Raw genomic sequence first — 115,343 nt, 5'->3', positions numbered from 1 at the left:
CACAATGGCTATTTACCGACGTGGATGACACCTTGACATGGAAAGGTGAGCTGCCCTGGCAAACACTGAAAGCGATGGCCGATCTCCGTGAAGCCGGCATTCACGTTATCCCTGTCACTGGCGCTTGCGCTGGCTGGGGTGATCATATGATTAACGCATGGCCCGTTGATACGGTGATAAGCGAAAACGGTGGCGTGATCCTATGGCAAGAAAACGGTCAGCGCTTCACGAAAATCAATCACGCCGCCCATCAACAGCAAGCAGCCCTTCTTGACTGGGTAAACCGCTTACTTGAGCGCTATCCAGCTCGCGCACTTGCTGCGGATCAGTCTTATCGTCTCTGTGAAGTGGCGATTGATATTGGCCAGCATACGTCACGCGCATCCACCGATGAGATCAACGCATTGCTCGATGAGCTTCATGGACAGGGAGTCAATGCAACAGCCAGTTCGATTCACATTAACGCTTGGTTCGGTACCCATAGTAAGCGACACGCTGCGCAAGAATGGTTAGCTCGTTACAATGTCACCGGCAGGCTGGCTCAGAAACGCGCGGCGTTTATTGGCGATTCACCGAACGACAGTGACATGTTTGCCCACTTTCCTCTGAGCGTCGGCGTCGCGAATATCTCCCCTCACCTTCCAACGTTGGCAACCGTGCCAACTTGGATCACAGATGCACCTGGAGGGTTTGGTTTTGCCGAATTTACCCGTCACTGGCTGTCGGTATTGTCGAACCAACAAGCTATATCAACCCGCTAACTGAGTGTGGTGTCACAGCTTTTCTGCTACAGGGCTTTTTATATCAATGTGTTATTTAACTTTGTCACTAGCTCGTTCTACAATATCTGCGTTTTATCATTCACAAAGATGCCCAACCCTCCACGTTTGCGCCCCGTATATGGTTGGTGCGTATAATCATAACGCGCAAACACGATAACGATTAGGATAATGTTATGAAACGCTATGCCCTTGCACTGGTCGCGGCACTGTTGCCGATAATGTCAAACGCTGCGGCTATCAAAAATGCAGACTGCTATTCGGCCAAGTATCATGATTATGTAGATGCATCGATCAATTGGTACCAAGCGTTGGTCGATATGACGGTGAAAAAAGACGCATCGCTTGATGAGGTTGCACAATGGTTTTTACAAGGTCGTAAAAATCACTTTAACCTCAATGCACAAGCCTTTGACTACTACCTAGAAAATGATAGCGCCAAGCTAAACTTAGAAGCGCCGGTGGAATCTTGGTTGAAGCTCGGCCAAGAAGACGTAAAAACACTCGCGCAGAGCTCGTTACCACCCTCTTCGCTGGCTGAAAAAGTGTTTAACTTCCGCCAAGGCGAAGCCATGGACGGGAACTACGCCCTTCGCAGTGCACTTGCCGATTTGCTAAGCCATCCAAAAGAAATTGACAAAGCGCTTAACCAGTACAATGACCAAATGAACAGCATTAACCAACGTCAGTGTCAGTAGACACGTCCCTATTTAAGAGCTGGCAGCCGCTGGCTCTTTTATCAACTCCCTAACGCGTGTGCTGTTTCAGCTGTCATCTATCAGTAAAAAAAGCCTGATGCTCTCGCTTTTTTTTGCTATGTTGAGGCCTACTTTCAGTCAGTGATCGTGACTCTACTCTCAATGAGCAAGAGAGAGTCACTATTTGGACAGCCAAGCAGATATAAGAAGAACGTCATGGCAACAAAGAATAAAGCCGCGGACGCCACACCGGAAACTTTGCACCGGATTTTCACTGTCCCCGAAGCCCCAGATTCAACGCTCAGTCAAATTGAGCAAGCGATTTCTCAGAATCTTAATCGGTTTTTACAAAATCATATTACCGCTACCGAGCGCTCACTTGCCGACATTGAGAGCGACTTTAGTGACCCAGCGATTCCTGAAGATCCCACTTTCGTGTCTGACCACACGCAGTTTTTGCTTAATAAACTGGTCGCTCAGTCGGTTCACACCGCTTCACCGCGATTTATCGGTCATATGACCTCAGCGCTACCGTATTTTTTGATGCCGCTGTCCAAAATCATGATTGGCCTCAATCAAAATACGGTCAAAATTGAGACGTCTAAAGCCTTTACACCGCTTGAGCGGCAAGTGCTTGGCATGCTGCATAATCTGATTTACCAGCAAGATGAAGCCTTCTATCAAAGCTGGATGCACAGCGCCAACCATTCACTTGGTGCTTTTTGCTCTGGTGGCACAGTGGCCAATATTACTGCGTTATGGGTGGCAAGAAACAACGTCCTGAAGCCTGATGGTGATTTCCCTGGGATCAACAAGGCTGGTTTGTTTGGCGCGATGCGCCACTACGGCTATCGCGACCTCGCTATCTTGGTGTCGGAGCGTGGACATTACTCGTTGGGTAAGGCGGCTGATGTACTAGGTATTGGCCGCGATCAACTGATCTCGGTTCCTGCCGATAGCCAAAATCGCATTTGCATTGATGCCCTCGAAGACACCATTGCAACACTTAATCAAGACAATATTAAACCGATAGCCATCGTGGGTGTCGCGGGCACTACAGAAACCGGAAGCATTGATCCTCTCAATGCGCTAGCGGATATCGCGGAGCGTGAAGGCATTCATTTCCACGTTGATGCCGCGTGGGGCGGCGCGACTTTGATGTCAAATAATCAGCGCCATAAACTGGCAGGTATCGAGCGTGCTGACTCTGTCACCATTGATGCGCACAAACAGCTTTATGTCCCGATGGGGGCAGGTATGGTGCTGTTTAAAGATCCGTCGCTCGTGGCGTCGATCGAACACCACGCGGAGTACATCCTGCGTAAAGGAGCAAAAGATCTGGGGAGTCACACTCTCGAGGGCTCTCGCAGTGGCATGGCAATGTTGGTGTTTGCATGTATGAACATTATCTCTCGCCGCGGTTATGAGTTATTGATCGATCAAAGTATTGATAAAGCGGCGACGTTTGCCGACATGATAACCACTCATCCAGATTTTGAGCTCATATCGGTACCGGAGTTGTGCCTACTCACCTATCGCTTTGTCCCCGAAAAAGTACAAACCGCACTGGCTGTGGCAAGTGAGGAGCAAATTGAGTTGATGCATGACTTGCTCAACGACTTAACCAAGTTCATTCAAAAGCGCCAGCGTGAATCGGGCAAAACCTTTGTCTCACGTACGCGCCTTACACCAGAGCAGTGGCAACGTCGCACCACCACGGTTTTCCGTGTTGTGCTAGCCAATCCGCTCACCACCGTTGATATTTTACAAGAAGTGCTGACGGAGCAAGGTGAAATCGCAAAAGAAAGCGAGTTTGCTTACCCACGTCTGATGACCCTGGCTGAAAGTATCCTTAAAGCCTAAGCATTGGCTTGCAACGGACTAAGCTCTCAGTGGACTTGAAGTAAGCCCTCAACGAATGAGGCAGTCATCGCGAGATGACTGCCTTTCTAATCTGGTTAACAACGATTCAATGTTACATTCGCACTATTTCAACGGTCCTGTTTTGGGTGAGTCGGTCGATTGCAGGCAATGGGTTTGACTCAATACAGCCTCTCGTTGATGTTCGATATCAATCTGGGCTTGACGCCATTGCATCTGCACCTGAGATGCCGTCATCGTCCGCCCCGGCTCTGAAAACAAGAATCGCTGCAATGTGTGGTCAAATTCTGCGCTGTTCTTTTGTTCGCTGTAGACGATGCCCATTAGCTCAAACGCACGTGTTTTCTCTCGTGCCGTACCAATCACGGTGTAGCGCTGCGCCGTATCGAGTGTTTTTTCATAACGACAATGAACAAGATCTTGTTGCGCGCCGCGCAGTGCTTCGTTGAGGCCAATGGTGCTGTAATTGCGCCATAAATCCGACATTTTTGGCAGTGAGCAGCCGACTAATAACATCGACAAGCACACTGCGGCCATTATTCTAATCATCGCTTCTTCCTACACTGTGCACCGAATACAACGCGTCTCTCCAAGGCTGGTCCACTTATCAAGGCGCATCGCGCCACCACGCCCGGCTGTCACATTAGCGCATGGCTACCATTGGTAACGGCACTACCGCTGATAACTTGAGGTCAGTCACGCTTGCCAATCACCACTTCGCCTGATTGCTCAAACATAGCGACTTCCTTGCGACGACGTCCCAGCAAAATAGGTTTATCATCGTAGAATAGAAAGTTTTTCCAATACCGTTTAAACACGCCCCATTGGGTTTCGACAATATTATGTTTGTCGTAGCAAAAATAGACCGTAATATTGTCTTCCCAAGGAAAGTTAGCGAGAAACTCTACGGGAAGATCATCATCATCATCCCAGGCTTGTTGCCAAACCAGTCGCTGGGTCCAAACGCTTTGATGCGTCGGCCAATCTTGCTTACCAAAATGATCCGGTGTGGGGCTATCCTTGCTGATAAATTCTTGCCATAACTGCGCCGCGCGTGCCTCAGCCATGGGTTTAATGTCAGCGAGATCCTGTTCGGGAATAGGTAAAGACTGGTGGGTGAAGATCCACTTTCTTTTATATTCAGACAACGGGAGATAATTCATGCTAATCAGGTTATACGCTCTATGATGACGACAACTTTATCATAATCATCACTGGGTTGTTACTAAGTAAACCCGGACTGAAGCGACACAAGAACGGCAATGCACACACATTGCCGTTCGTATATGAGAACTTGATTAGTCGTTAACCGCTATCTCATCGGTCGATCGAATATCCTGGCTGTCGCCAAGTTTTCGATGGCCCTGATCAAGATGTACCATGTCGACAAAGTCATCACTGCCAACCTGAAAGGCCTGACCAAACCCTTTGACATACAAACCGTTTTCCGGCTTGAGACGGAATAAATGGAAGTCAGCTAACCCGCTTAAGCTGTCAATAATATCACCAAAGCGGTGGGCTAGCGCCGAGATACCCGTTTGCCACTCAGTAGTATCACGCATCACTAATTCAGCATTGGCATCGAAACTAAGGCGCTGGCGCGCATAAATCTGTTTCGCGCCGTTTTCATCTTCGATCATCATTAATGAAACCTGAGGATTTTGTTGTAGGTTCCGCGCATGACGAGCAATTTCACTGATTAAAATATAAAAACCGTCTTCCAACTGTGCAAATGGCGCATAACTCACGTTGGGTTTTCCTTGCGCATCGACGGTTGCTAGCTGCAAAGTCCGACAGTTAGCACGAAAGGCTTTGATTTCTGGGCCAAGACGGTTTTGTAGGCGCTGTTGTTTCGTCGCTTGATCCATGATTATTGCTCCCGATCTGTTGGTGTTGAGGTCGCTAACTGCGTTTTTAGTTGGTGGAATGCTTCAACTTGATGGTCAAGAAGCTGACGTTTTTCATCACGCCCCAAGTAAATCTTAAAGATTGAATCACCCTGCTCGGTGAAAAAGCCGATGTAGTGGCTTGTTTTACCGCGAAAAGGCTTGCTGACGAACGCAATACCCGCCATACGCTCTAACCTTAGGTGGCCATGCATTTCACCCGGCTTTCCCATTAAGTTGTAGTAGCCATAAGCGATCTTTCCTTTGGGAAACGGGGCTTTCACTTCAAAAATTGAGCCGCCGGAATGCACAATCGCCGTGACCGGGCCACCCCATTCGGCCACCTGGGTGAAAACGGTTTCCGCATGCTGCCCGTCCACCCACGTTTGATACTCAGCCGGCATGGCACGCACCGCCTCGCCTTCAGTCACGCCTAAGGTTTTCGCTATATCAGCAGGCAATATAGAGGCATTATCTGCCAATAGTGCGTTTACCTGCTCGTTTAAAGTGGTAGTTGTCATTGATCACTCCCAGCCTATTCTTATTGTGATGTGTCGTCTCTGAGTGGGCAGGCGTTCACCTGCCCTTTATGTTTGGGCTAAAACTGATAACGAACATTGAACTTAATATCACGCCCGGGTGACGCAGTTTGCGCCCACGCTTGGGTGTATTGCTCATCGGTTAAATTATCGACCGCGAGGTCAAACTTCACCCCATCCCAGGCGCCATTCGGGCTATAACTTGCATAGAGATCCCACAGGGTATAGCCGTCGTAGGTTTTGGCATTATTTGTGTCGTCTTGATCGGCATAATGAGAAACGCGACCACCAACACTCACCGGTAACGTCGTCAGCGCGTAGTCGGTTTCCACAACCCATTTATGAGCGGGAATATTATCTAGATAGCTGCCATCATGCTTATTCTTGCCTTCGGTTTGGCTATAGCTCACGTTGTTGGTAAAACCACCAAGTTGGTGATGCAAGCTAACCTCTATGCCTTCGAGTTTAGCTTCAGGCAAATTTGTCTTAACAGTCGTCCCATCGAACCCTTGTCCTTTCGGGCCTGAGGGGCCGTATTTAATTGACTGTTCGATAAAGTTATCAACATCGTTTCTAAATAACCTCACATCGACAAAACCTTGATCTACATAACCATTATGCGCAAGCGTATAGGTCATGCTGAGCTCTTTGTTCGCACTTTCTTCTGGCTTCAAGCCGGGATTCGGCACAAATTGGTTCATCCCAAAATGTGTGCCACTGGCATACATTTCTTCTAAGCTCGGGGCACGGAATGCTTCGCGATAGCTGGCAGTCAATGCTAACTGTTCAGTCGCATTCCAAGTCAATGCAGTTGAAGGCGACCACGCCGTGTCATCATGGTTACCAATGGTCGATTCAGGTCGCTTATCTTTCGCATCATAAGCATCAAAACGGACACCCGCTTGCCAGTGCCATGCTTGTCCCAGCAGTACATCAACTTGGGTAAACAAGCCGACACTTTGTGCTTCGGCGTCTTGGTCATCTGGGCGACCAAACATCGAGCTACTCGCGTCTCGTACTGTCTCAAAGTTGTCTTGATAGGCATCCAACCCAGTAGTGAGCGTGAGGTTTTCAAGATTTGAGCGGTTGGATAAAGATAAGCCCAGCGTTTGCATCTGGTTATTATCAAATTCACCCTTCTCAACCCGATGCTCATTGACCTCGGTATCATTCCAGTAAAGGTGCGCATCTAAGTCTATCCACGGCTGACTTGGGTTGTAGTTATAGGCGACTGACACGCTTTGGTCGTCGACTTGGCGATACACGAGGGGCGACGAGGTTGACGGCTCTTCTGTCGTCGGATTAGAGGGAACCATGGCGTCACGTTTACCTTGACGCGCGATGAATGACCACTGGTGATCCAAAGAAGGCGTAAACACCAGTTTAGCAAACCCACCTTTTTCTCGATCCGCAGAATACGACAAGGTTTGGCCATTACCTAATTGGCTATCATCGCTATCGTGATAGTAGCTTTGTACTAGCCAATCAACCGTCTCCGAGCGACCAAACACCGCACCGCTTGTACGTGAGGCGTTGTCGTTGCTGTGGAAGCCTTGTTTTACATAGCCACCCAAGGTTTCTGTGCCAGAGAGAAAGTCACTGGCTGATTTGGTGTTTTGTGCGAATACACCGCCTAATGCACCAGACCCCCATAGAGTACTGGAAGGGCCACGGACCACTTCGACTGAACTGAGCAATTCAGGATCGATAAACAGGCTGGAACGATGGCCGACCGAGAAATTCTGACGAGCACCATCAACAAGCTGGATGACGCGGCCGTTTTCACTGCTAAGGCCACGAATGCTAACAGACTGAGCAGCATCACGCCCTCCTCCGAGTACGGAGACATTGGGTAAATGACGAATCAAATCCGTGACATTACTTCCCTGGCGTTTCTCTATCTCTTCCAATGACACTGTACTCACCGCCACGCCAGCGTTCGCTTTCTGTGTGTCCATACGGCTTCCGTAGACAGAGAGCGTCTCTACAGGGTTAGCCTCTTGAGTCTGGCTGGCGGCACTCGCGCTCTCAGCGACGGCCTGAGGCGTAACACTCATCGTACCCAATACAGCCGCGACTGCTAACGCAACACGGTGGCTATGCTTTACTGTCCAAATATCCTTTCTGGTTTTCATAACGGTTCTCTATGCCTTACTGCAAATGCGACTTATCATCATTTGAAGGTGATTCTATTGATTGAGAACAGGAATGCAAACGATAATTGATCTTGTTTGCATTGGGTAATATATTGTCTCTGTTCATGTCGCACGGTGTGGCGACCTAACCAGCATATAAACCGCTCGATACTACTGACACTGAAAAATAAGGATAAAGCATGGCAACCGCTGCTGTTCGACTGATTGCCCTCATGATGACACTCGTTTCATTTGCAATTCACGCATCGCCACGCATAGTGAGTGCGGGGGCAAGCGTTACTGATCTACTGATTGATCTGGGAGCAGAACAACAAGTTGTAGGGATTGACGCCACGAGCCAGCTAGATAGTAAAGGTGTTCCCAATATTGGCTACCACCGTCAGCTGTCGGTAGAGGGTGTACTCTCACTGTCACCCACGCTTTTGTTAGGCTCTGAGGAAATGGGCCCCAAACCTGTGCTAACAAAGCTCGACAATGCTGGGGTCAAGGTGGTTGCGCTACCAAGTGCTCCGACGGTGGCGGCACTGAAACAGCGCATAACCCAAGTTGCCAACCTCACAGAGAAGCAAAGTGAAGCAGCGCCTCTGCTCCGTGCGGTCGATGGAAAACTCACGCAACTGAAACGTCGCGCCCCAGCGTCGACACAACAGGGAATTTTCTTGCTTGTTCATCAAGGTCGTCCCGCGAGTATTGCCGGTGCGAGTACGACACCCAATACGCTCATTGAGCTTATCGGCGCGACTAATCCGGCTGCCAATACGGTTACCAGCTACAAACCCCTCTCTCCCGAGGCGCTGCTCGGTTTTAATCCCGATTTTATTTTGGTGATGCAACGTTCTTTGGACCAATTGGGTGGCTTGACAGGACTTGCCAATGCCGTCCCCTTGCTAGAAAACACCCAAGCCTTTCAGCAAAACAAGATCCTCGCGATCGATGGCAGTGTATTGGTTGGCGGTTTGAGCCTGAAAAGCTTAGATGAGGCGCTTCGTGTACAGTCACAGTTAATCGAGCTTAGCCAGTGATGCCACTACAGATACAGCATCCTTATCAGCGACTCTTTTCCGCGCTGACCATTTTGTTGCTTGCCGTATCGGTGACCTCGATTGCAGTCGGTCAATGGCAGTTAGGTTGGCTCGTCAGTCTACAAAGTCTAACGCCTTGGCAAGACCAGCTTGAGCCTCATGTATTAGCCATCGTGCAGCAAGTCAGACTGCCCCGAACGCTGCTTTGCTTATTTGTGGGCGCTTTACTCGCCGTTTCCGGTGCATTAATGCAAGGACTATTTCGTAACCCTCTTGCGGATCCTGGGATTATTGGTGTCTCAGGGGGTGCGTCTCTAGGCGGTGCACTGGGGCTGTTGTTATTGTCATTTGGCAGTATAAACATAGCGTTTCACTTATCCGTGCCTCTATTTGCTTTTTTTGGTGCACTTTTCGCAACGTTATTTGTATACCGAATCGGCACCACCGCGGTGGGCACGTCCGTTACCGTCATGCTATTGGCCGGTATCGCTATCAGTGCGCTATCAGGCGCGGCGCTGGGAATGATCAACTATGTGGCCGACAATCAAACCCTACGCGATATCGCATTGTGGTCTATGGGATCACTGACCGGTGCCAGTTGGGGACAAATCGGTTTAACTGGGGTGGCGGCTGTCGCTCTCACGGTGTTTGCTTGTTGTCGTGCTCATCAGGTGAATGCTTTATTGCTCGGTGAAAACGAAGCCGCGTATTTAGGGATCGATATTCACCGCCTAAAACGTTTGCTGATCATTGCAACCGCTGCTGGGATGGGCGTATCCGTTAGTGCTGCGGGATTAATTGGGTTTATTGGCTTAGTGGTGCCGCATATTGGCCGCCTAATCGTTGGGCCCGACCACCGTATACTCATCCCCTTATCTGCGGTATTGGGGGCACTTTTACTCACGCTTGCCGATATTATTGCTCGAGTGATTGTCGCACCTGCGGAGTTGCCCGTAGGCATTATTACCGCTTTGATGGGCGCACCTTTTTTTATCTGGCTTCTTATTCAGCAACGACAAACGATGGTGCACTAATGTCTCGTACGGCGCTTCATGTTCAACACCTTCACTATACCCTTGGCCAACGCCCACTGCTTCGCGACATCAATGTCGCGTTTCAAAGTGGACAGTTACATGTCTTACTCGGTCCGAACGGAGCAGGTAAAAGTACCTTGCTCAAACAGCTGATGAGTGAGCAACACCAACAAGGCGACGTATTGTTTTGGTCAGCGTCAAGAGCGACATGGCCTCGTGATACATTCGCGAGACAGGTTGCCTTTTTGCCGCAAACCAGCGGGTTAACCTTTGCGTTTACGGTAAAAGACGTCGTCGAAATGGGCGGCACACCATTAAAAGCAAACCGTAAACAAATCCAAGCGTTAGCCGAAGAGCAGCTACATCAATGGCACATATCTCATCTTGCACATCGTGCCTACCCCACTCTGTCGGGCGGTGAAAAACAGCGTGTACATATGGCGCGTATTTCCATGCAATTAGCGCATACTGAACCAACTCGTGCAATGATGATGCTTGATGAGCCGACATCTGCCCTTGATATTAGTCATCAACACCAAACGCTCATGCAGTGCCGGGCACTGGTTGATCAAGGAATGACCGTAATCATCGTACTTCACGACCTTAACCTTGCCAGTCGCTATGCTGATTACCTCTATTTTATGAAACAAGGCGAAATGGTTCTCTCAGGAACGCCTTGGCAATGCTTTACTCACCACCAGATGACTGAGATTTATCAACATCCACTGACAGTAATGACACACCCGAGGCATGCTTGCCCATTGATAGTGACGTAATGATAACTTTGTCGACTGTGAATAAAATGAGATCACTCTGCAAGAGCCTAGCTGGGTCACAAAACCACCTGTTGGTGATGCCTTGCTCATCAGACCAATTGCGACTAAGCGGCAACCTAAGTAAACTGAGACCGCAACCGATTAACTATGAGAATGGATGAAATCGGATTCGTTACCTTCGCAACCGTCTAATGGGCCGGGATTGTGAAAGACAGCGCCGCTGCGTTACAGCGGCGTTTTTCTGTAAGGTCGCGAGTAACGATCCCAAGGCTTCACAATATAGAAGAATTAAGATGGCAACGATTAAAGATGTCGCGCGTCTCGCGGGCGTTTCAACCACCACGGTTTCACACGTAATCAACAAGACCCGCTTTGTCGCAGAGAAAACAACCGAGAAGGTTTGGCAAGCCGTTGAAGACCTTAATTATGCGCCAAGTGCGGTCGCGCGTAGTTTAAAATGTAATACCACTCGCACGCTTGGTATGTTGGTGACCAAATCCACCAACCCTTTTTTCGCTGAACTGGTTCACGGCGTAGAAGATTATTGCTATGAGCAAGGTTATACCCTGATCCTATGTAATACCGAGGGTAACCTAGAAAAACAGCGTGACTATTTACGCATGTTGTCAGAAAAACGCGTCGATGGCTTGATTGTGGTGTGCTCCGATCTCAATGAAGATCTCATGCTACTGTTGGAAAAGAAACGCGATCTCCCGATGGTGGTAATGGATTGGGGGAGTCATCATATCGATACAGACCGTATAGAAGATAACGCTGAATTGGGCGGTTATTTGGCCACCAAACACTTTATTGACAATGGCCATACCCAAATCGGCTGCATTTCCGGTCAGATGAATAAAAATACCTGTAAACAACGGCTAGCCGGGTTTTACCGTGCACTGGATGAAGCCAATATAACGGCGAACCCTGACTGGATCGTAGAGGCTGATTTCGAGGCAGATCAGGCCAAAGTCGCTGCGCAACAGTTCATTGATATGACTCATCGTCCCACGGGCGTGTTTTGCTTCAACGATATTATGGCGCTCGCCGCAATTAGCACCTTTAACCAAGCGGGGTTGCAAGTACCTGAAGATATTTCTGTGATTGGTTATGACAATATTGATCTGACCGAGTATTACTCACCACCATTGACGACCGTGCACCAACCTAAACGGCGACTCGGTAAAACCGCTGTTAAACTCTTGCTTGCACGTATTAACAATAATGATACACAACAGCAAGTATTTGAAATGGATCTCGAACTCATTAGCCGAGAATCTGTAAAAACGATAACTTAGTGTTTTATAAAGTTTTTTTAAGCCACCATGCCATTGAGCGTGATGGCTTTTTTCACTCCTTTGAGCCAAAAAGAGCCTTTACTCTAACCTATCAATTGCAAACTTTTTGAACCAAAATCACATTTTGTGTGGTTAGTGAGGGCGACATCACTGTCTAACTATTATATGCTTATCCCTGTTTGAACAAGGCAAACCATGGCGAAAGCATGGGACGCAAAGCCACCGGCCTACGGACGCTGAACAATCTTATCAGCCAGTCACGGTAGCGGGGTTGCCAGCATCGTTGTTAAAAGCTGAAGACGGCGTCAATGCTATATGAGGTATCATTATTGATATTTTGATAACTTATTGACAATCCTGCCTGTTTGCCTTGTTACACTTACATATTATTTTTAGGCATTTGCATTCATCGAGATTGTTATTAATGGATAAACCAGCTTTAAAAGACGCGATGCGTTTATTTGCCGATTTTGGCAATATCAAATCCCGATCCATGTTCGGCGGATTTGGCTTATTTTGCGAAGACACCATGTTCGCCCTTGTCGTCAACAACACCCTTCACTTACGCGCCGGCAAAGAAAACGAAACCTTGCTTAAGAAACAGGGGCTTACTCCCTATGTCTATAAGAAACGTGGGTTTCCGGTGGTCACCAAGTACTTTGCCATTCCTGATGGTTGGTGGGATGATCACCAAAAACTCATCCATGAAGCTAAAAGTGCGCTAGATGTTGCCATTCGTGATCGTTCGCTAAAAAGCGAAGCCAGCCCATCGCGATTAAAAGATCTCCCTAATCTCCGATTAGCCACGGAAAGAATGCTGAAAAAGGCAGGAATCGACTCGCCTGAAACCCTTCATAAACAGGGTGCGGTCAACGCCTACAAAGCACTGGTATCTGCACACGATAAAGACCTTAGCTTGGAGCTATTATGGTCACTAGAAGGCGCGATTACTGGCAAACATTGGTCTGTGGTTCCACCTCAACGTCGCCAAGAATTATTACAACATTTAGAAAATTAATTCCTCACAATCCCCATACCTCTCTACCTTTTTTGTGAGCAATGTTCGCGTCCAACACCGCCTTTATGGCGGTGTCGCTTTTTCTACACGCGCTAAACGCTCAATAAATCATCATTCAAACTGATTTCTGACAAAATACGAAAGTTTCTTGCGATCGGTCGGGTCTGGTTAAAGGTACGATTAAGGACACAGTTCCTCAATGTAACCGACAAATCAGCCAGTTAATTCAGCTACAGTACCTAAAGTAATAACTGGGACCCATTTACTATCGGACGAGACACAGTATGCCAGTAAAAAAGATATTGCTTGGTTTAGTGGTGGTGGCGCTTGTAACACTTTGGTTCAGTTTAGATCTCAGCCAGTGGCTCACGCTTGAAAACGCCAAAGCACAACAAGTGGCATTGAATGATTACATTATCGAAAACGCGACCACCGCAAGCCTGGTGTTTTTTGTCGGCTATGTAGTGATGACCGCCCTATCCTTACCGGGTGCGGCAGTAGCGAGTTTATTGGGCGCAGCACTCTTTGGCTTTTGGTGGGCATTGGTGTTGGTCTCCTTTGCTAGCTCGATTGGCGCCACCCTCGCCTTCTTGGTGAGTCGCTTTATGTTGCGCGACTGGGTCCAAGCCAAATTTGGCAATAAGCTCGATACCATTAATCGTGGCATAGAGAAAGACGGTAGCTTGTATCTGTTAACCCTACGCCTGATCCCGATTTTCCCGTTTTTTCTGATTAACCTCGTGATGGGGCTAACGTCGTTCAAAACCCGCACCTTCTATTGGGTCAGTCAGCTCGGTATGTTGCCGGGTACCGCAGTCTACGTGAATGCAGGGACCCAACTGGCCCAAATCGACGCACTTGGCGACGTGGTGTCACCCTCGGTGCTTGGCTCACTCGCCTTGCTGGGTATCTTCCCACTGCTGGCAAAGTGGGTCATGGCTTGGATCACACGTCGTAAACGCTATCAAGGTTGGAACAAGCCCCATCAGTTTGACCGCAATATGGTAGTGATTGGTGCCGGTGCAGGCGGCTTGGTATCAAGTTATATCGCGGCGGTAGTGAAAGCGAAGGTTACGCTGGTCGAAAAAGGTTCGATGGGAGGAGACTGCCTAAACACAGGGTGTGTTCCCTCAAAAGCGCTGATCCGTGCGGCGAAAACCATGCGAGAAATTGGCAAGGCTAAGGCCTTTGGCATTCATACCCAAGCGCCAGCGGTTGATTTTCCGGCGGTCATGGCGAGGGTTAAGCAAGTCATTACCCAAATTGAGCCCCACGATTCGGTCGAGCGTTACACCAAGCTCGGCGTGGAGTGCGTGCAAGGCGAAGCACACATCGTCTCGCCATGGGAAGTCGAGGTGAATGGCGAACGCCTCACAACCCGCAACATCGTGATTGCGACCGGCGCACGCCCTATGTTGCCCCCGATTCCCGGTTTGGCTGAGGTCACGCATTACACCTCAGATACAATTTGGTCCCTGAATGACCTGCCGCCGCGGTTGTTGGTTTTGGGCGGGGGTCCCATTGGCGCAGAATTGGCACAAAGTTTTGCGTGTTTAGGCAGCCAAGTCACCCTCGCAGAAATGGCTGACCAACTTCTCAGCCGCGAAGATAAAGATGCCGCCCAGTTGGTTGAGAAGGCGTTAGAGCGTGACGGTGTCACGGTTTTAACACAGCACAAAGTCAAAGCATTTGAACACAATGATAATGAGCAAATCGCCTTACTCGACGGCCCTGACGGTGAGAAGTCTGTCTCATTTGATGCGGTGCTGGTCGCGTTAGGGCGCAGTGCCAACACCAAAGGCTTTGGTCTCGAAAAGCTCGATATTCCAGTGACCGAGCGTGGCACGATTCAAGTCAACGAGTATCTGAAAACCGCCTATCCAAATATCTATGCGGTAGGTGATGTAGCGGGGCCGTTTCAGCTCACCCACGCCAGTGCTCATCAAGCATGGTATGCCGCGGTGAATGCACTATTCGGGCAATTTAAACGCTTTCGAGCTGATTATTCAGTAATGCCTGCCGCGACCTATACATCGCCAGAAGTCGCGCGCGTGGGCATCAATGAAAAAGAAGCCAAAGCCAATCAGCAAGAGGTGGAAGTAACCTATTACGGCATTGATGATTTGGATCGCGCGATTGCTGATGGCAATGATCACGGGTTTATTAAGGTGCTGACACCAAAAGGAAAAGATACCATTCTGGGGGTGACTATTGTTGGCGAGCATGCGGGCGACTTGCTCGCAGAGTTTACTCTCGCCATGCGGCACGGGTTAGGACTAAATAAAATTTTGGGCACCGTCCATCCATATCCCACCATGAGTGAAGCGGTGAAGTATACCGCTGGGATGTGGAAACAAGCCCATGCGCCCGAGAAGCTGCTTAACTGGGTCGAAAAATATCATCGTTGGATGCGTCACTAATTGAAAAGGAAGATGACAATGAAACACTGGATAGCGGCGTTAACATTGGCAATTGTAAGTACCGCCAGTTTTACTGCCTCTGCGAGCGCGGAAAACGACCGTTGGGAAAGTATTGAGCAACAAGCCAAAGGTCAAACTGTTTACTTTAACGCATGGGGCGGCAATCAAGAGATCAATGCTTACCTGCGCTGGGCGAGTCGCGAGTTACAACGCGATTATGGTGTCACACTGAAACATGTCAAAGTGACGGATATCGCTGAAACCGTCAATCGCCTGCTTGCCGAAAAGACAGCGGGTAAGGATAGCGGCGGCAGTGTCGATATGGTGTGGATTAACGGCGAAAACTTCAAATCAATGAAGGAAAATGATTTGCTGTACGGTCCTTTTGTCAGCACGCTCCCCAATTGGAAAATTGTCGATAAAAGTTTACCGGTTGAAGAAGACTTCACTGAGCCAACAGACGGCCTCGAAGCACCTTGGGGGGTGGGACAGCTGGTGTTTATCCATGATCAGAAAACCTTGGCCAACCCACCTCGCTCTTTCGCCGAACTGTTAAGTTTGGCTAAAGCATACCCTGGCCGTATCAGTTACCCCAAACCACCCGAGTTTCATGGCACCAGTTTTTTGAAAGCCGCCCTGCTGGAACTTACCGATGTGCGCGAGGCACTTTACCTGCCGGTTGATGAGGTAGACTTTGACGCCGTGACCGCCCCACTGTGGCGCTATCTAGACCAACTACATCAAGTGGCATGGCGCGAAGGCGCTCAGTTCCCGTCAGGCAGTGCCGAAACTATGCAACTGTTGGACGATGGTGAGCTTCTCGTCGCGATAGCGTTTAACCCCAATGCGGCAAAAGCAGCGGTTGCCTCTGGAAAACTCGCCCCGTCAGCGCGTGCGTTTGCCTTTGACCAAGGCGCGCTATCGAATATTCACTTTATGGCGATTCCATACAACGCCAACGCAAAAGCCGGCGCTATGGTCGCTATCAATTTCTTGATGAGTGAAAAGGCACAACTGCGTAAAGCCGACACCCAAGTATGGGGCGATCCACCCGTGGTTAAGTTATCCGACATCGCCGAGGTCAGTCGCTTTAACACCCAACCCGAGCCACATCCAAGCTGGCAAACCGCGCTTGAGAGTGCGTGGCTGAAACGCTACGGCCAATAGTAAAGAGGCTGATATGGCACGTTTGCTGTTTGCCATCACCCTAACGGTGTGCTGCCTACCCTTGTTGCCAGGGGTGGGCGGCTTATTCGCGACCGCCTTTGCATTCTTACCCACACTAGGGCTGACGGAGGCTAACTTTAGCGGCTGGCAAGCTGTCATGGCATGGCCGGGGCTATCACAATCTATTCAGCTAACGCTCATCTCGGGATTAGGCAGTAGCCTGCTCGCGGTGGCGCTTAGCTTTATGATTTTACAGGCCACTTGGCAAACGCCCATTTGGCAGAAGATCAGTGCGCGCTTGCCTGCGCTACTGGCATTGCCACACGTCGCCTTTGCCATTGGTCTGGTTTTACTGCTTTCCCCCTCGGGTTGGCTGTTTCGCCTACTAAGTCCCCTTCTCGGTGATAACCCAGTGACTTGGGCGCTGGTACAAGACCCTTATGTTATTGGGCTCACCTTGGCGCTGACGCTAAAAGAAACCCCCTTTTTATTGTTGATGAGTCTGTCGGTGCTGCGTCAAATTGATGTCTCTCGGCTGACGATGGTATCAACCAGCCTCGGGTATAACCGCACCGCAACTTGGCTAAAAGTCATTCTCCCGCTTTGGCTGGCCAAAATGCGTTTCCCGATTTTTGCCGTCATCGCCTACAGCCTGTCAGTGGTTGATGTGGCGATGATCCTCGGGCCGAATACGCCGCCTACCTATGCAGTATTGGTATGGCAGTGGTTTAATGACCCGGATTTAGCACTATTGCCCAGAGCTTCAGCCGGTGCCCTGCTGTTATTTGCCCTGTGTGGCTTGGCCTTATTGCTATTTCGCTTTTTGGCATGGCTTGGTTGCCAATGTCTCAATCGCTGGCAATACACGGGGCGCCGCCACGCATGGTTACCCGGCAAATCACTCTGGTGGCCGGTGTTTATCACTCCCCTTGCGATTATACCTGTGTTGCTGATGTGGTCATTCGCGCTGCGCTGGTCATTTCCCGATTGGCTCCCGAGTCGATATAGCTTACGGTTCTGGGAGCAAGAGCTTAGCTATGTGTGGTCATTGGTGGGGAACAGCATCGTTCTAGCGGTGATCAGCGCCAGTGTCGCCTTGCTGTTTGCCATCGGATGTCTGGAACGTTCGGTCAATCAGCAACGCTCGGTGCCAAGAGCCGTCATCGCCATTCCGTTATTGGTTCCTCAACTCTCTATCTTGTTTGGCATTCAGGTGGCGGTGTATAGCCTTCCCGGCCAGTGGCACGTGCCGGCAACCCTTTGGGCTCACATTTTTTTCGCGTTTCCTTATGTGTACCTCGCACTCGATGGGCCGTGGCAGCAATTTGATATGCGGCTTATGCAAACCGCCAGAAGCCTCGGTGTCAGTGCCGCCCTTGCATGGTGGCGGATTAAACTGCCGCTGCTTTTGCCCGCCATTATCTTAGCGTGGGCGGTTGGCGCGAGTGTCAGTTTGGCGCAATATCTGCCCACACAATTGCTGGGCGCGGGACGCATTAATACTCTCACTACCGAGGCAGTCAGCTTATCGAGCGGCCTCGATCGTCGTATCAATGGCCTGTATGGACTGATGCAAGCGATGCTTCCCCTTATTGTTTTCGCCTTAGCCACTATGCTGAGCCGCATCGCTGAGCGTCGCCTTTTACCGACATCAACACCAACTTTCTCAGGAGCTCAACACCATGACACTGTGTGTCAACCAACTCACCATAAACGCGCCTGATCAATGCTTGGTGCGTGATTTGTCATTTTCGGTCGCCCCGGGAGAAATACTCACTGTGATGGGACCCAGTGGCTGCGGAAAATCGAGCCTGCTGAGCATATTGGCGGGACATATCCAACCACCCATGCATTACAGCGGTCAACTGACGTTAAATGGTGAGCCTTTTGATCACTTACCGCCAGAGCAGCGCCGTATCGGGATTTTGTTTCAAGATGATTTACTCTTCCCGCATTTAAATGTATGGCAAAACTTGGCGTTTGCCTTGCCATCCTCGATGAGCAAAGCGCAAAAACGCGATCAGGCCATCGCAACATTAGGCGATGTCAAATTAGCGGAGTTTGCCGATTATGCCCCCAGCCAGCTTTCGGGCGGCCAGCGCGCGCGGATCAGTGTGCTGCGTGCATTACTCGCCGCCCCCGATGCTATCTTGCTTGATGAGCCCTTTAGTAAGCTGGATAAGCCGCTGCGGCGGGATTTTCGGACCTTTGTTTTTGAACAAATCGCGCAGCGAAACATCCCTGCGTTGATTGTGACGCATGATGCCGAGGATATTGCGGACCCGAGCCGCTGTTTAAATTGGCCTAAACGCCCAGTTGACTCAGCAGTGCAAGAGGAGATGCAGAATGCTTGATCGTTACGCCATCGCGGTGATCCGCTGGCCATTGAAGCAAGCAGCGGTGCAGCTTACAAAATGGAGGGTAAAACCCAATACCGTCACGCTCTCAGGCTTTTTGATTGGCTTGCTAGCGGTGCCCGCTCTCGCGCTGCAAATGTATTGGCTGGCGCTTGTGTTTATTATCATTAATCGACTTTTCGATGGCCTCGATGGTGCGCTCGCCCGCGAGCAAGGACTCACGGACGCTGGGGGGTTTTTAGATATTACTCTCGATTTTATCTTCTACGCGGCGATCCCTTTTGGTTTTGCCCTAGCCGATCCGGCCAGCAACGCCATCGCTGCCAGTTTTTTACTGTTTTGCTTTATGGGGACAGGCGCAAGCTTTTTAGCGTTTGCGATCATGGCCAGCAAACACCAGATTGATAATCCGGTTTACGCCAACAAGTCGATGTATTATATCGGCGGGATCACCGAAGGGACGGAGACCATCGCCAGTTTTGTGTTGATGTGCCTTTTCCCAACATACATGGCGTGGATTGCCGGCGTTTTTGGCGCAGCCTGTTTAATCACCGCCGCCTCACGAGTTTGGGCGGGCTATCATACCTTGCATACACTCGATACGCCCTCCTCCTAGCTTATAGCCACTGGTGTTGCAGCTGCTCTTTATCGCCTAAGTAATCGAGCAGCCAGCGCACCGGTGGTGATTCTTTATCCGAGCGCCATGCAATACAGCACGGACTGCTTAATAGCGGCTCTTCAAGGGCAAGCTCCACCAACTCTCCTCGCGCAATCGCGTCTTCTGCCATATGTGACGGCATCACACCAATGCCCAGCCCGGCCTTAAAACATTGCATGGCACTGTGCCAATTGGGGACGGTAAGACGGCGCTGATTATCCAGTAGCCATGTCGTACGACGCGGCAAACGGCGCGAAGTGTCTTCCAAACAAATAGCCGGATACAGCGCAAGCTGCTCATTAGCCAGTGGCTGGGCACACTGGACGAGTGGATGCGACGGGCTCACCACAAACCGCCAGCGCAGGGTGCCCATTTCCCGATAGCGAAACGCGCCGCTCACTGGGACAGCAGCCGTGGCACCAATCGCAATATCGGCTCGATCATCAGCTAACGCATCCCATACGCCGTTAAACACTTCCATGGTTAGCAACAACTCGACATCAGGAAACGCATCGTAAAAATCCCGCACCAACGTATTGACGCTATCTTCGCGCACGACGTTATCCAGTGCTAACGAGACACTTTGTGTCCAACCGTTGGCAACACGTTGTGTTTGCTGGCGAATGGTTTCCATATTCTTAATCATCTCACGTGATTGAGAGACAAAGTATTCACCCGCCGGCGTCAACCGCACTTGGCGATGGAGTCGCTCAAACAGAGTAACGGCCAGTTTGTCTTCAATCTGTCGTACCGTGTAGCTCACCGCACTCGGCACCTTGTGCAATTCATCGGCCGCCGCAGAGAAACTTCCTCGCCGCGCAACCACATCGATCACATGAAAATCTTGGTAAGAAAACATTCAAATCAAATTTTTTGAAAGCAATGTTCAAATCATAGCGTTTCACAGCCAGCTTTGTCAGCCATAAACTATCTCTATGTCGAGTTTTCTATCAAGAGACAAAAAATGAACAAGCAAGTGCCGTTTATGACGCTACTGTGGCTAGCAGGGCTCAGTATGCTGGGCTTTTTAGCCACTGATATGTATTTACCTGCCTTTGAGGCGATGCGACTCGATTTGGCGACCTCTCCCGCCAATATTGGCCTCACCTTAAGTATCTTTTTGCTAGGGATGGCCTGTGGACAGCTGGTTTATGGCCCGCTGTCTGATCGCATCGGCCGCAAGCCCGCGCTACTGATTGGCCTGAGCCTTTATTTAGTCGCGACTGTGGTGTGTATTTTTGCTAATAACATTTATTTATTACTTGGCGCACGTCTAGTTCAAGCCTTAGGAGCATGTAGCGCTGCGGTAATTTGGCAAGCCGTGGTTATTGACCGCTATGAAGGCAAGCTGGGCCAAAAGGTGTTCGCAACCATCATGCCGCTCGTCGCTTTATCGCCAGCATTAGCGCCACTTATCGGCTCACACCTGCTCACCCTATATGATTGGCGCAGTATTTTTGTGGTTTTATTCGCGTTAGGAGTTGGTTTTGTTGCGTTTACCTTACGAGAAAAGGAAAGCCTTTCCAAGCCCACACAAGATACTAAAATTATTGATAAACTTGTAATTGACTATCAGCAAGTTTTTAAATCAAAAAAATTCATCGGTAACATGCTTATTTTCGCAGGTTGTTCCGCGGCATTTTTTGCCTACCTGACGGGATCACCGTTCGTGATGTCAGCCATGGGTTATACCGAAGCGGATATAGGTCTGAGCTATATTCCACAAACCATTGCTTTTGTCGTCGGTGGCTACGCCTGTCGTCATGCCCTCAACAAACTCAAAGATCACAGTATCTTGCCTTGGCTGCTTAAGCTGTTTGTCATCAGTGTCGTGGTTATCTTTTTGATCAGCTGGCGAACCGATGTCACCAACATCTGGGTGATTTTAGGTCCGTTCTGTTTCCTCGCGGCAGCGAACGGTGCCATCTACCCACTGGTCGTCAATCGCGCCTTGGAAGATTTCAAATCCTGTAGTGCGACCGCTGCGGGGCTGTTGAACTTCTTGCAAATGATGGTCTGCTTCGTGGCGAGCGCTGTGGTGTCTGCGTTTGCAGCCGCTGGCTTGATCGCAGTCACCACCGTCATGCTGTCAACCTGCGCGGTGGTCATTATTGGCTTTGGCTTGGTCTGGCATGCAAACCGTCAAGCTCAAACGCTAGCAGCCGCGTAATACCAGTGATTTTAGAGACTAAAAAGGCGTCTTTCGGGACGCCTTTTTTATCCTGCCAACTTTCAATCACGCAAATAGGCAACAAGCTCACCTTTCCCAATGGGAAGTACGCCCACATCAAGTTCAGGCTGTTGCTCAAGCCATCGCTTAAAAGGAGCAACGTCATCAGCGTGAGATAACACATTATCAACCACCAGCATGCCCTGAGGCTTGAGGAGTTGGAATAAGCGTGGCGCTATGGACAGGTACTGACTTCGGTCGGCATCAAGAAAAATGAGCTCGAACTGTCCCTCAAGTCGAGTAATCAAGTCACTCGCGTCGCCCAATTTCGCATCTATCCGGTTATCCATGCCGGCTTGCCTAAAGTGCTGCTGCGCTTGTTGGTGTTTTGCTTCATCGCGCTCAATCGTTACCACCTGCACGCTATTGCCGCCTGCGCGCGCGAGCCATAACGTTGAATAGCCCGTTGATGTACCGATTTCTAAAATACGGGTAGGCTGAATTTCATCCACTAACAGCGCTAAGAATTTTCCGGTTCCAGGCGTAATATTCAGCCATTTTTTACTTTTATCCTGTTGCAGGGCGTCGTTCTCTGTCCCCTGCATTTGCAGCTGTTCCAGTAAGGCGTTCATGGTTATTAATCCAAGACCAGGCTGCCGTTATCATCAAACTGCCAACAATCGCCATAAGCCACTTCCCAAAGATAGTTATCCGGATCGGCAAAGTAGCCGCTGTAGCCTCCCCAAAAAACGTCTTGTGCAGGTTTAACAATACGACCGCCACAACGCTCTGCCAGCGCCAGTACCTCGTCGACCTCTTCTTTGGATCGCGTGTTGTGCGCCAATGTGATGCCACCAAACCCTGTCTCGTTAACGGTGAGTCCAGGATTGATATCATCGGCTAACGAGTCAGCGGGATATAACGCTAATCGTGTGCCCGCGGTACTAAAAAACACAATTCCCTCTTCAGGGTGGTTGTGCGTTGGAAATCCCAGTTGGCGATAAAAATCATAAGAGTGAGAAAGATCTGCAACCCCCAATGTGATGATACTAATTCGTGCTTCCATACAATTGCTCCTTGGTTTAATCCGTCGGGGCGGTCAGTTTGTCTTTGCCTAACCATGAGAAGGCGCGCAGTAAGTGAGGTACAGCCCGATCAATGATCTCTCCATGCGCCATGACCAGGCGTTGCGGTGCCCAATTGACCACAGTGCGAATGTGCTTAGCTAGCTCGTCTTTATGAAACCAAAAACTCAATCGCCAATCGAGTGGCGTTTTACCATTGGGTGCTGTCACACCTGACCACTCGGCAATTTTACGCTTAAAAGGTGAAAATACCTCTGGGCGAAAATTTTCAATCAGATCAGTGACAATCAACGTTTGACTTTGCCGATGGAAAAACACGCATTCTGTCATTACTGGCGAGCCGGTAATCAAACACTGAGCGATTTCATCCTTCCAAGCTGGCTCCGGAACGTCCTCAAAGCAGTAGTCGAAACGCAGATCATCTCGCTTTTTTGCCACTTGTTGGGTACCCATTAATTGTGCGTCAGGAAACGCCTCAACCCATTCGGCTAAGTAAAGATGATGCAACTGGTTAGGGGCGATTAAATAACGCACTCTCCCTAACGACGATAGCTCACTGCGTAATGCGTCGGTAAGCTTTATCGGACTGTGAATCCACAGGGAGTGATCAGCAAGCCTCACCACCACCATACGTGTGGTGTAGGGCAAGGTAAAAAAAGGAACAGCCTCACCATCGGCAATCCAAATTGACGTATCAAGTTGATACACGGCATCCTCCTCATGGCCGACTTTACACTGTAGCTTGTCAGCCATGAGGCAAGTGTGCGAGCAGTCACAGCCTTACAGTGTATCTAACTCGACATGGCGATTGATGTTTTTCAGTGTGACTCCTGCAGCAGCAAGGCGAGATTGCACATCACTCACTACTGCTTGATAATCATCACTCCGTTCAAAGCCAGCTAGCGTTTGCTGGTCTTTAAACATCAGCCGCACAGTTAAGCTTTGTGGAAAGCGCTGATAATTCACCTCATGCGTCAGCCACTCGAACCCCTCGATATTTTCCATCGTGAGCTCACAAACCTCTGTCAGTGCCTCTCGAATCGCTTTGTCATATTTCTTGTCTGTTTTTCGCATGATGCTTCTCTTTTACTGCTCATTGCTCTTATGTTTGGGATCCGTGCGAGTGTGATCGACAAAAATCAGCCCTTCAGTGGCAAAACCCCGCTGTTTCGCCGCTGCAATAAACTGTTCCTTTACCGACTCCGAGACGGTTGGCGTGCGCGATAGCAGCCATAGATAATCGTGGTCAGGCCCCGAGATAAAGGCATATTGGTAATCATCATCCAGCTCAAACACCACATACGACCCATAGAAAGGCCCAAAGAATGAAACCTTCAGGTACCCCGTTTTATCATTTTCAACGAAGTACGCCTTGCCTTCCGCTTCTTGCCATTGGCCCTCTTCACGGCTGTAGCCACGATTAATCACTTTCACACCGCCATCTTCACGCAACGAATAGCTTGCAGTCACATCCGACAAGCCCCGTTCAAACGAGTGATCCAGTCGCGCCACTTCGTACCAAGTGCCTAAATAGCGGTTAAGCTCAAAGTCGTTGACGGGAGTGACTTGTTTCGGCATGCCTAAGCACCCGGTCAACATTAAGGATAATAACCCAATCATCCAGCCTCTTTTCATCGTTATTTTCCCTTTAAATCCGACATGGTTACTCTTACTCGAGAACATATTCAATGGTTTATACCCTTTGTCAATTTTTGGTCAACACGCTGTTTTTCTGCTTGCCAAGGTGTCAAGGCGGTGCTTATATAAGCGCTCTTTAGTCACAGAGGTAATCACAATCCATGGACAACGACCGATGTCGTGTTATGCCCTCCCCCGCTTCCTTTGAGGAGGCAATCGTATGTTAACACTCTTTATGGAACCCCAAACGTGGGTGGTCTTTTTTACCCTTCTAACCCTTGAGGTGGTGTTGGGTGTTGATAACTTAGTCTTTATTTCCGTATTGTGTGAGCGTCTCCCCAAAGAGAAACGCCGCTTCGCGCGTACCTTGGGTATTGGTCTCGCCGTGATCAGCCGGATTGGCTTGCTGCTCTCCATCGCTTGGGTCATGTCGTTGACTGCGCCACTGTTTACGATTGGTACGGAACCGGTTACCGTGAAAGACCTTATCATGCTGTTTGGTGGTGGCTTTTTGCTGCTAAAAAGTGCCAAAGAGCTGTGGGCATGGTTGGGTCATGGCGAGCTCGTGAGTCATTCGACACAAGTGCGCACCGGTATGGCAGTGATTTTGCTGCAAATCGTTGCGGTAGATGCGGTGTTCTCAATGGACTCAGTGATCACTGCGGTGGGTCTCACCCAAGATGTACCCGTGATGGTCGCCGCCATTATTACTGCCGCCATCATTATGATGATCGCGGCCGAACCCGTGAATAATCTGGTCAGTCGTTATCCTGGGTTTAAAACCTTGGCCTTGCTGTTCTTGGTGCTATTGGGCTTGCTGCTGATAGCCGAAGGTGCTGGTATTCATATCAACAAAGGCTACGTGTATGTTGCGATGGCATTTGGTTTGATACTTGAGCTCTGCCACATTCGATTGCGTAACAAGCAGCGCTTGAACATCAAGCGTATTCGCCCGCACTTTTCGTTAAAAGTGCCACCTCGGATTGCTGAAAGTCGTTAAATATCAGGGACCGTCGCCACACTTTTGATGGCGGCGGTCCTATCTTTAAATTGAATTTTTCCCACACAGCATTGACCCAGCTGCGCATAGTGCGCTTGGACATGTGCCACGAGCTGAGCAAGTGGCATGGTCTGCCCACTTAGCTGCCAGTGCTGACCGCCGTCTTGGCTCAGCCAGCAAACGCCTTGACTATCCACCAGCCGATCATCTTCTGTGATCACATTTTCGCTCAGCGCCTTAAGCGACGCCGGATCGGAGGCAAACGAGAGTTCGTCATCGCCATGCCAAATCAGGAGCGCCGGATAGTCAAGAAACGTATTCATCGCTTGGGCTTAAACATGGCCAGGTTGAGTTCAACAGACGGGCCCATCCAACCGACATGGTCAGTGTGATCTATGTAGTCATCGCCCGTCACGCCATGCAAAAACACGGTTAAATCGCCCCGATGCGCCTCAAGCCATGCCATCACCTCATCGAACGCAGCGTTGTCAAAAGCGATTTGAAAGCTCCACTTTGGGTGTGGGCCAACGCATTTGCGATGAAAGCGGCCAAGGTCGATAGGCAGTGACGATGCCGCCGCGGCTTGATAGATGGTATCCGCCTGCGCTTCGGTATCGGCCTCATAGTAGACATGCGCGTGGTAAGCCTGATGGACATTGGGAAAAGAGTAAGAAGATGACATAAACGCAATGCAAATTAACAGAATGAAGTGAACAATAGTTTACTCTAAGCACGCAATGATAAACAGACGATACCGATAAAGAGACTCGGATGGGGGCGAATATGTTTGCTCACGAATACGCATGTTATGCTGAGAATGAACAATCATACAACGATTAAAGGAGTCATCATGATTCAGCAAGGACAACCTTTACCTAGCGCGACGCTCAGTGAACTCACCGCTGAAGGAATGCAGACCCACGACATTCCTGCCCTTTTTGCCAACAAGAAGGTAGTACTATTCGCTGTTCCTGGCGCGTTCACCCCGACCTGTTCCGAGTCGCACTTACCGGGTTTTGTGGTGAAAGCGGATGAGATTAAAGGAAAAGGCGTCGATATGATTGCTTGCGTCTCCGTCAACGATGCCTTTGTGATGCAGGCATGGGGCGAAGCACAAAACGCCAATCAGATTCATATGCTGGCCGACGGTGATGGCAGCTTTACCCAAGCGCTAGGCCTGGAAATGGACTCAGGGAAGTTTGGGGGTATTCGCTCGCAGCGCTATGCGATGGTGATTGACAACGGCATCGTCACGCATTTGAACGTTGAAGCGCCAAAAAGCTTTGACGTCTCCAGTGCCGAGGCGATTCTCGCCCTGCTGTAGCAGTTAAGTAGCGGTGGCGTTTTCTCGCCACCGCTTCGCTATTCACACTGACTTTTCAGTGACTTTACGACGAAGCACATACTTTTGCACTTTGCCTGTCGATGTTTTCGGGAGCGCAGTAAAGATCACCTTTTTCGGCGCCTTGAAGTGCGCCATCTGCTCTCGGCAAAAAGCAATAATGTCAGCTTCGGTCACGGCGGATGCTTCGGTCGTTTTAACAAACGCACAGGGGACCTCACCCCATTTTTCATCGGGCATCGCAATCACCGCCACTTCTTCAATATCAGGGTGACGGTACAGGACATCTTCCACTTCGATACTGGAAATGTTCTCCCCGCCACTAATGATAATGTCTTTGAGTCTGTCCTTGATTTCGATGTAATTATCGGCATGCCATACCGCTAAGTCGCCAGTGCGAAACCAGCCGTTACTCATGGCGTCTTCCGTCGCGCTTGGATTCTTTAGGTAGCCTTTCATCACAATATTACCGCGAACAAAAATCTCACCCAGCGTGCCACCATCTTTTGCCACTGGTTTAAACGTCACCGGATCGGCAACCATCAGTCCACCTTGCATCGGGGCCCGTACACCTTGGCGTGCTTTCATGCGTGCTTTTTCTTGTTGCGAGAGTTGATCCCAGTGATGTTGCCAGTCACACACCACACAAGGGCCGTAAGTTTCAGTGAGGCCATAAACGTGGGTCACTTCAATCCCCATCGCTTCCATCCCTTCAATCACAGAAGCCGGTGGTGCCGCCCCTGCGGTCATCGCTTTAACCGTATGATGAATCTCAGCTTTTAGCGCCGGATCCGCGTTATTCATCATGTTCAGCACAATCGGCGCACCACAAAAATGGGTCACTTTGTGAGTTTTTATCGCATCAAAGATAGGCTCTGCCCTGACATGCCGTAGACTAACACTCACCCCCGCTGTTGCGGCCACCGTCCATGGAAAACACCAACCATTACAGTGGAACATGGGTAGCGTCCAAAGATAAACAGGATGCGCATCCATATTCCAAGACAACACATTACTCACCGCGTTCAGATAGGCGCCGCGATGGTGATACACTACCCCTTTGGGGTTGCCGGTTGTGCCTGAGGTGTAATTAAGTGAAATGGCCTGCCATTCATCGTCTGGCAATGCGTACTGATAATCACCATCGCCTTGAGCTAAAAAGGTTTCGTACGTAGTCTCACTGATACATTCGCCATGTGGATAGAGCGGATCATCAATCGCAATCACCAGTGGACGGTGTTTGATCATTTTTAACGCCCGTTTTGCGACGGCTGTCATCTCTTTGTCGACGATAAAGACTTTGCTTTCTGCATGTTCAAGGATAAACGCGACGGTTTCCGCTTCCAGCCGGGTATTAATGGTATTGAGTACGCCACCTGTCATCGGCACGCTAAAATGCAACTCAAACACTTCGGGCAGATTGGGGGCCATCACCGATACCGTATCACCTAGCCCGATGCCGGCTTGACGTAATGCCGAAGCAAATTGACGGCATCGCTGATCCACTTGCTGCCAACTCCAGCATAGATGACCATGAACGCTAGCCGGATAATCTGGATAGACGCTAGCAGCTCGCTCGAGGAAAGAAAGTGGACTCAATGTTTGATAGTTGGCTGGACTTTTGTCCAAGCCAAGCTCATAGATGTTACTGGCTGACATAACGCGCTCCTTGCTGACTTTGTCTAGATAACTAGATCAACCTAGCATGTCATCAAGCTTGCGCTATTCAACTTAAGTCGATATGGCGGCGATAACGCAAAAAAGGCCCAGCAATGCTGAGCCTCGGTAATAAATGATGCGTGAAGTTAGAAGTGTAATGACGCTCCGAGAACGACTTTGCGCTCTTCGCCCAACGTGGTTTTATTTTGTACACCACCAGCGAGATAGCTTTCGTTGAAGAGGTTTTCAACATTCACACTCAGTTTCAAGTCCGTTTGTTCACCGGCTTTGATGGTATGGCCCACACCTGCATTCACGGTGGTGTAACCTGGCTTATGATAGGTATTTTTCATATCGCCATAACGATCACCGACATAACGCGCACCTACGTTCACATAGGTTTGGTTATCGACATCATAGCGAGACCAAATGCTGGCGCCCCACTCTGGCGTATCGGCAGGCTGTTTGCCATCGTTCGCAGGATTGAACGGGTCTTCGGTGCGTGCATCTAAATACGTCGCTGAGCTATGCACTGACCAACTATCCGTCACTTGACCGGCAAGGCTGACCTCAACCCCTTTATGCGTTTGTTTACCTAATTGTGTGGTGCGTGAAGTGAGACTGCCTTGTCCGGTGATTGCCTCTTTGACCACTTTATTTTCCTGTTCAATTTGGAACAAGGCGGCACTGAATAACGCTTGGTCGTTCAATAACGATTGTTTATAGCCAAACTCGTAAAGCTTACCTTTCACCGGCTTTAGCGCCATGCCGTCATTAATATCGGTATCACTATCAACCGGATTTTTCGGCTCAAAGCTCTCAGAATAAGTCACGTACAGCGTTTTTTCCGGTGACGGATGATACATTACCGCGGCTTTAGGCAACACGTTATAATACGTATCCGTCTCGTTATCCTCGCGATCGTAGCGAAGCCCTGCAAGCAGCTGCCATTGTGGATTCAATGTCATTAAGTCTTGCGCATAAAAGCCAATGGAATCAGTAGGCTCAGGATCACGCGCAGTTGCTGTGCCATAATGAATATCCGGCTCCGGATACGCACCACCAATCACGGCGGTTTGGTTTTTCTTCATTACACGCTGACCGACATAGTCATTACGCAGCGCATTGGCGCCAATCAGCACGTGGTGATCGATATTCCCGAACTGAAATGCACCGGTGACATCAATATAAGCCGTATCCAGTACCCAATTGTCGTGACGGTCCATGGCAAAGTATTTGAACGATTGGGTATTCGCGTCGTACGTTTCGCGCTGTCCGAATCCTTCATGGTAATGACGTTTGTAGTCTTGGCGATTGTAGCCTGATTTGACTTTCCAATCCGGCGTTAATTGGCTGACAATATCGACTCCGTAGTTCTCGACATCAATGTCCATGAACGACCAAGGCGCTTCCCAGATAAATTGGCTACCCAGTTGCGGTTTACCATTGATGATGTTGGCGCCGTTATCGCTATTACTGTCATCAATCACGCGATCATAATGAAGAGAAAGCTGGGTATCGGGCGTGATGTCGTAATCTAGCATCAAGCCTGCAATTTGGCGGTCGAGCTCAGGTTCACTGCCATCTAAATAGCGACGTGATGATCCCTCGCTTTGTTTCGATAGCACCATCCGGCCACGTAAGGTGCCGCTCTCGTTGAGAGAGCCCGACGCATCAGCGACGGTGTGTTGATAATCGTTAGTACCGACTTTCTGGCTGATTGACGCTTGGAACGCAGCTGTTGGTCGTTTGGTGACCATATTCACCAGACCGCCCGGTGCGGACTTGCCATAGAGCAAACCTGCTGGCCCTTTTAACACCTCAACGCGTTCCATCAGCTCAACAGGATGTCGATAATAAGACCATTGCTGCTGGCCATTACGCAGGTAGCCTGTTCCGGTATCAAGTTCAAAACCACGGAGCATGAAAATCTCACGATTGCGGTCCGTACCCCCTACACCAATGCTGGCGTCATTTACCAACACATCTCCTAATGTTGTCGCGTTTTGCTCTTGAATCAGCGTTTGATCCATCACAGCCACTTGGCCCGCTGTTTCTAGTTGGCTGACATCCATTCGCATCGCCGTTTCATTGCTATTAGCCTTAAAACGTGCCTGATGGCCTTCAACCACATAGACTTCATCAACGGGTTCTGTCGGGTTGGTTGCGGCTGTACTGTTAAGGGGTGACAGCGCGACAGCCACAAAAACGGCAAGGGGGTGTTTCTTCAACATGAGACTTCCTGTAGCTAACGATTATTTGAACGCATTGGAACATAAACAATAACCAGTCTCATTTCTATTTGTTTTCACCCATACGCAACTGTTTGCGCTTTTTTTCGTCAGCATTGTATAAATTATGTTACAAAGCTGTGAGGTTTCATCAACTTACTGATGATCGACCGTTTGATATCTTCGGCCTATACCTTGTAGCCAGAGAGCGAGATCTTGCGTGGCTATGACCCAAGTTTGATCATGACAAAAAGGCTGGCATTCCACCGCTTGGACGTGCCATATCGCATTCGCGATCACCAAACTAACGCGATGCTCGGGATCGTTCATCACATCAAATACCGATACGGCACCTGATTGCGCCTGCAAATAGGTTTCGAGTTGCTGCGACGAGGCAAACGATAAGCGAGACGTGCCCAAGGCTTTACTCAATCCGGCTAAATTAACGGTGGCTTTGCCCGGTAATACCACCAAGAAAAACTGTTTCCCTTTTCTGTCTTTCAACAGCAAGTTCTTAGTCGGGTTTGCATCAGTATGCAAACCGAGCGCGTCTGCTTGTTCACACGTATAGACAGGCTGATGGCGGTATATATTTACTGAAATACCGTGCGCTTTGAGGCTTTGAAGCAGCGCAGCCTGTTGACCTGAAAGTGGTGGCGTCCCTGTCATGATCTTCCCTATTTTAGCTAGTTCGTCTCCATCCGAGCCTTATAGGCACAGACCCGTTAGATTTATAGTACGCCCAGAGAGACCGGATTCACTATTAGGCTTTCTTATGTGACTTAAGAATAATTAAATACACTTATTTAGAATAAAAATGTAACTTTATCGCAACGTTAATCACAAGGAGAGAAACATGGTACTCAAGGTGAGTTTTCACTCGGGTCGTCAAGTGACCTATCATCGACATGCTAAAAAGCTACACAGTCATTTAGCGACGACCAAACTGCCCACACGCTGGACCAAGCACCCTCTACCCTCTGTGCGTAGCACGCGATAACGCATTACTCCGACGTGGATTGCGGCTGGGGCTGCGAGGTAACTGACTGAAAGTACTTTGCACGGAGCGCTTGTAACTCACCACGTTGAGCCGCACTGTCCAAATATTCGTCAATCTGCGCCACTAAGTCATTCGCTTGTGGCGCATAACGGCTGATCTGAGCATGAAATGCTTTAGGATTAGGTAGAGAGATATAGGCAAGATCGCGTGAAAATTGATAAAGCCCCAAGCGAATGCCACCCAATACAGGCTGTATTTCGCTGGCAAGAAAGCGGCACCGTCCCGCTTCCAACATCCGCAAGGCTTGCTGCAAGGTATTGGCTTCAAACCTCGGCTTAGGGTTATCGCCAAAGCCGGCATAGTTGTAGCCATTCACACCACACACAGAGTCCGATACGGGCAATCTTGGCCGCACATTAGCCGCTGGATCACCGATATATAGATATCCGAGAGAGATAGAATACAAGGGCGTTGTCAGTCGACTGTACTGCGCTCGCTCAGGTTTATAACTCGCATCCCAAGTAAGGTCACAACGGCCAGACTCTCTTGCCAGCTCATGCTGCACGCGCGCCCAAGGCATAAATACAAGTTGATAAGTAATGTCGTTACTCTCTAGTGCGGAAAGCACTAAATCGGTCGCATAACCCGTTAAGGTGTCCGCTTTTTGCTGCCTCGTTTCTCCCTGCCAATAGGTGTAAGGTGGCCAAGGACTCCCGTCACCCACACAAACATTGAGCGGATCTGAGGTTGCCGACCAAACTTGAAAAGAAAGCATGGTCAGCCAAACGATCGTTAGCCTTCGTACCCAGTTGGTCATTAAGTCGCATTTCACGTTGGTTACTTCGCAATCAGTATAACCGAATGTTTTGTTGTGTCAGCGCAGTAAAGCGTCCATGTTTGCGATACGTCATACCCTCAACCATCAAACCAATACACGCCCCTCTATTTATTGACGAGCACATCTTGATGTGGTTTGAAAATGACACTGTCACGCAACTGTTGTATGAGTGCAATGGCAGCCCCCGATAAATCACCGTGACGCTGATGCAACGTAATTTCAGTATTGGGGAGTTTCGGTAATCCTTCCTCTTCGCCAAGTGCCCTAAGCCCTTCCCCCATCATCGATGGCGTCAACACCGTAATCGCCAGCCCTGCACGAACCGCTGACGAAAGCCCTGACAAACTTGCGCTTGAATACGCAATGCGATGGGTAATACCGGCTGATGTTAAGGCCGCCAGTGCACGCTCTCGAAAAATACACACCCCTTGCTTAGACAGCGCCAAAGGTAGAGGTTGGCGCTGATGCGTATCGTGCCCCACACCCGTGACCCACGTCATCGGCTCGGCGCGCAATACTTCACCACCCGGGCTGTTAGGCTGACGTGTCGTTATCGCGATATCTAGCGCACCGGCTTTTACTTCTTGTACCAGTTCGACACTCAAACCACAGCTCACCTCAAGCTCTACCCCTGGATAACGAGCCTCAAACATAGAGAGTGCCTCAGGAAGATAGATTAAGTAGTCATCGGGGATCCCTAAACGAACGACGCCGTCTAGCCGTTGGTCGGTCATCTCTTGCCAAGCGAGCGCATTTTGCCTGAGTAGCTGTCTGGCATGGGCCAATAACCGCTCACCTGCAGGAGTAGGCAGTACAGCAGTCTGCCCTCGTTGCAGCAGCGGTTTTTCAAATAGCGCCTCAAGCCGTTTCATATGTGCACTCACGGTAGATTGCGCAAGGTATAAGCTCTCTCCTGCTCGGGTAAAGCTGCCCTTTTCTACCACGGTAACAAAGGTTTTAAGAACCACGAGATCGAGCTCTCGCACGGTGCTTGACTCATGCATCATGATTTGTGATGACCTTATTATAAAAATTCGTTTTCATGATTGTAGCGTTTTCGCCAAAGTACACCAACACATTCACTGAACACAGAGATAAGGAGAGACGCGATGAATCAGAAGAAATCGCCTCAATATCAGTCATCTCGAGATTCGTTTCCCGCACTGTATATGCCTGCGATGCCACCAATGGCTTGGATTAACGGTCGCTCGAAAAAAAGAACACGTTAACCCGACAATTTATCACTCACAGGCAAATAAACTCATTATGCGTCACGAACAATCATCAATAAGCGCGGGCATTAACCCGCCGGTATTTTATCCTGCCGCCGCTTTAATCGCGGCTTTTGTTATTTTTACCATTAGCATGCCAGATACCGCCGGCGCGCTGTTTGGTAGCGCGCAAGCTTGGATCATCGACACCTTTGGCTGGTTTTACTTACTCGCGATGGGGCTATACCTTGGCCTGGCCTTGATTTTTGCACTGAGCCGCTATGGCCAATTTAAGCTGGGCCCGGATCACAGTGAGCCCGAGTTCAGCTACCACTCATGGTTTGCGATGCTTTTTTCTGCTGGCATGGGAATCGGGTTGATTTTCTATGGGGTTGCCGAGCCAGTATTTCACTATGCGACGCCAGTGGTTGGCGAGGGTAATACCGCAGAAGCGGCTAAAGCTGCAATGCGCATGACCTTTTTCCATTGGGGATTACACGCATGGGGCGTTTATGCCATTGTCGCTCTTGCCCTCGCCTATTTTAGTTTTCGCCATCGTTTACCCCTGCGCATTAGCTCGGCGCTTTATCCTCTAATTGGCAAACGTATTCATGGCCCTATTGGTTATACCGTCGACGTATTTGCAGTTTTTGGCACCATGTTTGGTATTGCTACCTCTTTGGGCTTGGGCGTGATGCAAATAAACGCGGGCTTAAACTATTTATTTGATATTCCAACCACAACCAGTGTGCAATTAGTGTTGATTGCTTGTGTGACAGGACTCGCCACCATCTCAGTCGTGCTAGGACTCGATGGCGGCATCCGTCGGCTATCTGATTTAAACCTCTGGCTAGCGGTTGCCTTGTTACTTTTTGTCGTGGCGGTGGGGCCTACCCTCTTTATTTTCGAAACGTTGGGGCAAAATATTGGCACCTATTTGTCATCAATGGTTGATATGACATTTAATGCTTACGCCTACACGGGTGATGAGAGTACAGATGGCTTCTTAGGGGGTTGGACACTCTTTTACTGGGCGTGGTTTATCGCTTGGTCACCGTTTGTAGGGATGTTTATCGCAAGGATATCTCGCGGTCGGACAATTCGCGAATTCATTCTAGGTGTTATTTTTGTCCCTGTCGGTGTCACCTTTATTTGGCTAACTGTGTTTGGCGATACCGCGCTACACGGTATTCTTACCAACACTATGCCAAACTTGGTAGACCAAGTGTTTGCCAACAGTTCAACATCGTTATTCCATTTTTTGGATAACTTCCCGTTGGCGGGGGTATCCTCCGTGATTGCAACCTTATTAGTGATCACCTTTTTTGTCACCTCATCCGATTCGGGTTCGTTGGTGATTGATACCTTAACGTCCAAGGACAATGGCGAGTCGCCGGTAAAATTGCGTATATTCTGGGCACTCGCTGAAGGTTTAGTTGCCTCAGCGTTAGTCGTGGCTGGCGGTAGCAATGTGTTATCTGCACTGCAAGCGGCCTCTCTGACTTCGGCACTGCCTTTTGCAGTCATTTTACTCGCCGTTGGCTTTGGTTTGCTTAAAGCCTTAAAAATGGAGGCGCTCAAACGTGATAGCCTTCAGCATCTGGCGACGATACCGGGCAATGTGACACGCCATAGCCCACATTACGCAGAAAACTGGCAAAATCGTCTACAAACCTTGGTTGCTTCACCTGAGTGGCAGGAAATTGCGGTGATGTTGGATAAAACCATTGAGCCCGCGATGCGTGCGGTCGCTGAAGAGCTTGAGAAACAGGCGCTGGATGTCAGTATCAACCGCGAACACGATCGCTGCTATCTGCGAGTTCACCACGGTAATGACCCTGATTTTATTTACGGAGTACGAGCCCGTGCCTACGCGAGCCACACATTTAACCTGAAAACCTTAGCGGATAATGAGACATTGGATACGCCACATCATTATCGCGCAGAGGTATTCTTGCGAGAAGGTGGACAACAATACAATATTGCGGGCTATAACCAAGCGCAAGTGATTGAAGATATGCTGGATCACTACGAAAAGCATCTGCACTTTCTGCACGTGATCAATAGCTAAATCTTATTTTGTCGACTCACTAGCGCCGCCTTTGGGCGGCGCTTCATCCTTGTCGAGCGTTTACGGCGCTCACACCTTGCCAATCTTCCAACTCTTGTTCGGGGTGCTCGGCTCTAAATTGCTGATACAACGCAATGCCCTGCGGATCTTCCAGCACATCAACCGTCACCCCTTTCTCTTGCAGCATCGTCTCGTTACCGCTCGCACTGGTGACATCCCCCACCACCACGCGAGAGAAACCGCGCATGGTGATCAATGTCGCACACACATCGCATGGGCTTAAACTGGTAAACAAGGTTGTTTGGCTAAAATCAATTCGCCCGGCATCACGTATTGCGGCCGTTTCACCGTGGTTGTAGGGGTGATTCTCTTGCACCAAGGTGTTGTGTCCTTTACCCACAATTTGGCGGGTCTCATTGTCAATAATCACCGCGCCGATGGGGCATCCTCCTTCTTCAGCGCTTTTTTGGGCTAGCAGCACCGCAATGCGCATCAAGTCCGCATCAGTTAGTTTTTGGCTGAAGCTGTTATCCACCAGCACCGGCAAACTGCGCGTTGGCATATGTGCCATGGCACGCAGCGCCGCTTCGCTCACCGTACTGTTTGCATTTAATAGCATCCGCTCTCTCCTTATTCCATCTGACAGATAACGTTAAGCTGCGTCATACCACAAGATCATCAATTTACTCCCAATTAATGAACCAAACAGTGATAAGGTTTGTATTGGTCAATTCGATATTTGTTATTGGTTTAATCGACCTTTTGCGCCTTCGTCTGTACTTGTTAGCCAAGGGTGGTGATAGCAACTCTGTTCAGGGATTTTTATGATAAAACGTTTGATTATTATGTTAGTCGCATGTGGTCTCCTTTTTGGGGGAATTTTTGCTTACAAAGCGGTAGGCAACCATTTTATGAACCAATTCTTTGACAACATGCCTGCCCCTACGGTCACCGTGACGGCCACCACAGTCTCAACCCACCCTTGGCGAGAACAACAAACCACCATTGGTAGCTTTGCGGCCATTAATGACACCCAGCTAACCACCGAGGCAAGCGGCATCGTCAACAATATCTTGTTCGACAATGCGACATCGGTGAAAAAGGGACAATTACTGGTCACCTTGGATGCCAGTGTTGATGAAGCAGAGCTTCGTCGGCTCGAGTCCGTCGCAGAGCTTGCTCAACTTGAGTTGAGACGCTATCAACGGCTGTTTAAAGACAAAAATGTCTCTGAATCTGAGCTAAAGCGCAAAGAAAGTGAAGCCAAGCAAGCGATCGCCGCCGTCGACAGCCAAAAAGCGCGCATCGAGCAAAAGGCATTAACCGCGCCTTTCGACGGCATCATTGGCATCCGAGAAGTCAGTCTTGGCCAACTCATTGCGCCGGGGACAGCCGTTGCGACACTCACGTCAGTGACTCCCATCCACCTCAACTTTACCTTACCCGAGCAGCAGCTCAGCACGCTGAGAAATGGCCAAACCGTTTCTGCCACGATTAGCGCACAGCCCGACGAGGTCTTTACCGGCACAGTGACTGCGATTTCGCCGGTTGTCACGCCCTCGAGTCGCAGTGTCGACATTCAAGCTACCTTTGACAACCCAGATACCATTTTACGGTCAGGCATGTTCGCACGCGTGAGTCTTGATCAAGGTGAAGAAACGCAAAATGTCTTGCTGGCACCACAAAGCGCGATTCAATTTAACCCGTATGGCAACGCGGTATTCGTGATCCAAGAGCAAGACGATGCATTGACGGTCCAACAGCGCTTTGTGCAAACGGGCGCGCGCCGCGGTGACATGATTGTGATTAAAGACGGCCTTCAACCCGGTGACCGTATCGTTACCTCCGGCCTCCTCAAGCTCCGTAATGGCAGCAACATCAAGATCAGTGACAACGAACGAGTTCAGCCAAGCGAAGATCTTGATCCCAACGTTGTGAATCAATAGGAGCGATTCGATGCGATTTACCGACGTCTTTATCAAGAAACCCGTTTTGGCCTCCGTAGTGAGCCTATTCATTATCTTGCTCGGCTTACGCGCTATCACGGACATGAATGTACGCCAATTCCCCGAGATCAAAAATGCGGTGGTGAGTGTCTCTACCACTTATATCGGTGCAGATGCTGATTTGATTCAAGGGTTTATCACCACGCCGCTAGAGCGTGAAATTGCTGCCTCCGAAGGGATTGATTACTTAGTCTCGACTTCAACCGCCGGTGTGAGCACCATTGAGGCCTACTTGCGTCTCGATTACGATCCGAATGAAGCACTCACGCAAATTGCTGCACAGGTGAATAAGGTGCGCTCTGAGCTACCAGATGATGCCCGTGAGCCCGTCGTTACCCTGCAGGTGGGGGAAACCGTCGCGGCAATGTACCTCGCCTTCTACTCTGACGTCCTCACTGACAATCAAATTACCGATTACTTGGTCCGGGTGGTCGAGCCACAACTGTCGACGATTCCCGGTGTCCAGCGTGCTGATGTGTTGGGTGCCAGTAGCTTTGCGATGCGGATCTGGCTCGACTCGGTCAAAATGGCCGCTTACGATCTCACAGGCACGGATGTGATTGCCGCCCTGCGCAGCAATAATGTGCTTGCTACGCTGGGGCGCACCAAAGGCCAAGACGTGGCGATTGATTTGAACGCTGCCACTGACATTCATGACGTTAAGCAATTTGAAGATTTGGTGATCAGCAGTGATGGCCAATCTGTTGTGCGTTTGAGTGATGTGGCAACCGTTGAGCTCGGCGCCGAAAGTTACCAAACGTCGGTGAACTTTAATGGGCTTGATGCCACCTTTATCGGCATCGAAGTCTCGCCAGATGCCAACGCGCTGGATGTGATTGAGGCGGTGAATCAGGTGTGGGATGCCGACATTACCACCCAATTGCCTCAAGGGCTATCGGCGTATATCGCCTATGACTCAACCGAGTATATTGATAACGCCATTGATGAAGTGGTGATATCGATTATTCTCGCCTTAGCCATCGTGGTGTTTGTCATCTATGGCTTTTTGGGGTCGTTACGCTCAGTGATTATTCCTGCGGTCGCGATCCCCGTATCGCTCATCGGCACCTTCTTTTTAATGTGGCTGCTAGGGTTTTCCATCAACCTACTGACACTGCTTGCCATGGTGCTTGCAATCGGTGTGGTGGTCGATGATGCGATTATCATGCTTGAAAACGTGCACCGCCATATCGAAGAAGGCAAAAGCCGAACACAAGCCGCGCTTGAGGGCGCGCGCGAACTGGCGTGGCCGATTATCACCATGTCGACCACCTTGGTCGCAGTATTCCTGCCCATCGGCTTTGTTGGTGGCTTAACCGGGGTACTGTTTGTTGAATTTGCCTTTACCCTCGCCGCGTCGGTGATCTTATCCGGAGTGGTGGCGCTTACGCTCTCGCCCATGATGTGTGCCTATGTGCTCAAGCCCTATCAGGCGGATAAAGCGACCCAAGAGCGCTCCCTTGAGCACTGGCTGGATAAGCAGTTTGACCGATTGCATCATCGCTACCAACGCACACTCCATAGCTTGTTGAATACCAATGCGGTGATCCTTACGTTTGGCGCGATTGTTTTAGTGTCTTGCTATTTCTTGTTTATCACCAGTCCCTCTGAGCTTGAGCCCGCTGAAGACCAAGGGTTTGTGTTCTCCATCCTCGAAGCCGACAGCCAAACCACGCTGGATGCGTTGTCTGCCAGTACTGACGAATTAAACCGACTGATTGACGATGTACCAGAAATCGACAACGTCTTTATTATCAATGGCTCTGGCGGCACCAATAACGCAATCGCGGGTATTGTACTTGCGCCATGGGATGAGCGAGAGCGCAGTACCCAAGCGATCTTGGAAAACGAAATCCAACCCTTTATGGACAGCCAACCAAGCTTAAGTAGCTTTGCCTTGGTGCCCCCTTCACTGCCGTCTCCGGGAGGCGGGACGCCGGTTGAATTTATTATCGGTTCGACACAACCCTTTGAAGCGATTAATGAAGTGGCGAACAATATCGTGGGCAAAGCGATGCAAACGGGGCGCTTTATCTTTGTCGATACCGATCTGAGCATTGACCGCCCCAAACAAACGGTCAACATCGACCGTGAAAAGGCGGCTTTGATGGGCGTGAGCATGCAACAGCTTGCCGCGGATATGGGCTCATTGTTATCTGGGGCTGATGCGGGACGCTTTTCACTGGAAAACCGCTCTTACCGAGTGATCCCCCAAGTGGCGCGTAATGAACGTCTCACGCCAGAACAATTGCGCCAGTTTTATACCCGCAACCAAGACGGTGAATTGGTTCAGCTATCAACGTTAGTGACCTTAGAGGAAAGTGTGCAGCCCCAAGCATTGCGCGGTTTTCAGCAGCTGAATGCGGTGAAAATTTCCGGTGTGCCTCGCCCTGGCGTGCCTTTGGGGGAAGCGCTGGGTGTACTCGAAGAGATTGCAGCGACAGAATTGCCAGCAGGCTTTAGTGTCGATTATGCCGGACAGTCACGCCAGTTTATGAGCGAAGGCCAGCAACTGGTCGTGACCTTCTTCTTTGCTTTGATTGTGATTTTCTTGATCTTAGCGGCGCAGTTTGAGTCGTTTAAAAACGCGATCATTATTTTGGTCACCGTGCCAATGAGTGTCTGTGGCGCGCTGATATTTATCAGCCTCGGATTTACCACCTTGAACATATACACCCAAGTCGGCTTGCTTACCCTCGTTGGCCTGATTGCTAAACACGGGATACTGATCGTCGAGTTCGCCAATCAGCTCCAACAAGAAGGACGAACCAAACGTGAGGCGATTGAAGAAGCGACCGCCATCCGTTTGCGCCCGATCTTGATGACCACGGCAGCGACGGTGCTCGCCATGATCCCGCTCTTAATTGCCTCAGGAGCCGGCGCAGGCGCCCGTTTTGCGATGGGATTAGTGATTGCCAGTGGGATGACATTGGGCACCTTGTTCACCCTGTTCGTGGTGCCTGCCATGTATCTGTTCTTAGCCAAAACCATCACGCCGGCATCCACCGAGTTATCGCCAGCGCACACGCACCATAGTGATTAATCGAAAAATCGTACCTATTGGGGCCACTGAAACGTGGCCCCTTTTATATCGGAAATCAGCCCTTTTATGCCTGATTACGCGCTAAGAGGATGTAAAACGCGCGAGGACGAATTCCACCAGCAATCGAACGCGCAAAGGCACTTGTTCGCGGTCTCGATAGAGCAAAAATAGCGTACGCGCTCGACTGCACCATTGCGGCAATACGCGCTGTAATTCGCCCTGTTCTATCAAAGGTAGCGCGGAATAATCAGGAATATAGCCAATGCCAAATCCGGCCTGCACGGCATGGGTTAACATTTCAATTTCATCCACTTCGGCACGTATGCCCGTGGTGGCTTGATAATCAAACGCTTCCCCCGTTTGATGGTGTGTGAGCTCCCAAACCGTCATCGGATGACAAATCACCACCGGCTGACCACTCAGATCATTGGGTGAGCGCACGTCGTGATAGTCACTGTCAGGACTGGCACACAAAATGAAGTGAATATCGGTTAGCGGCCGTGCAATCCAATTTTCTACCACTGGATTCCCAACCCGAAACACCACATCCATGCCTTCCGCTTCAATATCTATCAAGCTATTGGAAAAGTTAAGATCCAGTTGAATCTCGGGGTACTCACGCATAAAGTCGAAAAAGACCCGGCGTAAAAACTGTTTACCGGCATTGATCGGTGCGCTAATACGAATTTTGCCTTGGGGGTGATGTTTCTCACTGACGAGATCATCATTGAGTGCCTGCAACTCATCGAACAATCCTGCGGCACGATCAAAGTAGCGATGACCAATTTGGGTCAGCGAGATACGATGTGCATCGCGATTGAGTAAACGCAGAGCAAGATCCTGTTCAAGCTGGCGAATACGACGACTTAGGGTGGATTGTGGCATGGCAAGCTGCTGCGCCGCGGCTTTAAAGCTCCCTAGCTGCGCCACGGTACAAAAACAGCGCAAATCGTCTAACGAATAGTTAGGTTTCATATTTGGAATCTACCGTTCTGATATTGCCGGTTTATTCATATTTTGAAACTTATACACTAGCGCACATCACTCAACAAGTCAGGTCTTGCTATGACAACTACTGCTTCACTGTGGAAAGCCGTTGCCCTTCTCATTTTATGTGCCTTTTTTTGGGGCAGCACGTTTCCAATTGGTAAAGATGCGCTGAATGAAGTGAATGCGCTCACCTTGGTCTTTTGGCGCTTTGCCGTCGCCGCAATGTGTCTAGGCGTTTATCTCAAGCTCACCCGTACCCGCGTCCCCACACTCAGCGCTAAACAATGGCTGTGGGCAACCACCGTCAGCGCCGTAGGCATTGGCGGCCTGAACCTCTGTTTGTTCACTGGGCTCGAGTATACCCAAGCGACCAATGGGTCATTAATCATGGCGCTCAACCCGCTAGTCACTTCACTTATCGCCTGTATCGCGATTCGCGCATTGCCACGTAAAGGGCAAGTTTTCAGCTTGGTGGTGAGTTTATCTGGCGTGCTTGTGGTGATCACCAATGGTCAATGGCAGATGCTCAGCCAATTAAACTTTAACCAAGGCGATCAGATGATTTTTACTGGCATGTTTGCATGGAGTGCATACACCTTCTTCAGCCAAGGCATTGGCCGCTGGATGCCGGTGATCCCCTACACGTTTTTGGGCATGCTGAGTGGCACAACCGTCATTGGTATCATGTGTGCACTGACCCCAAAGGTTCATCCATTTGGCGAAGTCTGGGCTGCAAGTCCGCTGGCCGTCTCCGAACTCCTGTATATCGGTGTGCTGGGTACTGTCGCCGGTTACTTACTCTGGCTCAACGGTGTGCGCCATCTAGGTTCAGCCAATGCGGCACTCTTTTTTAACTTTGTGCCTGTGTTCGCGGTACTCACCGCATTTTTGATGGGACAAGCCGTGAGCCAACTTCAGGTGGTGGGCATTGTGATTGTGATCGCTGGGCTATTGCTGCCACGCCTCCCTCACCCACGCTATTGGCGCGTTGCTCGCGTCGCGTAGTCGTACTGGTGTAATACAATTAAATGTTAATGGGGGCGCACCATGGAGTCATGGCCACAATGCGCTGCCCATTATTGGTATGCACTATCTTGCAAACCGAGTAACGCTATATGGGTGCATGTCGACGTCCGGGGTTTCTCCGTCCATCATTTGCCCTAGCAATTTTCCTGTGGCTGGGCCTAGCGTAAATCCTTGATGTCCGTGGCCAAAGGCTAACCACAGCCCTTTTCGTTCGGGTGCCTCACCTATCACCGGCTTCATGTCGGGCATGCATGGACGCCCACCTTTCCATGGCGTTTCATCAACACGTTCACCGATCGGATACAAAGCCCGCGCTTCTTGCTCGGCGGCTAGAAGCTGACTCTGATCCATGGGCGCATCCAAGGCGGTTAGCTCTGCGCCCGTAGTTAAACGGACACCTGCGCGCATCGGTGCTAATAAGTACCCCACTTCGGCATCCATGATCCAATGATTAAGCGGCTTTTTCTCATCGCTTTGGTAATGCATATGATAGCCACGCTTGGTAAACAGAGGCACTTCCAGACCTTGTTGACGCAACCAGTAAGAGGACCAAGGGCCCATTGCCATTACGACTTGGTCAGCATGTAACTGACCGTCATCGGTATTAATCACCCATTGTTCGCCACTTTGTTGCAATGATTGCAAGTTCGCGAGCTTTACCTCACCGCCCTTAGCGATGACATCGTCGGCATAAGCCTTAACCAAGGCGCCAGGATCAGTGACAGTCCAGGGTTGCTTCCAGTGGATTGCACCTGCAACCGGGGCAGTTAAACTGGGCTCCATTCGCGCCACTTGCTCACCGTCTAGCACCTGGTATTCCACGCCGTAGAGCGCCTTATCTGACGCAGCTCGCGCACACTCTTCGTCTAAGGCTTTTTGGGTGCGGAATAGCTTTAGGTAACCCTCTTTACGGATCAATGACTCCGCTTGAGCCGATGTAATCATCTCCTCATGAGTCTCTAAAGATTGCATGATTAGCGCCGCATACTCTGGCACCAATTGTTTATATTTACTCTCACTGGAATAGTGCCAATATTGTAATAACGGGTGGGCGGCTCGGATCACACTGGTGGGACGGTAGCGGATGTCGACGGAACGATTCGGCAATACACGCAACAAGGTGGCAAGATCACGCGGAAAGGCATAAGGCCTCACTGCTTCGCGCTGAATGATCCCGGCATTGCCAAACGAGGTCTCTTGTCCGGGGCTCACCCTATCAATAACTGTGACATCGTAACCTCGGTTTAAAAGGTGCCACGCCACCGACACACCGACCATGCCTGCACCTAATACCACTACCCGTTTTGCCATACTTCGCTCCCTGAATAACTTGAAATTATGCGTTTATTGTACTTTTCTCTGATAAATGACAGGTGTTTGCTTTTTGCTCATAAGTTACAATCTTTTAACCCACGCGGGTAGAGGCGTTTCACAATTTATCTCACAGTTTTTCTACCACTATGAGTGCCTGACATGTGCGCTCAAGCAAGCGAATCGCTATCAATGAAACAATTCACTGTTTTTACTGATTCCAGCTAACTAGCGCACACTTCCAGCAGAGAAACAGGGACACGTGGTTACTATTTACACCTAGCTATGTGAGAGTGATGGAACACATTCGACGTAGAAGGAAGCAATATGGCTGACTATGATCCAAACAAAGGCTTCGTCGCCATCCTGGGATGGAGCCTAAATGCAATTGATGCGATTAGCCGTTTCGATCGTAAATATGTCGTTGTTGCCCCAACATGGGCAGAAGAGTATGCCAAAGAACACGATATCCCCTATTTACCGTGGGACTTTGAGCGCCTCAACGATCGCTCATTTGAAATTGCCACCACCTTGCAAGAAATGGGTGTCGATGTCGCCATTCCACTGTTCGAAGAAACCGTAGAGTGGGCCGGCGCTATTAACGCCGTGCTGCTTAAAAACCCCAAACTGATGGGACAGTCACTTCTCTTCCGTGATAAGTCTTTGATGAAACGCCGTGCACAAATCGGCGGTATTCGGGTTGGGATCTTTGAAGAAGCGCAAGACAAATCTGATGTCGTTCGTTTTCTACGTCGAGTTAACCAAGCGTTGCTCAAACTTGATGGCGACCCCAACGATCCCATTCACCTGAAAGCCTTTGACAAAGCTGGCTGCGAAGGCCATTGGATGGTGCGTGAGCCTGATGATCTCGACCGTGTCTCCGATGAAGAGTTTCCGCTATTGATGGAAAGCCACCTCGATGGTTGGGAGTTCGCGGTCGAAGCATTTATTAAAAACCGCAAGATCCAGTTTCTAAACATCTCCGAATACGTCACTCTCGGCTACTCAGTGTTTGTTCCTGCCTCCCCCGAGTTGGAAAAATATCGGGAAAAAGTGACCCAGGAAATCGAGAAGCTGATCGAAGCGTTTGATATTGATTTTGGCTTTATCCACCCTGAATACTTTGTGACCAACGATGGGCAAATGTACTTCGGTGAAGTGGCTTACCGCCCACCCGGTTTCCAAGGCTTTGAAATTATTGAACGTGTCTACGATTTTAACTGCTATCAAGGCATGGTCGTCGCCTTCGACCCACACACGACTGATGAGGAGCTAGAGGCCTTTTTCCCAACGCCTATCAAAGATGCAAAAGGGGTCGCAGGTACCTTTGGGGTCTATCCAAGACGCCGGGTGGTGAGTCAATTAGCCATTCCTGAAGAGACCGAGAATCACGAGTACTTTGAGTTCCATGAACTACAATCACCGATGGAAGGGAAAGTGCCTAAACGCAGTGCATTTGGCACACACTGGGGCTTGCTACACTTTTATGGTGAAGACCCACACGTTATGCGTGACTTATTAAAAGCACAGGAAGATCTTGATTTCTATGTCTAGCTTACTGAATAAGCTTGATCATGCCGTTGAACAACTTGGTCAAGTGAGTTCCATCGCCAAAGCACGCCACCAATTTCATGTGATTGATATTTGTGGGCGTGTATTGGCGCAGGATGACGGCATTAACCAACTGTACTCTCGCATTGTCTCGCTCACAGAGGCAGGCCTTTTTGAGGGCACAGATTGGGGGCAGCCCGAGTATCTCGTACCGAATCTCGTGCCAGACACACTCGCGCATGCCGACAAAGCCACCGTGGTGCTAGATTGTCTCAGCCAGCTTCGAATGCTGGCTATCGTCGAGGGGAAGCTCTCTTCCCCGCCTTTTTCCCAACAAGAAGCACACCAATTTCTTGCCAAAGTCTTAAGCCTCAATTTAGCACTCGTAATGGGTCTTACCGATGAGTCGAGCCGTATTCGACTCGGCGCAACGGCCCCTGCCATTAGCACCCTATATCGTTTTATTCTCAGCCATTTGGGCTATGAAACCATTCTCAGCGAGCTGGTTGATGAAGTTTGGCGTGTACTCGCGCAGCGCCCCATTCAGGTCAATCCAATTAAGGCGATGATCAATCAGATTTCTATCTTGGTGTCGCAAGAACAGATTAACTTAGGTGAAGCCAAGCTCGGCATCGATCGCCTTGTTAGTGCGTTATACGGCCCAACCCAGGGCTGCTATGACGATCCGGGGTTGGACGCTTACTGCGAGCGTTTGAATGCAATGGACAGCAATGCTTTGCAACAGGAGGCGATGGGCTTTGCACGGGCGATGCACGATGTCGGTTTAGCCTCTGATTACCACGCCATATTTTTACGATGGTTACTGGACAATGAGGGCAGCGACACACTCCCCACCGCGCTAGGTTTAAGTAATACTGGTTTAGACTGCCTAGTGACCTATCGTCAGCTTGTGCACACACTGATCCAGGAAGCCATTTATCCGCAAACCGCGCAAGCTGTGTATGGTTTGGCAATGATGCTGGAGCGGGGTGTACTGTTCGATGCGCCTGTCGCCCCGAGTCTGTGGCGCCAGATTCATCTCAATCTGCATCCAGACGTCGCTGCGACGCTTACCCTCGCCTTTGGTGACCAGCTACCTGCGCGCGTTCACCTGCTAGCAGGTGTCATGTCAGTGCTTGGCCAGCCGCTGGGTGTGGCTCAAGGTAACAATCCGACTTGCCAATCGGCACGCGCGATATCCATGTGGGCATATAATGACCCCGATTACCTACTCAACTGTATTGTGCAAGTGGCGTGTAACCAAAGCCTCCGCATGCATTTTGAAGGACAATCGTTAGACTCTCATACCCTCTTGCAGGGACTAAGCACCGCGTTACCATTTGATACCGATCCAGTTTCAGTTGTCCTCGTCCCACATCTGGACAAACTTTATATTGAAATGGGTCGGCTTTGTGTTAATCGTGAGCAAGACCCGCATAAATGGATCAACCCCGAGTTCCATGGTTGGTACGTGGGACGAGAGTTCATGATTGCGGTTGACGTTAAAACAGGACAACTCAAAGAGTTTGATAGTTTTATCGAGCGCTTCTACCGCAGTTATCATCCACTTTATAACGGCAATATCCCCGTTATACACCCCCAACCGGTAGGGATCGCCGTCACCAGCAGCCAGGGTCGATTTGTCGGCTGGCATGCAATCACTTTGATACGTATTGCCCTCGATCAAGACAGCATCATGCGGGTGTATTTCTACAACCCCAATAATGATAGCGGCCAAGACTGGGGACATGGCGTCGTGGTGTCAACGCAAGGGAAAGGAGAACAGTACGGGGAAGCCTCCCTGCCCTTTGAGCAATTTTTGTCCCGTCTATACCTATACCACGACGACACCATCCAGGTCGGTGTTAAAAGCGCACTGCCGGACGATGCGATTAATGAGATAAAGCGTATGGCTCTCGAGAGCTGGGCGCAGGATCGCGTAGAAAACAGCCCGGACATCGCTGTTAATGGCTAACAACCAACCTGTTCAGTGCTAGCTATCCCACTGAACAGGTGGTTATTATTTATTCAACCAGGCCTTTAAGTGTCAAAGACTTATCCCCACCTATTAGTGTAAGTTGATAAAAAATGAGGCTACACAACCATGGATGCGCCACATTCACCACTGAAAACACCGCCTCAGACCTCAAACGCTGAGGGGAAAACGCGTCGCGTAGGCGTTGAGATAGAGCTCAGTGGCCTAGAACTGGATACCATCACCCAATTAGTGGCTGATTTTTTCTCTCTTAGCGTTAAACGTGGTGGCCGGTATGACCGTCGCTTGGACGGAGACAAAGCCGGAGACTGGGTGGTTGAGCTCGACTATGCCAAACTCAAGCGCTTGGGACAAAGCGATCGCAGTGAAAACACCGTGACCAATCGACTGGATCAATCCGCCGAAGATCTCTTGGCATGGGCGGCAAAAGCCTTTGTCCCCGTAGAAATTGTCGGCCCACCTCTCCCGCTTGACCGCTTGCAAGAGGTTGACCGACTCATTGCTCATCTCCGCCAGCAAGGCGCTGAAGGAACCGAAGACAGCCCAGTTTATGCATTCGGCATGCAGCTCAATCCAGAGCTGCCTGATTTAACTGCCAAGACAATCTGTGCGCATTTAAAAGCATTTTTATGTTTGTATGACTGGCTTTTAAAACGGGCCGACATTGATCTATCGCGACGTCTAACCAACTACGTCGACCCTTTCCCGAAAGCATATATTGAACGTGTGCTAGCCGCTGATTATTGGCCGGATCTGAATACCCTGATTGATGACTACCTTGCGGATAATCCCACGCGAAACCGTGCGCTAGATATGCTGCCCTTATTCACTCACCTTGATGCTGAGCGAGTGAATAAAGTCATTAATGATGGGCTCACACAAGCGCGGCCCACGTTTCATTATCGGTTGCCGGATAGCAAAGTCAGCCAACCAAACTGGGGCATTCACGAAGCATGGAACGATTGGGTGGAAGTCGAAAAACTCGCCGCCGATCCTGCGCGATTGGACGCATGTTGCAAAGCCTATTTGGGCTATCTCAACGACCCATTAGCGCGTATCGTCAATAACTGGGCGGAAAAGGTGCACAATTTATGGATAAACCCGTCATCGCAATAACCGGCCCGAGTAAAGGCGCAAGGCTGCCACGTTTTTTTGTTGCCGCGGCAGTTAAACTTTACGGTGGCAAACCGTTACAGTTGCACCCCGGAACCGCCTTAGATCCAGACGCCTATCATGGCGTAGTGATTACCGGCGGGCATGATGTCGAGCCTGTTTTGTATGCTGCGGAGCCCGAAGTCAAACCCAACTACGATTCTGAACGCGATGCCCTGGAGAGCGCGGTTATCAAAAGCGCGCTAGCAAGCCAAAAGCCCTTGCTGGGGATTTGCCGTGGTGCGCAACTTCTCAACATTTGCTTAGGCGGCACCTTGCACCAAAGCTTGCGCGAGCAACGTAAAAAAACCTCTCATCGCTGGACAATATTCCCGATGAAAACCTTGTGTATATTGCGTGATGTCAACGGCCACATCCAGCAACGACTGGGACAAGGCAGACGCAAAATAAACAGCCTGCACAACCAAGCGATTAACGCGTTAGGCGAGGATTTAACGGTTAGCGCACGTGATTTAGATGGCATTGTACAAGCCATTGAGTCGCCCAACCGCCCCTATACACTGGGGGTTCAGTGGCATCCGGAATTTTTGCTGTATCTTGGCTGTCAGCGTGCGCTGTTCAAAGGCTTAGTCGAGCACGCAACGCGCTTCCAGCAGCAACAAGCGGCCTCTCAGTAAACATGTCTGTTAGTTGGTGAAAAACAAAAACGCCGAGGCACATTCGCTCGGCGTTATCAGGTAGCGATTAACGCTTTGACCGCGCGTTCAGTCGCTTCTCTATTTGGCGTTTTTCCCACTTATCACCAAAGAGATCGACAATGCCCAGAGCACTGACACCGTGGCTGACCACTGCAATCCCCCATCCCATTGCAGCCCACCAAGCCCAGTAATAGCCGGGGCTAGTTTGCCAGTTGATAATAAACAAAATCGCCATCACGACCACATAGCGCGTCAAATGAGAATAAAACCCGCCGAGGGCACGGACGCGATTGGCAATCGCTCTTTCTTCAGAACTGATTGAAGTATCTGCCTGCATGTCTGTCTCCTTTTGCAAATCAGTAATGTCGATATCAAACACAGCAGCCAACGATTTCAGCGACTCCAATCCGGGTTTGTGGCCGCGCTCGATACGTTGAATCGTTCGAACACTTAACCCACTAAATTGTGCTAATTGGTCTTGCGACCACCCTTTTTGAACTCTGAGTGCTTTCACGTTCATCCTTGCTCCTTTGTGCTCTTCCCTATCGACACTATGCAAAATGGGGGCGACATTACCACGACAGCATCCCGACACCTTAACGACAGTTATTTAAAATCAATCACTTACAAAAAACCACCCAATAGCCAATCCGCGTATTTTACCCTTAGCAAAAGGTATCAATATACAAGGCTTCGACCTTATCGCGCGCCCACTGCGTTTTACGCAAAAATTTCAACGATGATTTCATCGAAGGATCGTTAGAAAAACAGTTCACATTGATGTGTTGGTAGAGGCCTGACCAACCATAGTGTTCAACCAAACGGGTCAAAATCGTTTGTAGGGTTAACCCGTGCAGCGGGTTATTAGGTTGTGTATCCATAAGGGTTCTCAGCAACTCGAGCACGCGCTCGTCAATAAAAGCGCTACTCTACGTGACGATATTGCAAAACGCGAGATCAACTGATCCACTCAGTCTTATTTCATTCCGCCACTTTAGCATAAACCACAGTGCTAGAAATGGCGCCGCTCGGCAAGATACGGTCATTGGTAAGAGTCGCCTCTTGGTGATACCCACAACGCTCGGCCACCGCGCGGCTGCGGGTGTTTTCGTAGGCGGTTTTGATTTCAACTCGCTTGGCATTAAGGCCATCAAACGCGTACTGCTCTAGCGTCCTCACCGCTTCGCTCATATAGCCAAGGCCTTCTTTAGAGCTCCGCAGCCAATAGCCTATTTCAAAATAAGGAATCGCGATATTACGGATGATTAAGCTGATCACACCCACCAGTTGCCCCGTCGACTTTTCAAAAATCGAGTAGCGTAGCTCATTAATAAACATGTCGAAGTCATCAATCGCTTGTTGGGTGTTTTCAACTGAGCTCGATTCGGTCAGCGCGTGCGGAAGCCAATCCATAAAAGGAGCAAGGGTGTGCTGGCTTTCCAATACGGCTTCTAAAATGAAAGGCTGATGGGTCATATTGGGTGCCACCAGCAACAGACGATCGCTGTCCAGTTGGTCTACGCGCGGGGAGTCATCCATTAATGTCCACCCAGTACCGCGCCAATGATTCATTGAACACTTCACCATCGATGATGTTTTCTAACATGCCGCCATTGGCTTCAATCACTTTGCGCGATGCCATATTGTCTTCATTCGCGGTAATGAGGGCGCGAATGATCCCCAGTTCTCTTGCCTTGGGCAGCGCTAAGGCTAACATTTGCTTGCCGCATCCGCGTCCACGATATGACGGCGCAATATCGTAACCAATGTGTCCGGCTTCTTGAGATAGAAATGGCGTATTAATGTGATGGCGGATCCGAATTGCGCCAATGATTTGTGGCTCAGCATCAAGCAGCCAAAAATGACTACACGGCACATAACCTTTACGAAGGTTTTTACCCAATGACTCATCCGTTAACCGCGTCACGTAAGTGGGGAAATCGTCTTTCCCCGGTCGATAATAACCGGCATTCTCGGGGTCAAACTGAGCAAAATCATCATAAAAGCGCGTAAAGGCTGCTTGATGATGGTGTGCGGGGACGACTAATTCCATGTGCTTGTTCCAATTCCTGTCTTAAAGCTAGGCTATCTCATTGATATTGAGAAATAAACATCCTTGTCTCTCTTGTTGTTTTAGTTCAGCGCCTTAACCATGGTGGTGGCGCCTGAAAAGCCAACCAGCCATTTTAGGTGCGGAAAGCGGTCTTCTTTAGTGGCGACAAAACCTTTGGCTTGATAGAGCTTGCGGGCTCTGGGGTTACTATCAATCACATCCAACCGAACGCTTTCAAAGCCATGTGCTTGGGCATAATCGAGAATGGCATCCAATAATTGGGAGCCAATCCCCTGACCACGTATCGCGCTATCAACAGCAATGCCATCCATCACCAATTCATTGTGTGCCGCTTTACGCTCAAACAACGCCAATATCGCGCAGGCCCAAATGCCTTTGATAGGCCCCAAACTATCGATCAACTGTTTCGCGCCCATGCCCTGTGTCAGTGCGCCGGCTTGAGTTTGAAACCCAGCCAACCCCACCACCTTGCCGTTTTGCATAGCAGCAAACGAAAAGTCTGGAACAAAACACTGGGACAACACCGCCACGCGCGCTGCCTGATTAGGGATTGCCCGTGCAAACTTCATCCCAAACGCCTGCTCATAGAGCTCAGCCACTTTTTGTGCTTGCTCAAGTGGCCATCCTTGCCGGATCGCTATATCCATTGGCTCCCCTCAATCTTCTTCAATAAAAAACACTCACACACTTATCTTGACGTAAAGATTTTTAGCAATTATCTTTACATCAAGACAAATAATTAATCACAACTTAATCAGTTCAGCATGGTTTAACCACAAGCGTATAACAGCCACCCTTTTTACTGGCTATTGCGCGGCATAAGGACACACAGGAGTCATAACATGGAGACTAACACAATGAATATAATCGTATTTGGTGCCACGGGCGATATTGGCAGTCGAATTGTGTCGGAAGCGTTGCAACGCGGCCATAAGGTCACAGCAGTGACACGTAACGAGGCGGCATTCAGCAAGCTACCCGACGGCGTAAAACCTGTCGCCGCCAATTTGAGCGATGCGGACAAGGTGGCATCGGTAATGGCTAGTCATGATCTTGCCATTACGGCGTTACGTCCACCGACAGGCGAAGAAGCACAATTACCCGTGTTAACCCAAGCAGTCGTCCAAGGCGCAGCACATCATCAAATGCGCGTTCTGATTGTCGGCGGTGCCGCTCGACTGATGATTCCGGGCACTGACGGTGAAACCGTGTTAAACGCAGAGGGCTTTCTTCCCGCCTCAGCGGTTGAGATTGCACGCGCGTGCCAAGTGCAATATGAACAGTGCCTCGCCAGCCAAGATGTGATTTGGAGCTACCTCTCACCTGCCGCCATGATCGCACCTGGCACACGCACCGGTCAGTACACATTGGGGACAGACACCTTAGTGACAGATAGTGACGGACAGTCTCGCATTTCAATGGAAGACTTCGCGGTCGCCATGCTTGATGAGGCCGAAACCCCTAAGCATTTGCAACAAGCATTTACTGTGGGTTACCAATAATCAAAGTAAGAGCCAGCGGCCGAGTGTAGGCGCTGGCTTTTGCTTTCCAATATGTAACGCTAATCAGCCTCACTACTGAGCCACTGCTGTTTTTGCGTCACCTTGTCACAAATGTATTCACCAATCGGCATCGCAGAGGTCGCGGCTGGCGATGGCGCATTGCACACGTGTAAACTCCGCGCACTTTCGGCAAACAGAAAGTCGTGTACCAAGGTGCCGTCACTTAGCACCGCTTGAGCTCGGATCCCCGCAGGATAAGGCTTCAAATCCTTAGCTTTTATTGTCGGACAGTATTTATTGACTTGTTTGACGTAGCCCGGCTTCCACCACGAGTTTTTCAGCTCGACCAAGCCAGTCTTTAAGTTGTTGATGGTCACTTTCCAAAAGCCCGCAAACGTTAGCATTTGCCAGGTATCTTTTAGACTGAGATTGACCTTGCCATAGCCTTCTCGCTTCCAGCCTTGCACAGCGTTAGGTCCCACCGTAATGGAGCCGTCTATCATCCGCGTGAGATGGACACCTAAAAAAGGTAAGTCGGGATCGGGAATCGGATAGATAAGGTGATTCACAAAGCCTTGGTACTGGCTCGCAAGTTGATAGTACTCACCGCGGTAAGGGATAATTTGAAACGCGGTTGGGATCCCCATCATTTTGGTCATTCTATCTGCCATCAACCCACTGCATGTCACCACAAATTGGCATTGAATCGTCAGGCGCTCCCCGCTTGCTTGGCAATGGAGAGTGACTTGTTCAACCGCTTCGCTGGCTCCAATCACTCCTGTACTGAGTTGGGTGACACCGCCGAGCGCTTCAAACTCACACACCATTTGCTCGGTCACCCGCCGATAGTCAACAATGCTGGTCGCGCGAACCGCAATGGCACCTAAGCCTTTAACATTCGGCTCTTCAGCATGAAGCTCCGCCGCATCCAGCCAGCGCACGTCGATATCATTAGTTAAGCAACGTTCATAGAGCGCCTGCATCCGAGCCATCTCTTGCTCGTTGGTGGCGACCAATAGCTTGCCGCAGTTTTCGACCGCAATACCGTGTTTGGCGCAAAACTCAATGGTCAGTGCCGCCCCTCGTTTACAGAAGTCGGCTTTTAAACTGCCTGGTGGATAATAGACACCCGCGTGGATCACGCCACTGTTATGCCCGGTTTGGTGCTGGGCAACGCTTGCCTCTTTTTCCACCAGCAGCACAGAGCAGCCAGGATAACGCTGTTTTAACTGCCAAGCCGTGGACGCGCCAACAATACCACCACCGACAACTACATAATCATAAACAGATTTCATACACGCCTCATGACACTGGCAGCTGAGATTGTTGCAACTGATACTTGCGCCCACTGTATATAAACAGGCTCACAAACCCAACGACGCTCACTAAGCGAAGCCACAACGGAATATCGTGCCACACTAATAAGGCACCAATCATTAATAGACAAAGGCGGCTTAGCCAGTTAATCGGCCCTTCAAGATACCCTTCAATCGCGCCAATTAAGGCATACGTGCCAATAATGGCAAAAAAGCCAACCTCTAACACCGAGGCGATATCCCAGCTGACCAAGCTGGTATAAGCAATGAGCAAAGGCACGAGATACAAGCCTTTGGCAATTTTCCACGCCATCAGCCCGGTTCGCATCGGCGGCGTTTTAGCAATGGTGGCCGCCGCAAATGCCGTCAAACAAAACGGTGGCGTCACGTTACTGTCTTGCGATAACCAAAAAATAATCAAGTGCGCAGCAAGCAGAGCCAAACTGACCGCCTCCAGCCCTAAGCTTTGCTCTAACAAAGTTTCCATAAAGTCAGCCGGCACTAAGGCAACCATTTGCTTAGCGGTTTCCATGGTCATGGGCGCATTTAAAAGATCGAGTTTGTCTGGGGCCGCCAACATAAATATCGCCTTGGCTTGCTCGGGAAGCTGGCCTGATACCAGCAGCTCCAACAATTGGTTTTCAGCGATAAGCTTATACAGTGCGGGAGCTGACAAGGTGCCCAGTACGATATAGGCAGCGGTCACTGGTAAGCCCATCCCTAACACTAACGAGGCGACAGCAATTAGCACCAGCATCATAAACAGATCACCGTTCGCCCAACCATCAATCATCAGCGAGAACGTATTACCGATACCCGTGGTGCTGATCACATTCACCACCAAACCAATACCCACGAGCAAAATGGCGGTAGTGGCCATATTTTTTGCCCCTTGCGCCAAGGCCTCGATGATCGCTTTCGGCCCCATCCGATGCTCTTTAGAAAACCAGGAAGCGAAAATCACAGAGATAATCGAAATACCCGCGGCATAGGTGGGCGTGAAGCCTTTAATCAACAAGGTGACAAGCACCGCAAGGGGGATCAGGTTATGCCAACCGCGGAGAAGCACCATCAATAAGGAGTCTTCAGTGGTAACAATCTTTTGCACGCCGCTGCGCTTTGCTTCGATGCGCACGAAAAAGCCCACCGAAAGAAAGTAGATCAGCGCAGGAACCAGTGATACGGCAATAATATCCACGTAAGGAATTTGGGTGTACGAGGCCATGATAAACGCCCCCGCCCCCATTACGGGTGGCATTAATTGTCCCCCAGTTGAAGCCGATGCCTCGACCCCAGCAGCAAAGCGCGACGGAAAACCGGCTTTTTGCATTAAAGGAATACTGATCACCCCGGTGGATACGGTATTCGCTACGCTCGAGCCTGACACTGACCCCATTAACCCAGAGCCAATCACCGCAATAAAGCCCGGTCCACCGATAATTTTGCCCGCGGCCGCACGCGCCACATTGATGATGTAATCCCCAACCCCAGAGCGAACAAGAAAGGCGCCAAATAAGATGAACATGAACACGAACGTCCAGCTAATTCGGGTGATCGCGCCAAACATCCCCTCCGAGGAGTAGTAACTGCGATATAACAGGGTTTCTAGGCTCAAGCCGGGAAAGTGAAAAATCCCCGACGCCCACTCGCCCCACAGCACGACATAGCTCAAGCACACCATAATCAAAATGGGAATAAACCACCCCATGGTACGACGAATCAGCTCCACCACAATCACAATGGCTAAGCTGGCGAATACCCAATCAGCAGTAACAAATTTTACCCCACGCGCGTATAACGCATCTTCGGCATAAGGGATATATAGCAGACACGCCACTGCACCTAACGCGATAAAAATATCGACCGCCAGCGCTATTTTATTCCGCTTCAAAGAGATATGTGCCGGGTACCAAAGCGCACAAATCACCGCAAACCCCGCAAAGTGTGTCGCCGAAATCCATAACTCGGGAAGCGTTGATAAGGTGTTAAACCAAATGTGCAATACAGACAACACCACGCCCAGCACAGTGATGGTGGTGGTCACCCAGGGAAAGTCATCGCGTGTGGGTAATTCAAATTTCTCCAACGCTGTTTCATCTGGCTCTTGCTCAACTGACTGATGCTTAACTGGCTCGCTCATCCCTTTACTCCAAGCAGTGTCTGCGTTTCCATGCAATCTTTGATCTCGATAAGCGCTCCGAGCCATCCCGGAGCGCTATTGCGTTATTCCATTACCAGTTCAGACGGGATGTCGATACCCACTTCTTGATAGTAGCGTGCTGCACCTGGATGGAGCGGCACAGGCAAACCGGCGATGGCTTTCTCAATGGCCATGGCTTTAGTGGCCTTATGAATGCCCTGAAGGAAAGACAGATTCTCATAAATAGCCTTGGTGAGCTGATACACATCCTCATCGGAGAGATCTTTGCGCACGGCCAAGAAGTTAGGTTGCGCAATAGTGGTGACCGGCTTATCTAGCTCAGGGTACGTGTTGGCAGGAATTTCGTACTTGGTCCAAAGGTTATATTTACCGTTAGCCGCTTTGATTTGCTCGTCAGTAAAAGACAAGATGGAAATGTCATTCCCCAGTGCAGCGAACGCTTGGGTAACCGCGCCAACTGGTACACCGGCTGGGGTGTTCATACCATCAATGGTGCCATTTTGTAGTGCACTGGCACTGCCGCCATAACCCATATACGCCAAATTAAAGGATTCCGGATCCACGCCGAGTCCTTTCATAATCTGACGACCTGAGTTCTCGGTACCTGAATTCTTCTTACCAATCGAAAATTTTTCACCTTCAAGGTTACTCAAATCACTCACGGTGCCGGTTTCTGCCAGCTCACTGCGCACAATAAAGTGCTCAACATTCTGCCAAAGCATAGACACAGAGCGCAGTTGATCTTGGCGGCCACTTTCTGCATATGGCCCCTCGCCGGACCAGGCCCATGCGCCGTATAAGCCCTGCAAGATCGCAAATTGCGCTTCGTCTTCATTAAGCAGTTTCACATTCTCGCCGGAGCCAGCAGAGCTAATTGCCGACAAAGAAAAATGGTGCTTAGGCGCCAGCTTGACCTTACTCAGTGTCGCCAGCGCAACACCAACAGGGTAGTAAGTGCCACCGGTGGAGGCCGTTGCGAGGATGTAGCTTCTGTCTTCTGCGACGGCGGTGGAGGCGACGCTAAATGAGGCCACGGCAAACGTCAGTGCTTTAAACAGCTTATTGATTTTCATTGTTACTCTCCATGTAGGGCTGCGTTATTGATTTACACAAATTAAACGGTTAGTTAACAGCAAACACATGGTTAGCAAAGAGAGTGCCAACAGCTAAAGCGTTGTTATTAGTGGTATTACTAGGAGGACTTATCGGTAATGAGCAAGATTTTTCTTATTTCCCGCTCAGCTAGTAAGCAAAATCTTGCTCATGGTGCGGCGCCAATAAGCAGTTGACCGTCACAAAACGTAAACAAAGTGTGATCACAGAACGCTTGCTCGCGAAATAGTACTGAGCAACTTTTTGCCGACGCATCAGGTATAGTCTGCGCGGTTGAGTCCAAATTTCTTCATTTTTTGGTTCAAGGTACGGCGAGGTAAATCGAGCGCCAACATCACTTCATGAATTCGCCCTCGATGGGCGACCAAGCACTCATGCAATACCTTGCGCTCAAAATTATGCAATTGGATTAAAAGCGGGACATCCGACTGGATGGTTTCCATGGTCGATGAGGGACGATTCGATAAGATTTCCATCACTGAAATACTGTCATCCAAGGCAAACCGCACTGCTACATTGCGCAGCTCGCGAATATTACCCGGCCATGAATAAGACAAAATGGCGTGCCGATCGGCTTCACTGGCCAAGCGTGTCTCCGGATTGGTCTGACGGGTAAAGTGTTCAAACAAGATTAACGCATCATCGTCACGCTCTCTCAAGGGCGGAATATGAATTTGTGCCACGTTTAAGCGGTAGTACAAATCTTGCCGAAAGGTTTCATGACCACTGAGATCTTCTTTCGCTGCCGCAATCACCCGCGTATCGATCGCTATTGACTGATTCCCTCCCACTCGCTCAACCCTTTGCTCCTGAAGCACGCGTAAAACCTTTACTTGCATGCTCATCGGCATACTCTCTACTTCATCGAAAAACAAGGTGCCTTTGTGCGCGTATTCGAGCTTACCAATCCGACGCTGATTGGCACCGGTAAACGCCCCCGCTTCATGGCCAAACAGCTCACTTTCAAATAAGTTTTCTGGGATCGCACCGCAGTTAATCGGCACCAAGCGTTGTCCACGACGTACACTCTCATTATGCAAGCTGGTCGCCACCAGCTCTTTGCCACAGCCTGTTTCCCCATAAATGATCACATTCGTGTCAATGCGTGCCAGTTTTGCCACTTGCTCACGTAACTGTTGCATCACACGACTTTGCCCAATCAATACCTTTTCTAACCCGCTGATACGCGCTAAATACGCTTGCCGCTCTTGCGTCGATGCTTGCTGGCGATAAGTATCAACCGCCTCGGTAACACGCTGAGACAAACGCTCGGGCTCAAAAGGTTTTTCGATAAAATCAAACGCCCCGTTTTGCAACGCCCCCACGGCCATATCAACATCACCGTGTCCGGTAATAAACAACACAGGCGTGGCCACCTGGTGCTGCTCAAGCTCACTCAGGATCGATAATCCATCAACATCAGGGAGTTTGACGTCGCTGACCACCGCATCAAACGGGTGCTGTAGCACGGCATCCAACCCGGCTTTCCCATGACTAAATGCTGCCACCTCAAACCCTGCCAGCTCTAGCCACTGGCAGGTGGTCTGGCGAACAATATCGTCATCTTCAATCAAGGCAATGCGTGGGGGTGTTTCAGCAATCATGAGGGTTCATCCGTGATACGTTTTTCATTACGGTAGCAAAAGCCACCGATCAGAAAAGGAGCTAGCTCTCACTTTCTCATCACACTGCTTTAACATTTTTTCGGCGCACCGCAGTCTAAAACAGAATAAGAATGAGAGTGTGTTATGCATCAGGATCACCACAGCCACCAAGAAACCAGCATCAAGACGACATGGGCTCGATTAGTATTCGTCGGCATACTGGTGATTTTCTCATATGGCATCAGCCGTGAAGCGGCTTATCAGTGGTTAAGCGTACAACATCATACTGAGGTGCAGAACAAGCTTTTGGACTACATCGGTGAGGTCCGCCGTGCATTAAGACGCTTCTATCATCTGCCTTATTTGCTGACCAACCATCCTGACACACTGGCGATTGTAAAGGGCGAGCAGCATGACCCCGCCGCCTTCCAAGCAAAACTCACACAGCTCGACAAAGCGGCCAATACCGAAGGCTGGACACTGCTCTCCACATCAGGCGATGTGCTGGCGTCGAGTTTGATTGATGAACGCTTTAGCCGCCCCGATCGGTTGGCGATCGTCGAGCAAGTATTGCACCAAGGTGAAGGCGTATCATTGGTAAATAAAACCAAAGGCTATGGCCCACTCTACTATTTATCCGCCCCGGTTTTTGAGGGGCTTAACATCGCCGCTATCGTGGTGGTGCAGATTGACCTGAGTTTTCTCACCGAACAACCCATTACCAGTCAAGACATCATTCTGCTGCAAAATCGGCAACAGCGCTTTTTCCTTTCAAGTAGCAGCGAGTACAACGCAGACTGGCTGAATGCAGCCCAGCTGAACGCGACACAAACGCCAGAACACGATAAGACACAGACGGTTAACAGGGAAACGCGTTATCTCTACGACAGTACCGCCATCAGTCAGTGGCGGCTGAATGCCACCTCCTTTCTCGGCCACACGGTAAAACTGGACGATCTAAAGTGGTCAGTGAGCTACCTTACGCCCTACAAGCCTATCAAAGGCGCGGCAAGCCTGTTCGCATGGGGAGTGGCCGCCGCACTGCTCGTTGTCATTCTGCTGTTGATTATCGGTCAACAACGCCGGCAAAAACACCGTCACCAGCAGCGTATTCAAAGCTTATTGCAAGAGTCGCAGCGCCGACTTAAACAAATGATCGATAAAACACAAGTCGGGTTACTATTAATTGATCAGCAAGGAGCGCTGTTTGATCTCAACCCGATGGCCAAGCGGTTATTTGGCTTGCCAGAAAACAATCATCACCGCATTTTTGCTTGGGAATTATTTGATACCGGCAATCCCCATTCCACCACCCTCACCTTGCTCAAAAACCTCGATAAGCACAATGAACTGGCCGAGCTCAATGCGGTTGAAACCATGGCGCGTCGCAGCGACGGGAGCGTCTTTCCAGCGCTTTTCTCGCTCACCCGATTTCCTTGGCATGATGAGCAATACTACCTAGCGACGTTGATTGACATTAGCAAACGTAAAAAAGCCGAACAGTCACTGCAGCAGATGAACCAAGCACTTACCGAACGGGTAGAAGAGCGCACCCAAGCGCTGCAACAAGCACAAGCGCAACTGATTGAAACCAGCAAAATGGCCGCCTTAGGGAGAATGTCGAGCGCCATTACTCATGAGCTTAATCAGCCACTTACCGGCCTTCGTACCTTACTCACCACCAACACCTTGCTTGCTGAGCGCGGCGAGACAGAAAAAGTTAAAGCCAACAATCAGCTGGTGCAAAAGCTGATTGATCGTATGACCAATATGACCAGCCAATTAAAAACCTTTGCCTACAGCAAACCACAGCATCTCCATCCCGTGTCGCTGGCTGATGCCCTCAATGAGACCTTGCGTGTGTATCAAGCTCAGTTGGCAGACATTGATGTGCGAGTGCGGATGCCTCACGACACGCCCCTGATTGAGGGTGAAGGACAACGACTATTACAAATATTGGGGAACTTGGTGTCTAACGCGTGCGATGCGATGGCAAATACCGCGGCGCCGACCTTGGTGTTTGTGGTCACGCCTGCCGAAAGGACAGTCGAGTTGACAGTCAGTGACAACGGCTGCGGTGCCTCAAAAGACGTTCTTGAGACCATGTTCGAGCCGTTTGTCACTTCTAAAAAAATCGGCGACGGACTGGGTTTGGGGCTCGCGATTACCGCCAATAACGTGCGAGATATAAATGGACAGATAAGCGTCGCCCCTAATGCCCAGAATGGACTGACCTTCACACTTACTTTTCAGTCAGTCATCCCTGGTCACTAAACCGCGCGCCGCTCGCCTCCGCGCGCAATTACAGTGCGGCCGACATAATATGCTGAGGGCCAGCCGCACCGCCCCAATACAGCTCGCCTGTATCGGTAAAGCCGCCTTTTTGGTAACAGGTTTTAGCGGCCGGGTTTCGACAGTTAACGGTCAGATACACCCAATTGAAATCACCATAAGCAACGGGTAAATACGCCAGCAAGGCCTTAACCGCACCGGTACCTAATCCCTGCCCTTGATACCGCGCATCCACCACAAACATGCGCAGACCCAGCGTCTTTGGCGGGCAAAAGTCATACTGAGACGCATAGTCGATATCGAGTTTAAAAAAGCCTACCGTCTTGCCCGCTCGCTTGATCACATGGCGGTGAATGGTCTCACTGTCCTCGGCAAGAAATTCGTCTGCAGTCCCCGCAAACTTTACTTGTTGGTCAGGTAACGATACCTGGCGAACCCCCTCTGTGTCTTCATTCGTTAGCGGGGCGACACTTATATCGGTAAGCTTACTGGTGGTGGCGTCTGGCATGTTAGCTTTCATCATCCTTGTTATTGGTATAGGGCTCGCGCGTTAGTCTTCGTGATCAATAGCCTTTGCGGTCAATGCTGAGCACTCGAGGTTAGGGAGCACCGAACAACGTGCTGCTTCCATAAAAAGCGGGCATAAAAAAGGGAGCCCTGCTACACAGCGCTCCCTATCATAGCGTGCCCGTTAGGTTAAATCACTGACAATTCAACCTTAATATTGCCACGCGTGGCATTGGAATACGGACATACTTGGTGTGCTTGCTCGACCAATGACTGCGCGGTCTCTTTATCCAGATCGCCAACCGATACTGCCAACTTCACGGCAATACCAAAACCGCCATCAATCGGGCCAATCGACACTTCTGAGTTGATATGTGTGTCTTCGGGCAAGGTAACGCCTGCTTTACCCGCCACCAAACGCAGCGCACCAATAAAACACGCTGCATAACCGGCAGCAAAGAGTTGCTCTGGGTTGGTGCCTTCACCATCGTTTCCGCCTAGCCCTTTAGGGGTTGAGAGCGCAACGTCTAAACGTCCGTCATCGGATTTTGCTGAGCCTTCACGGCCTCCGGTAGCGGTCGCTTTTGCTGTGTAGGCAACACTTTGTAGCTCTTTCATTTCACTCTCCTGTGTCTCAGTCCGCTTGCGGCTCACTGCTTCGCCCAGCAGGTGCGGTGAAGCCGCTTGCATCAGGTTTATTTATTTTGCATGCAAAATACTAGATCGCATGACCCAGCATTGCAAATACTTTGCGTACAAAATAAAATACTCATTAGACACACAGACAATGACAAGCCATGACCTATCCCCAATTACAGCTCAATAGCCAAATTTGCCACCGCTTGTATAAAGCCTCTAATGGGATTTCGCGCGCCTACCGAACCTGGTTGAGCGAGCTTGATCTCACCTATCCGCAATATGTGGTGATGATGGCGCTGTGGGAAGAAAATCAACTATCGATCGCCACGTTAGTCGAGAAAACGGGGATCGATGGTGGTGCGATGACGCAGATTTTGAAAAAGATGAGCGATAAAGGCTTGCTCACCATCGTGAAAGACCAAGACGATAAGCGAAAGCGATGGGTCACCCTCACGGGCAAAGGCATTGAGCTGCAGCACCAAGCCGCTGCTATCCCTGAGAAAATCCGCTGCAAGTTTCCCAGCATTGATGATGAGCAAGCCCAGCACCTGATTGCGCTGCTGGATATGATTAATCACGACTTAGGAGAAAGTGACGCATAACCGTCCGGAAAACGGCGCCCGCGCAAGACGCATCGGCAACAAAGGCAAACTATTGCTTGGTCGTGGCCCCCTTTACTGACACAATCGGCGTTGTTACCTCGATATGAACGGACAACAATGAAACTTTTAGCTCGCAACCTTGCACGCACCACCACGGAACATGAACTCCGTCAGCTGTTTTCTGAACACGGCGATGTCACCGAATGCACTCTGGTGCTGGACCAAGAGACTGGCGAATCCAAAGGCTTTGCTTTTGTGACCATGCCTGACGAGACACAAGCCAAAGCCGCAATGGCCGCCTTAAACCTCACCAGTGTTGCGAAAAGCAAAATCCGCGTGAAAATCGCGAACTAAGCAAAAAGCCCCCTTGCACTTACATCGGCTATGGGGCGGGAACGATAGCCAACACGATCATACGTGCTGGCTTTTGTTTATGGTCGAGACTTCTGTCCATGGGCGAATACTATTCAGCTGATCTTCGAGCTCATGTTCAGTAATTTCAGTATCATAGGCGATTTGAGCACGCAGCCAATAGCCCTTCGATAATCCAAAAAAACGGCATAAACGCAGGTCTGTATCAGCCGTTATAGCCCGTTTACCAGCAATAATTTGACCAATACGCTGTGCGGGCACTCCGATTTCTTTAGCCAAACGATATTGCGAAATCCCCATGGGAGTCAGGAATTCCTCTTTTAGCAACTCGCCCGGTGTGACAGCTTCTACAGTACGCATGAGCGACCTCCTAGTGATAATCAACGATTTCGACATCTTTGCACTTAAACGATCGAATCATCCTTCAGTAGTAACGCATTGCGTTAATAACGTAAAGCGTCATGAAACGATAGCTGATTGACAGCCTACGCCCGACTCGTCACTATCAAGTTTTCGGCATGTAATGACGCTCGAGCAGTAAAAATGGCAAAACCGAATAAAAAAGGCCCCACCAAAACCATCGATATTTTCTGTAAACGCTGTAATGCGCCACTGTTTAAATACCGCAAAGGCGGCAAAGGTGCATTGGTTAAGTGCTTTAAAGAAAGGATTGTTGAAGATGCCACCACCACGCCGTGTCACTGCCCTCAGTGCGAGCAGCCCTTTGCGCGTGACACCCTGGTGCGAGGCACACCAGCCTATAAATTCATTGGCGGTAAGGTATGGTTCAAATGAAGATAACCCCTTTAGGCGATACGTTCGGGGCGCAAGTCGATAATATCGACCTATCCCAGCTTTCCGAGGCTGAGTTTGCGGCGCTGTACCAAGCATTTTTACGCTACAAAGTGCTTTTCTTTCGCGAGCAGCCTCTCTCGACCGACAACCATGTCGCACTGGCAAAACGCTTCGGCGAGCTTGAGCCACCTCACCCGTTTTTCCCACATCTGTCCGACAACGACCAAGTGGTCGTAATTGAAACCAGCCGCGGCAATCCACCCAGCCAAAGCTATTGGCACACCGACATGACATGGCAAGCGGTGCCGCCCAAGTGCTCGATTTTACACGCGCAATATGTACCAGAACATGGCGGGGATACGATTTGGTGTGACATGGCAGCAGTATGGGCCAATCTAACCGACGAAGAAAAAGCCGAGCTACGCCAGCTCAACACCATTCACGCGCTACACGCCTTTGAAGGCAGCCGTTACGATCATCAAGACGCCGACGGCCAGAGTGTTGTCTCGAAACGCGCTCAAGACTACCCGCCCATTCGCCGTGCCATGGTGCAAACCCACCCTGAAACCGGCCAAGAGGTGCTATTTATTAACGAGCAATTTACTCGCGCGATTGCCGATTGGCCAGTGGCGGCTAGCCAACAACGGCTCGCGACACTGTTTAGTCAAGCACGCCAATCAAAATATCACGTTCGCTTTCGCTGGCAAAAACACTCGGTGGCAATCTGGGATAATCGCGCCACCCAGCACTACGCGGTAACCGATTATGGCGACGCGCCCAGACGATTGCACCGCGTCACCGTTCAGGGTGACAGTGCTCAGTAACATCTCATGGCGCTCAGACGCGGGTATATTGATACAGATTGTTGCGATGCCCATAAAGCATGATTTGGCTTTGTAGCCGAAACCCTAGCTTTTCAAGCAAGCGGTTTGAGGGTTGATTGTCCGGTAAGGTAACGGCCTGAACAGTACTCAATCCGGTCGCTAACAGGGTTGCTTCAAGCACCGCCTCGGCGGCTTCTGTGGCGTACCCTTGCCCGGTATAACGCGATAAAAACGCGTAGCCTAAATCTGGATATGCCAACTCATCGCGCTTAAGCACACCGCACATACCGATGGGCTCACCATCTTCCCGCCGTTCCACCAGATTTAAACCGAAGCCATGTGCTTGATAACTCGCGAGCGGCTCGTGATGGAGATACTCGATCGCATCTTGCTCAGTACGCACCTTTTTATCTGCGATATAGCGTATAAACGACGCCTCATTAAGCAGCTCAACAATAAATGGCGCATCGTCGAGTGTAAACTGTCGCACATTGAGCCTTTTTGACTGGCATATCAGAGTCATAAACCACTCGCCTACTGAAACCTTCTATCGCGCCATAATCGCATATTGGCGCGAATAAGTATCTACGCTGGCAACCAACACTGATAAAAATCGGTCTTCGCATGTTTGGGGTTGGCGCGAACAAATTCCCAGCCGTGCTGGCGATAAAAGGTTAACGCACGATGGTTGTCACGGCTCACAGAAAGCATTGCTCGCCGACACCCCGCGTTTGTTAAGGTGGCTTCGATATAGCGCTGCAGTAAAGGGGCCAGCCCTCGACCACGAAAAGCAGGTGCAAGGTAGATGAGATGCACATAACCCGTCTCAGGCTCCGGCGACGTGCTGCGAAATTCAAGCTGCCCAGCCCATTCTCCATCGACAAAAATATGCCGATAAAACCACTCGGGCTGATTCATGCGTTCACTCACCCGTTCATAATAGCCAGTTAGAAAGTCTTCAAACCCCTCATCGGAGCCAAAGCTACAGACAAAAGCGTCCCGACGTGCAGCCACGCAGTAAGCAGAATCGGTTTCAAGATTGATGGGACGGAAAGTCAGGTGCATGGGGTATTCTCAAACTCTAACGACCATATGCGCTGCATAACGATAATATACACCTAGGCTTTACTCGATGATCTGATAGTGACGCGTGACATTTTTCGTAACTGCTCCCCAATAGGATGATTTAACTCTCTCTTGGTGCCTATCAAAAGCTGAGCGATCGACAAACTCTTCATAAACATCAAACCGCAGCGGATTCTCCGAATGTTGCTGAACCTTAAAGACCAAGCAACCCGGCTCTTCCAACGTCAACTTTTTATGATTAACAAGCTCTCGCGTCACAGCCTGAAGATCAGAGCTTGGCACGAGAATAAAGCCTTCTAGAGTGACTTTTGACATATAGTTTATTTTTTGAAAAATTCAGTTAGCATTAAGAAAATGCTCACTAACTAAACAGTGATATTCGTGGCCAGTAAAACGGATCAAGTCCAAGCGTCAATTGCAGTGGATTGTTAGGTGAGTTCTTTTCGGATTGTGACCTTTGTTGAAAGAGTGGAAAATGCTCCTCTTCCTTGATCTACTTCCCCTGAATGTGCGTAGCTTACACTCCATTTTTTCACTTTATCCAAGTAATTCCCTCTACTATTTTTCAATGCAGCTAGTTCTGATTTTTGATAGCAGGACTCTAACCCCATAAAAGCAACATCATTTGAACGAAATGGCTGGAATAATCCAAATGAGCTCCATGCTACTAACAAAGACCACATTCGAATAAGCAATGATAACTCAGAGTCAACTTCATCCCATCTTACTTCTGGGTTAGCTTCATTATGTGCAATCAGCTTATTTCGAAAACGCAATACTGAAGAATTATCGTTTGTAAAACGCCCATTATTGCGATCCATTTCGTGGTTAATATAGTCAATTTCTTCCTGTGTACACGCACCATCACTGAGCATAATTGGAGACACATCATCCCATAACTTTCGCAGTGAATTATCACGACCGTCTTTGCTTATTAACTTACCTATAATAGTAAACACTCCGTAAATAGACCCTAAATATCATTGCGCAAAGAAGCCGCTGTGTTTGAATAGATTCTTCTCAGTTTCAATCTCTTGAAATGCGGCTTGAACAGACCTCCATTCAATAACTTCTAGAATAAGTTCATCTATCCCTTGGGGATAGCTACCATCTTTAAAGCCATCGCTATTTTTCCACAATTTCAGCTTTTCAACTTCACTTTCCCATAGAGCTCTTGATTCATCACTATTCGCCGAATCAACCATACTTTGATAATATTCAAGTGAAGAGTTAATTTGGTCTATAGTTTTAGCCTTATTAGTCACTTGTACAACGTATTCTTTTGCATCGCTAATATTTTTAAAAATCATAGAACTCCCTGACTCACCTAACGAATGACATGGATTCCCCCTCTTGAAGATCTACCACACTTAGGTGCGGCCTTTAATATCGGAGGTAAACATGTCTAGTCAATTCTTTTGTGGCGTTGATCTCGCCAAGCACCACTTTTCTCTTTATGCAGTGATTAACTACAAAAAATCGCCATTATTACTTGTGTAAGTAAGATGGTAGTGATCTTAAATTCGATGCTCAGAGACGGCGTGATGTGGGATAAAAATCTCGCTAAAATTTAGGATTGACGACATACTCGTTTGTTAGCTACCTTTACCAAAGATGTACTTGGTCATTAAGAACTCGTTGAAATGACTAATATTTTTTCTTGCCACCTCAGTTGAAGTTGATACGAGCTTACCATTTACACCAAAGTTTTGGTTGAACTCAATTAGACCTTCATGAGTGAGAAGATTGCCGAAAGAAGAAGACCAAAAAACAAAGTCTCTTTCTTCATCTAAAAAGCACTGTTCAGCAAGAGCGTTTAACTCTGTCTCACAGTTGTCTGAACAAAAATAATCAAACGTTTCTGTGTGTGAGCCACCATTTTCTATGTCATACCCCCATGCACTTACAGTTGCAGGAGCACCATTTATAGAGGAGCCACAATTTGAACACTTTATCGAACAATTCTTAAGATTACTGTCTTCCTCCAAAACCATATTCTTATAGAAGTTGGTGGACGATCTAGGAAAATATCTTTTCGCTATGGCTACTCCAAGATCAGTTTCAGTTAATTTTTTTTCAATTCGTGCATAAGTGAAAAATGCACAAGGGACGTCCTTAGATAGCTGTTCAAAGTAACTAACTAGGTCTTGAGTTGGAGTAAGGGAGTAAAAACCGACAAACCCATCGCATTGATGTCTCTTTACTCTATCGAGTATTTCAAGCTCATCTTTTTTGGAAATAGCTCGATTACTATGAACTGAATGTTTGCAACTAACTAACCAAAGTCTGCGAGAAGGTGTTATATGGCTTGGGATAATTTCACTGACTATTAAGTCACGTCCTCCGTCAGCACCTCTCCCCGGTGAAGACTCAATAGAAAAACCTAGTGATTTAAAAAATTCTTCCGCAAAGAACTCAAATTTATCGGATTGATAATTACTACTATTTGCTGTGGGGATTTCTAAAAAATCCAACATATGACCTCCTGATAGCTAACGAATGACATGGACTCCCCCTCTTGAAGAACTGCCACTCTTATGTGCGACCTTTAATATTGGAGGTAACCATGTCTACTCAATTCTTTTGTGGTGTTTATTTCGCCAAGCATCACTTTTTAAATAACAATGTATCTGCTTTTTTATTGACTGCGTTCGCGCTAAAAAAGTGCCAGACGCAGTGCTTACCTATCCGTATTCGAGCTATTTACTTAATAAAACAACGGGGTTGCTCAACACCTAAATAAAGGGTCGGCTGCGCGTGATGTTGATCCACTTTAACGGACACGTCTTTCGTTAAGTACATTGTTTTTCAAACGCTATCGGCGACATATAGCCAATGCTACTGTGTAACCGTGTTCGATTATAAAAGTACTGAATATATTTTCTGAGCTTCTCTCGTAAGTGCCTTAAGTTAGCAATCGGTGCATCTTTGATTAACTCGCCCTTAAGCGATTTAAAGAACGACTCGACTTCTGCATTATCCGTGCATTTCCCTGGACGATTCATGCTCTGCTCAATACCGTGTTCCGCCAGTAAATGTCGCACCCTATCCGCACAATACTCGCGCCCTCTGTCGGTATGAAATAGCAGCCCCCGTTTAGGCTTTCGGCTAGCGAGTGCTTTGACGATAGTGAACATCGTCAAGTTTGAATCGAGTCTGTCGCTGAGCGCCCAGCTAAGTACCTTTTTTGAGTAAACATCAATCACTACCGCTAAGTAGCCCCATCGGTTTCCTACTTTTATGTAGGTAACATCCGCAGTCCATTGTTGATTGATTTTGCTCGCCTTTTCTTGTTCTAAGCGTCGATTGACGAGTCCTTTAAAGAACGTCCGACTCTTTTTCTGACGACGGTAAACACGGTCCACTCTCGCCTTTAAACCGGCTTCTCGCATCAAGCGAGCCACACGCTTACGACTCACTGCGAGACCTTTTGCCTTCAACGCCGCATGGATTTTAGGACTCCCATATCTGCCTTCGCTTTTACGGTAGATGAACGCTATCTCTACGCCTAGCTCACTATCTGCGCGCGCATGTCCTGACTGTCCGCGGCTTAGCCAATCATAATAGCCACTACGAGACACAGAAAGATGCCTACACAGCTTCTTTACTGAGTAAACATTACTATATTGCTTTACGAATCGGTAGGCTTGCGCCTTTGTTCTGCTTGAAAGCGTTGCCACTTTTTTAAGATATCGTTCTCCTCTTCAAGCTCTGTGATCCGTCGCTTGAGTGCCGATAACTCATCCTTCGCCTTGTCTGGCTTCACTTTATTTTTTGGGACTTGACCATACCAAACTCTCCATCTCGATACGCTTTACGCCATTTCGATAGCATGAATGGATGGATATCAAGCGCCTCTGCAACCGACTTCACTGTTCGATGCGTTTCATAGCTCCATTCAACCGCTTTCAGTTTGAAGTCTAATGAATATTGCGCTGTCTTTTTACCCGTTTTATAGGCTGGCATACTGACCTCCTCAGGTCGTCGATGCGTGTCCAGTAAAACGGATCAAGTCCAACTTGTCCCTCTTAAATGCTTTGTATGGATAATCTCACCCGAATTTGGGTAAAGTGAGACCCAGGCTTTAGCTGCAACTAAAGCTTTCTAATGTGCAGTTCGATTGAATGCTGGCTCCTCTGTCGAGAGACCGATAACAAACATGAACGCACCTTAGAACTCCAAGCACCAAACTCGAATACTCGACTGGGTCTCGAACCCGTATTACGCAAACAAGAGTTAGCTTATTATGAATACTTCATCCAATCAAAACATCTACATCGGCGTCGATACCGGCAAAGCGCAACTCGACATCTACGTCAGACCAACTGCGCACTTCTTCTCTGTGCCAAACACTGATAAAGGCATTAAAGATGCATTGAAAATCATCAAGCCATATCAGCCTGAGCGCATCATCATTGAAGCCACTGGCCGATTAGAAATGTCCTTTGTGCTCGCGTGTATTGAAGCCAATTTACCCATCGTACGCGCCAACCCTGTGCACATTAAACGCTTCGCCGGCGCCATTGGGCGCAGAGCGAAAAATGACCGCTTAGATGCTGAGTTAATCGCACATTATGGCGACGCCATTAAGCCTGAAATCACCATTATCAAGGCGGAAAATATACGTCTAATGAGTGACTTAGTCACCAGGAGAAACCAGCTCCTATCTATGCAAACGATGGAAAAGAACCGCTTGCAGATACTGCCCAAAACCTTGCATTCAACCATCAAACCCATGCTCACTGCGATGAAAAATCAAATCACCAACATCGAACAAAAACTCGTGAAGTTGATTGAAGCATGCCCTGAATATCAGACTAAAAATACGCTCTTACAAAGCGTGCCTGGCATTGGTAGCATTGCGGCAGCATCTATCATCAGTAACGTCCCTGAGCTGGGCTATATAACTAACAAACAAGCGGCATCACTCATTGGTGTTGCACCCGTGACAAAAGAAAGTGGGCGATATAAAGGCAAACGAGTGATCCAAGGTGGACGTGCTCAAGTTCGCACCGTGTTGTATATGGCGATGATGTCTGCGATGCAATGTAATCCTGTTTTTAAAGCCACGTATACCCGATTAGTCGCCGCTGGAAAGCCGAAAAAAGTCGCCATTATTGCCTGTGTGCGCAAGATGGTAGTGATCTTAAATTCGATGCTCAGAGACGGCGTGATGTGGGATAAAAATCTCGCAAAAATTTAGGATTGACGACATACTCGTTTGTTAGCTATCTTTTTCGCAGTGCAGAGGAAAATGTTGCGACACTCCCATTGCTGAGCCACGTGATAATCTAAGGTGTGTATCACGATAATGGGCATAGCAGTTATCAACTAAGTTGATTGTAGCTTTTAGTGCAACCAGTACCTCTTGCACAACTAATTCACTAATTTTGTCACGGGAACTTTCATAAATTCCAACTAAATCATAACCAGTATTGTCGATGACTTTGCCCTCCATCCATGACATATTTTTGAACATCTGGTCGTCACCTGTATAAAGCTCACTAAAACCTTTATGAGCTCGGTCATTGCGATCAGTCCTCAGTTCTTCACCCGTTTTATCTAAGATTATTAAGTCTTCAAGAATTTCTGGATGCTGAGTTTTAAGCGCCTTTTTCAACTGCTTTATATTCAACTGAAAATCGGAAAGCCCAAGTTCCAAAACTTCATTCACAAAGTGGAAAGCTATATCTCGCAAGCTGGAGAAACGAAATAGCGTCAAATCTACGACAGATTTAAGCCAGTCATATCTGTTTATATCTTGAACACTAGATTTCACCGGAACAGTCTCAACTCCAAGCATTTGAGGGATTACCCGTAAATCGATGAACTGTTGCTCAAGCATATTAAACCGAACATAAGTTAAATGTGCGTAAGCCATGTGTGGGTCAGCTTCAGAAAACTCTTGCCAATTTTGGTAAGGCAAGTCATGGAGAAAATAACAATTTATCGAATCATATAAGACCGCTTTGAAGCGAGAATCTTCCAAATCCCACCAATAATATTCATTGTTCATAGATACTCACAATTTCTGATTGATAGCTAACGCGCGCCATCACCGGTGACAAAACCGGAGCGAAGCGGAGGTTTTGGCATCCGTTGCATGGCTTGGTTATGCGGATCTATCATTCTCTAAACAACCGAATAACGCTAATCACCTTTGATTCCACCAAGCACAATTGAACGAAGGACCAACCTGAGAACCATCCACCATGCATAAATTGCAGGTAAAGAGGCAGAAACATTATCATCAAGGAGCCCGTGTGCAGTTTCATTTCGCAAGTTAAAGCCGAGGACCTCTGTGAAAACGCTTTTTATTTCAAAGGTTACATCTTCTCCGAACACCTGAATAGCTTCGGGAGAGTCCATTAGCGTGCTTAATCCATTTTCATTCTCAATTCCATCTTTATCAATCGTGCTTGTATGGAAACCGGAAGCTTTCAGCTGTGTCCGAACAACGTGCTCAACCTGGGGGCAAATCAAGTGAATCGCAGCACCAAATTCGTATTCGAATCCGAGCCATAAAGCATATCCTAAGAGCTTCTCTCGGCCCTTCGATACGATGGGTGATTGATAACATGCAGCTACAAGCAACTCCCTTGTAAATCTGTGCTCCATGAGTAGCTGCCTCAATGCAGGGAGTATTTGACCTTCCACTACCAGCTGTACTTCAAAGGAAAATTGCTGTTGGACCTGCCTTTTCAAAACAGCCTTATTTGATGGATCATCTTCACCCGCTTTCAGGTTCATGGGAGGGGTCTTAGCAACAACTCGGCCGTCGCTGCTCATATGACTTGAGCCAGCCAAACTGCTAAACATGCTCTCCTGCATAATTTCTTTTGCGCTGGACGCTAATTCTTGATATTTCGGACCAGTGAACAAGCCAATGAAGTACATCAAGGCTTCTTCTGGACTGCCTTTGCCTGCGACATGGGCCATCGATGACTTTGCAACCTCGGATACGTCGACACCTGGCGTTTCAACCAAAACCATTTCGTCTAGTGACGCTCGACCTGAATCCTTTATTTTATCCCGTACTACTGAAACTCTGCTCTCGACATCGTAATTGACTCTATTCTTGTTCGGGATTCGACGATATGCTTGAACTGCATTTTCATAGAAAGAGTTGGCAGCCATGTTACTGCCCGCAGATCTAGAATCACCTTCCAGTTCAAAACAATCAGCTATCGCAATCAGTGCGTCCAGCCAGCTTTCCTCTTCAGAACACTGCTGATACTTTTTTGCTGCCAATTCAAAATATGATCTCGCCGAATGGAAATCTCCGTCATTCTTCAATTCGAGTGCAATTTTGAATAGCGATGAAGCTATATCCTCTTTAAAATCTCGATCAATTTTTAGCTGGTCAAGTAAGTCCGCAACCCATAGGGTCATAAACTTATTTCTTGGATGCTCGGCGCAGAAGGCTGAGAATAGATTATTTTTTATACCATCTAGCCGATCAGTGTCTCTGATTTGCATGCATAAACGAGCAGCTCGTTCCCATCCGTTTCTCACATCACGATGCCACGTTTCTGAATCAATGGGATTGGAAATATACGAATCTATTGCAATTTTGGCATGCTCTGGATTCTTCGGTTTTCTCAACAACCAGAGAAGATCTGCCAGCCTCGCTTTCAGCCATAACTCATCAACATCGTTCAGAATTGTCTCGAAGAAAATCAATTCTTCCGCAGTAAAATCTTCCGGTTGAGCGGACCGTCTCCCTGCCTGAAAGTCCTGGAAGTACGCTTTGAACGGCTCATTGAGACTATTCGGCCTTAGCATCATTGAAGCTACTCGCGACAGCAACTCAAGGACTCTAGTGTGATTTGGCTTTCCCGCTTCATCCATTTCCTTTGCAGACTTTTGCAGACAACTCATAATTGAAGAGTATCCATTGTGTTTCTCGGGGGATACGTCATAACTCCAGTTACATTCAATGAATATTTCACGAGTCATTTCTAAAGAGGTTGCCATATATTCCCTTCCGTTCAGACCTAAAAGCTCAATCACACCGTGCCGCATAACATTGTATTAGTGCGCGCGCTCGATATGTCAAAACCGTCATGCGCATCTTTTATCACCTAAGCTACTGTTAGTAAAACCACTTTCAACGCTTGAAGCAATCATCTCGTCTACGAAAGTGTGCATGCCGCCTATCACGGTTCAGGCGTTCACATTATCCCCAACCAGTGAAATGCAACCCATTGATTAAATAGCATTTCTATTTTTTCGTTTGGTGATAATGTGAATGTGTGCCGGATAATCGTGCACACAATCTGGCTTCCCTCGCCGATAAGCTGTGTAAATATATAGCTTGGCAGTTTAGTGGAATGCGCTTTAACACCCACGCTACCGCCATTGGTTGGCGGCGTCCAAAAGGCCTTATAGGGCAGTTTTTCGTGGGCTAGATTATCAAACGCTGGGCAGTGTGTTTAGGCAAAGGGGTCTAAAATGTTGGCGCGGTCAGGATTTGGGGATTTATAAGGGGTTAAACGCAAAAAAGCCGCTGACTGATCAGCGGCTTTTCGGTATATGGCGGAGAGATAGGGATTTGAACCCTAGAAGGGCTATTAACCCTTGCCGGTTTTCAAGACCGGTGCTTTCAACCACTCAGCCATCTCTCCGGAACGCGGCGTATATTATTGGGTTCGCTGAGGCTTGTAAACCCTTTATTTGCCGCTTTTTGTCTGTTCGCTCAAGCCGTGATCAGGTTGGCGATATTGCTAGCAAAAGGCGATTAGCTTGCCGCCAATCGCCCTACTTTTACTGAGCCACGTTAGCCGAGTCTCGTTACCGCGCAGTAATTATAGCGCGATAAAAATACCCGCCAGTGCCGCACTCATTAGGTTGGCAAAGGTGGCGGCAATCACTGCGCGCACGCCTAAGCTTGCCACATCTTTGCGGCGCTCGGGCACCATGGCACCAATCGAGCCAAGTTGAATGGCAATTGAGCCAATGTTGGCGAAGCCACACAAGGCAAAGGTCACTATCACCTGGCTTTGCACCGACAAGTTCGCTTTGATATCGGCAAAAGATAAGAAGGCGACAAACTCATTGAGTGCGATTTTCTGCCCTAATAGGTTGCCGACGGCAAACACTTCATGCACCGGCACCCCAGTAAGCAATGCCAAGGGTGAGAATAAATAGCCGAATAGGCTTTCTAGGCTTAAGCCTTCTAAATCAAGCAGCTCGCCAATGCTCCCGAGCCCGGCGTTTAACATCGCAATCACACTGATAAAGGCCACCAGCATGGTACCCACAGCCACCGCGACTTTCATGCCGTTCATCGCGCCGCTGGCCAAGGCATCAATCGCGTTCGCTTGGTCGCTATCGCTGATCTCCACCTGGTTTTGCTCAGCCGGTGTTTCCGTCTCAGGGACAATGATTTTGGCCATTAATAATCCACCGGGCGCGGCCATAAAGCTCGCGGCAATCAGGTATTTCAAATCCACGCCCATGGCGGCATATCCACCAAGTACACTGCCGGCCACTGAGGCCATGCCGCCGACCATTACGGCGAAGAGTTCAGAGCGGGTCATTTTGCTAAGAAAAGGGCGAACTACCAAAGGAGATTCGCCCTGAGAAAGAAAGATGTTGCTGGTTGCCACCAGAGACTCTGCGCGGCTGGTGCCGAGTAATCGCTGTATGCCGCCACCGAGCAATTTAATAACCCACTGCATAATGCCGAGATGATAAAGGAGAGAAATCAGCGCACTGATAAAAATGATTAACGGCAGTACTTTAACAGCGAAAATAAACCCATCGTTCGCCAGAGGTCCAAACACAAATTCGATGCCTTCGTTGGCAAAGGAGAGCAGCTTCGCCGCGCCATTACTCATTGCCCCTAGCATGGCTTGACCAAAGGGAATATAGAGCACCAGGGCAGCAAACCCAGCTTGCAGGCCAAACGCGCCTAGCACTGTTCGCCAGTTGATCGCTTTGCGGTTGGTGGAAAATGCGCACGCGCATAGAAACAGAGCGACCAGACCTGCCGCACTATAGAGGAGTTGCATAAATAGATTACCTTGCCGTTGTGTTGCACTTGCGGTACGGATGAGTACGACACGCTGCCGGGGTGGCAAGAGGTTCCATCATGCGTTACATCGTACCGCGGGTTCGGTGAAGGTGGGCCCGACCTTGGACGCTTTTTCTTCAGCCGCAAATCGCGACACAGTCACTCTTTGGCTATCGCTGAGCAAAGAGCACATGTTGGGCGAGCATTATAGTGTGATTAAACTCTCATTTCCAGCAGAATTTGACGTTCGATCACACTTATTGAGTGGTTATAGAGGGTTGCAAACTGTCTTTTTGGCTGTGTCTTGTCTCTCAGACAATGGTCGGATGTTTATCCCTCTCTTTTTGTGTCACCTTGGTGGTGTCTATCATTCACACCCTGCATCACGCCTGCGCTTAACAAATTTGGCAAGATTGGTTGACACGTTTGGCTCATATGATATTCATGGGTGGCTATTGACAAAATCATTGAAGGTAAAGCGATAAAAATAAGCCTCAATGGAAAAACAAAAGCAATAGCGCTAAAAAACATAAAACAAAGCAAACACAACAACGCAACCACAATAAAGGAAACACACATGCAAACCGTCTCTTCGCATCAGACAGGAGCTAGCTTGTCTGTGATGCAACGTCTACGCGCATTGGGGCCAGGTATCATGATGGCCGCGGCAGCTGTAGGCGGCTCTCACCTTGTTGCCTCGACCAAAGCCGGAGCCATTTATGGCTGGCAACTCGCGGCATTGATCCTGCTCGTTAACTTGTTTAAATACCCCTTTTTTCGAGCAGGCGTACAATACACCGCGGGAACCGGTGAAACCTTGGTCGAAGGCTATGCGCGTTTAGGTCGGCCTTATTTGTGGCTGTTTGTCGCGTTAAGTGCGGTCTCTGGGGTGATTAACACCGCGGCCTTAACCTTATTTAGTGCCAGCTTGCTCAGCTATTTTGTGCCGTTTGATCTCTCACTGACGGTGCTCTCGAGCATTATTGTGGCCACCTGCTTAGTCATCTTGATTGCGGGGCATTACAAAGCGCTGGATACCTTATCGAAAGTGATCATGGCGACGCTGACTTGCGCCACCTTAGTGGCGGTGACGATTGCCGTGGGGAATCCTGTCGCGGTTGAACCCAACTTCAATGCGCCCTCAATTTGGTCTGTCGCCGCCATCGGCTTTATTGTGGTGACCATGGGTTGGATGCCCGCTCCGATTGAAATTTCTAGCATCACCTCGGTGTGGCTCAAGCGTAAAGCGCAATCTGAGCCGATTAACGCCAAAGCGGCGCTGTTTGATTTTAACGTCGGTTACATCGGTACCGCGCTGTTGGCGATTGTGTTCTTATCACTCGGTGCCTTGCTTCTGCACGGCAGCGGGGTGGAGTTAAAGCAGTCGGGTATCGGCTTTTCGCACCAGTTAGTGGGCCTGTACGCCGCCACCATTGGTGAATGGTCGCGCTATTTGATTGCCGTGGTCGCCTTTTTCTGTATTTTCGGCAGCACCATTACCGTGATTGATGGCTATGCGCGGGTCGTATCAGAATCACAACGCTTGTTGCGTGAACAAACAGAAGCCGAGGCGCACCCGGGCATCGCACAAGGTTGGATGATGCTGATCTCGGTGTTGGCACTGGCGATTGTGGCGTTTTGGACCGGCGCACTGCTGACCATGCTTGATTTCGCCATGGTGGCGGCATTTGTCACCACGCCCTTTTTTGCTCTTTTGAACTATATTTTGGTGACCAAGCACCGCTTGCCGCCTGAAGTGACCATGAGCAAAGCGATGCGTGCGCTAGCCATTACTGGATTAGTGTATTTATTCGGCTTTTTGGCGGTGTTCGTCTGGTGGAAGTGGTTGATGTAACAAAGTTTACCTTGTTCGCGCTTAAAGGGCTGGGTTAACATCCTTTTACAACTTCACCATCGGTGTTGAGCGCGGATAAGGTATTATTGACCTTATAAAAGCCAGTCGTGGTTTAGGTTAAGGACGTGGGCGGCTTGAAAAAGTGAACGACTGCCCACATAACTGTCGTATATAAAAATGGATTGTTAACCCAACCGGGAGAACGTTATGAACGATCGTATCGTTTCGCACAGCCAGTCACAGCAGAGTGCGTTATCTACAAACAAAGTGCTACGTAATACGTATGCACTGCTATCGATGACACTGATCACCAGTGCTATCGCGGCCTTTATCGCTATCGCTGTCGGCATCGGCCCAATGATGTCGCTAGGTATGACCCTAGGTGCGTTGGCGATCGTGTTCTTTGTGCTACCACGCACCATGAACTCTTCCGCCGGTATTGTATGGACCTTCGTGTTTACCGGCTTACTGGGTGCCTCACTCGGTCCAACCTTGACCTACTACCTGAGCCTGTCTAGCGGCCCAGGAATTGTCATGCAGGCGTTGGCGACCACAGGTATGGTGTTCTTAGGCCTATCGGCGTATGCCATTACCTCTAAGAAAGACTTCTCTTTCATGGGTGGTTTCTTGGTCGCGGGTGTGATTGCTCTACTGGTGGCGATGGTCGCGAACATCTTCTTGCAGATCCCAGCGCTGAGCTTGGCAATCAGCACCATCGCGGTACTGATTTTCTCAGCCTTTATTCTGTATGACACCAGCAACATTATTAATGGCGGCGAGACTAACTACATCCGCGCCACCGTGTCGCTGTACTTGAACATCTTCAACATCTTCGTTCATATGCTGAGCATTCTTGGCTTTATGAACGACGACTAAGCCTCGTGCTTTAAACCGTAAGTCACAAAGAGCCGGCATGCGCCGGCTTTTTTTATGGCTGCTTTTTTATCCCTAAAAGCGTGTGATTGAATGGCGCACCCACTCAGTGAAGCGCGCCACATCAGGCACAGTGAACGCCAGTTGCACTCGCCCGCCCTGCTCGCTATGCTTTGCAGCCTCAATCAAAGCGATAACGTCCGGTCAGATGACGAACAAAGGTAAAAGTATGCTGGTGTATGAAGGTGAAACCATTGCGACGGATGCGCAAGGGTATTTAAAAAATGTGGATGATTGGCACGAAGCCCTGGTACCGCTGCTTGCCGAACAAGAAAACATTGCGCTGACCGAAGCCCATTGGGAGGTGATTCACTTCGTCCGCCATTTCTATCAAGAGTACAACACCTCACCAGCGGTGCGTTTGTTGGTTAAATCGATGGAAAAAGAATACGGCCCGGAGAAAGGTAACAGCAAATACTTGTTTAAGCTGTTCCCTAAAGGCCCGGCAAAACAGGCCACCAAGCTGGCAGGCTTACCCAAGCCCGCGAAATGCCTCTAGTCACCGAGGCCGATAGTTCAAGCGCCGCCACACCTTCGCGGCGCATGTAACGATTGGATCTAGGCTCTCTTCTATTGAGACCTGTTACTAAGGCGCTACAAGATGGCAAAGCCATCAACGGCGCGCCATTCCGCGTCCTCTTGATCAACCTGATCGACGCCCGCCGTCGGTGGCCCTTTATCTAACCAGGCCATTAACGAATCCACTGACTCTTCGCGTCCACAAGCCAATACCTCAACGTGACCATCCGGCAGGTTCTTCGCGTATCCGGTTAATGAGAGCTTCAACGCCTCATGGGCGGTGTGATAACGAAAGCCAACCCCCTGAACGTGACCTGTGACATAGGCTTTGACACATTTTTGAGACATCTGTCACCTCTCCTATATTCCCATTGCAAAACGACACCTGTATAACGCTACATGAGACAAGTCGTTTGACAGGATGGCGTCATGAAAGAAGTTGCGTTTCGATGGATTGATAAATATTTTATCCACCTTCGGCTACAAGAAAAATTTTACCTTATCTTTTTCCTCCCCTTGCTCGCAATGGTTGTGATTGCGCTTACCTTGGATGCCGCCTCGGATACCCGTGTGGCACACAAGATGGAAGCGGAAGGCCAAGCCATTCAAGCGATAGTTGATAAATACGACCTCCCGAAAGGTGAGATACAAACCCTGCTCAATAACCAGCAAACCGGTTTTACGTTCAATGGTAATGAGCTTGTCTATCAACTTGACGGCTCACTGTTTAGCCATATGAGCGCCACCGACTGGAGCCTGCTGATCGGTATGGTTCTGGTGATTGCAGTACTGATTTACTACATCATGACTTTTATTGGCGGCGCGATGTACACCATGAACCAAGCCTTATTAAAGCTAGCAGATGGTGAGCTGAGCTACCGAATGAACTTTATTCCTGTTCGTGATGAGTTTAGCCAAATTGCCGTCACTATCGATAAAGTGCTTGAGCGCGAGCAAAACTTGGTGAAGGCGATTCAACAAAGCGCTGAGATGATGGATGGCTTGTCAGCAAGCTTGCAGCAGCGTAGCGATGAGAGTGAAGCCTTGGGTGAGAGTCAGCGCCAGTATCTTGATTCACTGGCCAGTGCCACCGAAGAAATGGCAGGCTCGATTCGCGAAGTGGCCAGCCATGCCACGGACACCTCAACCCAAACGCAAGAGGCCACCGAAGCGGCGAACCAAGGACGTCAGCAAGTCCAGCAAACCATGGCCGCGATTAACGGCCTTGCCAGCGAAATTGCCCAAGCGGCGGATAAAGTCAGCGAGCTGAGCAAAAACGCCGAGCAAATTGGCACCGTGGTGACCACCATCAATGGCATCAGTGAACAAACCAACTTGTTGGCGCTGAATGCGGCGATTGAAGCGGCACGTGCCGGTGAACAAGGCCGCGGCTTTGCCGTGGTGGCCGATGAAGTACGCACACTGGCCAGTCGCACCCAAGAGTCAACGGTTGATATTCAGTCTATGATTGAATCACTGCAAACGCATACCGCGGATCTGCGCCGCGTGATGGAAGGCACGGTTGAAAATGCGTCCGCCAGCGAGGCAGCGGTGCAAGAAATTGATACCGAAATCAGCCAAATCGCTGAGCGCAGTGGCACCATCGCCGATCGCAGCACCGAGATTGCGGCCGCTGCCGAACAGCAAGGCAATGTCGCGGGCACAATTTCGCAAGACGTCGAACAAGTACGCAGCCAATCAACCCAAGTGGCACAAATGCTGCGTGATTCTGCCACCGAAGTCAGCGAGCTGGGCGCACAAGCTCATCAGCTGAAAACCTTGGTGGCAGGGCTTCGTACCTAAACGCCTAGGTCTACCCCCTCACGCTTGTAATCACGCGCCCTTCTCTGGGCGCGTTTTTATTGCAATCCCCCTGACCTTGCTCGACAATACCCGCCCTTTTTTGCTTTGCCTATCCATCATCAATCGTTAGGACACCATCATGACTGCCACTGTGTATCTTGCCAAAGGCCGCGATAAATCGATCAAACGCCGCCACCCCTGGATTTTCTCGCGCGGCATTGCCCGTATTGAAGGAAAGCCAGGTTTAGGTGACACTGTCACTGTCTGTGATCATCAAGGCGAGTTTTTAGGCCTTGGCGCGTTCTCGCCACAATCGCAAATTCGGGTACGCATGTGGTGCTTTGAAAAAACCCCCATCGACAGTGACTTTTTCCTTGCCCGTATTCGTGCGGCAAAACCGCTACGTACCATGCTCGCCGAGCGTGATGGCTTGACCGGTTATCGTCTCTTAGCCGCCGAGTCAGACGGTGTCCCCGGCATCACTGTCGACAAGTACGATAACTACTTGGTGTGCCAATTGCTCAGCGCCGGCGCGGATGCCCAGCGTGATAATCTGGTCACCGCCCTACGCACCGAGTTTCCAGATTGTCATATCTATGAGCGCTCCGATGTGGCGATTCGTAAAAAAGAAGGCCTCAAGCCTCGTGTGGGGATACTGCACGGTGAGGAGCCGCCTGCGTCCGTCATCATCGAAGAAAATGGCGTGACGATTGAGGTTGATATTGCTAACGGCCATAAAACCGGTTTTTATCTCGACCAGCGTGATAGTCGCGAACAAGCGGTGAAATACATGGATGGCAAACGTGTCTTAAACTGCTTTTGTTATACTGGCGGCTTTGGCTTGTATGCGCAAAAAGGCAATGCCAAACATGTCACTAATGTCGATGTGTCACAGCCTGCGCTCGACAAAGCGAAAGCCAATGCGGCGCGAAACGGCTTTGATCTCACCCGCGCGGAATTTGTCAATGCCGATGTGTTCAAGCTACTGCGCACTTATCGCGAACAAGGCGAGCGCTTTGACGTGATTGTGATGGACCCACCTAAGTTTGCCGAGTCGAAATCCCAACTGAACGGCGCGTGCCGTGGGTATAAAGATATCAACATGCTCGCCATGCAGCTGCTGAATCCAGGCGGTGTGCTGCTCAGTTATTCATGTTCAGGGCTAATGGACGCGGGATTGTTCCAGAAGATCCTCGCAGATGCGGCCTTGGATGCGGGTAAAAATATGCAGTTTATTGAGCGCTTTTCACAAGCCGCCGACCACCCCACGCACAGTGCCTACCCGGAAGGGTTCTACCTGAAAGGCTTTGCTTGCCTGGTGCAATAACGCGCAAGCGGTATCGCAATATTGTGTCAGCAGGCCGCAGATATCGCCTGCTGGCCTAGACACTTCTGTCTAGCCCCTCTACTGTTCTTAGAGAATCAGCATTTAGAGAGCTAGCAACAGGAGTGTATGAATGCTCAGTCCCATAAAGCCACAAGATGAAGAGCAGCGTTTAAAAAAACTGCAAGAAACAGGCCTGCTCGATAGCGAAGACGAAGAACGTTTTGACCGTATCACCCGCTTAGCGAAACGTTTATTCAACGTTCCGATCGCGCTCGTTAGCTTGATTGACAACGATCGTCAGTGGTTTAAATCCTGCTTTGGCCTGACTGTGCGCGAAACCTCCCGCGATATTTCTTTTTGCGGCCACGCCATTTTGGGCAATCAGCCGTTTGTGGTGCAAGACGCCAGTGCCGATCCGCGGTTTGCCGATAATCCTTTGGTGACAGGTGACCCGCATATCCGCTTTTATGCCGGGCACCCGCTGTCTCTCAGTGATGGCACCAATATCGGCACACTGTGTGTTATTGATACTCAACCAAGACGTTTTAGCCAAGAAGATGTGCGCTTTTTGAAAGATCTGGCGCTATTGGCGGAAAGTGAGTTGTCATCAGCCCATACCGCTTACACTGATGACATTACTGGCATTTCTAATCGACGCGGTTTTATGCAACTGGCGAGCCGGGCGGTGCAGCATTGTCAGTCGATTAATGCTCCTTATTCATTGGCTTTTTTAGACTTAAATAACTTTAAAGCGATTAATGATACCTACGGCCATGCTGAAGGGGATATCGCGTTATCTCACTTAGCGAACTTGCTGCGTGCCAATATGCGCGAATCGGATGTGTTCGCCCGCTTTGGTGGGGACGAGTTTGTGGTATTTCTCTATGGTGCCGGACGCCAAGAAGCAGAAAACGCACTCGAGCGCTTTGCGGGCGTGGTTGAGCGGTTTAACCAGATTAATCGCCATACCTATCCCCTTTCATTTAGCCAAGGGATTGCGACCAGCTCGGCCACCTCGCACCGTGGATTAGATGACTTGTTGGATGAAGCGGATACCAAGATGTATCAACAAAAAATGGGTAAAAAGGCCAACAGCGGTGATGAGCGCTAAGCGGTGTAGAAGAATCAAATAAAACGCGGCACACAGAGGTGCCACGCCTTTCTATAGTGCTCACAGCCTTTGCATCTAATGTGAAAGCGCCGAGGCAATGGTCTCCAAACTACTCGGATCATCAATCGTCGAGGGCACGTGATAAGCCTCGCCATCCGCCATTTGACGAATAATGCGACGCAAGATTTTACCTGACCGTGTTTTAGGTAACTTATCGACGATCACTGCTTTTTTGAAGCAAGCAATCGCGCCAATTTGATCCCGCACACGCTGCACCAATTCCTGTTCGATCTCGCCACTCACTGAGACAAAACCGTCTTTCAGTACCACCAAGCCAAGCGGCAATTGGCCTTTGAGCTCATCGTGCATGCCCACCACCGCACACTCAGCGACCGCTTCATGACTGCCTAGTACCTCTTCCATTTCTCCGGTCGATAAACGGTGGCCCGCGACGTTAATCACATCGTCAATCCGTCCCATCACAAATACGTAGCCATCTTCATCCATATAGCCACCATCACCAGAGACATAATAGCCTGGGAACTGGCTGAGATAGCCGGCTTCAAAGCGATCGTGGTTGCGCCACACCGTCGGTAGGCAGCTAGGTGGTAGGGGACGCTTCACGGCAATGTACCCTTGCTGGTTTGGTGCGGCAGGATCACCCATTTCATCGAGAATACACACCTGATAACCAGGACTTGGCATGGTTGCCGAACCGGGCTTGGTGGCAAAGCAGGTTAACCCCAATGGATTGCCCGCAATCGCCCAGCCGGTTTCGGTTTGCCACCAGTGATCGACCACGGGTCGCTGGGTCTTTTCTTCCACCCATTCCAATGTCGGTGGATCAAGCCGTTCGCCGGCCATAAACACCGTACGTAAAGATGTCATCGGATAGCGCGCAAGGTGTTCACCGTTTGGGTCTTGCTTTTTAATCGCCCTAAAAGCGGTAGGCGCCGAGAATAAGATGCTGACGTTATACTCATCACATACGCGCCAAAACGCCCCCGCATCCGGTGTACCGACTGGCTTACCTTCAAACATCACCGTGGTGCAGCCGTGTAGCAAAGGGGCATAGACAATATACGAGTGCCCCACTACCCAGCCAACATCCGAAGCGGCCCAAAACACCTCGCCGGGTTTGACGTTGTAAATCGCGCTCATGCTGTACTTCATCGCCACCGCGTGGCCGCCATTGTCACGCACTACGCCTTTGGGTTTGCCCGTGGTGCCGGAGGTATAAAGGATATATAAAGGATCGGTGGCATTGACGGGCACCGGCGACGCAGGGTTGGCTTCAGCTAATAGCGCCGCCCAATCAGCATCACGCGGATTGTCTAAATTGGCACGACACATCGCACGCTGATAGACCACCACATGGTCGGGTTTGTAGCGACTGTCCATGATGGCTTGATCAACCATCGGCTTATAGGCCAAGGTTTTCGCGCCCTCAATGCCGCACGAAGCGGTGAGCACCACTTTGGGCTCCGCATCTTCAATCCGTACGGCCAGCTCGTTCGGGGCAAAGCCACCAAACACCACCGAATGGATCGCCCCAAGCCGCGCACACGCGAGCATCGCCACGGTGGCTTCTGGGATCATGGGCATATAAATCACCACGCGATCCCCCTTTTCAACCCCTAACCCTGCCAGCATGCCCGCAACTTTCGCCACGTAGTCACGCAACGCCGAATAGGTGTAGGTGGTTTTTTTATCGGTAACCGGTGAGTCGTAAATAAGCGCGGTTTGTTCGCCCCGACCTTGTTCAACATGCGCATCGAGTGCCATGTACGCGGTGTTCATAGTGCCATCGGCAAACCAGCGCTCAATGCCATTGTCGTCTTTACTAAGAATGGTTTGTGGAAAGGTGAACCAATCAAGCTGTTTGGCCTGCGCCTGCCAAAACCCTTCAGGATCGCGGCTGGCCCAATCCGCATGGTGCTGGTAACTGGCTTCTTGCATAAGCGGCTCCTTATCGCCCGCTATCAGCGAGCGATGAGTTAGCAAGCAACGTGTTTAGAACGTGCTTAGTTAATCACAAACAGCGACATAAATTCGTGCACCGGCGTTTTTTCCAGCGCGGCCTGATCGCTACACAAAGCGGCGATTCTTTCGCTTTGTGCGTGCGGGAACCGAGTCGCCAAGTTAGTGCGGAATTTTTGCTCCAGCACAGGGATCCCTTCTTCGCGACGGCGGCGGTGACCAATCGGGTATTCCACCGCGACTTGTTCGGTGCTGCTACCATCGGTAAAGAAGATTTGGATCGCATTGGCAATCGAGCGCTTGTCATCTTCTAGGTATTCCGCGCTATAGCGTGGGTCTTCTTTGATCACCATTTTTTGCCGTAGCGCGTCAATACGCGGGTCGGCGTGATGGAAGGCGTCTTCATAGTGCTCGGCCACTAGGTTGCCGTATAGCAGCGGTACTGCCACCATGTATTGCAGGCAGTGGTCACGGTCAGCCGGGTTAGCCAACTCCCCTTCTTTGGAAATGATGCGAATGGCCGATTCATGGGTGGTGATTTCAATACGTTCAATCTCATCCACCCGGTCTTTCACCTGTGAATGTAAAGTCACCGCCGCTTCCACCGCGGTTTGAGCATGAAACTCAGCAGGGAAGGAAATCTTAAACAGTACGTTTTCCATTACGTAGCTGGCAAAGTCTTGCTTGATACTAAAGGCGTTGCCGTTAAACAGCACATCGTAATAGCCCCACTTAGGTGCGCTGAGCACCGACGGCAAGCCCATCTCGCCTTTCATGGTGATCATCGCCAACCGCACCGCGCGGGAGGTGGCATCGCCCGCCGCCCACGATTTGCGTGAACCGGCGTTCGGCGCATGGCGGTAGGTGCGCAGCGCACAGCCATCCACCCAAACTTGTGAGACGGCATCAATGATCTGATCGCGATTACCGCCCAGCATTTTGGTGACCACGGCTGTTGATGCCACGCGCACCAATAAAACGTGATCGAGCCCGACACGGTTAAAGCTATTCTCAAGGGCGAGCACGCCTTGGATCTCATGCGCTTTGATCATCGCGGTCAACACATCGCGCATGGTGAGTGGTGGTTTGCCTTCGGCCACGGCCACGCGGCTTAAATAATCGGCGGTGGCCAAAATTCCGCCCAAGTTATCAGACGGATGGCCCCACTCGGCGGCGAGCCAAGTATCGTTAAAATCGAGCCAGCGAATAATACAGCCGATATTAAACGCGGCAGTGACCGGATCAAGCTCGTGAGAGGTGCCCGGCACCCGCGCCCCGTGGCGTACTGTGGTGCCCGGCACCAGTGGCCCCAGGTGTTTGGTACATTCAGGGAAACGTAGCGCCAGCAAGCCACAGCCAAGGGTATCCATCAAACAGTTGCGTGCGGTGTTGTAGGCCTCTGCCGAGGCAATTGGCGTGCTATCGACATAGTCAGCAATTTGCACCAATAAGGCATCAGGGTCAGGGCGCTGGTTCAGTTCTACGTTGTTGCTCATGGTCAATTCCTTCTGTGGTTTCAATCGGGTGAATGCGCGCTGATTAAGAGCGCTGATCGATAGGTAGCCAATCTTGGTGTTCAGGGCCGTCGTAATCGGCACTTGGGCGAATAATGCGGTTATTGGCGCGCTGCTCAAACACATGCGCCGCCCAGCCCGTTACTCGGCTCATCACAAAAATCGGAGTAAACAATTTGGTTGGGATCCCCATAAAGTGATAGGCCGATGCGTGATAAAAATCGGCATTGGGAAACAAGCCTTTCTCGCGCTTCATCACTTGTTCGACCCGCTCAGACACGTCGTACAGCCAAGCGTCTGGTGCGTTTTCCGCCAGCTGTTTCGACCAATGTTTGATAAGCGCATTGCGGGGGTCGGACTCACGATAAATCGCATGGCCAAAGCCCATCACCTTGTCTTTATTGGCGAGCATTTGCATTAACCCTGCTTCGGCTTCGTCAGGTGTGCGCCATTGTTCTAGCATCGCCATCGCCGCTTCATTGGCACCGCCATGCAATGGGCCGCGCAAGCTGCCGATGGCCGCGGTAATGCAAGAGTGCAAATCAGACAAAGTGGACGCACACACACGGGCGGTAAAGGTCGAGGCATTGAACTCATGCTCGGCATACAGCACCAGCGAGCAATGCATCACGGATTCATGCAGTGGCGACGGGGTTTCATCAGTGAGCATTTTGAGGAAGTAACCGCCAATGCTTTTCACCTCCGGCTGATAGGTATCGACTCGCACGCCATCATGCGAGTAGCGGTACCAATAGCAGATAATGGCCGGCAACATCGCCAGCAGGGTATCGGTTTTATCCGCTTGCTCACTAAAGTCGGTCTCTTGATCCAAATTACCCAGCATCGAGCAACCAGTACGCATCACATCCATGGGGTGCGCATTGGCAGGAATTCGCTCCAGCACGGCCTTTAAGGCGTCAGGTAACCCCCGCTTGCCGACCAAGGTTTCTGTGTAGTCAGCCAGCGCTTGGCGATTGGGGAGTTGGCCTTTGAGTAGCAGGTAAGCCACTTCCTCAAATTGGGCGTGATTGGCTAAATCGGTAATGTCATAACCGCGATAGGTTAATCCGGTGCCGGTTTGCCCCACCGTACACAAGGCGGTGGTGCCGGCACTTTGGCCGCGAAGGCCCGCGCCGGAGATGGCTTTGTCTTTGGGTGCGACGGCGACATTTGTCATGATTGGCTCCTTTCCTTTGATGCCATCAGATTCAACCGCTGCATGAATCCGTGAACGTGGCGATAATTCCAGTGGTGTAACCGACGTTTTCACACCGAGGGTGTGCGTCTGTGATCACTCTTTTCCAAATAGGCGATCCAATTGCTGTTCGTAGGCGTGATAGCCCAAGAAGTCATAAAGGGCATCACGGGTTTGCATGGTGTCGACCACGTTTTTCTGGTGGCCATCATCCAGCAGGTGTTGATATACATTGAGAGCGGCTTGGTTCATGGCACGAAACGCAGAGAGTGGATACAGCACCATGCTGACCCCCACGCCCGCCAACTCTTGGCTGGTGAACAGTGGGGTTTGACCGAACTCGGTGATATTCGCCAGCACCGGCACCTTTACTTGCTCGACAAAGGCTTGATACTGCTCGAGCGTTTGCATGGCTTCGGGGAAAATCATGTCCGCTCCCGCTTCTACGTACGCTCTGGCGCGGGCGACGGCACTGTCCATGCCTTCCACCGCCAAGGCATCAGTGCGCGCCATGATCACAAACTCAGGATCGGTGCGCGCATCGACCGCGGCTTTAATGCGGTCGACCATTTCAGCTTGGCTGACAATTTCTTTGTTGGGACGATGACCGCAGCGCTTTTGCGCCACTTGATCTTCCATATGCACCGCGCCCGCGCCGGCGCGTTCCATTTCACGAATAGTGCGAGCAATATTGAGCGCACCGCCAAAACCGGTATCAATATCTACCAGCAAGGGCACGTCGGTTGCTGCGGTGATCCGGCGGACATCTTCCAACACATCGTTGAGAGTCGTGATCCCCAAATCCGGTAAGCCGTAAGAGGCGTTAGCAATCCCGCCTCCGGATAGATAAATGGCTTGATGCCCCACCCGCTCTGCCATCATGGCGCAATAGGGGTTAATTGTGCCGACGACTTGCAGCGGGATATTGTTGCGCACCGCTTGGCGAAAACGTGCACCTGCACTCATAGCATTCTCCTTGTGAACTCATGGCTTAGCGGGTTGAACCGCCGGCATTTCGTAGCCAATAGCGTGTTAGTTAATCGGTAATTTGCTGTTCAATCAGTTGGCGACTGCGCTGAATATGTCGACGCATCAGCATTTCCGCCAGCTCGGCATCGCGCTCGCGAATTGCCGCTAAAATTTGCATGTGCTCTTGCAGCGCTTGCTTAGGGCGAGAATGCGCCCGCGGCGATTGAAACCGGTACATCCGCAAGAGGTGGTACAACTCACCACACAACAGGTTGATCAGTTTCTGGTTATGGCTGGCTTTGATGATGCAATAATGAAAATCAAAATCGCCTTGTTGGTGAAAGTAGGCCGCCCCTTCCACCCGTTCGATATAGGCATGGTGGGTGTCGAGCACCGCACTGAGCTGCTCAATTTCCGCATCGGTGATGTGCGCACAGGCCAATCTTGCGGCCATGCCTTCTAACGCTTCTCGCACCGCGTAAATCTCAGCCAATTGTCGATGGGTGAGTGTCACTACTCTCGCGCCCACATGAGGGACGCGCTCGACCAACCCCAAGGCTTCAACGCGCATCATCGCCTCGCGCAACGGGCCTCGGCTGACGCCAAATGCTGTGGCCAACCCTGCTTCCGACACCTTGGTGCCCGCTGGATAGGTGCCGGTGACAATCGCCTCGATAAGTTGTTCGGTCAGGCTGGCTGACTTGGTGGGCTCACGTGACTCAGCTTGCGCCGATTGCGTGTCCTGATCGAGAACCTGGTCATTTGTCGACAATAAAGACATAAATACCGCCTATAAACTTCAATAAAGCCAGAATAGAATAAGATTGTAGACAATGTAGATTAGACTTTGGTCTGTAGAGGCGCACTTTTATCGTGATCAAAACCACAACGTAAATGATAATGTACGCATTGAATTGTTATTCACTTGTTATCAAACGGGCGTTTGACTCGACCTATCCAACCAACAGCGTATGGTGTAGCGGTCGTTTTAATAGGGATAGAACGCAAATATGGATAAAAATCATTCCAAGCGTGAAAACGCACTCGCGCTGCTTATCGGCAGCAGTTTGGTGTCACTGGGCATCTTCTTTTTCAACCAAGTGGGGTTACTGACCGGCGGCACTGCAGGGTTAGCGCTGTTTTTACAACGGATCACCGATTTCAGTTTTGGTGAGCTTTTCTTCGTGATCAACCTACCTTTTTATTGGCTCGCCTACACCCAAATGGGTAAACGCTTCACCCTTAGTACCTTAGTTGCGGTCAGCATCGTCTCATTCGGCGCGGATCACTTGAGCGCCGTATTAACCATCAATAGCATTCATCCTGTTTATGCCGCGCTATTTGGCGGCGGGCTAATCGGCATGGGCATGCTAGTGATGTTCCGCCATCAGTGTAGTTTGGGTGGATTTAACACCTTAGCGCTGTTTTTGCAGCAACGGTTTGGCATCCGTGCCGGAAAAGTGCAAATGGCGCTGGATTGCTCAATTGTGGTGCTGTCGCTTATGGTCGTTGACCCATGGCTAATTGCCTTATCGGTCGCTGCCGCAATCACCACCAATCTCGTCCTTGCCATGAACCATAAACCCGGACGCTACCAAGTTCAGCCACCCCAAGCCGCATAGCGGGCGTGAATGACACGGAAAACACAGATAAATATAGATAGAGGCGGCCTTCCGCCTCTTTTTTCAATCACTTCCTCTGCGACACCTTGTCCCCAATCGTTACGATAGCGCCTCGACATCTAAATACGAATCACTCTTACAATTGATTGCTACACATGCTAAATTTCGCGTTTTGATCGCCTATCGTAAAGGAGTGTTGATGAACGCGGCCGATCCTAGCGTTGATGTGTTAAGCCTGCCCGACACGGTTGCACTACCCTCTTTCCCTTCTGCTTTAGGCTTGTCAGTGATCCCTGATGATGTGCAAGGCGTGCCGCTTCGTGAACAGCTCACCACCCCACAAGGATTGGCGCAATGTTTTGCCGCGGTGAACTCGACCTATGGCGATGCAGATAACCGCGCCCAAGGCACGCTATTTATCGGCGCTTACGCCTATGAATTTCTGCTGCCCGTGCTGGCCAGCTGGCTGCAGGGTGGACAACTCCCCTCGCTGGACTTAGATAACTGGCACATTAAATACCAGCCTACTCGCGTCACTAAACCCAATGGCGAGGAGCTGGTGTATCACAAGCCACATTTTTATCTCAATGCGTTGATTGGCTGGAAACAGCCAGTGGCAGAGAATTGGCAGGCTATTTTACATGGTGCCTTATTACGGCATTTTTCGCCCATCGTCGATGCGGTCGCGGAACGAAGCGGTATGCGTGAGGGGCCACTTTGGAAAGTGGTTGCCGATTCAATCTGTATTGCCTTTTTGATGGTAGGTAAACATCGTGATTGTGAACAAGCCGCGCGTGAAGCGGCGCTGTCGATCGTCCATCAACGCGGCACCTCGCTTTATAGCAAGCGCAGTGGTTTTCACGATGTGACCGTCTACGATCCGAACGACACGCAAACCGTATTACAAACCCACAGCTTCCGTTTGCGCGGCGGCTGCTGCCGGATCTTTACCGTGGATGAACACAGTTATTGCTCAACTTGCTGCTTTTTAAAGCCTGACGAACAAGCTAAGCGCCTCGCAGAAGTTGCGTGTCAGCGTGAGGGCGTGGCGCTGGACACGCAGCCTCGCTAACTCAGCGCCACATCGACCCAAACAAGACGATGATCGGAGTGAGCACGCGCATGCTCTTGGCCGTTTTTATCACAGATCAGTGGGTAGTCGGCATCATCAGGGGCAGGCCAAAATACGCCGGAGGCTATCACCGCGAGCTCACGCGAAGGTAGGACATAATCGAGGCGCAACCCACCGTTATGGGTAGCAATTGCCCGCCCTTTACCATTGATAAAGCGAAACGCGTGAGACTGGGCCGCATCACTTTTTGGCACCTGCGTGCCGACAGCAACCTCGGGATGCACACGCGGATGGTGAAGCAAGGCGCCAATGGCTTGCTTATCCCCGTCGCCGTAGCTCGGGTCTGCATTTAAATCGCCAATCACCACAAACGGTGTCTCAGGAGAAAGCCCGCCGTGAGCGCCCTTGTCGTCCACCAGCCAATCCGCGTTATCCAAAAGGCCAATCAGTTGGTGAATTTCATCACTGTTGCGCCGCCAGTTACGCTTTTCTGGCCCATCAAACACGGGCGGTGTGGGATGACACGCCACGACCTGTATTCGATCATCGCCAACCAAAATCGGCACTGAAACCAAGTTTTTCGAGGCGAGACGTAACGCCTGTTGTGCTTGTTCGGTGTAATAGTCTGTAGGGAGTTGATGGTGAGGTAATTGATGCCAAGCAAAGTGCTGCCAAGTGCGAATCTCATCGTCTTCGATGGGGTAACGCGATAAAATCACATAGCCAAATTGGCCATGATAGTCGCCAAAGCCATGACACTGCTGAGCATTCGTTAAGTGTTGATGCTCACTGACTGGCACCGTGAGTTTTAACCCTGTGTTGGTGGCGGGTAAATAGCGATACGGATAATCAATCGGTGTTTCACCGTGTTGCGATTCAGCCAAATGCCGCTCACAAAATGCGGCGAGCGCACCATCGTCGCCACCGCTGCCCGGATGATCAAACTCGCAAAGCACCACCACATCGGGGCGCACACGTTGTAAGGTCGCGGCGAGGTTTTTAATTTGTCGGCTGGGGGTGGGCGCTAACATCTTTGCTTTAATCTCACCGGCCTGACGCCCGGCTAGAGACAGGTTGAATTGTGCCACCCTAAGGATTGAAGGTGCTGTCATGACATCCCGATAACGTGCTGAAAGAACCCCTATTTTAACAAGCTATCGAGGGCGCGACGAATTTGCCGCGCATCTTCTTCTGCTCGATGCGGCGTCGGCCCCAACGCCTCCATTTCGCGACTAAAATCGCGCCGATCGAGATCACTGTGCTTTTTTAGCCACTGGTTTACCTCCATTAAGGTGAATGAAGGGCGCATATAGCAGGCTTTGTAAAGTCGCCCCATCCAAAACAGATCCCATTGGCTATCGCACAACACATGTTCAAAGGGCGCAAGGGTCTGGTTGAGATGCTGGCATACGTCGAGCACACTGATGCCTTCACTAAAAAGGCGCTCACGCGATATCCCATGAATTCGGGTTTCGGCTTCGTTGTCCCAGTGATACCAATGGCCACTGGCGGTGGAAGGATCAATCAAAAAACTATTGCTGTCGCCACTTGGCAACACGTATCCCACTTCAATGGGATAAGAGATTAACGACAAACCGGATGCTTCAAAATCCAGTGTCACCCACATACGCGTACTCCTTGCTCATAAACACTCCTGCATGACTAGGCACTTCCATTGCCTAGGGGCTGTTGACCCTTATTACCTAACTGTAGCCTTTTTGTTGCCATTTAGGCGGGTTGTCGCGCTACTTTTGCGTGCTTGATTAACAAGTGGCTGAAAAAACCGACTTCATTTCATGGTCTTGGCTATTTTTTATTGAGAATGTGATAGCTCTAACAAGTGACAGCCAGGGTTTGCCCGCTGTACGCTATATTTCATGACCGGATTGATTTAGGCTTCAAAAATAGCTGCATAGTGCAGTTTGATGGCAACCGCCTTATTAGATTGGAAAGAGTTATGAAACAGACGTCTCGAACTATGCTGGCGCGCAAACACGTTGCGTTAGTAGCGCATGATCACTACAAAGACGCCTTGACTGAGTGGGTAAAGGAAAATAAAGCGGTGCTCAGTCAGCATGAGCTTTACGCGACCGGTACCACGGGGCATATTCTTGCGCGAGAAACCGGATTAACGATCACACCTTTGATCAGTGGCCCCATGGGCGGTGACCAGCAACTGGGTGCCATGATTTCTGAACAGAAAATCGATGCGATGATTTTCTTTTGGGATCCGCTCAATGCCGTACCACACGACCCTGATGTTAAAGCGTTGCTGCGTGTCAGCTCTGTGTGGAACATTCCGATTGCCACCAATCGCTCTACCGCTCGCTTTCTAATCACTTCACCGCTATTTGGCCAAGAGGTGGATATTCAAATTCCTGATTATCAAGCTTATTTAGACGAGCGTTTATAATCTTTTCCCACACTGTCCGTCTGTGACCAACGCCGTCTATGGCTAACAGTGTGGGTTCCCGTTTCTTAAAGGTACCCTTTCAACTCCTCCAAAAACGGTGAGGCATGGCCTTTTTGGTGTACTAGCCACACTTGTTTTTGGGCACGCGTCAGGGCGACATAAAACAATCGCCGTTCTTCTGCGTGTTCAATTGGCTCTTCATTTTTCCCTAATAAAGCCTCATCGAGTGAGAGCGTGCGAGGCTTGGCGGGAAATACCCCATCATCCATGCCGAGGATAAACACATAGTGGGCTTCTTGCCCCTTGCTGGCGTGTGCGGTGGTATAGCGAAGCGCCAATGAAGGATACGCATTCTGCCAGCTTTCTAGCGCGTCAGGACGAATAGCATGCGTGCGACCTAGCAGCATCACACTCACAGCGTGCTCTGCGTTAGCATGCTTTTTCTCTAAGCTTGTCAGTGTCTTTTCTAGCTTATCGTCAGAGATCACCTTGATCGCTTTGGGTGTTTTCGCCGATGCCTTGTCTCGCGCGTAATCCAACTGTTTACTGAGCTGCTTGGGGTTTTGCTCAATGAACTGCTGCGCCACCTTCCCCAAGGTAGACAGATAGCGATAACAGGTGGTCAGCCAGCAAATTTCACTGTCACCGAAACGCTGCGCAAACCCTGTGGTTAGGCTGACATCGGCACCTGCAAAGCGATAAATAGCTTGCCAATCATCTCCCACCGCATATAACGAGGCACGTGGCGATTGGGTTTCACTGTCCGCTTTACCATGACACAGTGCCTCGAGCATCGCTAACCGTGCCGGGGAAATGTCTTGGTATTCATCGACCATGACAAACTGGATGGGCGTGGTGAATTTTCGCTGCTGAAACAACTTGGTGGCTTGGGTAATCAAGCCGTCAAAGTCTACCGCGTTCTCCGCTTTTAGCGCCTGTTTGTAGGCTTGGTACAATGGCCAAATCACGGCCAGCTCATCTTTTAAGGCGGTCTGCTCCTCAAAGCTTGCCAATTTATCGGTTAGCGCGCGCTTGGTGGCGTTGGCTTGGATCACCCGTGAAAGGCGCGACCAAATCCAGGTGTGCAATCGGCTATCATGGGCACACGCAGTCAGTTCAGCGTTGTCATCAAGCGGCAGTGTTTGCTGCTGATGTAATTTATCCCAGCGTTTGCGGGTAGTAGGCTGTTGCCATTGTTCGGCGAGTGTTTGGGTCAGCCACGCCGCTTTGGCCGTCTCATCACTGGCGAGCGGAGAAATAACCGGGGCCTGTCCTTGGTGATCGGCGAGTTGCTGACGGGCAAAGCCATGGAAGGTGGTGACATTCACTTCATGGCCAGTTTTGGTCTTAATCCGCGTTTTGAGCTCGGTGGCGGCATCTCGACCAAAGGCCAGCAACAAAAGTTGCTCAGGCTTGGCTTGACCGCTTTCAATCAAGTAGGCGGCGCGTGCTACCAACACGCTGGTTTTACCGCTTCCGGGCCCTGCCACCACCAAGGTATGAGATTCATCAGTGAGCACAGCCTCACGCTGTCCCGCATTCAAAGGCGAAGACTCAACCTGATCAAACCAAGTTTGCCACTGGTTGAGCATCGCCGCTTGCCACTGGTGATTTCGGGCTTTCAGCCAGCTTGAATCGGCCTGCAACACAGGCGCTAACGTGGTGGCCAGGCTTTCGTCCAAATTGGCTAAGAATGAGGCGGGTATCCCCTCGCCTTCTAGCTTATTTACTACCGTTTGTTGGGCGCTGCGCAATTGCGCGACACGTACATAGCCTAGTGCATTCACCAGTGCATCAAACTCTGCCAGTAAACAGGGGCGGATCATTGCCAGCCGTTTTTGATAACGGGCGATATAGGCTTGATAGTGGCGATAGATGGTTTGCCCTGCCTGCTGGGCGCGGTGCCAAGGCAAGCCAAAGACCTCAAAAGGCAGCGGGTCGCCTTCGTCAGTATAACCGGTTAACGAAATCGTCCCCCACAGCAACCCACGTGACACCGTTAGCTGCCCATCCCATGCCGAGAAAGGAATGTATTGCCGATGATGACGAGACTCGAGCAGTAAGCCATCGTCTTCAAGCTGCAGACTGTAATGATCGCCGTAAACAAGCCATTGTGCCCAGCGATTGGCTGTAAGTTTCATATTTCTACGTTAATCAGCGAATAAGGCACTGATCGTGCCCAAGAAGGATGGTTGGCATGCTACTTCCCAAACTCCCATAAATCAATTCGCTAGGCGTGATGGTAAACCGCTGACGCTAGCGTGAAAGCCTGAAATTGACTTGTCGCAATCCTTTTCTTATTACCCGAGAAAATACCTGAGTGAGGCTTAGTTTCTGGTTCTATTTCTGCTATCTTGCCAACATTGTTGGCCGATCACCTTTATTTATGCCTTTTTCTCTGCCACGTATGCCTCTCCTACCACTCGCCATGCGCGAGTTTTGGGCAAATCATCGCATTAACGACAGTATTCGCGTCCTAATCGCCCTCATGGGTGTTGCGCTGTACGCAGGGTATGCTGGTCGCACCGATATTGTCACGCCATTGGTGCTCGGTGTGATTGCCTCAGCATTGGCGGAAGTAGATGATCACTTTTGGGGGCGGGTACGAGCACTCGGCGTCACCCTTGTTTGCTTTACGATCGCGGCCTTCTCGGTCGAGCTGCTTTACGACACCCCTTGGCTATTCGCGATTGGCCTGACGACCTCCAGCTTTGGCTTTATCATGCTGGGCGCAATCGGTGAGCGCTATGGCACCATTGCCTTTGCCTCATTACTGTTGGCGGTTTACACCATGCTGGGGATGGAGCAAGGCAGTGATATGTGGTTGCAGCCGATGATGCTGTTATCCGGGGCTCTCTGGTATGGGCTGTTGTCGCTGGCTTGGATCATAATATGGCCTCACCGCCCGGTTCAGCACAGATTGGCTGCGGTCTTTCGTCAAACCGCCACTTACATGGAAACCAAATCCAGTTTATTCCACCCGGTCGCCGAATTGGTTCCTCAACCGACGCGTATTGCCGCCGCCAACCAAAATGCACAAGTCGTTGCCGCGCTCAATCAAGCAAAAGCGTCACTGCTTACCCGTGCTCGACGCGGCCGACTCACACAGCGGCATCAAACCTTACTGCAAACGTATTTTATTGCCCAAGATATTCACGAGCGTGTCAGTTCATCCCATTATCGTTACCAAGATCTGGCGGCACATTTTTTCCATTCCGATATTCTCTTTCGCTTTGAGGCCTTATTAAACGCGCAAGCGCAAGCCTGCCGGGATGTCGCGCAAGCGATGTCAATCGGTACACACTACCAGCATCCGAAAACAGGGCAACAAGCCCTGATGGCAATCAAACAATCGATGGCCTATTTGTCGGCACAAGAGGAACAAGACAGCACTCGCCTCGCGCTGCTTCAGCAACTCGATTTTCTCTACAAAAACTTGGAGACAGTGGAACAGCAACTGGCCAGCTTGAGCCACTTAGCCAGCACGGACAATCTGCAAGAGAGTGAACTGGCCGACCCGGATGCACACTCGTTGGGGGAAATGGCTTACCGCATTCGCCGGCAGCTCTCAGTTAAATCACTGCGTTTTCGTCATGCGGTGCGTTTGTCCTTGTCACTGCTGACCGGTTATGCACTGATCCAAGGGCTTGGGTTGGAGCACGGATTCTGGATTTTAATGACCATTCAATTTGTGTGTCAGACCAACTACTCTGCGACACGCAGCAAGTTGAAAGAGCGAATTTTAGGGACGGTCGCCGGTTTACTTTTGGGGGTGCCCGCACTCTATCTCTTCCCTGATCCAAGCAGTCAATTGGCGCTGATGGTGATCACCGGTGTGCTTTTTTTCGCCTTTCGCACCGTGCAATACACCCTCGCAACCTTGTTTATTACGCTGTTGGTATTAATGTGCTTTAGCCAATTCGGCCAAGGCTTTGCGGTTATTCTTCCCCGCCTTGGCGATACAGTGATTGGATGTTTGATTGCTGTTGCTGCGGTCCGTTATGTACTGCCCGACTGGCAAGCCCACCGCTTACGCGGGATCATGACTGAAGCGCTGCAAGCTAATCGAGACTACTTGGCCCATGTGATTGCCCAATACCGTGTTGGTAAGCGTGATAATCTTGCTTACCGGATCGCGCGTCGACATGCCCATAACGCTGATGCCGAGCTCACCACCGCTATCAGTAACATGCTGGTGGAGCCTGGACGCTATCGAACCAATATTGAAGAGACCTTCCGGTTCTTATGTTTAAACAACGCCATGCTCAGTTATATTTCGGCCCTCGGTGCGCATCGCAGTCGCATGGATGATGAGGTTAATCATCAAAAGATGGCACAGCTCCATCGTGAGATTCATCAATCACTTAACACACTGACTGAGCGCTTGAGTCAAGCATTACCCGCAGAATTACCCACACAAGTGCCATCGACCGGTACTAAGACACCCACAGGCGAGCCTGTGAGCCCCCAAGATCATGCGGTCACTGAGGACAAAGGAGCACAGGCTGAGGCTTATGCGCCCACCGATAACGCGCCGCTGAGTATGGTGTTGCAGCAGTTGCGCTTAATACAACGCATGCTACCTGAGCTCGATAGCTTGACCGAGACCTTGCGTCAACAAGCGCTTAAACAAAGCCGAGCATAGACGCCTCACTCTTTAAGTTTCTGTTTTATAGTGTTTTTTAATCACAAGGCATGAGTCATTGAGGTGTTAATATGACGGCCATCACGTCAGCGCTGTGTAAAATTACACTAATTTACCCAGTGAACGGTTGAAAGCCAGAGCGCGAGGCCGGATATTAATAGTTACGCCACCTGTTGAGGCTGGCAACTATACTGATAATTAAGCGGCGTAATGCCGCCGCGTAGCCCGCCCGGAGCAATTATGGCTATTCATGTAGGAATCATCGACTCTGACCCCGTCCGTCTAGTCACCCCAGTTTTGCATCAGCAATTGCCTGTCAGTAAGCTGATACTCATCGGAACACTGGAGCAAGATCTTGAATTCGAGCGCCTAACTCGTGTCCTTGCCCCCAAGGGAATTGAAACCGAGTTTTTTGAAATCTCGGACGATATCAATATTCGCGAAGTGAAAAGCCAAGTAAAACGTCTTGCCGAGCAGCTCAGCCAATCTTCTGAAGACATCCTTTTTAATGCGAGCTGTGGTCTGCGCCACCAATTACTCTCCGCCTACGAAGTGTTTCGTACTTACCAATGGCCCAGCTATGTGATTGAGCCTTACAGCGATGAACTATGCTGGCTCTACCCTGACGGCCTGCCACAGCAACAAGTGGAAGATCATATTAGTCTCACTGAATATTTAACGATTTTCGGCGCGCGCTGTGAGCACCAAGATGACCAAGTCACAGGGTGTTTAACCAATGACATTTACCGTTTGGGCGAAAAATGGGCGAGCAATGCCTATGAGCTAGGTCCAGGTCTTGCCACCTTGAACTATCTCGCGACCACGTGTCGTAAAGAGCAATGTTTAGACGTCGCGCTCAGTGAAAAACAACAAGGTTATCGTGAGCTCGGTATCCTACTCGACGATCTCTCAGATGCGGGCTTAGCCAGCTACCAGCAGGGAACCCTGACATTTAGCTGCGAAGAAGCGCGGCGCTTTGCCAATGGCGAGTGGCTGGAGAGCTACGTGCATCATACCGTTACCTCGATTCAAAAAGAGCTCCCTACCATTCAAGACAGTGCCCTCTCTTTACAGGTCTATCGTCAAATTGGCGAGCGCGAGGTGCGCAATGAGTTGGATGTCGCCATGGTGGTGAACAACAAACTGCATATTATTGAGTGCAAAACCAAAGGCATGTCGAGCGACGGCGACGATACCCTGTACAAGTTGGAGTCCTTGCGTGACTTGCTCGGAGGACTGCAGGCGCGCGCAATGTTGGTCAGCTTCCGTCCATTGCGTCATCACGATATTACCCGTGCAACGGATCTAGGGTTAGCACTGATTGGCCCAGACCAACTCGCCAACCTACGTACTCATCTTTATGACTGGTTTATCGCCGCCGGCGGTACCATTGCCGTGCGTACGAGCTAACAAGGCTGTGGTTCACGCCGGTATGTCATGAGCCACGCACATCTTGCAATGCCACGCTATCAATAAAAAACGCGGCGCCCTCTGGCACCGCGTTTGGGTAGGATAACGAGGTCTCGCTTATTTACAGGAGCTTACGTGCAGCCTCGACGACCACTTTAATTGAGCGCGCTTCTGTTTCTTTCAAGGTCGCGTGGTCTGGAGTCTCTTTTTGTGTGCGGTTGATAATCACACCCGCCACACAACCTGCACGTAGGCCGGAGCTAGCACACATAGTCAGCAATGTGGCTGATTCCATCTCAAAGTTCAGCACACCCATGTCCTGCCATTCCTGCATTGAACCTTGGAAACGACGCACCACACGGCCACTAAAGGTATCGTAACGCTCTTGCCCTGGATAGAAGGTATCACTGGATGCCGTGACGCCAGTGTGAACCGTCGCACCATCTTCATCAACGGCGGCTTTCATGGCAGTGGCCACGTCAAAATCGGCCACTGCTGGGAATTCCATAGGGGCAAAGTGGGTGCTTGCGCCATCAAGACGCACAGAGCCGGTGGTGACAATCATGTCACCGACATTAATGTCCGGCTGAATCGCGCCTGTAGTCCCTACGCGTAGGAAAGTACCAACACCAAGTTGTGCCAGTTCCTCAACGGCGATAGAGGTAGATGGGCCACCGATACCTGTTGAACAAACCACTACAGACTTCCCATCGAGCCAACCGAGGTACAAAGTGTACTCACGCTGAGAGGCAAGAAAGGTTGGGTTGTCCATCAAGTTAGCAATTTTTTCAACGCGCGCAGGGTCGCCAGGAATAATCGCCGTGGTTGCGCCTTGAAGATCCGCTTTTGTTACGCCAAGGTGGAATACAGGGGTATCAGACATCATTCGTCTCCTCGCTGGATGCTATCATCCGCATTAGAATCAATGTGATGCTTACGTGAGCAGGCATCAACGCGTTATTGGTTATGCGTTTAGGATACCCAATTTTATCGTCTTTTGTGTGACCATCATCGACCTATTGTCATATTAAATATTACAGATTTCAGAATTTAGAGATCCTTATCACTTTATAAAGGCAAAAGCAGACAGCCTTTGCCCTGTTTTTCAGTACTAGTCACGAAGTAAACGTAGCGCATTCAGGGTGACCAACGCCGTCGCCCCGCTGTCCGCCAGCACCGCGACCCATAGGCCGGTGATCCCTAATACACTGGTCACCAAAAACACCCCTTTTAGCCCTAGAGCGATGGTGATGTTTTGCCGTACATTCGCTTGAGTCGCACGCGCTAGGTGTAACACCTTTGGGAGCTCAACCAAACGATTGTGGCTTAATGCGGCTTCAGCGGTTTCTAGCGCAACATCGGTGCCACTTCCCATTGCCACCCCAACGTGCGACGCTTTCATTGCCGGCGCATCATTAATGCCATCACCAACCATTGCGATACGATATTGCCCTGCCAGTGCTTCTACCGCCTCAACCTTATTCTCCGGCAATAGTCCCGCGCGGTACTCAATGCCCAACTCATTGGCTATTTCCGCCGCCGAGGTCGGGTTGTCCCCCGTCAGCATCACAGGTTGAATACCCATCGCTCGTAGCTGTTCAATGGCTTCGCGAGCATCCTGTCGCAGTTTGTCGCGCCACCCAATCATGCCGTAGGGCTGATCGTTAACCAACACCACCGCCACTGTCGTGCCACGTGCAGCGACAGCGTTGGCTTCTTGCTGTTGCGCATGGTTTAACGTCGACTCACCCACTTTGTCTAACGCAACCAACCTGATTGATTGTCCCTCGACCATGCCTTGCACACCTCGCCCTGCATTCGCTTGGATATTTGAGGCATCCGGCACCGATAGACCGCGCTCGGCGCTATACAACACCAAGGATTTCGCCAAGGGGTGATGGCTACCACGCTCGATGGCGGTCGCCGCTTGCAGTAGTGACGTTTCCTCACCTTGCCAGGCGCGAACATCCGTCACCATGGGTTTACCCTCAGTGAGCGTGCCGGTTTTATCTAACGAGACAGCATTGACGCTTGCCAATGTTTCCAGTGCCGCCCCCCCTTTTATCAATGCCCCGCGACGCGCAGCGGTGGCGAGCCCAGAGGTAATCGCTGCAGGTGTCGAGATCACGAGCGCGCATGGACAGGCGATCAATAACAATGCTAAGCCACGATATAGCCACTCTTGCCAGCTAGCGGCAAAGAACAGGGGTGGAATCACCACAACTAGCGCCGCAAGCCCGATCATCGCCGGCGTGTACCAGCGGCTAAATTTATCGATAAACCGTTCTATCGGCGCTTTTTTCGACTCGGCCTGTTCAATAAGACGCAAAATACGGTCAATCGCATTTTCACCTTGCGCCGATGTCACGGTCAGCTGTACCGTTTTATCGGTTGCCAGACTGCCCGCCATCACGGTATCACCGGCTTCGATATCGACGGGAATAGGTTCACCTGTCAGCGCACTCTGATCAAAACTGGCGGCACTTTCCATCAGTTGTCCATCCGCGGGGAGCCGCTCACCGGCACTGATTTCAATCCGGTCACCTGGCTGTAGATCACTGGCGGCCACAGTCTCACGTGAACCGTCACTCTCAATCCGAGTCACTGTCTCTGGCACCAATGCCATCAATGACTGAATGCCATCACGGGCGCGCGTGGACGCGTACCCTTCTAGCCGCTCCCCAATCAGGAATAACACTAATACCATCGCCGCTTCGGTGGTCTCTCCGAGATACAATGCACCGATGGCAGCAATACTCATCAGGGTTTCAATGGAAAACGGTGACCCTTGACGCGCCAATCGACCCGCTTTAAGCACAATGGGGGCGAGCCCGATCACCGTGGCACCGGTAAATAACCAGCCAGATAAAGATGCAGACCAATAATGCAACCCCCAAGCGACCAGCATAATGCTAATCAAACCAAACAACAGGGCGTCATCGCGCCATTTCTGCCAGCCTGCAGGAGCTGTGGCGGTTTGATCCAAGGTAACGAGCGGAAAACCGGCGTTTTTAGCCGCTTGCTCAATGGCCGAGTGCGTCTCCGTTGAGGCATCATGCGTTAAAGCGACTCGCAGTTTTTCCGTGGCAAACAGGACTTGTGCGCTCTCTACACCAGGCGTGGCATGAATAGCTTTTTCAAGTTTAGCGGCACAGCTTGGGCAGTCCATGCCGGTAACCACCCACTCATGAGTGATAGAGGACATTTGAGGAGATGACGCAGAAGACGTGCTCTCGTCGCTATCGTCACACTGTGTTCGAGGCCGGTCGGGATCGTCATCGCCCGCGCTGCCCTCACCGTCTTGGTGGCTTGAACAGCAGCTTGACGCTTGGCAGGTATCGGTTACCGTCGCCGTAGACGGAGAAACGGTTTGATGGTGTGGCTGATGACAGTGGTGATGTCCACAATGCTTACACATAATCGACTCCTTCTTTGGTCGTTGTGTCATTATCTTGTGGTCAGTATAAGGGTTGGAGCCCACTCCAGAGTCAAGCGCTTATGAAAACAACTCTCATTGAGTTTGCCAAACGCTGCACAACAGCAGGGAAAAAGGTGCGCCCAGCAATGATAGCTGAGCGCAATACGCCTATTGGATAATAAAAATGTAGCCCTGTAGTATTAAGAGGTTAACGATATCAATAAAGAAAGCCCCCACAATCGGCACTACCATAAAGGCTTGGGGTGCGGGGCCAAAACGATTCACGATTGAGCCCATATTCATCACCGCGGTCGGGGTGGCGCCGAGGCCAAAACCACAATGCCCGCCAGCAATCACGGCCCCTGTGTAATTGCTCCCCATTAACTTAAACGTGACGTAATAACTAAATAAGCCAATAACAACCGATTGAACTGCCAAAATAATTAAAAACGGCACCGCCAAATCGAGAATATTCCACAGCTTCAACGTCATCAGTGCCATCGCTAAAAATAACGATAGGGAAACTGTTCCTACCATATCAACGGTTTCTGACTCTAGCTTTCTTAATTTAAAAACCTCAAGTGTATTGGTCACTATTACACCCAAGAAGAGAGCATAAACAAAGTCTGGAACCATTAACCATTCAATATTAAACCCGCTTACCCACTCAGATAAATGACGAGCCCCTGTAATACACAGCAGTAAAATAAATAAGACTTCAATAACTTTTTTGGCGGTTACTTTATCTTCTTCATTTTCATTGTAAGTCACAAGCTCAGGATATTTTTCGTGTGTTGTGGTGCCTCGCCCATATTCAGACTCAAGCTGATGTTTATTAATCAAACGCTGAGCAACTGGGCTACCAATGATACCGCCAATGACAAGGCCTAGTGTTGCCGACGCCATTGCAATTTCGAGGGTACTTTGAATACCATACTCATCGGTTAATATCTGTGCCCAAGCCGCGCCGGTTCCATGCCCGCCGGACAGGGTAATAGAGCCAGCGACAAGGCCCATCAGAGGGTCCAAGCCAAGCATCGACGCAAAACTCACACCAATAGCGTTTTGTATGATGATGTACACGGAGGCGATAGCAAGAAACCAAAATACCTTTAAACCGCCTTTTACTAGTTGTTTGTAATTTGCTGCCAGACCAACGGTAGCAAAAAACATCAGCATAAACGTATCTTTTAATGGTAGGCTAAATTTAAAGCCGATACCGTTATAGTGTAGTACGGAAATAACACACGCAATGATTAACCCGCCAACAATAGGCTCTGGGATATTAAACTTTCGTAATGCGGGAATTTTTGAATTAACAAAATGGCCTAAAAAAAGGACACCGATGGCAATCAGGAATGATTCTAGCGCACCAATTGAATTGAGTTGATACATATAACCTCTTTGTTTCTCTCACCTCATCCTCCCTGATTGTTTAATTTGACCTTTGTTTTACCTCATTTACGTTCACATTAACGTCAATACGGGTTAGCCACACTTCACGATACTCCAGCATCCTGCTTATCGTTTTGCTGCCGCGCTTGGGCTTTTGTACGCCTCAACCTCGCGATAACTGCCCGCTACCAACGGGCGGCACAATAGCAGAAAAACTCAAAACAAGCACCAATAATCGACGTATATATCGCTAGAAGGCACCTAAATAGCTAATAAAGAAGGGTAAAAAGCAACTTGCCAGCACAGACGACTGATTAAAAACAAACCAGATCTCGCTGCATTTTTGCTCAGTAACGGTTGGCGCCTTTGAGGAAAACAAGGGGAAAGTTAGCACCTACTTATCTGAGCTAACAAACACAACGCGCCATATTAGCAAGCGCACACATGGGGATATTGAGTAAGGAACGACACCTTACCGGATGTAAGGTGCCAGTATGAGGCAGTTATACAGGATGGGTTAAGCATTCCCCCATTTGCATGCTGATGGCTCTTAAGACATCTCGACGGGTGATAATGCCAACCAGCTTGCCCTCATCGACCACTGGATACAGTTTAGGCTTGGTGGGTGCCATCATTTCCGCAAGCTTGATAATACTGTCCTCAGATTCAACCGCCAACGCGTTGCTGGTCATACAATCCGCCACGGCGTGTGAATCTTGGCAGTGATAGCTATCACGTAGCAGCTGCTGCAGCATATCTTGCTCGGAGATAAATCCGACCAACCGCTTATTGGCATCTACTACAGGTCCGCCAGTTTGCTGACTACGAAGCAGTTTTTCCAGTGCACTAGAAAGCGGCATATCCGGTGAAAATGTGACCGGGCGTTTGTTCATATAATCTTTAACTGTGATCGACTCCATGTCGCCTCCCTTAATCGTCATGACAATTTACTGTCCTGTACTTTAAGTGTTGTCGAAGTTGGCGAAATGTCTAAATCACTTTAAACAATTTGTGTTATTGAGCAAACCAATCGAACAATGAGGTGATTATTGTTTAGACTACCAGCCTAGTAAACGATAAAGCTCACCGGTTTTAACACTTCGGTGTGCATTGTCGATGGTGCCATCACTTGCCCACTGCTCAACGACTGGCTGAATGATGGTCTGCGCCGTTTGCCAATCTTGCCCTGCTTCTATTTCGTCGAGATATAACAACCTGAGCAGTAAGCCATCCAGCCCAGTCAAAAGCTGTTGTGGGGCACGGTCATTAAAAATGGATGGGAAAACGCGGTCATCGTCATTGGGCAGCCCCATAATTTGGGTCAGTTCCTCGACCACACAGGCCACGAGCTTCCCTTTGGAGCGCGCCAAATCAACCGGAATGACGACCGCGGCATGGCGAATCGCACCATGTTTATTGACCCGAAAGTTGGCCGCGCACACAGCGTCACGTAATGGCGACACATCAGCATTGGCAAACTGCTTGCGCGCGTCTTCTAAAAAACGTTCATGATTGGTGAACATAATCGTCAGATTGGCACGCTGCGGAATGGTAGTTGGGATAAAGTCGATCCCGGTTAGCGTCTCAAGGTGTGATAAGTGATAAGAGACAAGGTCGTCGTGTAACTGGCTCTCACTGATCGGGTGCGCTACATAATAGCGGATCGGGCCCTCCCACTTACGGACGCCTTGTTCACCTTGTACATACTCGCTTTGAAAGGCAATACGATAAAAAGCGTCAACAATATAGTCGGGCGACTGCCAAGCCCGTTGGTTTGCCATTACAGGCGTCACCGTTAGGCAAACGCCTAATAACACCACCCGCTGAAAAAGCCGCCAATATGAGTGACTCACAGTATTACTCCTGATATCGAATCCCTTAGCTAGCATAGTCACGAAAGTGCGACGCTTGAATCATTTTTTTAACAGTGGTCGACGCCTCAAGCTTAGATTTGAGCGCGGCATTAAGCCATGATCACTATGCGCAATGACGGCATCATCGTTAGCACTAAGCTTTCGTGAAAAATCTCGTCGACAAATTGGCAATAAAGCCTTAGTGCGCAAGCAGCAGGCCATTGCGTTTGCACAAGGTCAAACAAGCCAAGGCTAACCCCTTTGCGGCCGACCTTCTGTCGGCCGCTTTATTATGACTAATACCTTGCTGTGTTGCGCTAGGACTGTGATCCCCTAGCGATTCTTCCCGTCAATGCCTGACCTAACGTCACGACGCCACTCGCATTACAGCTTTATTGCATCTATGTTAATGATTATTGGTAATAATCTATAGAGTAGAGGCGATAAATGCGACGACCCGCGTTGAGTAACCCTTGGCACTGGCGCTTTTTTACCATCATCGTTATAACGCTCCCCACCCTCGCGTGGGCCGCCAATGCCGATCCATCAATTATCCATTATCCGACCATGTTAATGGGGCTGCTCGGTGGTCTGGCGCTGTTTTTATATGGCATGGATAAAATGTCTAATGCGCTGAAAAATGCGGCTGGAAGTCGACTTAAAGCCTTATTGGCCAAACTCACCACAAACCGGGTCGCCGGTGTATTTACTGGCGCAGGGGTAACCGCGACCATTCAGTCTTCCTCTGTCACTACTGTGCTACTCATCGGGTTTATTTCCGCAGGGTTAATGTCACTCGCGCAAGCCACTGGGGTGATCATGGGCGCCAATATCGGGACAACCATTACCGCCCAGATTGTGGCTTTTAAAATCACTCAAGCCGCCTATCTGATGGTCGCTATCGGCTTTCTAATCCAATTTACCGCTAACGCTGATAAAACCAAGCAATACGGTAAAATGCTATTCGGATTGGGGTTGATCTTTACAGGGATGAACGTGATGAGTGAGGCAATGTCGCCTCTGCGCGATTATCAGCCGTTTATTGATGCCATGGCGAAAATGCACAACCCTTTCTTTGCCATTTTACTTGCCGCCTTATTTACTGCACTGGTGCAATCGTCATCTGCCACAACCGGGATTGTCATCGTCCTTGCTGGGCAAGGCTTTATCTCTCTCGAGAGCGGGATAGCGTTAGCCATGGGTGCCAACATCGGCACTTGTGTGACCGCCCTTCTCGCCGCGATCGGGAAATCAAGGGAGGCCAAACAAACTGCCAGTGTACATATTCTATTTAATATTATAGGGGTGCTGATATGGCTTCCGTTGATCAGTGTCCTAAGTGATTGGAGCGTCGCACTTTCGCCGAGCCACCCCGATCTTTCGGGAGTTGAACGCTTAGGGGCGGAATTGCCTCGCCAAATTGCCAATGCCAACACCCTATTCAACGTCGTCAATACATTATTCATGTTGCCGTTTGTCGGTGGGTTTGTTTGGCTCGCCAAGAAAATCGTCCCTAAAACACGTAAGCCTGCAACGAGAGAGCAACCTATTATTTCCCCCAAATACCTCTCTAAAGAGCTGCTAATGACACCCGATATAGCCATGGATCAAGCCCAGCTCGAAATTGGACGCATCGGACGTCGGGTATGTAATATGATGAATGCCCTCCCGCCACTGACCTCCAAGCTGGCCACTCAACAAGAACGTGAAGCTGCTGTCGAAGCGCTTGAAAAGATTGATGAGCTTGAGCACCAAGTGGATGTCTTGCATGGGCACGTTTTATTTTATCTTGGCCGATTGCGCAAAGAGCCCCTCACTCAGGTTCAGAGTGATCGACAAATCGCTCTAATTAGCACCACCGATCAGCTCGAGAGTATCGCTGATCTTATTGAGGACACCCTGGTTCCCATAATGGATAAATCATTGCACGCAGACATTCATATCAGCGATGAAATGCGTAAAACGCTTGACGAGATTCAAGATAAGGTTACTCACGCCCTGCTCGATAGCGTGAATGCGATTCGACGTGGTGATAACAAAAAAGCCAAGCAAGTATTACATACCAAGCGTGCGCTCAACGCCCTATTAGATAAAGTGTTGGCTCACCAAGCCGAGCGCTTAGTCGAGCACGACGCCAACCGCCTGCAGCTATTCAGCATTGAGATGGAGTGGACCGAGTCTTTGAAACGTGTGTATACAGTGACAAAACGTATCGCCAAATTACACCTGCGAGAAAAAGACCCGCAGTGATACATCACCGACAGACTAAAAAAAGAAAACGGAACCAAGCCCTAATTTTTGGGCCCAATAAGACCAAATTGTCGGGAAAATCGTTATAACGGCTCCGCCTGATAATATCTAGGAGCCTGAAATGTATACATTATTCCCTTCCCGACCTAAACCTTTATCGACACTGATTGCGCTCGCCGCATTCAGCAGCACCAGTGCATGGGCTGATGCTCAATGTGAGATTGCCGATTTGGCGACGAGCAACGCGCCAATCCAAGCCATTATGAGCGCTGAACGCAGTTGCTTTACCAGCTGGTATGACACCACGTCTATTCGATATAGCAACGTCTACCAAGAAGCTTTTGTAAGCAAAGTGGCGCAGCGCTTATCGCAGACCATTGCCAATTATCAGGGTGATGACAAACAAGCTCGCCAAATTGCGAATCTAGCCGAGTATGTGCGCGCGGCCTATTATGTTCGCTTCTATGGCGATAAAGCGAACGCTGACTTTTCTGATACGTTAGATGATCGCCTTGCGGATGCGATTAATACGTTCTTACGTTCGCCTTTCGCCACGGTAGAGGGCAGTGCCCAAACCGATGCTTTGCATGGTTTAACGCTGATGGCCGACAGCATCAAGCGCTTGCCGCAAACCCTAGACTCACAAATTCAACTGCTTGAAAACCTCGACCAAGAACGCTTGGACGAGCGCCGTTACGCGGATGCACTGAACAACCTTTTTCGTGCCATGGCTGGCCACCAATCACGTCAAGCCTTTTACGATGTGCTCGCCGCCGATCTCTCCTTGATTGACCGCCTTTATCAGTTCGTCGTCAATCATCCTCAGCTCTCCAACAGCGACCACGGGGCGTTGTTAGTATCAAACACGGTCCGCGAAATGGGACGGCTATTGATGGCCCCACAAGCCAGCGTGCGAGATCGTGTGATTAGCCATTATCGTGACCTACTACCCCGTTTCCCGCTGGGCGGCAAAAACGATGCCGTTTGGGTGGGCATGGTAGAAATGGTGGATGCTTATGCGCCCGACAAGATGGCCGAATTAGGCTTGTCTGATGCCAAAGCCACGCTCGAAGCCAAAGTGATGCCTTATCGCCACCAATGTGATGGCCCGGCTATTATTCGCTCACAGAGCATGACACAAGCGCAAGCGCAGCAGGCATGTGAAAGCTTGCACGACAAAGAAGTGGCTTTTCATCAAACCGTTAATTCAGGCTATCAAGCCGTCGCCGACGATCTAAACGACAACGTTGAAGTCGTGGTGTTTGATAACCCATCGGACTACAAAACCTACTCAGCATTTTTGTTTGGTAACTCAACGGATAATGGTGGCCAATACTTAGAAGGGAACCCTGCCGATCCAAACAACCAAGCCCGTTTTATCGCGTACCGGAATGATAATGGCCAATCGCTTTCGATTTGGAACCTCGAACACGAGTATGTCCATTATCTCGATGGCCGATTTAACATGTACGGCGACTTCAACGACGTGCTTCGCCACGGTCATACCGTGTGGTGGCTAGAAGGCTTTGCTGAATTCATGGCACATGGCGATGACTATGCCGAAGCAATTCGCTTAGGCAAAGAAGGCGGCTATTCACTCAGTGACGTGTTTGCCACCACCTATCAGCACGATGTGAATCGCGTGTATCGCTGGGGATATTTGGCCGTACGCTTCTTGTTTGAAAAGCATCCAGACGCTGTGGAAACCTTGCTTAACGCGGGTCGCACCGGGAAATTCGAGCAGTGGGCAAATTTAGTTAAAGACTATGGTCAGCGTTATGATCAGGCATTCGCGCAGTGGCTGACCACTTTGGAAGACACCGATGGCGGTGAACCACCTCGTCCAGACCCTGATCCCGAGCCAGAGCCAGAGCAGCCAGAAGTAACAACACTGTCTCTAGGTCAAACCGTCACCATTAGCGGGCAAGCATACAGTGAGCACCTGTATCAAATTGACCTAGCCCACCCTGCCAGTGCGCTGACATTTAGTATCGAGGGACAGGGCAACGCGGATCTCTACGTGGCAAAAGGCCGTCAAGCGCACTATTACGACTATGACGCCACCGAGTGGAACCAAACCAGTCATGAAACCGTGACGCTTAATGATGTGAAACCGGGTCAGTATACCTTAAGTGTCACCGGTCGCGGTGACTTTACCGATGTCACTGTCAAAGTGAATGCTGAGGGCCAAGTGCAACCCGAGCCAACCCCAGAACCAGAGCCTGAAACACCGGCTGGCACCGATGACTTGCGCCCAACGCAACTTAACGTCGCCAGCCCAAACAGTATTAGTGTTTATCAACGTCGCTATCTGTATGCCGATGTGCCTGCAGGAGCCACCAAAGCGCAAGTGTGGGTCATGGCGGATGGTAACTCGGGGGATCTGGGCGTGTTCGCCGCTGAGGATTACTGGCCAACGCAAGCACAAAACCAAGCAGCCTCTGACGTACCGGGCAGCAACCAGTACATCGAAGTCGACTTGAGTGACCAGCAGCGTCTGCATTTGCTACTCGCCGGTGATGGAAGCCGAAGCCAAACCGATGTGCGTGTTTATTTTCGCTAAGCACTAAGCACTAAGCACTAAGCACTAAAAAAATGTTACCAAGCGCCACTGCCGAGTGGCGCTTTTTTGTTCGGTTGCCATAGAAATGGGAAAAGAATAGAAAGAGGAAAAACGCTTAAGGGATGATTTCTGTTTTCACGCTCCCACAAGCTGAGATAATGCCGCAATGACTGGCCTTGTATCACGGTTCACGAATAATAAGGAGAAACCATGACCGAATGGGAAAAGATGTGCCAAGGATTTGTCTTCGATGACAGTGATGGCTCCATTGATATCAGGCGAGACCATGCCACACGAACCTTACTGGCATTCAATCAAGCAATAGAGGCGACGACAAGGCAGCAACTGCTGCGTGAGTTATTGAATGATATCGGCGACGGTTCGGTGATCCAACCTCCATTCCATTGTGAATTCGGTGAGACCATCCAGGTTGGCCGCAATACCTTAATCAACATGAATGTCACCATGCTCGATGGTGCCCCGATCACTATCGGTGACCATGTGCTGATTGGCCCCAATACCCAGTTTTACACTCCCACCCACTCTCTCGATTATCAAAGCCGCCGCTCGTGGGAGACTTGGTGCAAACCCATCGTGGTGGAAAACGATGTGTGGATTGGCGGTAATGTGGTGATCTGTCAATGCGTCACCATCGGCGCACGCAGCGTAATAGCCGCCAACGCGGTGGTGAAACACGACGTGCCGCCTGACAGTCTTTACGGTGGCACACCTGCTCACTATATAAAAACGCTCAATGGCAAATGAGGCTAAAAAGCTAGTCAATATTTCGCCATTGGGCCGGAGGAGTCAGCTCCCAGCGTTCAAACTCTGCGGCGCTATAAATGGCTCTCCCTTTCTTGCCATGAATGACCGAAATTTCCGAGGCTTCTTCACCCGCCAACACGCGGTTGACGTATTTGCCCGCTTGTACACCCTGGGATTCGCCAAATAGCACGACCCCGCCAGCTGTTTGGCCTTTTCCGACCGAAAAGTCCCAAAAGCCGAACAAAGGCGTCTCACTGTTTTCATTGGTCCATGAGAGCACTTTATTGGCATCAACCACTTTGTCCGAGTCGTCGCGGATAATCTGGTATAAACCGACTACAATCGCGTCGTAATCATTGGATTGCTCTACTGAGTTTTTCCAAGACGAAAACAAGCGGTGATTTTCGATGGTCACATCGATACCCAGCTGTTGTTTCAAATCTTCGTATTGGTTGGCGATGTGATCGGTTGCAATCGTCGCCGTGGTGCCCGCATCAAAGAGGATTTTGACCTTCATTTGATCTTTCCCTAGCAATTGGCTCATCTCTTTCATACTGCGAGCAAACAAAGGACGCTCCAACACACCAGTGACGCGCGCTGTACCGGCGTATTTAGCCATTAATCGACGTGGATTGGCGTTAATACCTAAAAACACGATATCGATATCTTCGCTTCTCAGTCTAGGCAGCATATGGCCCAACGCATTATCATCTCCAATCACAACGACCTCGGGGCTGATCTCTTGATAGAGCGCCAAGGCTTTATCGGCTTGCGCGTCAAACTGTGACGAGGGTAAGCGCTTAGTATCCATTTCAAAAGTGTGTAGCGTCACGTCATCGCCAAGCGTACTTTCGAGCCCACGGATATAGCTTTCATCCCAACCATATTCTTTATGATAACTCTGAATCAGCAGGACATCATCGGCCCAAGCGGGTACAACGCTCATCAGATAGAAGGCCAATATTTGTAAATAGAATCTCATTATGGCTCCTTGACGCCGAGTGCAACCTTCTACAACTGTAGAACATGTTTTTGAAGTGAGACGCTCGACCACCAGCCACCTGAAAAGAAAGGCCGCACCGCTTGCGGTGCGACACGTTTGATGACGGCTTGCTCTGTCAACTTACTGAGCGGGCCTAATCGTCAACTCAGCATTTTTAAATCCGAGCTCGGCCAACTCTTCCGAATCAAAATTGGAAATGAGCTCCACCCCATTTGCGCTATCGTGACTTGCCATGGGCGTCGCAGACCGCTTACTACGCATTTGACGAGAGATTTGCGACTTTGCTTGTCCGACTTCGATGGTGCCCGCATATTGTGATTCTGCATAGAAATCGCCAGATACGTGAGAGTAGAAAGGACGTAAGCTTTTGCCTGTCGCCCATTGCATACTCTGTAGGCCGTATTTCTCAATCGCCCAACTCCAGTCCCACCATTTTACTTCACCGGGGATATAACGATGGTGCCACTGATAAGCAATATCCGCGGAAGGTTGGCTACCACGTCCCATGGTGAAGGTATGGCTATGTGTGGGGCGATTGTCTGGATGGGAGTGCCACGCATTCCCCCCCCAGCGTAAAAAGCCATTAACATTCACGTCGTAGCTGATGTCTGCGCCAAATCGGTACGGGTAAGAGATGCTTGAGCGATACAACTCAACGCGGATTGGGATCTCTGAGTGTGCTGGTACGAAAGGACGGGCTTGCAAGGTCACTTGCTCGCTACTCGCACCGCCATTGCTGCTGGCAAAGCTTTGGTTTGCCTCAAAAGAAATTGTGAGTTTCGTCTCACCCACCAGCGGCCAATCAAAACTGTTTTCAGTTTCCACTTTTTGGGAAAAACCATAGGTGTTGGTTTTTTCCCAATTGGTGGATTCATCGACTTTAAGATCGACCACAACCTGTTGATCAATGCCGGTATTATTACGTGCCACCGCTGAAACGGTTTCAACTAACTGACGGTCAGACTCAACCACATCACCGTGCCAAAAATCGCTATCATTGAGGGTATAAGCAAAATTATCGACCGTGATAGTGGTCTTATCTCCACAGCGATAGCCATCACATCCACCATCATTATTGCCACGGATATACCACTTATCGCCTGAACGCCATACGTCCATATCTTCACCAACATAGTCACTGTGGTTTCCACCTAC

Annotated in this window: 106 protein-coding genes, 1 tRNA gene, 1 pseudogene and 1 riboswitch (2 of these 109 running past the window's edge); of the genes and pseudogenes, 47 read left to right on the top strand and 61 right to left on the bottom strand. The window is 49.9% G+C overall.

The genetic code is table 11. The features are described from left to right. The 3 genes from N8M53_RS06040 to panP form a co-directional block, all read left to right on the top strand. On the top strand, positions 1–761 hold the 3' portion of the coding sequence (locus N8M53_RS06040; protein WP_269579856.1) for an HAD family hydrolase. The gene continues 61 nt to the left of window position 1, outside the view; 761 of the gene's 822 nt are visible here — the last part of the coding sequence; the start codon falls outside the window, past its left edge; it ends in the stop codon at positions 759–761. A 194-nt stretch (positions 762–955) separates the two neighbouring features. Next, positions 956–1,477, top strand: a complete 522-nt coding sequence (locus N8M53_RS06035; protein WP_269579855.1) for a hypothetical protein — start codon at positions 956–958, stop codon at positions 1,475–1,477. Between the two features lie 216 nt (positions 1,478–1,693). After that, entirely contained in the window at positions 1,694–3,340 is a 1,647-nt protein-coding gene (gene panP, locus N8M53_RS06030) for a pyridoxal-dependent aspartate 1-decarboxylase PanP (RefSeq protein ID WP_269579854.1), read from the top strand. A gap of 123 nt (positions 3,341–3,463) precedes the next feature. On the opposite strand, the gene N8M53_RS06025 is transcribed toward panP, so the two are convergent. The 5 genes from N8M53_RS06025 to N8M53_RS06005 all read right to left on the bottom strand — a co-directional run bounded on the left by N8M53_RS06025 (position 3,464) and on the right by N8M53_RS06005 (position 7,918). Further along, a complete protein-coding gene (locus N8M53_RS06025; RefSeq protein ID WP_269579853.1) occupies positions 3,464–3,907 on the bottom strand; it encodes a hypothetical protein in 444 nt (147 codons plus the stop codon). A 143-nt stretch (positions 3,908–4,050) separates the two neighbouring features. Beyond that, entirely contained in the window at positions 4,051–4,521 is a 471-nt protein-coding gene (locus N8M53_RS06020; protein ID WP_046073301.1) for a DUF2947 domain-containing protein, read from the bottom strand. 135 nt (positions 4,522–4,656) lie between these two features. After that, positions 4,657–5,226 (bottom strand): heme utilization protein HutZ, encoded by a 570-nt coding sequence (gene hutZ, locus N8M53_RS06015; protein ID WP_269579852.1) that lies wholly within the window; start codon positions 5,224–5,226, stop codon positions 4,657–4,659. A 2-nt stretch (positions 5,227–5,228) separates the two neighbouring features. After that, positions 5,229–5,765 carry a heme utilization cystosolic carrier protein HutX gene (gene hutX, locus N8M53_RS06010; RefSeq protein WP_269579851.1) on the bottom strand — a complete coding sequence of 179 codons (537 nt, stop codon included), beginning with the start codon at positions 5,763–5,765 and terminating at the stop codon, positions 5,229–5,231. Between the two features lie 77 nt (positions 5,766–5,842). Next, positions 5,843–7,918 carry a TonB-dependent hemoglobin/transferrin/lactoferrin family receptor gene (locus tag N8M53_RS06005; protein ID WP_269579850.1) on the bottom strand — a complete coding sequence of 692 codons (2,076 nt, stop codon included), beginning with the start codon at positions 7,916–7,918 and terminating at the stop codon, positions 5,843–5,845. A 200-nt stretch (positions 7,919–8,118) separates the two neighbouring features. Between N8M53_RS06005 and N8M53_RS06000 the strand changes: the two genes are divergently transcribed. The 10 genes from N8M53_RS06000 (at position 8,119) to N8M53_RS05955 (ending at position 19,647) form a co-directional block, all read left to right on the top strand. Continuing rightward, the gene (locus N8M53_RS06000) at positions 8,119–8,961 is read left to right on the top strand and encodes a heme/hemin ABC transporter substrate-binding protein (RefSeq protein WP_269579849.1); all 843 of its coding nucleotides are present in this window, start codon (positions 8,119–8,121) and stop codon (positions 8,959–8,961) included. Further along, complete coding sequence (locus N8M53_RS05995; RefSeq protein WP_269579848.1) at positions 8,961–9,995, top strand: FecCD family ABC transporter permease; 1,035 nt, start codon at positions 8,961–8,963, stop codon at positions 9,993–9,995. The genes N8M53_RS06000 and N8M53_RS05995 overlap by 1 nt, the downstream gene beginning before the upstream one ends. Then, complete coding sequence (locus N8M53_RS05990) at positions 9,995–10,771, top strand: heme ABC transporter ATP-binding protein (RefSeq protein WP_269579847.1); 777 nt, start codon at positions 9,995–9,997, stop codon at positions 10,769–10,771. The genes N8M53_RS05995 and N8M53_RS05990 overlap by 1 nt, the downstream gene beginning before the upstream one ends. Before the next feature lie 293 nt (positions 10,772–11,064). Further along, positions 11,065–12,069, top strand: coding sequence for a substrate-binding domain-containing protein (locus tag N8M53_RS05985; RefSeq protein ID WP_269579846.1), 1,005 nt, complete (start codon positions 11,065–11,067; stop codon positions 12,067–12,069). Between the two features lie 177 nt (positions 12,070–12,246). Continuing rightward, positions 12,247–12,348, top strand: a riboswitch (cyclic di-GMP riboswitch). A 145-nt stretch (positions 12,349–12,493) separates the two neighbouring features. Then, complete coding sequence (locus N8M53_RS05980) at positions 12,494–13,087, top strand: TfoX/Sxy family DNA transformation protein (RefSeq protein WP_269579845.1); 594 nt, start codon at positions 12,494–12,496, stop codon at positions 13,085–13,087. A gap of 284 nt (positions 13,088–13,371) precedes the next feature. Then, positions 13,372–15,507, top strand: coding sequence for a dihydrolipoyl dehydrogenase (gene lpdA / locus N8M53_RS05975; RefSeq protein WP_269579844.1), 2,136 nt, complete (start codon positions 13,372–13,374; stop codon positions 15,505–15,507). Positions 15,508–15,519: 12 nt separating this feature from the next. Further along, positions 15,520–16,674, top strand: coding sequence for an ABC transporter substrate-binding protein (locus N8M53_RS05970; RefSeq protein WP_420066600.1), 1,155 nt, complete (start codon positions 15,520–15,522; stop codon positions 16,672–16,674). 13 nt (positions 16,675–16,687) lie between these two features. Continuing rightward, a complete protein-coding gene (locus tag N8M53_RS05965; RefSeq protein WP_269579842.1) occupies positions 16,688–18,397 on the top strand; it encodes an ABC transporter permease in 1,710 nt (569 codons plus the stop codon). Further along, positions 18,357–19,028 (top strand): ATP-binding cassette domain-containing protein, encoded by a 672-nt coding sequence (locus N8M53_RS05960; protein ID WP_269579841.1) that lies wholly within the window; start codon positions 18,357–18,359, stop codon positions 19,026–19,028. Before N8M53_RS05965 ends, N8M53_RS05960 begins: the two co-directional genes overlap by 41 nt. Further along, a complete protein-coding gene (locus tag N8M53_RS05955; RefSeq protein WP_269579840.1) occupies positions 19,021–19,647 on the top strand; it encodes a CDP-alcohol phosphatidyltransferase family protein in 627 nt (208 codons plus the stop codon). Before N8M53_RS05960 ends, N8M53_RS05955 begins: the two co-directional genes overlap by 8 nt. Before the next feature lies 1 nt (position 19,648). On the opposite strand, the gene punR is transcribed toward N8M53_RS05955, so the two are convergent. Continuing rightward, positions 19,649–20,548 carry a DNA-binding transcriptional activator PunR gene (gene punR, locus N8M53_RS05950; RefSeq protein WP_269579839.1) on the bottom strand — a complete coding sequence of 300 codons (900 nt, stop codon included), beginning with the start codon at positions 20,546–20,548 and terminating at the stop codon, positions 19,649–19,651. Positions 20,549–20,653: 105 nt separating this feature from the next. Here punR and punC point away from each other — a divergent pair, with 105 nt between their 5' ends. Continuing rightward, on the top strand, positions 20,654–21,859 hold the full coding sequence (punC, locus tag N8M53_RS05945; RefSeq protein WP_269579838.1) for a purine nucleoside transporter PunC: 1,206 nt from the start codon (positions 20,654–20,656) through the stop codon (positions 21,857–21,859). A gap of 62 nt (positions 21,860–21,921) precedes the next feature. Here the strand turns inward: punC and N8M53_RS05940 are convergent, their stop codons facing one another. From N8M53_RS05940 to N8M53_RS05920, 5 genes are all read right to left on the bottom strand, one after another. Continuing rightward, on the bottom strand, positions 21,922–22,491 hold the full coding sequence (locus tag N8M53_RS05940) for an O-methyltransferase (RefSeq protein WP_269579837.1): 570 nt from the start codon (positions 22,489–22,491) through the stop codon (positions 21,922–21,924). A gap of 5 nt (positions 22,492–22,496) precedes the next feature. Further along, a complete protein-coding gene (locus N8M53_RS05935; protein WP_269579836.1) occupies positions 22,497–22,925 on the bottom strand; it encodes a VOC family protein in 429 nt (142 codons plus the stop codon). 16 nt (positions 22,926–22,941) lie between these two features. Then, positions 22,942–23,652 (bottom strand): DUF4336 domain-containing protein, encoded by a 711-nt coding sequence (locus N8M53_RS05930; RefSeq protein WP_269579835.1) that lies wholly within the window; start codon positions 23,650–23,652, stop codon positions 22,942–22,944. Positions 23,653–23,724: 72 nt separating this feature from the next. After that, a complete protein-coding gene (locus tag N8M53_RS05925; protein WP_269579834.1) occupies positions 23,725–24,018 on the bottom strand; it encodes a Fis family transcriptional regulator in 294 nt (97 codons plus the stop codon). A gap of 12 nt (positions 24,019–24,030) precedes the next feature. After that, positions 24,031–24,564 carry a lipocalin family protein gene (locus N8M53_RS05920; protein WP_420066599.1) on the bottom strand — a complete coding sequence of 178 codons (534 nt, stop codon included), beginning with the start codon at positions 24,562–24,564 and terminating at the stop codon, positions 24,031–24,033. A 238-nt stretch (positions 24,565–24,802) separates the two neighbouring features. On the opposite strand from N8M53_RS05920, the gene N8M53_RS05915 reads away from it, so the two are divergent. Beyond that, complete coding sequence (locus tag N8M53_RS05915; protein WP_269579832.1) at positions 24,803–25,582, top strand: TerC family protein; 780 nt, start codon at positions 24,803–24,805, stop codon at positions 25,580–25,582. Here the strand turns inward: N8M53_RS05915 and N8M53_RS05910 are convergent. Both N8M53_RS05910 and N8M53_RS05905 read right to left on the bottom strand, forming a co-directional pair. Continuing rightward, on the bottom strand, positions 25,579–25,905 hold the full coding sequence (locus tag N8M53_RS05910) for a DUF4144 family protein (protein ID WP_269579831.1): 327 nt from the start codon (positions 25,903–25,905) through the stop codon (positions 25,579–25,581). The genes N8M53_RS05915 and N8M53_RS05910 overlap by 4 nt on opposite strands. Then, positions 25,902–26,264, bottom strand: a complete 363-nt coding sequence (locus N8M53_RS05905) for a DOPA 4,5-dioxygenase family protein (protein WP_269579830.1) — start codon at positions 26,262–26,264, stop codon at positions 25,902–25,904. Before N8M53_RS05905 ends, N8M53_RS05910 begins: the two co-directional genes overlap by 4 nt. 168 nt (positions 26,265–26,432) lie before the next feature. Between N8M53_RS05905 and N8M53_RS05900 the strand changes: the two genes are divergently transcribed. Continuing rightward, a complete protein-coding gene (locus N8M53_RS05900; protein WP_269579829.1) occupies positions 26,433–26,906 on the top strand; it encodes a peroxiredoxin in 474 nt (157 codons plus the stop codon). Between the two features lie 42 nt (positions 26,907–26,948). Here N8M53_RS05900 and N8M53_RS05895 read toward each other — a convergent pair whose 3' ends face one another. From N8M53_RS05895 to N8M53_RS05875, 5 genes are all read right to left on the bottom strand, one after another. Next, entirely contained in the window at positions 26,949–28,583 is a 1,635-nt protein-coding gene (locus N8M53_RS05895; RefSeq protein WP_269579828.1) for an acyl-CoA synthetase, read from the bottom strand. A 146-nt stretch (positions 28,584–28,729) separates the two neighbouring features. After that, a complete protein-coding gene (locus tag N8M53_RS05890; RefSeq protein ID WP_269579827.1) occupies positions 28,730–30,817 on the bottom strand; it encodes a TonB-dependent siderophore receptor in 2,088 nt (695 codons plus the stop codon). 153 nt (positions 30,818–30,970) lie between these two features. Beyond that, complete coding sequence (locus N8M53_RS05885) at positions 30,971–31,483, bottom strand: YbaK/EbsC family protein (RefSeq protein WP_269579826.1); 513 nt, start codon at positions 31,481–31,483, stop codon at positions 30,971–30,973. 335 nt (positions 31,484–31,818) lie between these two features. Beyond that, a complete protein-coding gene (locus tag N8M53_RS05880) occupies positions 31,819–32,631 on the bottom strand; it encodes a substrate-binding periplasmic protein (RefSeq protein WP_269579825.1) in 813 nt (270 codons plus the stop codon). A gap of 125 nt (positions 32,632–32,756) precedes the next feature. Further along, on the bottom strand, positions 32,757–33,659 hold the full coding sequence (locus N8M53_RS05875) for a LysR substrate-binding domain-containing protein (RefSeq protein WP_269579824.1): 903 nt from the start codon (positions 33,657–33,659) through the stop codon (positions 32,757–32,759). A gap of 259 nt (positions 33,660–33,918) precedes the next feature. On the opposite strand from N8M53_RS05875, the gene N8M53_RS05870 reads away from it, so the two are divergent. Next, entirely contained in the window at positions 33,919–35,934 is a 2,016-nt protein-coding gene (locus N8M53_RS05870; protein ID WP_269579823.1) for a BCCT family transporter, read from the top strand. Positions 35,935–35,977: 43 nt separating this feature from the next. Here the strand turns inward: N8M53_RS05870 and N8M53_RS05865 are convergent, their stop codons facing one another. Further along, on the bottom strand, positions 35,978–36,553 hold the full coding sequence (locus N8M53_RS05865) for a nucleoside deaminase (RefSeq protein WP_269579822.1): 576 nt from the start codon (positions 36,551–36,553) through the stop codon (positions 35,978–35,980). A 205-nt stretch (positions 36,554–36,758) separates the two neighbouring features. On the opposite strand from N8M53_RS05865, the gene N8M53_RS05860 reads away from it, so the two are divergent. Then, positions 36,759–37,880 carry an efflux RND transporter periplasmic adaptor subunit gene (locus N8M53_RS05860; RefSeq protein WP_269579821.1) on the top strand — a complete coding sequence of 374 codons (1,122 nt, stop codon included), beginning with the start codon at positions 36,759–36,761 and terminating at the stop codon, positions 37,878–37,880. 10 nt (positions 37,881–37,890) lie between these two features. Beyond that, complete coding sequence (locus N8M53_RS05855; protein WP_077673915.1) at positions 37,891–40,983, top strand: efflux RND transporter permease subunit; 3,093 nt, start codon at positions 37,891–37,893, stop codon at positions 40,981–40,983. 81 nt (positions 40,984–41,064) lie between these two features. Here the strand turns inward: N8M53_RS05855 and N8M53_RS05850 are convergent, their stop codons facing one another. Next, entirely contained in the window at positions 41,065–41,958 is an 894-nt protein-coding gene (locus N8M53_RS05850; RefSeq protein ID WP_269579820.1) for a LysR family transcriptional regulator, read from the bottom strand. A gap of 90 nt (positions 41,959–42,048) precedes the next feature. Here N8M53_RS05850 and N8M53_RS05845 point away from each other — a divergent pair, with 90 nt between their 5' ends. After that, positions 42,049–42,978 carry a DMT family transporter gene (locus N8M53_RS05845; RefSeq protein WP_269579819.1) on the top strand — a complete coding sequence of 310 codons (930 nt, stop codon included), beginning with the start codon at positions 42,049–42,051 and terminating at the stop codon, positions 42,976–42,978. A gap of 84 nt (positions 42,979–43,062) precedes the next feature. Here N8M53_RS05845 and N8M53_RS05840 read toward each other — a convergent pair whose 3' ends face one another. Continuing rightward, on the bottom strand, positions 43,063–44,310 hold the full coding sequence (locus N8M53_RS05840) for an NAD(P)/FAD-dependent oxidoreductase (protein ID WP_269579818.1): 1,248 nt from the start codon (positions 44,308–44,310) through the stop codon (positions 43,063–43,065). Between the two features lie 327 nt (positions 44,311–44,637). Here N8M53_RS05840 and N8M53_RS05835 point away from each other — a divergent pair, with 327 nt between their 5' ends. The 4 genes from N8M53_RS05835 to N8M53_RS05820 all read left to right on the top strand — a co-directional run bounded on the left by N8M53_RS05835 (position 44,638) and on the right by N8M53_RS05820 (position 49,647). Further along, positions 44,638–45,864, top strand: coding sequence for an ATP-grasp domain-containing protein (locus N8M53_RS05835; protein ID WP_077651347.1), 1,227 nt, complete (start codon positions 44,638–44,640; stop codon positions 45,862–45,864). Next, positions 45,857–47,836 carry a hypothetical protein gene (locus N8M53_RS05830; RefSeq protein ID WP_269579817.1) on the top strand — a complete coding sequence of 660 codons (1,980 nt, stop codon included), beginning with the start codon at positions 45,857–45,859 and terminating at the stop codon, positions 47,834–47,836. Before N8M53_RS05835 ends, N8M53_RS05830 begins: the two co-directional genes overlap by 8 nt. 129 nt (positions 47,837–47,965) lie before the next feature. Next, positions 47,966–48,973, top strand: coding sequence for an amidoligase family protein (locus tag N8M53_RS05825; RefSeq protein WP_269579816.1), 1,008 nt, complete (start codon positions 47,966–47,968; stop codon positions 48,971–48,973). Beyond that, positions 48,949–49,647 carry a gamma-glutamyl-gamma-aminobutyrate hydrolase family protein gene (locus N8M53_RS05820; protein WP_269579815.1) on the top strand — a complete coding sequence of 233 codons (699 nt, stop codon included), beginning with the start codon at positions 48,949–48,951 and terminating at the stop codon, positions 49,645–49,647. Before N8M53_RS05825 ends, N8M53_RS05820 begins: the two co-directional genes overlap by 25 nt. A gap of 67 nt (positions 49,648–49,714) precedes the next feature. Here N8M53_RS05820 and N8M53_RS05815 read toward each other — a convergent pair whose 3' ends face one another. From N8M53_RS05815 to N8M53_RS05795, 5 genes are all read right to left on the bottom strand, one after another. Further along, positions 49,715–50,188 carry a 2TM domain-containing protein gene (locus tag N8M53_RS05815; RefSeq protein ID WP_269579814.1) on the bottom strand — a complete coding sequence of 158 codons (474 nt, stop codon included), beginning with the start codon at positions 50,186–50,188 and terminating at the stop codon, positions 49,715–49,717. A gap of 145 nt (positions 50,189–50,333) precedes the next feature. Continuing rightward, positions 50,334–50,549 (bottom strand): VF530 family DNA-binding protein, encoded by a 216-nt coding sequence (locus N8M53_RS05810; protein ID WP_046073336.1) that lies wholly within the window; start codon positions 50,547–50,549, stop codon positions 50,334–50,336. 100 nt (positions 50,550–50,649) lie between these two features. Beyond that, on the bottom strand, positions 50,650–51,207 hold the full coding sequence (locus N8M53_RS05805) for a GNAT family protein (RefSeq protein ID WP_332301570.1): 558 nt from the start codon (positions 51,205–51,207) through the stop codon (positions 50,650–50,652). Beyond that, positions 51,200–51,721 (bottom strand): GNAT family N-acetyltransferase, encoded by a 522-nt coding sequence (locus tag N8M53_RS05800; protein WP_269579813.1) that lies wholly within the window; start codon positions 51,719–51,721, stop codon positions 51,200–51,202. Before N8M53_RS05800 ends, N8M53_RS05805 begins: the two co-directional genes overlap by 8 nt. An 80-nt stretch (positions 51,722–51,801) precedes the next feature. Further along, positions 51,802–52,389, bottom strand: coding sequence for a GNAT family N-acetyltransferase (locus N8M53_RS05795; RefSeq protein WP_269579812.1), 588 nt, complete (start codon positions 52,387–52,389; stop codon positions 51,802–51,804). A 210-nt stretch (positions 52,390–52,599) separates the two neighbouring features. Here N8M53_RS05795 and N8M53_RS05790 point away from each other — a divergent pair, with 210 nt between their 5' ends. Then, a complete protein-coding gene (locus N8M53_RS05790; protein WP_269579811.1) occupies positions 52,600–53,244 on the top strand; it encodes an NAD(P)-dependent oxidoreductase in 645 nt (214 codons plus the stop codon). A 59-nt stretch (positions 53,245–53,303) separates the two neighbouring features. Here N8M53_RS05790 and lhgO read toward each other — a convergent pair whose 3' ends face one another. The 4 genes from lhgO to N8M53_RS05770 form a co-directional block, all read right to left on the bottom strand. Next, on the bottom strand, positions 53,304–54,539 hold the full coding sequence (gene lhgO, locus N8M53_RS05785; RefSeq protein ID WP_269579810.1) for an L-2-hydroxyglutarate oxidase: 1,236 nt from the start codon (positions 54,537–54,539) through the stop codon (positions 53,304–53,306). A gap of 7 nt (positions 54,540–54,546) precedes the next feature. Continuing rightward, positions 54,547–56,700: a TRAP transporter permease gene (locus N8M53_RS05780; protein WP_269579809.1), complete on the bottom strand. Its 2,154-nt coding sequence runs from the start codon at positions 56,698–56,700 to the stop codon at positions 54,547–54,549. A gap of 83 nt (positions 56,701–56,783) precedes the next feature. Next, positions 56,784–57,794, bottom strand: a complete 1,011-nt coding sequence (locus N8M53_RS05775; protein ID WP_077577883.1) for a TAXI family TRAP transporter solute-binding subunit — start codon at positions 57,792–57,794, stop codon at positions 56,784–56,786. Positions 57,795–58,088: 294 nt separating this feature from the next. Continuing rightward, positions 58,089–59,438 carry a sigma-54-dependent transcriptional regulator gene (locus tag N8M53_RS05770; RefSeq protein WP_269579808.1) on the bottom strand — a complete coding sequence of 450 codons (1,350 nt, stop codon included), beginning with the start codon at positions 59,436–59,438 and terminating at the stop codon, positions 58,089–58,091. 144 nt (positions 59,439–59,582) lie between these two features. On the opposite strand from N8M53_RS05770, the gene N8M53_RS05765 reads away from it, so the two are divergent. Further along, positions 59,583–61,712 (top strand): sensor histidine kinase, encoded by a 2,130-nt coding sequence (locus N8M53_RS05765; protein ID WP_269579807.1) that lies wholly within the window; start codon positions 59,583–59,585, stop codon positions 61,710–61,712. A 28-nt stretch (positions 61,713–61,740) separates the two neighbouring features. On the opposite strand, the gene N8M53_RS05760 is transcribed toward N8M53_RS05765, so the two are convergent. Together N8M53_RS05760 and N8M53_RS05755 are read right to left on the bottom strand one after the other, a co-directional pair. Beyond that, positions 61,741–62,238 carry a GNAT family N-acetyltransferase gene (locus N8M53_RS05760; protein ID WP_269579806.1) on the bottom strand — a complete coding sequence of 166 codons (498 nt, stop codon included), beginning with the start codon at positions 62,236–62,238 and terminating at the stop codon, positions 61,741–61,743. A 188-nt stretch (positions 62,239–62,426) separates the two neighbouring features. Then, positions 62,427–62,855 (bottom strand): organic hydroperoxide resistance protein, encoded by a 429-nt coding sequence (locus tag N8M53_RS05755; protein WP_069361329.1) that lies wholly within the window; start codon positions 62,853–62,855, stop codon positions 62,427–62,429. A gap of 179 nt (positions 62,856–63,034) precedes the next feature. Here N8M53_RS05755 and N8M53_RS05750 point away from each other — a divergent pair, with 179 nt between their 5' ends. Then, positions 63,035–63,478, top strand: a complete 444-nt coding sequence (locus N8M53_RS05750) for a MarR family winged helix-turn-helix transcriptional regulator (protein ID WP_077638430.1) — start codon at positions 63,035–63,037, stop codon at positions 63,476–63,478. A gap of 117 nt (positions 63,479–63,595) precedes the next feature. Continuing rightward, the gene (locus N8M53_RS05745) at positions 63,596–63,832 is read left to right on the top strand and encodes an RNA recognition motif domain-containing protein (protein WP_077638429.1); all 237 of its coding nucleotides are present in this window, start codon (positions 63,596–63,598) and stop codon (positions 63,830–63,832) included. A 57-nt stretch (positions 63,833–63,889) separates the two neighbouring features. Here the strand turns inward: N8M53_RS05745 and N8M53_RS05740 are convergent, their stop codons facing one another. Next, complete coding sequence (locus tag N8M53_RS05740) at positions 63,890–64,210, bottom strand: HigA family addiction module antitoxin (protein ID WP_077606279.1); 321 nt, start codon at positions 64,208–64,210, stop codon at positions 63,890–63,892. Positions 64,211–64,393: 183 nt separating this feature from the next. Here N8M53_RS05740 and N8M53_RS05735 point away from each other — a divergent pair, with 183 nt between their 5' ends. Further along, positions 64,394–64,645 (top strand): hypothetical protein, encoded by a 252-nt coding sequence (locus N8M53_RS05735; protein WP_025739952.1) that lies wholly within the window; start codon positions 64,394–64,396, stop codon positions 64,643–64,645. Continuing rightward, on the top strand, positions 64,642–65,469 hold the full coding sequence (locus N8M53_RS05730; RefSeq protein ID WP_077638428.1) for a TauD/TfdA dioxygenase family protein: 828 nt from the start codon (positions 64,642–64,644) through the stop codon (positions 65,467–65,469). Before N8M53_RS05735 ends, N8M53_RS05730 begins: the two co-directional genes overlap by 4 nt. A gap of 13 nt (positions 65,470–65,482) precedes the next feature. Here the strand turns inward: N8M53_RS05730 and N8M53_RS05725 are convergent, their stop codons facing one another. The 5 genes from N8M53_RS05725 to N8M53_RS05705 all read right to left on the bottom strand — a co-directional run bounded on the left by N8M53_RS05725 (position 65,483) and on the right by N8M53_RS05705 (position 67,865). Continuing rightward, positions 65,483–65,992 (bottom strand): GNAT family N-acetyltransferase, encoded by a 510-nt coding sequence (locus N8M53_RS05725; RefSeq protein ID WP_077638427.1) that lies wholly within the window; start codon positions 65,990–65,992, stop codon positions 65,483–65,485. Positions 65,993–66,054: 62 nt separating this feature from the next. Beyond that, on the bottom strand, positions 66,055–66,534 hold the full coding sequence (locus N8M53_RS05720) for a GNAT family N-acetyltransferase (protein ID WP_077638426.1): 480 nt from the start codon (positions 66,532–66,534) through the stop codon (positions 66,055–66,057). Between the two features lie 60 nt (positions 66,535–66,594). Continuing rightward, entirely contained in the window at positions 66,595–66,870 is a 276-nt protein-coding gene (locus N8M53_RS05715) for a putative quinol monooxygenase (RefSeq protein WP_269579805.1), read from the bottom strand. A 113-nt stretch (positions 66,871–66,983) separates the two neighbouring features. Then, a complete protein-coding gene (locus tag N8M53_RS05710) occupies positions 66,984–67,514 on the bottom strand; it encodes a hypothetical protein (RefSeq protein ID WP_269579804.1) in 531 nt (176 codons plus the stop codon). A 21-nt stretch (positions 67,515–67,535) separates the two neighbouring features. Beyond that, positions 67,536–67,865, bottom strand: coding sequence for a hypothetical protein (locus tag N8M53_RS05705; protein ID WP_269579803.1), 330 nt, complete (start codon positions 67,863–67,865; stop codon positions 67,536–67,538). A 162-nt stretch (positions 67,866–68,027) separates the two neighbouring features. Here N8M53_RS05705 and N8M53_RS05700 point away from each other — a divergent pair. After that, positions 68,028–68,129, top strand: a pseudogene (locus N8M53_RS05700) (IS110 family transposase); the annotation flags it as partial. Between the two features lie 21 nt (positions 68,130–68,150). On the opposite strand, the gene N8M53_RS05695 reads toward N8M53_RS05700, so the two are convergent. The 3 genes from N8M53_RS05695 to N8M53_RS05685 form a co-directional block, all read right to left on the bottom strand. After that, complete coding sequence (locus N8M53_RS05695) at positions 68,151–69,032, bottom strand: restriction endonuclease (protein ID WP_269579802.1); 882 nt, start codon at positions 69,030–69,032, stop codon at positions 68,151–68,153. A gap of 315 nt (positions 69,033–69,347) precedes the next feature. After that, the gene (locus N8M53_RS05690; RefSeq protein ID WP_269579801.1) at positions 69,348–70,235 is read right to left on the bottom strand and encodes an IS3 family transposase; all 888 of its coding nucleotides are present in this window, start codon (positions 70,233–70,235) and stop codon (positions 69,348–69,350) included. An 82-nt stretch (positions 70,236–70,317) separates the two neighbouring features. Further along, the gene (locus tag N8M53_RS05685; protein WP_269579800.1) at positions 70,318–70,521 is read right to left on the bottom strand and encodes a transposase; all 204 of its coding nucleotides are present in this window, start codon (positions 70,519–70,521) and stop codon (positions 70,318–70,320) included. A 280-nt stretch (positions 70,522–70,801) separates the two neighbouring features. On the opposite strand from N8M53_RS05685, the gene N8M53_RS05680 reads away from it, so the two are divergent. Next, positions 70,802–71,758 (top strand): IS110 family transposase, encoded by a 957-nt coding sequence (locus N8M53_RS05680; protein WP_269579255.1) that lies wholly within the window; start codon positions 70,802–70,804, stop codon positions 71,756–71,758. 21 nt (positions 71,759–71,779) lie between these two features. Here N8M53_RS05680 and N8M53_RS05675 read toward each other — a convergent pair whose 3' ends face one another. The 4 genes from N8M53_RS05675 to N8M53_RS05660 form a co-directional block, all read right to left on the bottom strand. Continuing rightward, entirely contained in the window at positions 71,780–72,571 is a 792-nt protein-coding gene (locus N8M53_RS05675) for a Cthe_2314 family HEPN domain-containing protein (RefSeq protein ID WP_269579799.1), read from the bottom strand. A gap of 134 nt (positions 72,572–72,705) precedes the next feature. Further along, positions 72,706–74,532, bottom strand: a complete 1,827-nt coding sequence (locus tag N8M53_RS05670) for a DUF4209 domain-containing protein (RefSeq protein ID WP_269579798.1) — start codon at positions 74,530–74,532, stop codon at positions 72,706–72,708. Positions 74,533–75,091: 559 nt separating this feature from the next. Continuing rightward, positions 75,092–75,182: transfer RNA gene (locus tag N8M53_RS05665), tRNA-Ser, on the bottom strand. A gap of 180 nt (positions 75,183–75,362) precedes the next feature. Next, the gene (locus tag N8M53_RS05660; protein WP_077666985.1) at positions 75,363–76,571 is read right to left on the bottom strand and encodes a NupC/NupG family nucleoside CNT transporter; all 1,209 of its coding nucleotides are present in this window, start codon (positions 76,569–76,571) and stop codon (positions 75,363–75,365) included. A 579-nt stretch (positions 76,572–77,150) separates the two neighbouring features. On the opposite strand from N8M53_RS05660, the gene N8M53_RS05655 reads away from it, so the two are divergent. The 3 genes from N8M53_RS05655 (at position 77,151) to N8M53_RS05645 (ending at position 79,860) form a co-directional block, all read left to right on the top strand. Next, the gene (locus tag N8M53_RS05655) at positions 77,151–78,428 is read left to right on the top strand and encodes an NRAMP family divalent metal transporter (protein WP_269579797.1); all 1,278 of its coding nucleotides are present in this window, start codon (positions 77,151–77,153) and stop codon (positions 78,426–78,428) included. Between the two features lie 207 nt (positions 78,429–78,635). Continuing rightward, entirely contained in the window at positions 78,636–79,304 is a 669-nt protein-coding gene (locus tag N8M53_RS05650; RefSeq protein WP_046073363.1) for a Bax inhibitor-1/YccA family protein, read from the top strand. 226 nt (positions 79,305–79,530) lie between these two features. After that, positions 79,531–79,860, top strand: a complete 330-nt coding sequence (locus tag N8M53_RS05645; protein WP_025672953.1) for a TusE/DsrC/DsvC family sulfur relay protein — start codon at positions 79,531–79,533, stop codon at positions 79,858–79,860. Positions 79,861–79,955: 95 nt separating this feature from the next. On the opposite strand, the gene yccX is transcribed toward N8M53_RS05645, so the two are convergent. Further along, positions 79,956–80,228, bottom strand: a complete 273-nt coding sequence (yccX, locus tag N8M53_RS05640; RefSeq protein ID WP_269579796.1) for an acylphosphatase — start codon at positions 80,226–80,228, stop codon at positions 79,956–79,958. An 81-nt stretch (positions 80,229–80,309) separates the two neighbouring features. Here yccX and N8M53_RS05635 point away from each other — a divergent pair, with 81 nt between their 5' ends. From N8M53_RS05635 to N8M53_RS05625, 3 genes are all read left to right on the top strand, one after another. Further along, positions 80,310–81,683: a methyl-accepting chemotaxis protein gene (locus N8M53_RS05635; RefSeq protein ID WP_269579795.1), complete on the top strand. Its 1,374-nt coding sequence runs from the start codon at positions 80,310–80,312 to the stop codon at positions 81,681–81,683. 139 nt (positions 81,684–81,822) lie between these two features. Continuing rightward, positions 81,823–83,010 (top strand): class I SAM-dependent methyltransferase, encoded by a 1,188-nt coding sequence (locus N8M53_RS05630; protein WP_269579794.1) that lies wholly within the window; start codon positions 81,823–81,825, stop codon positions 83,008–83,010. A gap of 130 nt (positions 83,011–83,140) precedes the next feature. Further along, positions 83,141–84,121 (top strand): sensor domain-containing diguanylate cyclase, encoded by a 981-nt coding sequence (locus N8M53_RS05625; protein WP_269579793.1) that lies wholly within the window; start codon positions 83,141–83,143, stop codon positions 84,119–84,121. Between the two features lie 75 nt (positions 84,122–84,196). On the opposite strand, the gene N8M53_RS05620 is transcribed toward N8M53_RS05625, so the two are convergent. From N8M53_RS05620 to N8M53_RS05600, 5 genes are all read right to left on the bottom strand, one after another. Further along, on the bottom strand, positions 84,197–86,080 hold the full coding sequence (locus tag N8M53_RS05620) for a propionyl-CoA synthetase (protein ID WP_269579792.1): 1,884 nt from the start codon (positions 86,078–86,080) through the stop codon (positions 84,197–84,199). A gap of 65 nt (positions 86,081–86,145) precedes the next feature. Continuing rightward, positions 86,146–87,597 (bottom strand): bifunctional 2-methylcitrate dehydratase/aconitate hydratase, encoded by a 1,452-nt coding sequence (locus N8M53_RS05615; RefSeq protein ID WP_269579791.1) that lies wholly within the window; start codon positions 87,595–87,597, stop codon positions 86,146–86,148. A 43-nt stretch (positions 87,598–87,640) separates the two neighbouring features. Then, positions 87,641–88,792, bottom strand: a complete 1,152-nt coding sequence (gene prpC / locus N8M53_RS05610) for a bifunctional 2-methylcitrate synthase/citrate synthase (RefSeq protein WP_269579790.1) — start codon at positions 88,790–88,792, stop codon at positions 87,641–87,643. 114 nt (positions 88,793–88,906) lie between these two features. Continuing rightward, positions 88,907–89,776 (bottom strand): methylisocitrate lyase, encoded by an 870-nt coding sequence (gene prpB / locus N8M53_RS05605; protein WP_046073371.1) that lies wholly within the window; start codon positions 89,774–89,776, stop codon positions 88,907–88,909. A gap of 70 nt (positions 89,777–89,846) precedes the next feature. Beyond that, positions 89,847–90,560: a GntR family transcriptional regulator gene (locus tag N8M53_RS05600; RefSeq protein WP_077577908.1), complete on the bottom strand. Its 714-nt coding sequence runs from the start codon at positions 90,558–90,560 to the stop codon at positions 89,847–89,849. 229 nt (positions 90,561–90,789) lie between these two features. Between N8M53_RS05600 and N8M53_RS05595 the strand changes: the two genes are divergently transcribed. Further along, a complete protein-coding gene (locus N8M53_RS05595) occupies positions 90,790–91,401 on the top strand; it encodes a YitT family protein (protein WP_269579789.1) in 612 nt (203 codons plus the stop codon). 199 nt (positions 91,402–91,600) lie between these two features. After that, a complete protein-coding gene (locus N8M53_RS05590; protein WP_269579788.1) occupies positions 91,601–92,473 on the top strand; it encodes a hypothetical protein in 873 nt (290 codons plus the stop codon). Here N8M53_RS05590 and N8M53_RS05585 read toward each other — a convergent pair. Together N8M53_RS05585 and N8M53_RS05580 are read right to left on the bottom strand one after the other, a co-directional pair. Continuing rightward, the gene (locus N8M53_RS05585; protein WP_269579787.1) at positions 92,470–93,585 is read right to left on the bottom strand and encodes an endonuclease/exonuclease/phosphatase family protein; all 1,116 of its coding nucleotides are present in this window, start codon (positions 93,583–93,585) and stop codon (positions 92,470–92,472) included. The two genes, N8M53_RS05590 and N8M53_RS05585, sit on opposite strands and share 4 nt — an antisense overlap. Positions 93,586–93,614: 29 nt before the next feature. Then, positions 93,615–94,100 carry a hypothetical protein gene (locus N8M53_RS05580; protein WP_269579786.1) on the bottom strand — a complete coding sequence of 162 codons (486 nt, stop codon included), beginning with the start codon at positions 94,098–94,100 and terminating at the stop codon, positions 93,615–93,617. A gap of 330 nt (positions 94,101–94,430) precedes the next feature. On the opposite strand from N8M53_RS05580, the gene N8M53_RS05575 reads away from it, so the two are divergent. Further along, positions 94,431–94,886 carry a methylglyoxal synthase gene (locus N8M53_RS05575; RefSeq protein WP_269579785.1) on the top strand — a complete coding sequence of 152 codons (456 nt, stop codon included), beginning with the start codon at positions 94,431–94,433 and terminating at the stop codon, positions 94,884–94,886. Between the two features lie 65 nt (positions 94,887–94,951). On the opposite strand, the gene helD is transcribed toward N8M53_RS05575, so the two are convergent. Next, positions 94,952–97,027, bottom strand: a complete 2,076-nt coding sequence (helD, locus tag N8M53_RS05570) for a DNA helicase IV (RefSeq protein ID WP_269579784.1) — start codon at positions 97,025–97,027, stop codon at positions 94,952–94,954. 266 nt (positions 97,028–97,293) lie between these two features. Between helD and yccS the strand changes: the two genes are divergently transcribed. After that, a complete protein-coding gene (yccS, locus tag N8M53_RS05565) occupies positions 97,294–99,531 on the top strand; it encodes a YccS family putative transporter (protein WP_269579988.1) in 2,238 nt (745 codons plus the stop codon). Between the two features lie 240 nt (positions 99,532–99,771). Further along, a complete protein-coding gene (locus N8M53_RS05560; RefSeq protein WP_269579783.1) occupies positions 99,772–100,941 on the top strand; it encodes a Card1-like endonuclease domain-containing protein in 1,170 nt (389 codons plus the stop codon). A gap of 121 nt (positions 100,942–101,062) precedes the next feature. On the opposite strand, the gene udp is transcribed toward N8M53_RS05560, so the two are convergent. The 5 genes from udp to N8M53_RS05535 form a co-directional block, all read right to left on the bottom strand. Next, on the bottom strand, positions 101,063–101,824 hold the full coding sequence (gene udp, locus N8M53_RS05555; RefSeq protein WP_269579987.1) for a uridine phosphorylase: 762 nt from the start codon (positions 101,822–101,824) through the stop codon (positions 101,063–101,065). A gap of 228 nt (positions 101,825–102,052) precedes the next feature. After that, positions 102,053–104,359 (bottom strand): zinc/cadmium/mercury/lead-transporting ATPase, encoded by a 2,307-nt coding sequence (locus N8M53_RS05550; protein WP_269579782.1) that lies wholly within the window; start codon positions 104,357–104,359, stop codon positions 102,053–102,055. 168 nt (positions 104,360–104,527) lie between these two features. Beyond that, positions 104,528–105,754 (bottom strand): sodium/glutamate symporter, encoded by a 1,227-nt coding sequence (gltS, locus tag N8M53_RS05545; RefSeq protein ID WP_269579781.1) that lies wholly within the window; start codon positions 105,752–105,754, stop codon positions 104,528–104,530. Between the two features lie 503 nt (positions 105,755–106,257). Next, on the bottom strand, positions 106,258–106,674 hold the full coding sequence (locus tag N8M53_RS05540) for a CBS domain-containing protein (protein ID WP_046073384.1): 417 nt from the start codon (positions 106,672–106,674) through the stop codon (positions 106,258–106,260). 138 nt (positions 106,675–106,812) lie between these two features. After that, the gene (locus tag N8M53_RS05535; protein WP_269579780.1) at positions 106,813–107,607 is read right to left on the bottom strand and encodes a DUF2927 domain-containing protein; all 795 of its coding nucleotides are present in this window, start codon (positions 107,605–107,607) and stop codon (positions 106,813–106,815) included. Between the two features lie 133 nt (positions 107,608–107,740). Between N8M53_RS05535 and N8M53_RS05530 the strand changes: the two genes are divergently transcribed. The 4 genes from N8M53_RS05530 to N8M53_RS05515 all read left to right on the top strand — a co-directional run bounded on the left by N8M53_RS05530 (position 107,741) and on the right by N8M53_RS05515 (position 113,185). Further along, positions 107,741–107,863, top strand: coding sequence for a hypothetical protein (locus tag N8M53_RS05530; RefSeq protein WP_269579779.1), 123 nt, complete (start codon positions 107,741–107,743; stop codon positions 107,861–107,863). A gap of 311 nt (positions 107,864–108,174) precedes the next feature. Continuing rightward, entirely contained in the window at positions 108,175–109,857 is a 1,683-nt protein-coding gene (locus tag N8M53_RS05525) for a Na/Pi cotransporter family protein (protein WP_420066604.1), read from the top strand. A gap of 121 nt (positions 109,858–109,978) precedes the next feature. After that, complete coding sequence (locus N8M53_RS05520; protein ID WP_269579777.1) at positions 109,979–112,420, top strand: M9 family metallopeptidase; 2,442 nt, start codon at positions 109,979–109,981, stop codon at positions 112,418–112,420. Between the two features lie 210 nt (positions 112,421–112,630). Further along, entirely contained in the window at positions 112,631–113,185 is a 555-nt protein-coding gene (locus N8M53_RS05515) for a sugar O-acetyltransferase (protein WP_269579776.1), read from the top strand. A 10-nt stretch (positions 113,186–113,195) separates the two neighbouring features. Here N8M53_RS05515 and N8M53_RS05510 read toward each other — a convergent pair whose 3' ends face one another. Further along, on the bottom strand, positions 113,196–114,167 hold the full coding sequence (locus N8M53_RS05510; RefSeq protein ID WP_269579775.1) for an ABC transporter substrate-binding protein: 972 nt from the start codon (positions 114,165–114,167) through the stop codon (positions 113,196–113,198). Between the two features lie 141 nt (positions 114,168–114,308). Continuing rightward, positions 114,309–115,343, bottom strand: partial view of an aerolysin family beta-barrel pore-forming toxin gene (locus N8M53_RS05505; protein ID WP_269579774.1) — the 3' portion only. It continues 456 nt past the right edge of the window; the window shows 1,035 of its 1,491 coding nt (coding positions 457–1,491); its start codon lies off the right edge, out of view; its stop codon occupies positions 114,309–114,311.

The sequence above is a fragment of the Salinivibrio kushneri genome (assembly GCF_027286325.1).
GTDB lineage: Bacteria > Pseudomonadota > Gammaproteobacteria > Enterobacterales > Vibrionaceae > Salinivibrio > Salinivibrio kushneri_A.
Note: the sequence above shows the minus strand (reverse complement) of the source record. Positions and strands in the feature narration are given on the sequence as shown.

Bases quoted from the DNA above. Each gene is read 5' to 3' on its own strand.
- N8M53_RS05890 (WP_269579827.1), bottom strand. From the start codon at position 30,817: ATGTTGAAGAAACACCCCCTTGCCGTTTTTGTGGCTGTCGCGCTGTCA.
- N8M53_RS05910 (WP_269579831.1), bottom strand. From the start codon at position 25,905: ATGAATACGTTTCTTGACTATCCGGCGCTCCTGATTTGGCATGGCGAT.
- yccS (WP_269579988.1), top strand. From the start codon at position 97,294: ATGCCTCTCCTACCACTCGCCATGCGCGAGTTTTGGGCAAATCATCGC.
- N8M53_RS05630 (WP_269579794.1), top strand. From the start codon at position 81,823: ATGACTGCCACTGTGTATCTTGCCAAAGGCCGCGATAAATCGATCAAA.
- N8M53_RS05740 (WP_077606279.1), bottom strand. From the start codon at position 64,210: ATGCGTACTGTAGAAGCTGTCACACCGGGCGAGTTGCTAAAAGAGGAA.
- N8M53_RS05765 (WP_269579807.1), top strand. From the start codon at position 59,583: ATGCATCAGGATCACCACAGCCACCAAGAAACCAGCATCAAGACGACA.
- N8M53_RS05925 (WP_269579834.1), bottom strand. From the start codon at position 24,018: ATGCGAAAAACAGACAAGAAATATGACAAAGCGATTCGAGAGGCACTG.
- N8M53_RS05720 (WP_077638426.1), bottom strand. From the start codon at position 66,534: ATGCACCTGACTTTCCGTCCCATCAATCTTGAAACCGATTCTGCTTAC.
- N8M53_RS05995 (WP_269579848.1), top strand. From the start codon at position 8,961: ATGCCACTACAGATACAGCATCCTTATCAGCGACTCTTTTCCGCGCTG.
- N8M53_RS05650 (WP_046073363.1), top strand. From the start codon at position 78,636: ATGAACGATCGTATCGTTTCGCACAGCCAGTCACAGCAGAGTGCGTTA.
- N8M53_RS05645 (WP_025672953.1), top strand. From the start codon at position 79,531: ATGCTGGTGTATGAAGGTGAAACCATTGCGACGGATGCGCAAGGGTAT.
- N8M53_RS05675 (WP_269579799.1), bottom strand. From the start codon at position 72,571: ATGAACAATGAATATTATTGGTGGGATTTGGAAGATTCTCGCTTCAAA.
- N8M53_RS05625 (WP_269579793.1), top strand. From the start codon at position 83,141: ATGCTCAGTCCCATAAAGCCACAAGATGAAGAGCAGCGTTTAAAAAAA.
- N8M53_RS05905 (WP_269579830.1), bottom strand. From the start codon at position 26,264: ATGTCATCTTCTTACTCTTTTCCCAATGTCCATCAGGCTTACCACGCG.
- prpB (WP_046073371.1), bottom strand. From the start codon at position 89,776: ATGAGTGCAGGTGCACGTTTTCGCCAAGCGGTGCGCAACAATATCCCG.
- N8M53_RS05695 (WP_269579802.1), bottom strand. From the start codon at position 69,032: ATGTTGGATTTTTTAGAAATCCCCACAGCAAATAGTAGTAATTATCAA.
- N8M53_RS05525 (WP_420066604.1), top strand. From the start codon at position 108,175: ATGTTAATGGGGCTGCTCGGTGGTCTGGCGCTGTTTTTATATGGCATG.
- N8M53_RS06020 (WP_046073301.1), bottom strand. From the start codon at position 4,521: ATGAATTATCTCCCGTTGTCTGAATATAAAAGAAAGTGGATCTTCACC.
- N8M53_RS05900 (WP_269579829.1), top strand. From the start codon at position 26,433: ATGATTCAGCAAGGACAACCTTTACCTAGCGCGACGCTCAGTGAACTC.
- N8M53_RS05620 (WP_269579792.1), bottom strand. From the start codon at position 86,080: ATGCAAGAAGCCAGTTACCAGCACCATGCGGATTGGGCCAGCCGCGAT.
- N8M53_RS06005 (WP_269579850.1), bottom strand. From the start codon at position 7,918: ATGAAAACCAGAAAGGATATTTGGACAGTAAAGCATAGCCACCGTGTT.
- lhgO (WP_269579810.1), bottom strand. From the start codon at position 54,539: ATGAAATCTGTTTATGATTATGTAGTTGTCGGTGGTGGTATTGTTGGC.
- N8M53_RS05965 (WP_269579842.1), top strand. From the start codon at position 16,688: ATGGCACGTTTGCTGTTTGCCATCACCCTAACGGTGTGCTGCCTACCC.
- N8M53_RS05615 (WP_269579791.1), bottom strand. From the start codon at position 87,597: ATGAGCAACAACGTAGAACTGAACCAGCGCCCTGACCCTGATGCCTTA.
- N8M53_RS05825 (WP_269579816.1), top strand. From the start codon at position 47,966: ATGGATGCGCCACATTCACCACTGAAAACACCGCCTCAGACCTCAAAC.
- N8M53_RS05760 (WP_269579806.1), bottom strand. From the start codon at position 62,238: ATGCCAGACGCCACCACCAGTAAGCTTACCGATATAAGTGTCGCCCCG.
- punR (WP_269579839.1), bottom strand. From the start codon at position 20,548: ATGTTTTCTTACCAAGATTTTCATGTGATCGATGTGGTTGCGCGGCGA.
- N8M53_RS05510 (WP_269579775.1), bottom strand. From the start codon at position 114,167: ATGAGATTCTATTTACAAATATTGGCCTTCTATCTGATGAGCGTTGTA.
- hutZ (WP_269579852.1), bottom strand. From the start codon at position 5,226: ATGGATCAAGCGACGAAACAACAGCGCCTACAAAACCGTCTTGGCCCA.
- N8M53_RS05805 (WP_332301570.1), bottom strand. From the start codon at position 51,207: ATGGATGACTCCCCGCGCGTAGACCAACTGGACAGCGATCGTCTGTTG.
- lpdA (WP_269579844.1), top strand. From the start codon at position 13,372: ATGCCAGTAAAAAAGATATTGCTTGGTTTAGTGGTGGTGGCGCTTGTA.
- N8M53_RS05780 (WP_269579809.1), bottom strand. From the start codon at position 56,700: ATGAGCGAGCCAGTTAAGCATCAGTCAGTTGAGCAAGAGCCAGATGAA.
- N8M53_RS05865 (WP_269579822.1), bottom strand. From the start codon at position 36,553: ATGCTATTAAATGCAAACAGTACGGTGAGCGAAGCGGCGCTGCGTGCC.
- N8M53_RS05685 (WP_269579800.1), bottom strand. From the start codon at position 70,521: ATGCCAGCCTATAAAACGGGTAAAAAGACAGCGCAATATTCATTAGAC.
- N8M53_RS05635 (WP_269579795.1), top strand. From the start codon at position 80,310: ATGAAAGAAGTTGCGTTTCGATGGATTGATAAATATTTTATCCACCTT.
- N8M53_RS05935 (WP_269579836.1), bottom strand. From the start codon at position 22,925: ATGGAAGCACGAATTAGTATCATCACATTGGGGGTTGCAGATCTTTCT.
- N8M53_RS05520 (WP_269579777.1), top strand. From the start codon at position 109,979: ATGTATACATTATTCCCTTCCCGACCTAAACCTTTATCGACACTGATT.
- N8M53_RS05725 (WP_077638427.1), bottom strand. From the start codon at position 65,992: ATGACTCTGATATGCCAGTCAAAAAGGCTCAATGTGCGACAGTTTACA.
- gltS (WP_269579781.1), bottom strand. From the start codon at position 105,754: ATGTATCAACTCAATTCAATTGGTGCGCTAGAATCATTCCTGATTGCC.
- N8M53_RS05595 (WP_269579789.1), top strand. From the start codon at position 90,790: ATGGATAAAAATCATTCCAAGCGTGAAAACGCACTCGCGCTGCTTATC.
- N8M53_RS05750 (WP_077638430.1), top strand. From the start codon at position 63,035: ATGACCTATCCCCAATTACAGCTCAATAGCCAAATTTGCCACCGCTTG.
- N8M53_RS05560 (WP_269579783.1), top strand. From the start codon at position 99,772: ATGGCTATTCATGTAGGAATCATCGACTCTGACCCCGTCCGTCTAGTC.
- N8M53_RS05820 (WP_269579815.1), top strand. From the start codon at position 48,949: ATGGATAAACCCGTCATCGCAATAACCGGCCCGAGTAAAGGCGCAAGG.
- udp (WP_269579987.1), bottom strand. From the start codon at position 101,824: ATGTCTGATACCCCTGTATTCCACCTTGGCGTAACAAAAGCGGATCTT.
- N8M53_RS05880 (WP_269579825.1), bottom strand. From the start codon at position 32,631: ATGACCAACTGGGTACGAAGGCTAACGATCGTTTGGCTGACCATGCTT.
- N8M53_RS05680 (WP_269579255.1), top strand. From the start codon at position 70,802: ATGAATACTTCATCCAATCAAAACATCTACATCGGCGTCGATACCGGC.
- N8M53_RS06025 (WP_269579853.1), bottom strand. From the start codon at position 3,907: ATGATTAGAATAATGGCCGCAGTGTGCTTGTCGATGTTATTAGTCGGC.
- N8M53_RS05530 (WP_269579779.1), top strand. From the start codon at position 107,741: ATGACGGCATCATCGTTAGCACTAAGCTTTCGTGAAAAATCTCGTCGA.
- N8M53_RS05655 (WP_269579797.1), top strand. From the start codon at position 77,151: ATGCAAACCGTCTCTTCGCATCAGACAGGAGCTAGCTTGTCTGTGATG.
- yccX (WP_269579796.1), bottom strand. From the start codon at position 80,228: ATGTCTCAAAAATGTGTCAAAGCCTATGTCACAGGTCACGTTCAGGGG.
- N8M53_RS05940 (WP_269579837.1), bottom strand. From the start codon at position 22,491: ATGAACGCCTTACTGGAACAGCTGCAAATGCAGGGGACAGAGAACGAC.
- prpC (WP_269579790.1), bottom strand. From the start codon at position 88,792: ATGACAAATGTCGCCGTCGCACCCAAAGACAAAGCCATCTCCGGCGCG.
- N8M53_RS05550 (WP_269579782.1), bottom strand. From the start codon at position 104,359: ATGTGTAAGCATTGTGGACATCACCACTGTCATCAGCCACACCATCAA.
- punC (WP_269579838.1), top strand. From the start codon at position 20,654: ATGAACAAGCAAGTGCCGTTTATGACGCTACTGTGGCTAGCAGGGCTC.
- N8M53_RS05920 (WP_420066599.1), bottom strand. From the start codon at position 24,564: ATGATTGGGTTATTATCCTTAATGTTGACCGGGTGCTTAGGCATGCCG.
- N8M53_RS05990 (WP_269579847.1), top strand. From the start codon at position 9,995: ATGTCTCGTACGGCGCTTCATGTTCAACACCTTCACTATACCCTTGGC.
- N8M53_RS05745 (WP_077638429.1), top strand. From the start codon at position 63,596: ATGAAACTTTTAGCTCGCAACCTTGCACGCACCACCACGGAACATGAA.
- N8M53_RS05895 (WP_269579828.1), bottom strand. From the start codon at position 28,583: ATGTCAGCCAGTAACATCTATGAGCTTGGCTTGGACAAAAGTCCAGCC.
- hutX (WP_269579851.1), bottom strand. From the start codon at position 5,765: ATGACAACTACCACTTTAAACGAGCAGGTAAACGCACTATTGGCAGAT.
- N8M53_RS06000 (WP_269579849.1), top strand. From the start codon at position 8,119: ATGGCAACCGCTGCTGTTCGACTGATTGCCCTCATGATGACACTCGTT.
- N8M53_RS05515 (WP_269579776.1), top strand. From the start codon at position 112,631: ATGACCGAATGGGAAAAGATGTGCCAAGGATTTGTCTTCGATGACAGT.
- N8M53_RS05860 (WP_269579821.1), top strand. From the start codon at position 36,759: ATGATAAAACGTTTGATTATTATGTTAGTCGCATGTGGTCTCCTTTTT.
- N8M53_RS05580 (WP_269579786.1), bottom strand. From the start codon at position 94,100: ATGTGGGTGACACTGGATTTTGAAGCATCCGGTTTGTCGTTAATCTCT.
- N8M53_RS05585 (WP_269579787.1), bottom strand. From the start codon at position 93,585: ATGACAGCACCTTCAATCCTTAGGGTGGCACAATTCAACCTGTCTCTA.
- N8M53_RS05845 (WP_269579819.1), top strand. From the start codon at position 42,049: ATGACAACTACTGCTTCACTGTGGAAAGCCGTTGCCCTTCTCATTTTA.
- N8M53_RS05885 (WP_269579826.1), bottom strand. From the start codon at position 31,483: ATGACAGGGACGCCACCACTTTCAGGTCAACAGGCTGCGCTGCTTCAA.
- N8M53_RS05835 (WP_077651347.1), top strand. From the start codon at position 44,638: ATGGCTGACTATGATCCAAACAAAGGCTTCGTCGCCATCCTGGGATGG.
- N8M53_RS05795 (WP_269579812.1), bottom strand. From the start codon at position 52,389: ATGGATATAGCGATCCGGCAAGGATGGCCACTTGAGCAAGCACAAAAA.
- N8M53_RS05770 (WP_269579808.1), bottom strand. From the start codon at position 59,438: ATGATTGCTGAAACACCCCCACGCATTGCCTTGATTGAAGATGACGAT.
- N8M53_RS05985 (WP_269579846.1), top strand. From the start codon at position 11,065: ATGGCAACGATTAAAGATGTCGCGCGTCTCGCGGGCGTTTCAACCACC.
- helD (WP_269579784.1), bottom strand. From the start codon at position 97,027: ATGAAACTTACAGCCAATCGCTGGGCACAATGGCTTGTTTACGGCGAT.
- N8M53_RS05590 (WP_269579788.1), top strand. From the start codon at position 91,601: ATGAACGCGGCCGATCCTAGCGTTGATGTGTTAAGCCTGCCCGACACG.
- N8M53_RS05715 (WP_269579805.1), bottom strand. From the start codon at position 66,870: ATGTCAAAAGTCACTCTAGAAGGCTTTATTCTCGTGCCAAGCTCTGAT.
- N8M53_RS05855 (WP_077673915.1), top strand. From the start codon at position 37,891: ATGCGATTTACCGACGTCTTTATCAAGAAACCCGTTTTGGCCTCCGTA.
- N8M53_RS05980 (WP_269579845.1), top strand. From the start codon at position 12,494: ATGGATAAACCAGCTTTAAAAGACGCGATGCGTTTATTTGCCGATTTT.
- N8M53_RS05660 (WP_077666985.1), bottom strand. From the start codon at position 76,571: ATGCAACTCCTCTATAGTGCGGCAGGTCTGGTCGCTCTGTTTCTATGC.
- N8M53_RS05875 (WP_269579824.1), bottom strand. From the start codon at position 33,659: ATGATGCATGAGTCAAGCACCGTGCGAGAGCTCGATCTCGTGGTTCTT.
- N8M53_RS05810 (WP_046073336.1), bottom strand. From the start codon at position 50,549: ATGGATACACAACCTAATAACCCGCTGCACGGGTTAACCCTACAAACG.
- N8M53_RS05830 (WP_269579817.1), top strand. From the start codon at position 45,857: ATGTCTAGCTTACTGAATAAGCTTGATCATGCCGTTGAACAACTTGGT.
- N8M53_RS05600 (WP_077577908.1), bottom strand. From the start codon at position 90,560: ATGTCTTTATTGTCGACAAATGACCAGGTTCTCGATCAGGACACGCAA.
- N8M53_RS05840 (WP_269579818.1), bottom strand. From the start codon at position 44,310: ATGGCAAAACGGGTAGTGGTATTAGGTGCAGGCATGGTCGGTGTGTCG.
- N8M53_RS05790 (WP_269579811.1), top strand. From the start codon at position 52,600: ATGAATATAATCGTATTTGGTGCCACGGGCGATATTGGCAGTCGAATT.
- N8M53_RS05670 (WP_269579798.1), bottom strand. From the start codon at position 74,532: ATGGCAACCTCTTTAGAAATGACTCGTGAAATATTCATTGAATGTAAC.
- panP (WP_269579854.1), top strand. From the start codon at position 1,694: ATGGCAACAAAGAATAAAGCCGCGGACGCCACACCGGAAACTTTGCAC.
- N8M53_RS05575 (WP_269579785.1), top strand. From the start codon at position 94,431: ATGAAACAGACGTCTCGAACTATGCTGGCGCGCAAACACGTTGCGTTA.
- N8M53_RS05800 (WP_269579813.1), bottom strand. From the start codon at position 51,721: ATGGAATTAGTCGTCCCCGCACACCATCATCAAGCAGCCTTTACGCGC.
- N8M53_RS05970 (WP_420066600.1), top strand. From the start codon at position 15,520: ATGACAATGAAACACTGGATAGCGGCGTTAACATTGGCAATTGTAAGT.
- N8M53_RS05730 (WP_077638428.1), top strand. From the start codon at position 64,642: ATGAAGATAACCCCTTTAGGCGATACGTTCGGGGCGCAAGTCGATAAT.
- N8M53_RS05870 (WP_269579823.1), top strand. From the start codon at position 33,919: ATGCGTCACGAACAATCATCAATAAGCGCGGGCATTAACCCGCCGGTA.
- N8M53_RS05755 (WP_069361329.1), bottom strand. From the start codon at position 62,855: ATGAAAGAGCTACAAAGTGTTGCCTACACAGCAAAAGCGACCGCTACC.
- N8M53_RS05960 (WP_269579841.1), top strand. From the start codon at position 18,357: ATGACACTGTGTGTCAACCAACTCACCATAAACGCGCCTGATCAATGC.
- N8M53_RS05540 (WP_046073384.1), bottom strand. From the start codon at position 106,674: ATGGAGTCGATCACAGTTAAAGATTATATGAACAAACGCCCGGTCACA.
- N8M53_RS05955 (WP_269579840.1), top strand. From the start codon at position 19,021: ATGCTTGATCGTTACGCCATCGCGGTGATCCGCTGGCCATTGAAGCAA.
- N8M53_RS05815 (WP_269579814.1), bottom strand. From the start codon at position 50,188: ATGAACGTGAAAGCACTCAGAGTTCAAAAAGGGTGGTCGCAAGACCAA.
- N8M53_RS05735 (WP_025739952.1), top strand. From the start codon at position 64,394: ATGGCAAAACCGAATAAAAAAGGCCCCACCAAAACCATCGATATTTTC.
- N8M53_RS05705 (WP_269579803.1), bottom strand. From the start codon at position 67,865: ATGATTTTTAAAAATATTAGCGATGCAAAAGAATACGTTGTACAAGTG.
- N8M53_RS05775 (WP_077577883.1), bottom strand. From the start codon at position 57,794: ATGAAAATCAATAAGCTGTTTAAAGCACTGACGTTTGCCGTGGCCTCA.
- N8M53_RS05850 (WP_269579820.1), bottom strand. From the start codon at position 41,958: ATGAAACCTAACTATTCGTTAGACGATTTGCGCTGTTTTTGTACCGTG.
- N8M53_RS05915 (WP_269579832.1), top strand. From the start codon at position 24,803: ATGTTAACACTCTTTATGGAACCCCAAACGTGGGTGGTCTTTTTTACC.
- N8M53_RS06035 (WP_269579855.1), top strand. From the start codon at position 956: ATGAAACGCTATGCCCTTGCACTGGTCGCGGCACTGTTGCCGATAATG.